This window comes from Amycolatopsis taiwanensis DSM 45107, from assembly GCF_000519205.1.
GTDB lineage: Bacteria > Actinomycetota > Actinomycetes > Mycobacteriales > Pseudonocardiaceae > Amycolatopsis_E > Amycolatopsis_E taiwanensis.
Genome location: NZ_JAFB01000004.1, coordinates 283,787 through 391,631, shown reverse-complemented (window position 1 = coordinate 391,631; position 107,845 = coordinate 283,787). Strand labels below are relative to the sequence as shown.

Sequence of the window (107,845 nt, the reverse complement as noted above, 5' to 3'; positions counted from 1 at the left end):
GGATCATCCGCGCCTCGCCCGCCCAGGTGCCGAGCCTGCGGGCGGACAGGGCACCGAGGACCGCACCGACGAGTCCGGTCGTACTGACCAAACCGATCGCCCCCGGCGAAAGGCCGACGTCGCGCAGCAGAAACAGCACACCGACCACGATTTGCATCGACTGGAACAGACTGACCAGCGTCGCGGTGATCGCGAAGGTCGACAGAATCGGCTGCCGTCGCAGGTATCGGAGGCCGTCGGCGATGTCACGCCGGACCGGCACCCGCGCAGCGCGGACCAGGCGAGGTTCTCGCGTGCGGATTCCCTTCAGCCAAGACGCGGACCACAGAAAGGAAACCGCGTTTGCCGCGACCGCGCCGGGTGCGCTGAAGAACTGGACGAGGAAGCCGGCCGCGGACGGACCCGCGAGGGCCGCGACGGAGATGTTCGCCTGTAGCCGGGCGTTGCCCTCGGTGAGGTCTTCGCGCTCGACCAGCCGTGGCAGGTAGGTCTGGTGCGCGACCTCGAAGAAGACACCCAGCACACCGGCGACCGCCACCACGATGTAGACCTGCCACAGGGTGAGCGCGCCGAACGCCGCGGCGATCGGCACGGTTGCGTAGGCGACGGCGCGACCGAGGTCGGCGACGATCAGGATCGGCCGATTGCGCATGCGGTCGCACCACGCGCCGACCTGCAACCCCAGCAACAGGTAGGCCAACGTCTGGAGGATGCGGAGCATCGACACGTCGAAGGCCGAGGCGTGCAGGGTGGTCGCGGCAAGCAGCGGCAGGGCGAGGAAGTCGATCCGGTTGCCGAGTTGGCGGCTGGAGGCATGCGTGAGCGAAAATCGTTCCTCCTCACCGCTTACGCATGCCGACCGGGTGCGGGTGTCCCGCAGAAACACTGCGCGTCGGCGATCCACAATCGGCGGAAGTCCCGATGACGCCGAAGCAGGCCCCCAGGCTTGATCATCGTTCGATCGTACGGTCAGTGGCGACAAAGTTGCGCCCAGTACGCTCAACTTATCAAGATCGGCACAATAGGCGAGAGCCCGGGCCCCCGACCAGCCCGGGCTCTCCGTGCCCCAGTTGCTTCGGATTACCCGATGTCCCGCCGCCGGAAACCTGCCAACCCGGCAGCCAGCGCGACGATCGCAATTCCGGTCAACCACAGCATGGGCGTCATGGTCAGCGGCGCGCTGGGCAGCTTCGGAATGTGCGTGAACGGCGAGATGTCCACCACGACCTGCGGCAACTGCAGGATCGGCCCGTAGAGTGCCAGGGCCAGCGACAGGGATGCCACCGACCACGCCGCCGTCGCGGCCTTCGGCGCGACTCCGAATACCAGCACCGCTATCCCGGCCACGACCCACACCGCGGGTAGTTGGGCGACGGTCGCGCCGAGCACGGCGGGGAGTTGCCCGCTGACGTCGTGCGCGCGCAGCCCGTGCAGCAGGCCCGCGGCGGTCCCGGCCACGGCCAGCAGCAAGGCACTGCCCAGGAACGAGAACGCCAGGTGACTGGCCGCCAGCCCCAGCCGGCGCGTCCGCGTGGCCAGCACCGGTTCCAACCGCACGGCGGTTTCCTCGGACCGCATGCGCAGCGTCGCTTGCACCGCGTACAGCGAGGCGATCATGCCCAGCAAATTCGCCGTCACGGCAAGGAAAGCGGCCACGAGCGCCGACGCGCCGCCCATCCGCTGGATGATCTGCTGGGTCTGGGCGCTGTTGCCGACGAGGCCACCGATCCCGTCGGCCATCGAGCCGAGCAGCGCGCCGCCCGCCGCGAACCCGGCCAGCCAGCCGATCAGCATTCCCCGGTGCAGCCGCCAGGCGAGTGCGAACGGTGACCGCAGGCCGGGTGCCGCGCCTGCCGGGCCGAGCCGGGTCGCGAGGATGCCCATGCCGATGTCGCGTCGCGGCAGCAGCCAGTAGGCGATCGCGGTCACCACGATCGCGGTGCCGGCCATCAGCAGCAGCACCCACCACCGTTCGCCGGCGAACGGCCGGAGCCGGGACGACCAGCCGAGCGGAGACAGCCAGGACAGCCAGCCGAGATCGGTCGCCGAGTCCCCGACCGCACGCAGGAAGAACGCCACGCCGAGGATCGCGGAGGCGATCCCGTTGGCGGTCCGCGAGAACTCCGCGAACTGCGCGGCTATCGCGGCGATTCCGGCGAACACCACACCGACCAGGGTGATTCCCACCCCGAACGCGATCGATCCGGCGGCCGGCAGGTGACTGGCGATCATCCCGATCGTGGCCACCGCCCCGGTCGCCAGCGCTGCCAGCCAGGCCACCAGCAGGGCCGCGGTCACCGGCGCGTACCGCCCGGTGACGGTGGAGGACAGCAGTTCCTGCCGGCCGGTCTCCTCTTCCTGCCTGGTGTGCCGGGTCACGGTGAACAGGCAGGCCAGCGCCAGGAACAGGCCGATGAACATGAGGTAGCGCCAGGCTGCGAACCCGCCCGCGGTGGAGAGGTCGAACGCGGGCCCGTAAATCAGGCTCAGGGTCGGGTTGGCGCCCGAAGTGGCGGTGAGCGAGGCGCGGCTGGCCGCGTCGGGATACAGCTGGTCGTACAGACCCGCGGTGGCGGCCGGGATGATGCCGAGGACGAGTACCCAGATCGGCATGACGACGCGGTCCCGGCGTAGCGCGAGCCGGAACAGCGCCCGGGTGCCGGCGAATTCCTTCATCGGGTGCTCGCTTCGGTGTAGTGGCGCAGGAACAGCTCTTCCAGGGTCGGCGGCTGGCTGGTCAGGCTGCGCACGCCCACCTCGGTCAGCTGGCGCAGCGCCCGGTCCAGGGAGTGGGTCTCGACGTCGAACCGGACCCGGTTCCCCTCGACCTTGAGGTTGTGAATGTCGTCCAGAGTGGACAGTCCGTTCGGGTGCCCGGCGAGCTCGGCGGTGATCGAGGTGCGGGTGAGGTGGCGCAGGTCGGCCAGGGTGCCGGTCTCCACGATGCGCCCGTTGCGGATGATGCTGACCCGGTCGCACAACGCTTCCACTTCGGCGAGGATGTGGCTGGACAGCAGCACCGTGCGGCCCTTCTCACGCTCTTCCTGCACCGCGTACTGGAAGGTCGCCTCCATCAACGGGTCGAGCCCGGAGGTGGGCTCGTCCATGATCAGAAGGTCTACATTGGACGAGAGTGCCGCGACGATGGCGACCTTCTGCCGGTTACCCTTGGAGTAGGTGCGGCCCTTCTTTCTCGGGTCGAGGTCGAACCGTTCGATCAGTTCGTCGCGGCGGTGCCGGTCGAGCCCGCCACGCAGCCGTCCGAGCAGGTCGATCACCTCGCCGCCGGAGAGGTTGGGCCAGAGGTTGACGTCACCGGGAACGTAGGCGAGCCGGTGGTGCAGGCTGGCGGCGTCGCGCCAGGGGTCACCACCGAGCAGGCGGACGTCGCCGGAGTCTGCGCGCAGCAGACCGAGCAGCACGCGGACGGTGGTGGACTTCCCGGCGCCGTTGGGCCCGAGGAAGCCGTGTACCTCGCCCGTGGCGACCTGGAGGTTCAGGCCGTCCAGTGCCTTGGTCGGCCCGAACGACTTGTGCAGGCCGGAGATGGAGATGGCGTTGTCCATGGCGGCGAAGCTACACTTATTTCACAAAGTTGTGAAGATAGAAAAATTAGGGATCGGTGAGCGGTCCCGCCGCCGTAGGAGAGGATGGACCGATGTCGAGTCGACCGCAATCCCAACGTGATCCGGCCACCGACGACGCGGTGCTGCACTTTGTGGAGAAGTTCGCCCTCCTCCTGACCGACGCGGGCATGCCACGGATGCCCGCGCGCGTTTTCTCTCTGCTGTTGACGGTGGACGGGGCCGGCCTGACCGCCGCCGGGGTGGCCGAGGCGCTGAACATCAGTCCGGCCGCGGTCTCCGGTGCCGTCAAGTACCTCATGCAGGTCAGCATGGTCCAGCGAGGGCGGCGACCCGGCGAGCGGCGGGACCATTACTTCATCGGCGACGACGCCTGGTACCACACGCTTGGCGACCGGGACAAGATGTTCCAGACGTTGTGCGACACGCTCGATGAGGGAGTCCAGGCGGTCGGCCCGGATACCGTCCGTGGGCGCCGGCTGGCCGAAACCCGTGATTTCTTCAGTTTTCTGGCCGTGGAGATGTCCCGGCTGGTCGAGCGCTGGCTCCAGCAGCGGGAAGCAGAATCCTGACCAGGCTCTTCGCCAGCGCGTCCCGTTCCTCGGACGACGGGTTCGCGTCCTCGAACCGGATCAGGAACGCCTGCTGGAAGCAGGCACCGAGCAGGAGCGCGGCCATCGCGTCGACGTCGGTCGTCCGGGGTAGCCGGCCCAGTCGCCGCTCGGCGCGCAGGTAGTCGGCGACGGCGATCTGTGGACCGCGCGGACCCGGCCCCAGTTCTCGCAACGCCTTCCGGTGTGCGGCGAGCAGTTCCCGGGTGGAGAACACGGAGGCCGCGATCGGAAAGGTCTCGGTGTAGAAGTCGAGCGCGCTGCGGGCGAGCCGGACCAGGTGGGCGCGCAGGCTGCCCTTGCCGGCCTGCGCGGTGAGTTCACCCAGGGTCGCGCCGAAGGCCGGCATCCGTTCGGAAAGTACCCCGAGAAAGATCTCGGTCTTGTCCTGGAAGTGTTTGTACAGCGCGGCTTCCGAGTACCCGGCGGCGCGTGCGATCTCCTTGGTCGTGGCGCGGGCGTAACCCCGCTCCCGCATGATCTCCTCGGCCGCGGCCAGGATCTGTTCCCGTGTTCCCATGGTTCTCAGGCCCTTCTCAGCGCGCGCTTGACGGGTGAGTAAATGCTCACTAACTATAGCCAGGTGAGTGAACACTAACCCAGGAGGAGTCATGAAACTCACCGTTTTCGGCGCCACCGGCGGAACCGGGACCGAGGTGGTCAAGCAGGGGCTGCGGGCGGGACACCAGGTGACCGCCGTCGTTCGCGACCCCGCGCGGCTCGCCGTCGCCGGGCACGAACTACTCGACGTGGTCACCGCGGACGTGCTCGACCCGGCCTCGATCATCGAGGTGGTCGCCGGGCGGGACGCGGTGATCTCGGCACTCGGGCCACGCGGTCGCGGGCCGAGCGTCATCTGTCGTGACGGGACACGCGGCATCATGGCCGCGATGGCCGCCGCGGGAACGCGCCGGCTCGTCGTGGTCAGCAACAGCGGCATGCACACCGAAGGGGACAGCTTCTTCGTGGGCCGGATGTTCAAGCCGGTACTGATCCGCATCCTCCGGGACGGCTACGCGGACATGGCGGCGATGGAGGAGCTGGTGCGGGCGAGCGATCTCGACTGGACCATCGTGCGCCCGCCGAAGTTGAACGACCGGCCACGCACCGGGCGGGTCGCCAGCCGCGTCGGCGCCAACGTGCGCGGGAGCTTCAATATCGGGAGAGCGGATCTGGCCGGTTACCTGCTGAGTGCGGCCGCGGACGGCTCACTGGCCGGCGTACCTGTTTCGGTAGCGAAGGGGTAGCCCTCTGTGGGTGGCACGAATGACCTGTTACCGCCGAAATCCGACACGAACGAGTCACTTGCGCACTCTTAGTGAACAGCGGATAGGTGCCACGGTGGGAACGTGTTGGTCCGAATGGGTGAACCTACCCGGGCAGACCTGCGACTTTGGAAAAAGGGATCCCGGTGTGTATCTGGCGGGGGTACTGACGCGTCATAAAGGCGTCGGCTAGTTGAACCCCCTCTGGAGGTTGCACACATGAGCTCCGCCTGGTCCCTGGAAGAGGAACTCGCGGCTGTCCGCGATTCCCTTGCCGCCTTGGGGGATCCGTGGCGTGCGGGCGAGACGGGGCTCAGCCGGCTTGGGGGACGGTCGCGCCGGGCGCGACTGGGGGTGCCGGCCCCGAGCGTGGAAGAGGTCGAACGCAGGTCGAACCTGCGGGGGGAGATGACCGAATCCGCGCTCGGGGCGGCCGGCCAGCGCTGCATCGCGGCGCATGCGCCCACCGAACGGCTTCCGCGGGCGTTCGACCTGCGCAGCGCCTGCGGCGGCGATTACCTGACCCCGGTCAAGGATCAAGGCGAGCGCGGTTCCTGCACGGCCTTCGCGGTCGCTGCCACGATCGAGGGCACCGCGGCCTACTCGAGACGGGTGTCCGGGTTGGACCTGGACCTGTCCGAGGCGCACCTCTTCTTCGGCTATGAAGCGCAACGTCCCGGTGAAGAAGAGGGCGGAGCGTGGCCGGACGAGGTGTTCGGTGACTGCGTCACCGGCGGGGTGACCTTCGAGGACTACTGGCCCTACCACGAGGACGGGACCGGTTCGCTCAATCCGGACTGGCCCAACCGCTTGGCACACGCCGAGAACGTCGTGGACCTCACGCGCAAGCCGGCCGAGATCAAGCACCACATCTACGCCTACGGCCCGGTGACCACGTGCATGGTTCTCTACGACGACTTCTTCCACTACACCGGCGGAATCTATCGGCCCACCACCGAGCAGAGCGTCGGCGGACATGCCGTCGCCCTGATCGGCTGGGACGACGATCAGGGCTGCTGGATCGCGAAGAACTCGTGGGGTACGAACTGGGGTGAGCGGGGATTCTTCCGGATCGCCTACGGCGAGGGCTATATCGAGGACTATCCGGACCCGCGGCCGACCACTCTCGGCTGCACCGGCGTGGCCCTGCGTGCGTGGCTGCCCGCACAGCGCGCGCTGAGGCTGTTCGCCTCCGCCCGCGACGGCGGATGGGCGTACCTGGAGAACCTCGGCTGGGCCCGGCTTCGGAGTGAGCCAGGCAACACCGGGAAGCAACTCGCGCTGCTGGCGGGTGCGCGGGCGGGCGGCTACCCCGTAGCCCCGTTCGTCGGCGGCAACGAACTGCTTGCGGTGCAGACGACCTACTGACGTGTCCTGGAGAGGGAGCGAAAGCATGACGACGAGCGAGATGGACCCGCCCGCGGTGGACCCCGAGGACGCCGCCGCTGGGAACGAGGAGGCGCAGGCGAGCCCGGCGGGCAACTGGAGCCCCAACACGCCGCCTGCGACGGCGACTCCGGATGGGAACTGGAGCCCGAACACGCCTCCGTCCACAGTGGCCCCGTCGGGTAACTGGAGTCCGAACACGCCTCCGTCCACAGTGGCCCCGTCGGGTAACTGGAGTCCGAACACGCCACCCAAGACGGCGACTCCGGATGGCAACTGGAGTCCGAACACGCCGCCTGCGACGGTTACCCCGGATGGCAACTGGAGCCCCAACACGCCACCCAAGACGGCGACTCCGGACGGGAACTGGAGTCCGAACACGCCGCCTGCGACGGTTACCCCGGATGGCAACTGGAGCCCCAACACTCCGCCGTCCACAGTGGTCACAGTGAGCCGTCCCAACACGACGAGCGCGGGATCCGACGGGAGCGCTCTGGTGCAGCCGAACGGCAACGGCGTCGCTCGGGACGTCAGTCCGGCGCGTACCGGGGTCATCACGCAACTGTGGTCGTCGAGCACGGCACCCGGAGTGTGGGCGCTCGTGTCCGGTATCGGGTGGAAGCGGCTGGCCGGTGCGGAAGCGGGGCACGGTGCGCTGATCACGCTCGCGTTGCTGGCGCGGGCCAACGGGCTGCCCGTGTCGTTCCACGAAGACGCTCACGGACAGATCGATCAGCTCCTGGTCTGACCCAAGGGCCGGGTCGGACCAGGAACGGTGGTGGCTGGCAGCCGAGGGGGCCGCCAGCCGCCACCAAACCCCGAGGGAACGCGGAAGGAGAAGTGGTGTCACTGGTCCGGCTGTCGCAGGCCGACGCGGGGGAGACGACGGAACTGCACGTCGGCGACACCGTGGAGCTCACGCTCCCGGAGGTTCGGACCTCGGGTTACCGGTGGCACTGGCACCTGTCGGACGCGGTCCGCGTGGTCGCCGATGAGTACGTACGAGGCGACGACCGCTCGGGTGGTGTGGTGGCCGCGGTGGGGGAGGGGCCACCGGGTAAAGGGGGGGTACGCCGGCTGGCGCTCGACATCGTCGGCGCCGGCCGGCACCACATCTGGGCAGAGTTGGGCCGGCCGTGGGAGCCGCAGCCGCACCGTTCGATCACCTTCAGGTTGTCTGTGACCGACAACACTAGGCCGAACGGGTGATTCCATGTATCTGATGGACACGCGGCCGCTCTCATTGGTGATGGGCCCCAAGATACTTCCAGCGCCGACCTTGAGAGAACCACTGAGAGTGTGGGTGAAAGCGGTGACGGAAGCTCGAATCGCCGAGGCGGACCCTCCGTGGGAGGGGCTGCACGGCCCAGAGCTGTTCGAGGTGTGCCTGCGGGCGATCCGTGCGGGCCACCGCCAGGCGATGAACCGGCTGGTCAGTGAGCTCACGCCACTGGTGTGGAACGTCGCGCGGGGCCAGGGGCTGGACCAGCACACGGCCGAGGACGTGGTGCAGAGCGTGTGGCTGAACCTGTTCAGCCACCTGGACCAGGTCCGGGAGCCGAAGGCGCTGGCGGGCTGGCTGGTCACCACCGCCCGGCGCGAGGCGCTGCGGGCCCACGGCCGCAAGCCCCAGCCGGTGCCGCTCACCGACGAGATCGCCGAAGCCGTCCAGAGCCCGCAACCCGCGCCCGAGGCGGAGGTCCTGCGCAACGAGCGGGACCGCCGGATCTGGTGGGCCTTCGGCAGACTTTCGCAGCGGTGTCAGGAACTTCTGCGGTTGACGGTGCTCGCCGGCCGGGCGGAGTACCGCGTCGTCGCCGATATGCTCGGGATACCCAGGGGGAGTATTGGCCCGAACCGCGGCCGCTGCCTGAAGTCGCTGCGCGAACTGCTGGACACCGAAGGGGACGGCGTATGAACGACACCCAGCACGACGATGAGGCGCTGTTCGCGGAGCTGAGCCGGATCATCGACCTGGTCGACCCGCCGCCGGCCGGGCTGGTCGAGCGGGTCCAGTTCGCGCTGGAACTGGAAGATCTCGACGTCGAGGTGGCCCGGTGGGAGCGGGCGGGGCAGCTCGCCGGGGTGCGCAGCAGCGTGGACCAAGGCACGATCACCTTCAGCGTCAGCGATTTGACCGTGATGATCAACCTCACCAAGATCGGCCGCTTCCACCGGATCGACGGCTGGCTGGTGCCCGGCGGCCGGCACGGGGTCGAGGTGCGCGTCGCCGACCACGGGTCGACTTCGACGACGGCCGACGAGGACGGCCGGTTCGTCCTGGAAGACGTGCCGCACGGCGTCACCCAGATCGTCATCTCGGTGGCGGGCTTCGGGGGGCGAACGGTGGTCACCCCGGCGGTGGTGCTGTAAGCGGTTACCGGGCGTACCACGGCTGGCTGCGATGTGCTCAGATAGATCGCGTGTCCGTGCACCCATCCCGCCAGCTCCGCGCCGTGGCTGACGCTGGCGACCTCTATCAGCGTGCCCGGGACGTCGCCGAGGACCATGGTCCGGCGGTCGCGGCACGCCTGCTGCAGCGCGCGTTGCGGCGCCTTGACCTCGCCGAAGGCCCTACCAGCACGGAAAACGGCGATCCGGAGGCGCTGGCGGTACGTGCCCGGATTCTGATCAGCCTCGCCTCCGCCGAGGCCGAAACGAAGTCCCTGGAAACCGGTCTGGCGCACCTGGACGCCGCGAAGCCTGTCCTGGCGCGCATGCCGCCCGAATCCGAGCGAGGCACTCTCCAGTCGATTGTCGGTCTGCAGCAGGCGGTCGTGTACTTGCGTGCCGGCCGCCTCGCTGAATCACTGTCCCTCTTCGACGAACACCTGCCGAAGGTCGATCGCGACACCGGCGACGACCGGCGGCTGCTGACCGCGAACCTGTTGAACCGGGCTTACGTGCACCTGCTCATGAGCGACCCGGAAGCCGCGCTCGGCGACCTCAACCGGTGCCTGGAACTCGCCGTCAAGTACGGGCATCGCGTGCTGGAAGCCAAGGCACGCCACAATCTCGGCGACCGGTCGCAGCTCGTCGGGGACATTCCGGAAGCGCTTCGCCATTACGAGGAAGCCGCCCGGATCTTCGAGGAGGTCGGGCCCGGTTCCCTGCCGCGCCTGCGCCTCGACCAGGCGAGGGCGATGCTCACCGCGGGGCTGGCCGAGGAAGCCGCCCGGCACCTCAACGACGCCATCCCCGAGTTCCGGCGCAACCGGGTGTTCCAGGATCTGGCCGAAGCCGAGGTGTTCCGGGCCGCTGCCGCCATTCTCGACGGCGATTTCGCGCTGGCAAGGCAATGCGCGACCGTGGCCCGGCGGCTGTTCGTCCGCCGGCGCAACGTGCCCTGGGCCGAAGTGGCCGCGCTGACCAGGTTGCGTGCCGACGCGCTGGAGGTCCTCGAAAGCGGTCGCCGCCCGCCGCTGCGGTTGACCAGGCAACTCGTCGAGCATGCCGGACAGTTGGCGGAACTGGGTTTGCGCGACGAAGCGGCGGTGGCCCGGCTGGTCGCGGTGCGCCTGCACCTGCGGCGGGGTGAGGTCTCCACCGCCGAGGAACTGCTGGCACGGGTGCCGAAGTCGCGGCAGACGACCCCGGTCGACCACACCATGCTGCGCCGCCTCTGCCGGGCGGAACTCGCGGTGGCACAAGGCGAATCACGGGTTGCGCTCGCCCAGGCGCGCGCCGGGTTCACCGAGTTGTCCCGGGTCCGCGACCGGATGGGTGGGCTGGACCTGGTGTGCGGCACGGCCGTGCACGGCGAGGAACTCGGCCGGCTCGCCGTGCGGACCGTGCTGGAGAACGCGCGTGGTCACGCCGGCGCACGGCGGGTCTTCGCCTGGCAGGAGCGCACTCGCGCGCAGGTGTACCGGTACGAGCCGTTGCCCGCCATCGACGATCCGGTGCTGGCGCGACTGATCACCGAAATGCGGCACGTGCAACGGATGGCGCAGCAGAACCGGTTGGAGAGCAAGCCGGTCGGCGCGTTCGAACAGCGGTACGGCAAGCTTCGGCGCGAGGCGTCGCGGCTCGGGTGGTACGCCAGCCCGTGGGGACGGCCGCGCCCGGTGAGTTCGCCCGAGGAGGTCGCCGCGCAGCTGGGCGACCGGGTCATGGTGAGCATTTCCGCGCACGGCGACCGCCTCGTGGCCGTGGTCGTGCGCGACGGGCGATTCCGGCTGGTGCGCATGGGTTCCTCGGTCGGCACCGAGGAGATCACCAAGCAGCTGCACGCCGACCTGAACGCGCTGGCGCCGGATCACCTGCCTGCCCCGCTGGTCTCCGCCGTCACCGCGTCCGCCCAGAAACGCGCGAGCCTGCTGGACGAAGTCCTCATGGGGCCGCTGGCCGATGTCATCGGGGACCGTGAGCTGGTCATCGTGCCGATCGGTTCGCTGTACGCGTTGCCGTGGGCGGCTCTGCCGTCACTGCGTGGACGCCCGCTGTCGATCGCGCCGTCCGCGACCGCCTGGATGACCGCGAACCAGCGCATCCGGACCGACCTGGTACTGCTGGTCGGCGGTCCCGGGGTGCCGGGCGCGGTCGGTGAGGTGGGCACCCTGCGGTCGGTGTATCCCGAGGCCATGCTGGTCGACGGCGAGCGCGCCACCAGCCGGGCGGTGCTCGACGCGCTCGACGGGGCCGGGCTCGCGCACCTGGTCGCGCACGGTGCGCACGAGCCGGCGAACGCGTTGTTCTCCCGGCTCGAACTGGTCGACGGGCCGCTGTTCGCCCACGAGACCGCCCGGCTGAGCCGGCCTCCGGAGCAGGTCGTGCTCGCCGCGTGCGAACTCGCGAGCAGCCACATCCGGCCGGGCGAGGAGGCGCTCGGGTTCGCCGGCGCGCTGCTGGCCAGCGGTGTTCGCACGGTGGTCGGGGCGATCTCGCGGGTGGGCGACCGGGCCGCCGCGGAGGCCATGTCCGACCTGCACCGGCGCCTGTCGTCGGGCATCTCGCCCGCACTGGCGCTCGCCGAGTCCACCGCCGTCGACCCGCTGCGCCGGCCCTTCCTCTGTCTCGGCGCTGGTTAGCCCACCCTCAACGGACGCGCTCCGCCCGACAAGCTAGCTCTTCTCGGCGGCGCGAACCAGCCGGGCGGCCAGGAACAGCACCGCGGTCCGCAGCAGGGCGCGCGCGGCCGGCCCGGTACCTGGCAGGCGTTCGGTGAACGAACCACGCCAGCACAGGTCGGTGCCACCGGTGTGGTTCGGCGTGAAGATCACTTCAGCCCGGTAGTCGTTCACCGGCGCGTTATGGGCGAACGTGTAGACATGCCGTCGATTCGGTTCGTACTCGATGGTTTTTTCGAACATCAGGACCGGCCACAGGCCCACCCGCCGGATCGAGCCGACGTCACCGGGCGGGTCGGTCCGGTCTGCCCAGCCCGCCTGGAGGACGAGCGGACGGCACCACGTCGGCCAGCGCTCGGCGTCGGTCTCCAACCGGAACAGCGTCTCCGCGTCGGCGGTGCTGGTGCGGTTGACCTCGAACGAGAACATCCTCCCCGTCATCCCTTGAAGATATAGAGCCGGACCGCCTGGCACCCAGCGCCACGAGTGGCCCGTTCGTAGCGAATTTCGACGAGTAACGGGTCCCTCATGACCTGCCGCGAATGCGCACCGGCCCGGTTTCGGGTTCTATGGACGTATGGCTATCAACTTGGACGGCATCAAGAAGAAGATGCAGGAAGCGCTGGACCACAGCGCGCCCAAGATCGAGCAGGGCCTCGACAAGGCGAGTGGCTTCGCCAAGTCGAAGTTCAGCCAGTACGGGCCGAAGATCGACAACGTGACCACCAAGGCGAAGGACATCCTGCACAAGGGCACCGGCAGCGAGGGCAAGGGCAAGAAGTAGCCGGCAGCCGGGTCGACGGGCTGCTAACTCACCTCGCCGATGGCGGTGTTCTCGTCCGTGATCGCCGTGATGCGCCCGCCTCGTTCGCCGAGCGCGCGCAGGCCTTCTCGCGCGTCCGGGGCGGTCAGGCTGACCCGCACCCCGGTCGGCGTGGCTTCGCGAGCCCGCGCGAACTTCTGCGCGCCGTCATGACCGGCGGCGATCGTCGCGGTGAGGCTGCCGGTCGACGCCAGCGAGCCACGCATCGCGCCGAGCTGCCCGAGTGCCTCGTCGAGCACCGGTAGCAGCGCCTCCCGGTTGCCCTCGGTCATCGCGCGGACCAGTTCCGGTCGCGTGCCGGCGACCCGGGTTCCATCGGTGTACGAACCCGCTGCCAGCGCCATGGCCAGCGGACCGCCCTGTGCCCCGACCGACGCCAGCACGGCCGCGAACAGGTGCGGTAGGTGCGAGATCCGGGCAACGGCCTCATCGTGTACGGCGGCCGGCAACGGCACCACCTGCGCCCCCACGTCCAGGGCCAGCCGCGTCACCTCGGCCCACACCGCGAGTTCGGTGTCCTCCTCGACGCCGACCACCCAAGCCACGCCGTCGAAGAGCGTCGCGTTGCCCGCACGCCATCCCGATTCGGTCGTGCCCGCCATCGGGTGGCCGCCGGCGAACCTGGCTTCCGGCGCGATCTCGCGCACCGCGGCGAGCACCGGCGCCTTGACGCTCGTCACGTCGGTGAGCAGGCAGCGCGGCGCCCACCGGCGGACCTCGCGGAGCACGCCGTCCAGTTCCGTGAGCGGGACCGCGAGCGCCACCAGGGCATCCCGGTCGGCGGCGCGGCGCAGCGCGGCCCGCACGTCCGTGCCGGCGTCGAAGCCATCCGCGACGGCCGCGGCGGCATCGGAGCCGGCAGCCGTGGCACCCCACACCTGCCGCCCGGCCGCCGAGGCCGCGCGCACCAGCGAGCCGCCGATCAACCCGAGCCCGATCACACAGAGGTCCCGCACGGTTGGCATCTTGCCAGGGATCAACCGAGCCCGAGAGTGTCCAGTGCATAAGCGGCGTAGAGCGCCACCCCGTGCGGCATCGCGTCCTCGTCATACCGGACCCGGTTGGAGTGGTTCGGCGCCGCCTGACCGGGGTCCTCGTCTGGCGGGCAGGCGCCGAGAAAGGCGAGCGCACCGGGAACCCGTTGCAGTACGAACGAAAAGTCCTCCGCGCCCATGATCGGGTCGGCCCACTCCTCGACGTGGTCCGGGCCGAGCACCCCGCCGGCCAGCGCCAGCACCCGGCCGGCCTCCACCGGGTCGTTGACCGTCGGCGGGTAACCGGGCTGGATGTCGACCGCCACGCGGCAGCCGTGCGCCGCGCCGATCGCCTCGCACACCTTCGGCAACTCGTCGCGCACGAGCGCCCTGGTCTGTTCGGACTGGGTGCGGAAGGTGCCCTCGAGCTCGGCCGTCTCCGGGATGACGTTGTTCGTGGTGCCCGCCGAGATCCGGGTCACCGACAGCACGGCGGGATCGAACACGTTCACCCGGCGGCTGATCATCGTCTGCAGCGCACCGACCATCGCGGCGGCCGCGGGCACCGGGTCGATACCGTTCTGCGGCATCGAGCCGTGCGCACCCCTACCGGTGACCCGCACGACGAAGGAGTCCGAGGACGCCATCATCCGGCCGGGACGGCAGGAAATCACCCCGGTCGGGCGATTGGCCCAGATGTGCAGGGCCAGCGCCCGCTCGACCCGGGAGCCGGCCGCGTCGAGCACGCCTTCGTGGATCATGTGACGCGCGCCGTGATAGCCCTCCTCGCCGGGCTGGAACATGAAAACCACCGACCCGGCGAGCCGGTCGACGCGCCCGGCGAGCAGGCGCGCCGCGGAGGCGAGCATCGCGACATGCGTGTCGTGCCCGCACGCGTGCATCCTGCCGTCGACCTGCGACGCGAACTCCACGCCGGTCTCCTCGGTGAGCGGCAGGGCGTCCATGTCGCCGCGCAACAGCACGGACGGGCCGGGGCGGGCACCGCGCAGCACGGCGGTGAGCGACGTGGTGGACTTGCCGGTGGTGATCTCCAGCGGAAGGTCCGCCAGCGCCTCCTGGATCGCCGTCTGGGTCGCCGGCAGCTGGAGCCCGATCTCGGGGTGACGGTGGATCTTTCGCCGCAACTCGACCGTGTGGGGTTGCAGCGCCCGCGCCTCGGCGAGGAGCCCGGCCAGGCGGGTGTCGGGCAGGGTGGGAACATCGGTGGGGCCACTCATCTTCGCAGTACATCACTAACCGGGCGCGGCAGGTATACCGTGATGCGCATGGCGGTGAAGGAGCCGGTCGCGGGTTACGCGGTCGCGGTGGTGCGGGAGGACGGCCGGTGGCGGTGCAGTGCTCTCAAGCCGGACGCGCTGACCAGCCTGGACGCGGCGATCACGGAGCTGGCGAAGATCCGCTCGACGGGCGCGGTGTTCGGTCTGCTGGCGGTCGAGGATGAGTTCTTCATCATCGTCCGGCCAAGCCCGCGTGGCCCGTCGCTGCTGCTGTCGGACGCCGCGGCGGCGCTGGACTACGACATCGCCGCCGACGTGCTCGACCTGCTCCGGGCCGATCCGCCGGACGAGGACGACGAGTCCATCTGGCCCGAGGGCGACCTGGACATCCTCGCCGACCTCGGCATGCCCGGCCCCGATCTGGAAGTGATCGCCGGTGAGGTGGATCTCTACCCCGACGAACAGCTCCAGATGATCGCGCAGCGGTGCGGCTTCGGCGACGAGTTCACCGCGCTACTCGACGAAATGTGATGGACGACAGCTCGCTCGTCCGCGTCGCCCTCGACGCGGCGCGCCGGGCCGGACCGGACGTGCCGATCGGCGCGGCCGTCTTCGCGCCCGACGGCCGCTTACTCGCCAGCGCGCACAACGCCCGCGAAGAGACCGGCGATCCCACCGCGCATGCCGAGATCCTTGCCCTGCGCGAAGCCGCGCGAATCCACGGCGACGGCTGGCGACTCGACGGCTGCACCCTCGCGGTGACCGTCGAGCCGTGCACGATGTGCGCCGGCGCCCTGGTGCTGGCGCGGGTCGCGCGCCTGGTGTTCGGCGCCTGGGAGCCACGTACCGGAGCCGTCGCCTCGCTCTGGGACGTCGTCCGCGACCGCCGCCTCAACCACCGGCCCGAGGTGGTCGGCGGCATCCTGGAACGGGAGTGCGCGGCACTGCTCGACGACTTCTTCGCCGGCCACCGCCAGGCGTGAGGCGTGCGGCACGCCCGCCGTCGTATCGGGAATCACCGTCCAGTATCCTCATCGGCGGTAGCGTGTCCGAGCGGCCGAAGGAGCACGACTCGAAATCGTGTGACGGTTGACCCCGTCCGTGGGTTCAAATCCCACCGCTACCGCTCTGCACAGGCGAAACGCCGGGCAGCCCCAAGGGGGCACCCGGCGTTTCGCCTGTTCTGTCTCGCCGCCGCTGTCGGTGCAGCCGATGAGCACACCGGTTGGCGAAATCCCCGTCTTCACGCGGTGGGCTCGTCGGCGACCCAGCGCAGGAGGTCGCCTGGCTGGCATTCAAGTACCCGGCAGATCGCGTCGAGCGTGGTGAAGCGGACAGCTTTCGCTCGACCATTCTTCAGCACGGCCACGTTCGCGGCGCTGATCCCTACGGCTTCGGCGAATTCTCCCACCGACATCTTCCGCTTGGCGAGCTGGACATCGAGGTCGACGACGATCGCCATCAGATGACCTCGTCCATTTCACTGCGCAGCGCGATCGCTTTGCGCAGCAGGTGCCGTCCCACGAACAGCAGCAGGGCCACCCCGATCGCGGCGACTGTGCCCACCGCGGAGCCCAGCCACAGGCCGATGACCTCCATGCCGTCCCAAGGCGAGGGGATGTCGGCGAAAGTCAGGTACACGAACAGACCGGCGAGTACCACAGCGGCGGCGAGGATGGCGCCGATCGTGACGTTCGCCCAGGTGAGCGCGCTGTGCTCGAAGACGGTCCCCTTGCCCGCCCGGCGTAACAACGCCCCCAACGTCACAAGTGCGACCTGGAGGCACGCCACGAAGACGATCGCTGCCGTGACCAGGGGCACCCGCACGGACTCGTAGGGAGGGAACAGGGCGACCTGGTCGGCCGCGGTCCTCGGAATCACGATGAACTGAGCGAACAGCGCGGCGGCGAAGGCTCCGGCGAGGAGGACCTGGAGAACGGTGACAACGCAACGTGGCATACATCGATTATCGATAGATTCCTATCGACTGTCAATCGAAGTGAGAAGGTCCGTAGGCCTGCGCAAGGTCATCCGCCCACGCTTCGTCATGGCCGCACTCGAAAGCCATGAGGAGCCCGTCTCCGCCGGCCCTTCGGTGGCTGCCCGGCGGGCGCCAGTTCGAGCCCGGCCATCAGCCGTTTGACCAATCCGGTCGTTGGTTCGCGCCGTTCGAACTTCGCGCCCGGTTGCCGCACCCATATCGGGGATCGCACCCTGAATTACCTTGAGATCATCCCGGTTCGCCGCCGTGCGGGGAACCTCTTATTGACGCTGGTGAAACGCCGGCCGAACTAAAAGCCGAGCAATTTCTGGATTGGTGAAAAGAGGGTGCGGAACCCGTCGAGCGGGTCGGCTTTGTTCGTGCGCTTGGCGGAGGCGTCGGCGTGTGTTGTTGGCCTCCCCGCCGGGATCAGCCCCTCGGGCCACAGTGCGGACGCCGACGAGTGGTAGATCGACAGGTCATTATTCGCCGCGCGACACCACGCCTACGTCAAACTATCTGCGCACACGAACTCCCCGGATCTCCCACAAATGCCCGAATATTGCCGGGCGAACAGATGGTTGGTTCGTCTCGACTCCCGTCTCAATTGCTCTCGACCGACTCGTTCGGGCTGGTATCGGCGCGCCGCCCGGTCAGCCGTTGTCTTGGTCCGAGAGCCTTCCGTGACTCCTGTCCCGCCGTTCCGAGGCTGGCTCGCGGCGGCGTTACTGGCCAGTTTCAGCACCCGCCTCAGCGGACTGAGGAGAAGGCTGCGATGCTTGTAGCTTCGTTATCTGGTAGTCGGCTGGCCTCACAGTGGGGACAAGACGGCGCCGCAGGGAGATGTCAGCATGGCGCAAGGCAGTGTGAAGTGGTTCAACGGCGAGAAGGGCTTCGGCTTTATCGCGCAAGATGGCGGCGGGCCTGACGTCTTCGTCCACTACTCGGAGATCCAGGGCAGCGGCTTCAAGTCTCTCGATGAAGGCCAGCGGGTCGAGTTCGAGATCGGACAGGGCCAGAAGGGCCCGCAGGCTCAGAACGTGCGCGCTATCTGAGGACTGAACGCGGCCGCGCCCGCTCCCTGTGGGGCGGGCGCGTGCGTTCAGTCGCTGGGACGACTCCGGCCCCAGCGCACTCCAAGATCGAAAACGCTCACGCTTTGACGGTGAGCCGTTGCGCGGAATCCGCTCGACGTTGCTCGAAGCGGCTCGCCTGAGTGTCGAGCCGGGTGAGGAAGTCAGCCAGCTCCTCGCGGGCGGTCTCGCCCACGGCATCGAGGCCCTCGAGGTCGAACACGCCCCAGTGTCGCAGCAGCGGCCTGACCACATCGTCGTGATGGATACGCAGGTCGTAGATGCCTGCCTTGGCGATCAGCGCGGCCTTGCGGGCGAAACCGGGGATCACGCTTCCCGGCATCTGGAACCCGATGACCTCGTCCGCGATGGCGCGGATGGTCTGGTTGGGTTCGATCTCCAGCGCCGCGGTCACGAGGTTGCGGTAGAAGAGCATGTGCAGGTTCTCGTCCGCGGCCACCCGGGCAAGCAGCTTGTCGGCGACCGGGTCCTGGGTGTAGCGGCCGGTGTTGCGGTGCGAGATCCGGGTCGCCAACTCCTGGAAGGAGACGTAGGCGAAGACGTTGAGCAGGGATTTGTCTCCGGTGTCGAATCCGGTCTGCATGGTCTGCATGCGTGCTCGTTCGAGTTCGTCGGGGTCGACTCCCCTGGTCACGAGCAGGTAGTCACGGATGCAGATACCGTGCCGCCCCTCCTCGGCGGTCCACCGATGCACCCAGGTGCCCCACGCCCCGTCGCGACCGAACACCCGTTCGATCTCGCGGTGGTAGCTGGGCAGGTTGTCCTCGGTGAGGAGATTGACCTCCAGGGCGGTCCTGGCGATGGGTGAGAGGCTCGACTGGTCCGCCTCCCACCGCTGCCCTCCGAGATCGCCGAAGTCGCGGCCCAGGCTCCAGGGCACGTACTCGTGCGGCATCCACTCCTTGGCCACATTGAGGTGACGGTTGAGATTCGCCGCGACCGTGGGTTCCAGATCACGAAGCAGCCGGGTGGTCAGCGGTATCGTCACGTTTGTCCTCTCGTGGGCTTGAACCACCAAACCTACGGCACCGTAGGTTGTCGGGGATGCCATGGTCCCGAGCGACCACCGATCGGCTGACCCCGCACCCACTTCCGGGACAGGCAATGAGCCCCGTCGCCTGGCAACAGCGGCAGCGTGACGACAGACTGTCACCGAGCGACTCCACGTCGACGCCAATCCCACGGTTCTCATTCCACTGTTCGCGCCGGACCTCGAGGTCGCCTCGATAACCGAGACCGGGCGGGATCTGCGGGCGAACCCCGATATGGCCTTGTCTCGGAAATACCGACCGAATCCAAGACCACCGGTGCGGTTCTACTGGCCGCTGCCGACCGGCAGTGCGGCGGGCACCTCCGTCGGCCGCTCGGTGGCCGCCCGGTGCGCCCACACCGCGAGGACGGCGAGCAGGGCGAGTTCGAGCCCGGCCATCAGCCGTTCGACAAGTCCCGTTGCCGGAGTGGGGATTTTGCCTTCGCCCAGTGCCATGTTGAGGGCGAAGGGAACGATGAAGGGCAGGAAGAACGGGATCGCGGTGACGGCGAGCCGGCGTGTCCAGGTGGCGAACCGGTGCCAGGGCGGGCGGGTGCGGTGCCGGCGAGCCAGTGCGAGCGCGGCGATCGGCAGGGCGGCGCAGGCGATGCCGGTGGCGTAGAGGTGCAGCTTTCCGGTCAGGCTGACGGCGCCGCCCTGTGGATCCTTGTGGAACACCGCGACCAGGAAGATCGCCACGCACCACACGACCAGCCAGGTCGCGGCCCACCTGGTGAGCAACCCGGTGCGGTGCAGCGCAATCCCCACGGCCGCCGAGCCGGCGCTGGTCGCGGTCAGCGCGAGGGCCCACATCCACCGGCCGGGCGCGTAGGCGTATTCGCTGAGCATCGCGGTCACCGGGTTGGCGTCGCCGCCCCACTGCGGAACCAGGTGCAGTGCGGCCATCAGGACGGCCGCGAAGATGAAGGCACCATGCCCGGCCCAGGCCAGCGACTGGGCGAGCCGATCAGGGCAGCGAGTGGGCCGGACGGCAAGTGAGGAGCACGGGAGTGAAGTGTTTTGGGACTGTTCCGGCCATCGCTGTTGATCCACACCGTTCAATCTGGCGTCCGGACGCCGCACCCACATCCGGGATCGGCCCTGATTTCCCCTGAGATCACGTGTGCCGAGTCACCGTTAAGCGGCGGTAGCGGTTGACGTCAACGGACCGGGGTAGCTGACAAGGCGGCTTCGCGGCGCGGGAGATGACCGAGGTGGTTCAGCGTCGCCGGGTGCGTCCCAGACGGTGACCGGTGCCGAAATAGTCGCGAAACACGTAGAGCGCAGGTGCCCAGGCATCGGTGTCAATGTGGTTGGCCCGCATGGTCGAGTCGCGGAGGATTGCGCGGTCTGCGTGGATGCGGCGCACGTAGGTTTCGACAATCCGAAAGTTGATGACGCACTGCCGCTCGCGCTCGAGGTTGGCCAGGGTCTGCGAGGCGGCCGCCCAGCCAAGGACCATGGTTCGACCGAGCGCCCACACCGATGACATCGGCCCGATGTTGCAACTGCCGTCGGGGCTCATCGTGGTCACCAGGGCGATAGGGGTTCCCACGTAGAGGACCCTGGGCTCGATCGGCACGTGAGTGGAAGTCATGGTCGACATCGTGGGCACGGCTGAGTTCGGCCGGAGTCGAACCATCGAGCGGTTAGGGTGGCCCCATGTCGAGGTTGCCGTACTCCATCCCCGACATCGCCGCCATGGGACGCCTGCTGGGCGATCAGAGCCGGGTCGCGATGGTCGTGGCGATGATGGACGGGCGCGCCTGGACCGTCGGTGAACTCGCCCGCCACGTCGGTATCGCCAAGGCCACCGCGACCGAGCACGCGCACCTGCTCGTCGACGGTGGGCTCTGCGAAGAGGCGCGTCAAGGACGTCACCGCTACCTGCGCCTGGCATCTTCAGAGGTGGCCGACGCTGCCGAAGCCCTCGGTACGCTCTCAGCCAAGCATCTCGCGCACGCTGCCACGCTCACGGCGAGCACCCGCGACGCTGCTCTTCGCCGTGGCCGCACCTGCTACCGCCACCTGGCCGGCGCACTCGGCGTTGCAATCGCCGATGACCTCCGCCGCCTCGGGATCATCACCGAACACTGGGACCTCGGTCCAACGGGTGCCGACTGGTTCGCTGCGCTCGGCGTGGACCCCGCAGCATCCCGGCGCCCCCAGATACGCCCGTGTCTGGACTGGACAGAGCGCCGCGACCACCTCGCAGGCAGCCTTGCGGACGGCCTCTGCCAACAGTTCCTCGACACCGACTGGATCCAACGACGACAGGCGACCCGCGCCGTCGACCTGACCGACACCGGCAGAGAAGCGCTCCGCGAACTGGGACTGAACCAGGTCGCGTCACTCACCTGATCTCCATCCGTCGGCCCTCACCACGCCGGCACCAACGTCTTTGCCCGCAACAATCCGGCCCGAGTTGGGTGATCACGGCTGTAGGTCGAGGGGTCCGATGCGGAACTCGGCGCAGTGTGGTGCGGCTTCGGGCGCACGGTCAGATGCGCGGCTTCGTGGTCATAGTGCTGGGTAACCGGCTTCGGCCACGAGTTCCATACCGTCGGAGGTGACTCGCAACAGCGACGGCAACAACTCCGGATGGTTGTGGAGGTGTTCGTCATCCGCCTCCATCACCTCCCGGCGCAGCATCTCCGCCTGCGCCGTGCCGGTCGGCGTGATGAGCAGCCGCTCCGGACAGATGATCGCGACCGTCAGGTCCTGCCAGCCGCGGATTCCCGAGATCCATTCGTGGAAGCCGTCCAGGCAAAGCGCCCCCGCGGCGGGTAGTTCGTCCCGCCGGCTCACCACGATCAGCTCATCGCCTTCGTCGTTCGCGCCGTAGTTTGCCGTCAGCCCGTTCGACATCGACCGCATTGCCTGGGCAACCTGCGCTTCGAACTCGGCTTGCTCCGTGATGTTCTGGTGTAGCAGGTGGAGCATGCCGATCGTGCCGTGCGGTGTCCACCCGACCCGGGCGAGCGTTGCGTAGATGCCGTCGGGAATCAGGAAGAAGTGCGGCATGAGCTCCTGGATCTGCTCGTTGCCAGGTGATGACGCGCTTCGCAGGAGCGGCATGAGCGCGCCGTCCGGCTCGCCGTCGACGTCCTCACCGCGCGCCTCGTTCGCCTCGTCCATCACCTGCTGTGCGCGGACGAACGCCTCGTCCCAGCCGTCCTCGGCGGGGCGAGGGAAGGCGGCCGTCAGCTCGACGCCAGGGAAGGTCCGCTCCGCGTACTCCTTGTCGGGCACGCTCGGCTCCCACATGCTGTGTATCTGGGTCACCTGCCCGGCTGTGATGGCATGTTCGCTCGCGACCTGTTGCCATGCTTTTCTAATACCGTCCGCGTCCCTGGCACCTACCGTCGCTTCAAGCGGTTCTTCCTCAGCCGCGCCTGCCACGAACAGGACAATGTTGGGGATCGGATCGGTACTGGTGTCGACCAACGAAATGCTCTCCATCCGGACTGTGCCGCCTCACTTGCTGCGACACGATGCTAGTGCGGACAAAGTGATCCACGCTTATGGTTGGGTGGCCTGCCGGGTGGGTGTCCATCCGCAGGCTCACCTGGTGATCAGGTGGTACGGACACTCCGGCGGCCGGTCGGGATCCACTGGGCTGCCGCCAGGACCGCGAACACGCCGCCGCTCACTGCGATCGCCCATCCGGGACCGAGCAAGGTGTTGTGTTGTGCGTACTCACTCCAGGTGGCGACTACCAGGCTGACCATCGCGGCGGCAGCCGTCACCACGAGGACTGTCCCACGTCGACGCGAGCCGGCGCTTCCTCCCCGGCCTGGCCCAACGGCTCTGTCCAAGGCGCTCGCCGAGCCGATGGCCCCCAGCGCGACGATGACAAAGGCCGTGGCACCACCGGGCGGGCCGCCCATGAGCAAGGCGATGATGATGACGGCCCGAACGATCGCGACGGTGGCCACCCCCAGCATCGCGGCACCCAGCACGTGGAGCGCGGGCCGTTTCGGCTTCGGCTCGCCAAGATCTGTCTGGCCACGCCGCAGTAGCCGCCACCCGAGCACCACCAGCCCGGTTACGGTCATGACCGCCAGAAGCACGATGACGACGGTCAGGATGAAGGTCTTGGCCCAGGGCACGTAGTCGACAGAGCGGCCGGCCTCGTACACGCATTTGGCGCTCGGCGGAAAATAGTGCTGCTCGACGGTCGTGACGCCCGGGCAGGAATCGCCGGGATCGAACCAGGACGGCATCGCCGCCTCGACGACGACCGACCACACCAGACCACCCACGAGGCCGGCGCCGACAAGATTCCGGGCCGCCCGGGCCGTCACCTTCACCCGGATGATCCTGCCATGGCTCGCACCGGTGCCCAGCTCGCTGAAGCTTCGTGTAGCTCACCTCAAGTAGCGGCCTTGCCAGTAAGGGAATCGAGCTGAGCCAGGATCGACGGGTCGCTGATCTTCTCGTCCTCGGCGAGCAGGAGCACCTTGCTCAAGATGATGCTCGTCATCCGGTCCTCGTCGGCGAACGGCAGGAACAGCCGCCGGTGTGCCTTGGCGCCGAACGAGGCGGGTACCACGCAAAGGTAGCCGCCCGGGTCGACGTGGATGCTGCCGCTGGTCAGATGCACTCGATAGGTCGCCCGGGTACCGCGGACCACGGCCGAATGCCCCTCGACGGTGACCCGGGCCAGCCCCAGGTCGGAGATGAGCGCCGCGAGCACCTGCGCCCGGCTCGCCGCCTGCGCGGGCGACAGGTACGACTCCGGGTCGGTGCCGGCGACCGACACCACCAGGTCCAGATCTCGCATGACCTCGGAAAACACCGCCGGTGGCACGTCGGCCAGCGGCACCGGCGTGCCGCCGACGTTGCCCGATCCGCCCGGGGCGCCGTAGCGGCCTGGGCCACGGTGCGCGTCGGCCAGGAAGCAGACCTCGCCGACAAGGACGTCGCCCATCCCGAAGTAGCCGTGGAAGTCGCAGCGCAGTGCGGCGATGAGGCCGTCGCCGGCGGCGCGGGTCGCCTGGTGGTAGTCGTACTGGCTGTGGGTGAACCAGCCCCGGCCGGCCAGCAACTGGTTCGCCACCTTGCCGTTGACCGTCTGGCCGGCGAACCGCCGCGACTTATCGCCCGCCTCGCGTTCCGCCGGAGTGAGTACGTACAACTCCCGGAACGCCTGCTTGACCGGCTGACGAAGGCGACGCCGCACGATCTCGGCCTGCCAGTGGGCGAGCACCCCACGCTCGTGCAGTTCGACGGGGTGGACGGCGGTGACCGGGCCGGTGGTGTCGACCTGGTCGAGCAGGTCGAGCACACCCGCTTGGTCTTGCCAGAGCAGCGTGGGCAGCATCGCCGCACCGGCGGGCAGCGACCGGAGGCGGGCCAGCTCGTCCGGCGCCAGCGTCGCGGAGGTGGAGACCAGTCGCTCCACCAGCCCGGTCCGCATCCGTCGAGCCTGGCCACGCAGTCGCTCCTGGTGCTTGCGCAGCTCCTGATAGCCGGGGTCGGAGCGGACAGCGGCCGGCACCGATTTCAGCGCCTTTCCAGCCCGGCTGACCGTCACCGCCGGGTCGGCGCCGTCGAACCGCAATGCGATCCGGTAGTCGCCGATCTCCGCCTCGGTGGGGTTCTCGGTGGCGATGCGCGCTTCGCAGTCCCATTCGAGGCGGCTCGCGTCCCGGGCTCCGGCCACCTGCGCCAGATGGTCGAGGGCGACCGAGATCGCGGCGGCGTGGCTGTGTCTGCGGTTGGGACCGAGCTTGGCGCCCTTCTTCGCGGACTCGCGCAACGCCAGGTAGCGGTCCAGAACCGTCTCGTCCGGCGCGAGGGGCAGCATCCCGAACGCGGCGATGCCCTGCAGCGCGTTGTGCTTGACCCGCTTCAAAACCTCGGCGCGGTTCCACCCCATGACCGCCGAGACCAGCTCGTTCGGTACGAGCTTCAGCAGGTGCCGGGCGCCGTCCGCGCCGGCTTCCTCGATCGCGGCCAGGAGGACGGCCCGGTCCTGGCGAGTGACCGTGTCGTCTGGCATCGCCCGGATCAGGCGTAGCAACGGCGCGGCGCGCTCGAGGCCGAACAGCGGCAGCAACACGTCGGCATCACCGGCGCGCAGCCGCCATTCGAACGCCCGGCGCTGCTCCTCCACCGGCCGGTCCCGCAACAGGTCGAGCAGGGCGGCGCTTTCCTCGCCGGTCAGTTCCGCCGCGCCGAGGTGGTAGGCCACCGCCTCGGCGCCCGGCCAGGTCAGCGCCGTCCGAACGAACCGCAGGCCGCGCGGAACCGGCGCCTTGGGCAGGTCGGCCCAGTCGGCCGGGGCCGGTGCGGAGACGAGCCGCCAGGTCAGCGCGTCCACGTGATCCCGCACGGCGTCCGCGCAGGCCAGCGGCGGGCTGGGCGCATCGGGCGACCGGCCCATGATGGCGTGGCCGAGGTAGAGGTCGTCGGTGAAGGCCCGTTCGACCACGGCGGCGTCCAGGGCGCCGACCCGGTGGAGCGTGTCCAGAATCTGCGCCACGGTCTCCCTGCGCAGCATGCCCAGCGGGGTGAAGATCAGTAGCCGCAGCAGGTGAGCGTCGGCGGCGTCGATGGCCCGGTTCGCCACCTCGCCCAGCAGCAGCCGGTGCCGGACGTCGCAGCCCAGGAACGCGGCGAGCAGCGCTTTCCGGTGAGCCGACGGCCACGGCGCGTCCAGGATGTCGGCGATGTCGTCCGGCCGGTTGACCGGGAAGCTGGCGTCGTAGAGCTCGTCGAGCTCCGCGACGATGTCGTCCAGGTGCGGTTCCAGGTTGCCGATCGTCTGGTCGTCGCCCTGCTTGATCCGGAGCCGGATCTCCTCGGCGGTGTTCCGCAGGCTCGCCAGGTCGTCGGCCTTGGCCGCAACCCGGGCCTGGTCCACCAGCCGCCACAGCGCATCGCGCTGTTCGTGGACGACGTCGAGGTACTCCGCTGGTATGGGCCGCTCCACCGCGATCAGCCTCCCACCAGTGCGACCAGCCGAAGGAACACGACCGGCTCACCAAGCCGAAGCGCGACCTCCTCGTCCAGGTCGACGACCTGCCGTCCGCCGACGAAGATCACGAATGTGCCCCGGGCGAAGGCCCGGTGCGCCCGCGCCACTTCCGTGGTCACGTTCGGGTCCGCCGGCGGCTGCGACGGCATCCTGATCGCGCCGGTGGCGGCCTGTGCCCGGAGATCGTCGTCGGACAGGTACTGACGGTCCAGGACGCGACGGCAGTGTGCGGCATCGGCGCGCAGCTCGCGGACCTGCTCCTCGACCGCGCGCCGGATCAGCTCCCGCACCGTCGAGCGATCGTCGGCCAGCCGTACCAGCACCGCCGGCAGACCATCGCCGGACGTGCCGGGCACCCGGCTGCGGACCTCGATGTCGACCATGGCCGCCACCATAGAAGAGCGGTCCGACAGTCCTGGCCACGTCACGACGGCCCAATGACGCTGGGACGCCGGTGCCGGGATCACTCCCTACGGCGCCCGGGCACTCATCGAGGTGCCGATCAGCCGTTGGCTCGGACTACCACCAGCGCCACCTTTGGCGATGCGTCGGTCCGTGTATAGTCGAGTTCGGTTAGTCGAACTCGGTGAAGGGCGGGCTGATGACACTGCGGGCGCTGCGGACGCCACTCACGCTGGCGGTGTTGAGCTTGCTGCGCGAACAGCCCCGGCATCCCTACGAGATGCAGGCCCTCGTTCGCGAGCGGCAGGTGGGTGAGGTCGTCAAGCTGCGGGGCGGGTCGCTGTACGACGCGATCGGCCGCCTGGTCAAGGCCGGGCTGATCGAGGCGGTCGATACCGGGCGATCCGGTGCCCGTCCGGAGCGGACGGTGTACGCGATCACCGAGGACGGCATCGCCACGGTGGAAGCGCTTACCCGGGACTATCTCCGCGCCCCTGCTGAGGAATACCCGGTGTTCGTCACCGCACTCGCGCACATTTTCAACCTCGGGGTCACCGAAGCCGTGGAGTTGCTGCGCGAACGTCGGCAACGGATCCGGGACAAGCACGACGAGGTGGCAACCCAACTCGCGGCGTTGCCCGAGGACATACCCCGCGTCGTGCTGCTGGAGGTCGAGTATGCCCAGGCGCTGCGCAAGGCGGAACTCGCCTGGTTGGACGAGGTGGTCCAGTGCATCGACAAGGGCGACCTGACCTGGCTCGAAATTCCCTCGAACCGGACACCGCGAAGGAGCACACGATCATGACGACCAAGCCCGCGAAGGATTTCCCGCCGCGCTCCCTCAAGATCGTCAACAGGGTGATCGTCGGCCTGCACCGGCTCGGCCTGGCCCTGCCCATGCCTACGTTGACCGTCCGTGGCCGCAAGTCCGGGAAACCACGCTCCACCCCGGTAGTCCCATACAAGGTCGACGGCAGGCGTTACGTCGTGGGCAGTGACTCCGGGGCTGACTGGGTGCGCAACGCCCGGGCGGCCGGTGAAGGTGTGCTGACCCGGGGCCGTCGCGGCGAACGCGTCCGTCTCGTGAGTCTCCCCGAGGCGGAGCGGGGTGCCATCCTCCGCGAGTTTCCGGTCAAGGTGCCGAACGGCGTCGCCATGTTTGTCAAGACGGGCATCGTCGAAGACGCTTCACCCGACGCGTTCGAGGCCGCCGCGCCTCGCTGCGCCGTGTTCCGCATCGAGCCGCTGGACTGAACCGGCCAGGCCGTGGGCGGTAAATCGACACTTTCGGATCTTTTGCTGTTCACCTCGTTGGGTCAGGATGCCTCGACCAAGCACCCACGAGGAGACAAATGGTGTCCAGGATTCGAAAACTCGGCGTGCTCACCTGCCTCGCCGTGGCCGGCCTGGCGTGCGCCGTGCCCAGCGCGGCGGCGGCCAGCGCGGACTTGATGATCACCGAAGTCTATGGCGGCGGTGGGAATGCCGGAGCCGAGCTGACCAGGGACTTCGTCGAGCTGGGCAGCACCGCCTCGGCCTCGCTGGACGGGTTCAGCGTGCAGTACCTGCCGGGTTCGCCCAGCGCGTCGAGCAAGTGGCAGGTCACCCCGCTCTCCGGCGGCATCGTCTCGGGTGGCCGGTACCTCGTCGCCGAGGCCAAGGGCGCGGGCGGGACGGTCGAACTGCCCACTCCCGACGCGGCGGGCTCGATCGCCATGGCCGCGACTTCCGGGACCGTGGCGCTCGTGCGGGGCACCGACCCGCTGACCTGCCTCACCGCGGTCGCCTGCGCCGCCGACTCCCGAATCCGTGACCTGGTCGGCTACGGCACGGCGGCGGTCCGCGAGGCGAATCCGGCTCCGGCGCCCAGCAACACCACGTCCGTTTCCCGCCCCGGGCTGGTCGACACCGACGACAACGCCAACGACTTCGGCGTGGGCGATCCGAACCCGGTCAACACCAAGGGCGAGACGCCGGGCAACGGAACGCCGCCGGTCGAGGCCCGGATCCACGACATCCACGGCACCACCCGGGTTTCTCCGCTCAACGGCCAGAAGGTCGCCGGGGTCACCGGCGTCGTGACCGCCGTGCGCACGTTCGGGTCGGCCCGCGGCTTCTGGTTCACCGATCCGGAGCCGGACAACGATCCTCGGACCAGCGAGGGCCTGTTCGTGTTCACCGGCTCGAGTACCCCGCAGGTCGCGGTCGGCGACGCGGTTACGGCGAGCGGAACGGTCCGCGATTTCTATCCGGACAACCCGGCGACGTCGGTGTACCAGTCGATGGCCGAACTTAGTTCTCCACAGTGGACGGTAGTGTCCCGCGGGAACGCGCTGCCGGCACCGACGGTCCTGACCCCTGATGCCGTTCCCGCCAGGCTGGCACCCCAGATTGGCGGCAACATCGAAAGCCTGCCGCTGCAGCCGGACAAGTACGCCCTCGACTTTTGGAAGGCACACGAAAGCGAGGTCGTGACGATCAGCGACGCGCGCATCGTCGGCCCGACCACGTCCTTCAACGAGCTGTATGTCACGACGAAACCCGCAGAGAACCCGAGCATGCGCGGGGGCACCGTCTACACCGGATACGACCGGATCAACACCGGTGTGCTGAAGGTGGAATCGCTGATCCCGTTCTCGCAGCGCCCGTTCCCGCAAGCCAACACCGGTGACGTGCTGATCGGGATCACCTCCGGTCCGCTCACCTACAGCCAGTTCGGCGGTTACACGCTGGAAGCCAACGTGCTCGGTGAGGTCAAGGACAACGGCCTGGCCAGGGAGGTCACCCGCAAGCAGCTACCGTCCGAGCTGTCCGTGGCCACCTACAACGTCGAGAACCTGTCCGCAATGGACGCTCAGGAAAAGTTCGACCAGCTGGCGCGCGGGATCGTGGAGAACCTCGCCACGCCCGATATCGTTACCGTGGAGGAAATCCAGGACGACAACGGCACCACGGGTGTTGGCGACGGCGTGGTCACCGCGGACAAGACCCTGCGGCGGTTCACCGACGCGATCGTGGCCGCGGGCGGCCCGCGCTACGAGTGGCGGCAGATCGACCCGCAGGATCTCACCGACGGTGGCGCGCCGGGCGGCAACATCCGCACCGCCTTCCTGTTCAACCCGGCTCGGGTGTCGTTTGTGGACAGTCCGGGTGGCGATGCGGTCACCGCGGTGTCGGTGGTGACGTCGAACGGTAAACCGCACCTTTCGGTGTCACCGGGCCGGGTCGACCCGACCAACGCCGCGTGGCGGAGCAGCCGCAAGCCACTGGCCGGCGAGTTCGTCTTCCGCGGGCGCACGGTCTTCGTGGTCGCCAACCACTTCAACTCCAAGGGCGGCGACCAGCCGACGCACGGCCGTTTCCAGCCGCCGACCCGCGGCTCGGAGGTGCAGCGCGCGCAACAGGCACTCCTGCTGCGCGGGTTCGTCGACGACCTGCTGGCCGTGGACTCGCACGCGAACGTCGTGGTGGCCGGCGATCTCAACGACTACCAGTTCTCCCCGGCGTTGCAGACCCTCACCGCGGGCAACGCGCTGATCGATCTGATCAACACGCTTCCGGTGACCGAGCGGTACAGCTACGTCTTCGAGGGGGAGTCGCAGGTCCTGGACCACATCCTCGTTTCCCGGGCACCCCGCCAGGTCGACTACGACGTGGTGCATGTCAACTCCGAGTTCGCCCAGCAGGCATCCGACCACGATCCGCAAGTAGTCCGATTGATCCCGCTCGGCTAGAGCGCGTCTCGAAGTCGGTTGGGGTGGTTGGGCTGATCCGGCGTTCCTGCCCGAACCCCGAACTCACCGCCCTGAACCCAGAACTCACCAACCTCAATCCAGAACTCGTCCTCCCCAGTCGGGGACACGCCAGCACCTGGCGTGTCCCCGGCTCAGGCACCCGAGTTCTCGGCTCAGGCACGTGAGTTCTCGGTTCAGGCACCCGAGTTCTCGGCTCAGGCACCCGAGTTCTCGGCTCAGGCACCCGAGTTCTCGGTTCAGGCACGCGAGTTCCCGGTTCAGGCGCCCGAGTTCCCGGTTCAGGCACGCGAGTTCCCGGCTCGGGCACCCGAGTTCCCGGTTCAGGCACGTGAGTTCCCGGCTCAGCCGGGCGTGTCCCCGGTCCAGGCAATTGAGTTCCGGGTTGGGAACACAGACACCGAACGCCGGATTACCTCGGCAACGTTGCACGCCGCCAGGACCGTCCCACCTCCTCGCGAGCGCGACGAACCCGTGTCCTGAACCAAGGACACGGGCTTCTGGACCAGGAACACAGCCTCCTGGAACGAGAACACAGGGGTCTGGAACGGGAACACAAGGGACTGAGGCGGGAACACAAGGGGCTGAAACGGGAACACAGGGGTCTGGAACGGGAACATAGAGGGCTGAGGCGGGAACACGGCACCGTCGCCACTCAGTGCGACGAACTCGCCACCCGCTACGAAGCCACCATCCACCTCGCCGCGATCAACCAATGGCCCTGATCGACATTGATACAGACCCTGGAGCGTGTCTCAGCGGCGCGCGCGCCAGCCGAGCGACAGCACGGCGTCGACGAGCTCTTGGTAGATCGGCTTGACCTCGTTGAGGTGGCGATCCAGCCAGGAGCCGGGCGCGTTCGCCGCGGGCACCGGCTCTTCACCCAGTTCCAGCCAGGGCAGCCGGGCGACGTTATCGGAGGTCATGCGCCACCAGTTGCGCACCGTCTGCCCGGTGCGCTTTTCCCGTTCCATGGCCTGCTCCAGGGCCACCTCGGCGGCGGCGATCCGACCGTCCAGCTCCTGCGCGTGGTGGCTTTCCCAGGCGCGCAGCTCGGTGGTGGCCTTGGCGGCCAGGCCGACGATTTCCTTGTAACGCATTGCCGCGGATTCCATCTAGAACTCCGGCCGGTCGAACGGGATCATGACTTCGGGCACCACATGCGAGGTCCGGTCGAAGAACAGCGCCCGCCCTGGCCGGGGCGACCAGTGCACCACCTGGCCGGCGGCGAACGCGGAAAGCTCGCTGCCCTGCACATCGAGCGCGGCCCAGACGCCGATGTCGTCGGTCCCGCCGAAGCCGAGCGTGTCCTTGAGCCGGGCCGTGCTGCGCCACCAGCCCAGGGTGTGCACCTTCCGCGACGGGCCCAGCTTGAGCACGGTCCGGAAGTGATCGAGGCCACTCTTGAACTCGCCGGGCTGCTTCGCCTCCAAGGCAGGCAGCGCGCCGTCGACGCCGTAGAGCAGCAGGATCCGGCTGTGCTCGGCCGGTTCCTCGGCGAGGTTGACCATCTTCTCCCGCAGGTCGTCTTCGGTCAGGCGCACCACCTGGTGGCCGTCGGCGTGCAGGTTCTCCACCAGCTGGTCGACCACCGGGGCGCACCGGTCGACCAGGCAGCAGACCAGGAACTCGACGTCGTCGGGGTGGTACTGGCGTGCCAGGGACCGCGCGGCGGCATCCATGATGGACAGCGCTTCGGCGATCGCGGTGCCCAGCACGGCCAGGTTCCGGCCGGGTGCCGGGGACAGTTCCATGGCGCACGCGGCGTCCGAGACGTCGATCGCCTGACCGAGCAGCGCGCGCGGATGGCCCTCGGGGGAGAGCGTGGCGTACTCGGCGGCCTGGTCCAGCAGCGGCGAAACGGAGCCGTCGAACAGTCGTGGCCGCTGATGGTCGTCGGCGTAGAGGTTCCACAGCTTCTGTTGCAGGGCCATGAAGATCTCCCTGCTGCTGGCGTCCGGGACGTGGGCGAGCTGGTTGCCGTGGGCCACCCCGGAATCGTGGTTGAGGACCGCATGCCATTTCGGCGCGGTGAACGCGGCGTTGTTGGTCTCGGCCAGCACCCGGCGCGCCTTCGGCATCGCGATCCGCAGGGTGCACTGCTCGAACACCGCGGGCTTGCCCCAGAACGCGTCGATCCCGGCGATGTCCTGGCTGGCCAGCACGAGGTGGATGCCCTGGGCTCGGCCTCGTCGGGCGATGTCCTCCAGCAACGCGGTCGCGGTGTTGGTGACCGTGTCTCGGCCGGCGAACAGGTACTGGAACTCGTCGATCACCGCGACGATCCGCGGCCACTTACCGTCCGGGTCCTGGCGGCGCAGCCCGGCCAGGTCGGTGACCTCGTGCTCCTTGGCCGCGGCCGACCGGCGGCGCAGCTCGTCGGCGAGGAACCGCAGCAGCGCCAGGCCGAACTCGCGGTCGGTGTTGACGTTGACCCCGATCAGCCGCGCATGGGGCAGCCAGCTCTTGTCGCGCCGGCCCGGCGCGAGGCCCGCGAAGGACACGCCTTCCTTGAAGTCCAACAGGTACAGCGCCAGCTCGCTCGGTGGGTAGCGCGCGGCGAGACTGCCGATCATGGCGTACAGGAAGTTCGTCTTGCCCGACCCGCTGGGCCCGCCGATCAGCGCGTGCGGGGTGCCGTCGCCGATCACCACCTCGACCGGGTCGCCCTCGTAGAACCCGACCGGGGCACGCAGTTCGACCGCCGAGCTCTCCTGGCCCAGTTCGGTGGGCAGCAGGTCGTCAAAGGTGCGCGGGCCGCCCTGACGGGTGATCAGCGCCTCCGCGAGCCTGGCCGCGGCCCCGCTGACCTCGGTCGGCGGGATCGGCGGGTCCAGGTCGACCACCAGTGCGGAGCCGGTCATGCTGGTCACCGCGTGGGTTTCGTCGAGCAGCCGGATGTTTTCCACCCCGCCGCCGAGAATGGTGGGCAGGTCGACCACGATCAGCGAGATGCCGGCGGCCACCGCGCCGCCGGCGATCCGGCGCAGTTCACGCATCGCCTCGGGGGAGAAGTTCTCGCCGTTGCCGAACAGCACGGCAATCCGCCACGGTTCGGTGCGCTGGCCCAACGTCTCGCGCAGGGACCGCAGCGAGGTGTGCCCGGCCTGCATGGTCTGTGCGTGGATGCGGCGGATGTGCCCGGCCAGCTCGTCGAGCAGGTCCTCCAGCCGGGTCGGGTCGTAGATGGTGACCGCGCTGGTACGGCTCAGCGGGTACAGGTTGGGCAGCACGGCGGTGAGCTGCCCGACATCCCACAGGTGGATGCGCACCGCCCCGGGCTCCATGCTGGACAGCACCCGCAACAGGAGGCCCTCGATGAGCGCCTCCACGCCGGCCCTGCTCCGGGGGGCCGAGGTGATCGCCAGGTGGGACTCGTCCAGCAGCGGCACCGCGACCGGGAACGGCCCAGCGGAGTCCATTGTGGACGACCCGATGCGCCACAGCGGCGGAACGGTCAGCGTGCCGGTGCCGGCCCGGCCGAGCCACTCGGTCCACGCGCGGCCGGCCGGGCCGGGGGCCAGCCGGCCGACCAGCTCGTGCAACCGGGCGGGCACCGTGGCCGCGTCCGCGTGAAAGGCCGCCTGGGTGGCCTTGAGCTGGTCGCGCACACCCGTCATCAGCGGATGGCGCATCGCCTCGGCGAGGTCGGCGTCCTCGTCGGCCTTGTCGATGCCGACCCGCACTATCTGCTGTTCGAGCTTGAGTCGGGCCAGCTCGATCTCGGCCGACTCGCGGGCCGCCCTGGCGGAGCCGAGTACGAGCCCGAGCTGGTGCCTCATGTTGCCGATCGCGGTGAGCACGCGCTTGCGCTGCTCGTTGGCCTTGCTGAACCCCATGACGTCTAAAGCCGTGACCGGTAGTCGTCGATCAACTCGCCCGCCGCGATGAGCCGCTGAAGGTCGGCGCGTAATCGTTCTTCGGCGACCGCGATTTCCTCCGGAACCCAGGGGCGAGCCTGGTCGTACGCCTCGACGATGGTTTGGCGTGCCTCATCCAGCAGCTCCAGCGCACGGTTGGTGTGTTCAGTTGCTTCAAGCAGTTTCTCACGGAAAGCGCTTACTTGGGCCTGCAGCTCGGACAGCGAGAACATGGCGCCTGAACGTCTCTACAGACGTTGTGCGTACGACTCGGCGGACTGGATCGCGCCCTGGATCGTGTTCTGCTGACCACTTATGCCCTGGGCCGCCTCCTGAAGCATGCCGTGTGCCTGAGTCACTTCCGGCTGGCTGCTGCCGGCGGTTACCTGACCCAGGATCTGCTGCGCTTCCTCGAGCGCCTGCTGGGCCTGCTGCAGGGCGGCGAGGCCGGCGTTGCACTTCTCCTTCGCCGTCGCGATCCCCGCGCGGATGTCTTCCACTCCGGCCATCGGCCCGGATTCTCCTCAACTGGTACAGGGACTGGTCGTTACCAAACTATCGGTAGACCTGGTGTGTGCCGAAGCCCGGCCCGTTACGGCAAGGGAGTGAAATTTGAGGCCAAACAGCCCAAGATTAACCCATCTGGCACAGCGCCTCAGGGCCGCCCCGGCTAAGATCGACTGGCTACCGGTGTGTCCGTCCCACAGGTCTGGACCGCCAGGCGTTCACCGGAGCGTCATCGGCAGTGCAACGACTCCACTCGGCCTTCTGCTTGGTGATTGTCCGGGCCGGGAGCCGCGCGGCGCGTCGATCAGTGGCCGAGCAGCCGGCCCAGGGCTTCTCGAGCGACGGTGTTCCAGGCGGCAAGCTTGGCGAGTTCTTCGGCGAGCACGTCGAGCCACTCGCCGACGCTCACGGGCTGCCGGCTGATCACCACTCCGCGCACCACCCAATGAATTTCGGCTTCCAGGCCGTGCCGGCCGGCGCGCAGTTCGAGCTGCCGGCCCGGGGTGTGCACGCGCAGCGCGACGGGGTTGCGGTGGCGACGGAGCAACCCGCCCCGCCGCTGGACCTCGACCATGCCGGGCGGCAGCGCCTGGCCCAAGGTCTCGGACAGCAGCCGGTAGTACGACTCGATGTCAACCCGCTCGCTGCGCAAGGCCTGCGCCAGCAGGTGAACTTCCAGCACGGTGCTCAGCCCATCAGCGGTAGCACGAGTTGTGGCTTGGCGATGGAGTGATCGTTGCGGAGCGATTTCACAGCGGTGCCGACGGCGAAGAACTCCGTGATGTGGTCGCCCCAGTAGTGTGGCGGCGCAAGCAGCTTTACGCCGACTATGCCTTCGGCCTGCAGTTGCTGGGCTTCAGCCTGCATCCGGGCCATCGCCAGCTCACGCGCGTCGTAAAGGGCTTCGGTGAATTGCGGGATTTCCCCGATCTGCGCGCGCATGGCCTGCCAGAAACGCTGGTGTGCGATGTGGTAGACACACGTACCCATCACCATGCCCAGCGGGGCATGGCCCGCCTGGAGCAGAGTCCAGAAATCCTGGCCGGACAGATCCGAAGTGAACGGCTTCCCGGCATTGTTGCGCCAGTTGCCGGGCTGGTCGGCTTTCACGGCCGTGCCCACCGCGATGAAGTCGGCGAGGCCGGCCGCTCGGAAGGTGATGTTCAGCCGCACTGCCACGATGCCGTCCGCGCCGAGCACATCGGCCTCGGCCTGCATTCGGGTCATGGCCAGCTCGCGGGCGTGGTACATCGCCCAGGAGAGCATGCCGAGTTCCTGGTTGCGGCCCCAGCGAGTCAGTTGGAAGCCGACTTGATAGATGCTCGTGCCCATGACCAGGCCGAGGGGGCGAAATCCCGCCTCCCGAACCAGAAGGAACTCGTTCACGCTGAGGTCGGATGTGTACAGGGGGGTCGCGCTGTCTGGGCGCATGTGCCGCAGGCGCCGCATGGCGTTGTCCGGAATCGCCCCGTGGACTGTCATCGACCCTGCCTGTCCTGCCTTGTTCGGCCACGGTGTGTCTATTTGTATTCTGTTGAGCTTTATACCGCATCCGGTAGTAGTCAGTTCTTGGAGTGCATCGATGAACCAATCTGTTCGGTGAGCACGTCGAAGAACACGTTTGTAGCCCCATTCGACAGAACCTGCCACGGTTGTCCTTGGTGGACCTCAAGATTCCGGTGAGGTACAGGCCTTGGTCACCTGGCGGCCGAGTTCGCGGTGGAGAGGAGCGAGTTCCACAATCCCCTGCGGGTGAAGTAGAAGTGCTGGATCACCTGGAGCGCCAAGAACGTGACGGCCCAGAGCGCGCCGCCGAGCGCGGGCACGGTGTCGACCGGCAACGTGTACGACATGATCACGCGTGCCGCCGCGTCGAGGAGCAGCCCGGCGCCCCACAGCACGGTGGCGGTCCGCCAAACCCGGCGGAACCACGGCGTGGTCGCCCACCGGTGGTCCCAGCTGCCGGTCTGGAATCTCGCGGCCATGCCGGTGCGTGTGAGCAGTGCACGGGACAGTGTGAACGCCAGTGGTCGCGCCCGCAGCAGCGTTGCCAAGAAGGCGACGCCGATGGCCGCGGTGAACCAGCCGTCCTTGGCGAGCAGGAAACGCGGGCTTCCGGTGAGGAACGAGACGCCGACGCTCGCCGCCATGATCACTAGCACGAACACGGCCAGCGCGTCCAGCCGGCGGCGCCGGATCGCCTGGTAGACCAGGAACAGCGTGGTCGGCGCGCTGCTGAGGACCAACGACGCGACCACGCCGGCACCGGCCGCGCGCAACACGTAGAACCCCGCCACGGGAACCACCAGGTCGATCAGCACCGAGCCGATCTCGCGCCTGCGCGCGCCGCGGTCGGCCGCGTTCTCCGCTGGTTCGTACCCCACCGGTGGTTCGGACATGATCACTCCTCGTTCGCGGTCGCCCGGTCGAACAGGGTCACGAGTTCGCGCGCGTAGGACTCGAGATCGAGATCGGGATTCGCGGCCAGTAGAAAGGTCGGACCCTCGACAGCCCGCTGGAGGGTCGTGGCCATGACCGTCACGTCGAAGTCGCGGAACTCGCCGGTGGCCTGTCCCCAGCGCAGGATCTCCTCGATCGGCGAGAGCACGGTCCGCTCGGATTCCGTGTCGTAGTGCAGGTCCCCGTTGACGAAGATGTCGAGTAGCGCCTTCATCTGCGTGCGGCGCGTTGCCGTGAACTCGACATTGCCCTCGATGTAGGCCCGCAGGGCGTCCCGCGCGGTGGGCTGATCTTCCATCCGCTCGGTCATGAACGCGCCGATCTCACCGTAGATCCGTTCGACCACCCGCTCCATCAACTCGCGTTTCCCGGCGAAGTGGTACGAGATCAGCCCGGTGCTCGACAATCCCGCCCGCCGGGCGATCTGGGCGAACGATACGCGCGAATACCCCAACTCCGCGATCGTCTCGATCGCCGCGTCCACGATCTGGGCCCGCCGCGCCAGTTCGGTGACCGTCCGCCCCTCGTCCGAGGCTTTTGCCTGCATGAGCAAAGTTTAGCTCGGTTGAGCAAATCACGGCAACGGGAAATCGTGTCCACTCCGGAAGAACCTCCTCGTGGAGCGGGGCTGACGTCGAACCGGCGAAGAAGAAAGCGAACCGTTTGTCCGTCATGGCGGAACTGTCCGTGTTAGTGTCACCGCGTTCGCCGGGCAACCGAGAGTGAGGGAGCCGGGAATGGACTCGTTGTTCGCAGCTCTGCTGACGTTTTTCAGCCCTGCCCGTGCGAAGAAGTCCGTGGCCAAGGATCTGGATCGGATCTTCGGCGGGATGACGCAGGCCCGGGAGTGGGCGCATACGGTCGTGGCGAGCGCCGACATCGATCCTGCCCGGTACCCGGTGCGAGCGATACGCGAACTGCGTGTGCAGGAGCGCAGGCTGAGCCTGGCGGGCGCGAAGGCGTTGGTCGATCAGTTGCGTTGAGCGAGTCCTCCGTGTGCGCCGGCATCCGTTCATGCCCAAACCCTTGCGTGGCGCGAAATTTACCTTGGTCCATATCAATTCGGCTTGGGCTTGAGTTGAGCTGGTGTCAACCAGGGCGCAGCGGTTTCAGTCGTGGGGCCGCTCTGCGAGCACCCCCACGAGGGCCGAGGCGATGAGGGCGACGGCCCGATCATCGTCGTGGGCCAATTGCTGCAGGACACCCTGCGCGATGGTCCCCGGCAACTCGGCGAGTGCCTGGGCCAGGCGTATTCGCACCGCGGAGTTCGCGGTGTGTGTGGTGAGCTCGTCGGCCAGCGCACTCATGATCTGGTCCGCGCGTCCGGGGTCCAGTGACAATGTTCCCAGCACCTCGGCCGCCTCGACGTCGTTCGTGCCCTCGATCACCATGCCGACGAGTGTCGGCACGGCAGCGGTTACGCCACGCGTACCCAAGGCCAGGGCGGCATGCCTGCGCACCATCGTGTCCGAGTCCCCGAGTGCGTCCGTGAGCACCACGGTCGCCGTGTCGCCGGGCAGCTCGGCGATCGCCAGGACCGCGCGCCGCCGGATGTCGACGTCCTCCGAACACATGCCGGCCGCCACGCTCGCCACACCGTCACCGCCCGCCCGCGCGAGGGCCCACCGCAGGGCGCCGGCGACGTTCGGATCGGATTCGGCGAGGACCGCCCCGGCCAATAGCTCGATGGGAACCGGCACGTCCTCGGCCGGGGTCAGGACGGTCTGCTGCCGGCGCGCGGCACTGGGCGAGTTGAGCCCGTGCAGGAGCTCGACGATACGCAGGACGCCCGGCCAGCCCGACGGCGCCGAGGCATCGACCGTCCGGAGTCGCTCGAGTAGCTCCTGATCCCGCTTCAGCCGGTCTTCGGTCTGCCGGATGAGGTCGCCGACCAGTGCGGACGGCGTGAAGGCGGGATCCTCCAGGGCGCGCCCGATCTGCCGCAGCGACAATCCCAGCGACCGCAGACTTTCCACCTGGAAGATCCGGAGGATGTCCTCGGCGGAGTACTCGCGATAGCCACCCACGGTGCGGCCGGTTGGCCGCACCAGCCCGAGGGAGTCGTAGTGCCGGAGCATCCGGGTACTCACCCCCGAGCGGCGCGCCACCTCGCCGATCAGCACGCTGTTTCCCCGACCGGTTCCGGGCCGAGCGCGACGATCCGTTTCGCCTCGTCGACGGCTGAGTCGAAACCGGCGTCCGGGTCGCGCAGAAGCCGCTCCGTGGCGTGGGCATGCGCACGCACCGTCGGGTCGTCACTCGCCAGTTTCGTCTGCAGGGCAGGTTCGATCACGTCTCCGAGTGCGACGAGTGCTCGGCTGAGACTCAGTTGCACGTTCCGGTCGCCGCGACCGAGCTGTGCGGCCAGCTCCGCGGCCAGCCCTTCCTGTTCCCCAGCGGGCACGAGGGCGACGGCAGCACGCCAGGCGCTTCGCGCGACCTCGTCGTCGGCGTCGTGCAGCAACGACCGCGTGATCGCGGGCCACGCCTTCCCATCCCCGATCTTGGACAACGTGTGCAACGCCTGGCTTCGGGCCTGAGCGCGCTCGGAACGAAGCTCCGCGAGGAGTCTGGGCACCGTGATCTCCGCCGGGAGGCGGGTCAACGCCCAAGTGAGCATGTCGCGTACGAAGAAGTCCGGCTCGATCGCGCAGCGTGCCACGAGCGCGTCGACGAAGCTGGGGTCGGGGCGCGTGCCAACCGCCAGCGCCGCCTGGAGCCGCGTCGACGAGTTTCCGGCGCCCAACGCGTTGAGCAGGCGCGTGTCCTGTGAGTTCCGTTGTGTCGAGTTGATCGGGACCACCTCCTGCACGCAGTGAAGACCTTGTCACAGTGTCAACGTCAAGTGCGTGATGCCGGGGGTGAGCAAAAGCTCACGAGCTAGCTTCCTAGGATGCTAGCATCGCCTCATGGGTGACGCGGAGGTAAAGCAGTTCAACGTGTACCTGCCGGTGGAGCTGATCAGGCAGGTCAAGCATCACGCGATCGAGACGGGCTCGTCTTTGTCGGCGTTGGTCGCCGACGCGTTGCGCGCCTACCTCGACGCCCACGGGCAGCAACAGCACTCTTCCGAAAAGGAGTCATGACATGGCCACCGAAGGGATCGAGGCGGTCTTTTTGGAGACCCGCAACTGGGGCAAGACCGCGAAGTTCTTCCAGGCGCTGGGGTTCGAACTGGAACTCTCCGCCGGCGATGGATCCGGCGTGTTCCGCAACGGCGAGGGGCCGTATTTCGTCGTCGTGGAGATCCCCGAGGATCGAGAGCCCGGGGTGCAGATCGCGCTGAAGGTGCCCGATGCGGACGGGTTCCGTCCCGACCCGGCCGTCGAGGTGGTCACCCCGTTCGAGGAGACCCACTACGGGACCCGGGAGATGACCGTCCGGGATCCCGACGGGCGTATCTGGAGCCTCCAAGCTCCCAGGTAGCTGCGCCTGCGCCGCCGGCCATGGGGTTGCAAGCCACACACGAAGGGACGCGAATGAACAGATGGCGCGGCAATCCCTGGGCGGTGCTGCTGACGCTCAGCCTGGGGTTCTTCATGACGCTGTTGGACCTCACGGCCGTCAATGTCGCGATCCCCAGCATGCTCGACGACATGCACACGTCGCTGGACGAAGTGTTGTGGGTGATCAACATCTACATCCTCGTCCTCGCCGCGCTGCTCATCACGTTCGGCCGGCTGGGGGACATGCGCGGGCCACGCACGATGTTCATCGTGGGCGTCGCGGTGTTCACGGTGGCGTCCGTGCTGTGTGCGCTGTCGCGAAATCCAGCCCAGCTCATCGCCGCGCGGGCCGTGCAGGGCCTGGGCGCGGCGGCGCTGATGCCGCAGACGATGACGATCATCATCGCCACGTTCCCCGCCGAGCGTCGAGGCACGGCGCTCGGCATCTGGGGAGCGGTCGCGGGCGTGGCCACGATCGCCGGGCCCACGCTCGGCGGGTTCTTGGTCAGCACGGCCGGCTGGCGCTGGATCTTCTTCATCAACATCCCGATCGGCGTGATCGTGCTCGCGCTGGCCGTCGTGCTCGTGCCGGATCTCCGACACGGCGCCCGCCGCAAGCTGGACATCGTGGGCGTCCTGCTAGCCGCGGCGACGCTGGTGTGCCTGACCTTCGCGCTCACCGAGGGCCAGCGGTACGACTGGACCGCCGGGATCTGGGGTCTGCTGGGCGGGGGCGTGCTGCTGCTGGTGATTTTCCTTGTCCAGCAAGGCCTCCGGCAGCGCGGCGAACCGTTGCTGCCCTTCGGGCTCTTCCGCGACCGCAACTACGCGGTCATGAGTTTCGTGTCGGCGACCGTCCAGGTCGGGATGATGGGCCTGTTCCTGCCGGTGATGATCTACCTGCAGTCGGTACTCCGGTTCAGTGCCATCAAGGCTGGTCTGGTGATGGCGCCCGCGATGGTGCTGTCGGCGGTCGTTTCGCCGGTCGCGGGCCGGATGGCGGATCGGATCGGCGGCAAGTACATCCTGATGGCCGGCCTGGCCCTGTTCGCGACCGGCCTGGCCTGGCTCGCCCTGGTCGCCGATGTCGGCCGCACATGGTATGAGTTCCAGCCCGCGCTGATCGTGGCCGGGTTCGGCATCGGCTGTGTGTTCGGTCCGATGGTCACGGTCGCGATGTACAACGTGGAGCCCGGGATGGCCGGCGCTGCCTCCGGCGCGCTGAACACGATCCGGCAGATCGGCACGGTCATCGGCAGCGCCGCGGTCGGCGCGCTGTTGCAAAACCGTCTCGCCGGCGCACTGCGGGATGAGGCGGCCAAGCAGGCCGCCGGCCTCCCGGCGAGCGTTCGCGACCAGTTCGTGGCCGGCTTCGACAACGCCGCCAAGGGAGGCCTGGAGGTCGGCGCCGGGCAGGCCGGCGCGGCGTTCCAAGCGCCGGCGGGAACACCGGCGAGCGTCGTCCACGACCTCCGCCAGGCCGCGGCGTCGGTGTTCGAGCACGGGGTCGTCCACGCGATGCGGCCGACCCTGGCGCTTCCCATCGCCGTGATCGCGGCCGGTGCTGTCTCGTGTTTCCTGGTGCTTACGGGAGCGCGTCGGGAAGTGCGCGTGGCAAGATCGGCATACCGCGGCCGTCGGAGGAGATCGTCCATGTCGACGGACTCAGGCGCCACCTTCAACCACCGCGCTGGCATGGCGGCATTCGGCGAGAAGGAGACGCGTGACAGTGGCACGAGTGCTGGTGGTCGGCCTTGACCCCACCAAGCTCCAGGACTGGGACCCCGAACCGGTCCAGGCGGCGATAGCCCGCGGTCAGGCCCGCTTCGACGATCAAGGTATCGAGGCCGGCTACTGCTTGGTGGACCTCAACGAGAACCCCGAAAAAGCGATTGTGGCGGCGCTGAGGGGCAACGACTACGGCTGCGTGGTGATCGGCGGCGGCATCCGCACACACGAGCCGTTGGTCGAATTGTTCGAGAAGGTGGTCAACCTGGTCCGGCTGCACGCGCCCGACGCAGCCATCGCCTTCAACAGCAGTCCCGAGGATTGCGCCGATGCGGCTTTGCGGTGGTTGCGCTAGCCAAGCCGAGCAGCTGCCGGCCGAGCATCTTCCGGTTGACGTGCAGCATCGGGCAGCTTCTCTGAACTGGTGACAGCCAGGCGAACGGGCGGGAGTGAAGATCCTCTTTCGGCTCGTCCCGGCTCAGGAACTACTGTCACGAACGTGATCGAACACGATGCCCTCAGCGCCACCCGCGAGGGCTACGACGCTGCCGCCCCCGCCTATGCGCAGCTGTTTCGCGGCGAACTGCGTGACCGGCCCCTGGACCGAGCGATCTTGAGTGCCTTCGCCGAGGTGGTAAGCGCGAGTGGCGACGGTCAGGTCGCGGACCTGGGGTGCGGACCCGGTCATATCACCGCTTATCTGGATGAGTTGGGGCTGGCGGCGTTCGGCGTCGATGCCTCGTCCGCGATGATCGAGTTGGCTCGGCAGAGCTATCCGGGTCTGCGGTTCGACGTGGGCTCGATGACCGCGCTGGACATCGCTGACGGCGTGCTGAGCGGCGCACTCTCACGTTGGTCCATCATCCACACTCCGCCACAAGAAGTTCCCGTCATCTTGGCGGAGTTCCACCGCGTGCTGGCACCTGGCGGACACCTTCTGATCGGCTTTTCGGCCACCGATGATCCATCCCACCCGACCCAGGTCTTCGATCACGCGGTCGTGCCGGCCTATCGGTGGTCGCCGGATCACTTCGCCGCGATGCTGCGCAAGTTCGAGCTGGCCGAGGTAGCCCGGATGGTTCGCGAGCCTCAGCCCACCGACCGACGGCAGTTCCAGGAGGTTTACCTGCTCGCCCGCAAAGCCCAGGAAGCGGCTGCCTGACCGAGCACATGCGATATCGGAACTATCCGGGTGAGTCGCCGCCGCAGGCCGTTGAGCGCGAGCTGCGCGAGGAGACCGGATGGGCCGACATCATCTGCTGTGCCTGTGGGAAGACGACTTCGCATGCCGCAGACGAGATCCCCGGTGGCGGTGGCGGTCGTCTGGCGGACAGATCAGACCCGGTTCGCCATCGGCCCACAACCGCAACGTCACGACTGGCCAGTGCAGCTGAGACGGAAACTCAGACGGACGGCAGAAACGCCGGCCACCGTGCACTGACGGTGACCGGCGTTTCGGCTGGTAGCTGGCGGAGGATACGGGATTCGAACCCGTGAGGGCTTTAACACCCAACACGATTTCCAATCGTGCGCCTTAGGCCGCTCGGCCAATCCTCCGTGGGAGAGGGTAGCAGAGTGGCCTCTGACCTGGGGCTACTGGGTCTGAGCTGCGATGATCGCCGGGGGATAACCGATCCGAAACCAGTCAAGCGGCCAGTGGATCCCGGGAACGGTCGCCGGAGGCCGCCGCGGTCGGGAACTCAGGGCCCCGGGCGGAGAAACTCATGCGACGGGAGTGGCGGCAGGCGCGACGGGAAGGGCGAACTCGCGCGACGGGAATGTGGGACTCGCGGGACGGGAATGTGGGACTCGCGGGAAGCGTTGGTAGAGATACCCCAGCGGGTATGAGAGGAGACGGTTGATGGCGACGGTCGAGCTGACCAAGGACAACTTCGACGACGTGGTCGGGCAGCCCGGCATGGTGCTGGTCGACTTCTGGGCGTCGTGGTGCGGCCCGTGCCGCATGTTCGCGCCGGTGTTCGAGAGTGCGTCCCAGCGCCATGAGGACGTGGTGTTCGGGAAGGTGGACACCGAGGCCCAGCAGGAGCTGGCGGGCGCGTTCGGGATCTCGTCGATCCCGACGTTGATGATCGTGCGCGACGGCGTGGTGCTGTACTCGCAGCCGGGTGCGCTCCCCGAGCCGGCGTTGGAAGAGTTGATCGGCAAGGCCCGCGAGGTCGACATGGAGCACGTGCGTCAGGAACTGGCCAAGCAGAAGTCCTGACCGGGACGAAGAGCTATACCGCGAGCTTGACAGCCACCCGCTGTCGCTCGTGGTATGGCCGCGTCAATCCCGTTCCATCGGGATGCGCTCCACAACCGACGGCCGGCCACTCGCCTGGCGGTGTGCTGGTGCGGATGCCCTCGAAGCCAGCAGCGTTATGCGTTTCAGGCGGAGCGGGGCACGGTGGTAGCGCTGCGCAGTTCCTCGGCCGGCGACTCCGGTACGAGCAGCGCACGGATCTCCGCGATAACGTCCCGGTCCGCGGCCAGCGCCAGGTGGCCCACGTCGGCGATCACCACGTTGCGCACGGTCAGGTCGGGATGTTCGAGCTGGGCGTTGCGAGCCGGCAGGATCAGCGCGTCGGCGGTGCTGGAGAACGTCACGAACCGGGCGGTGCACTCCGGCGCCGGCTCGGTCAGCTCTTCGAACAGATCGCTGCCCGGCCGCAGCTGGCGGACCAGCGGTAGCGGCGACAGCAGCCAGGCCGTCACGGTTCCACGGTGTGGCGTCGCGATCGTCACCGTGTGGTGCACGCGGCGGTGTCCGCCGAGGCGTTGCACGTAATACCGCGCGATCAGGCCACCGAGGCTGTGCCCGACCACGTCCACCGTGGACACTCCGGCGACCGCGCACAGCTCTTCGATCTGCTCGGCGAGCTGGCCCGCCGCCACCCGTACGTCACCGATCAGCGGGCTGTATCCGAACGACACGACCGGTCCGGGCAGGGCGCGCCGGAGCTCGGTGAAGATGGCGGCGTTGTCGGCGAGTCCCGGTAACACCACCAGCGGCCGTTCGAGCACGGTGGGAGGTGCGGGGGCCGCGATCGTCCACCGACGACCGACCGCGGTGGGGTAACGCGCCAGATGCGTCACTACGCTGGCAATCTCACTCATCACGGCTCGCAGCATCGTCCACCTCCGCCCCCAGACAATAGACGCGTGTGCCGACTTTTCCGTTCTCCCTGGATCTTTACTCGGATACCGCGGAAAGGGAAGGAGAGTCGCGCACGATCCTCGTTCCCGGGTGAGGCGCGGTCCACGAATTTAGTCACTCTTTCGTGGGTTCACCGTCCGTCGCGGGCGATTTTCGGCGCAGATCTCGGTCCGCCGCGATACCATGACTCTTACTCGCGCGGGCCAAAATTGGCGATTGTTCAGCTCGTCGGAAGCGAAGGGGTGGACCGTGGCGGAGCCGGACTGGGCGGCGGTGGCGAAGGCAATTCGCGATCGCATGCTCGAACTCGACCTCCTTCAGGAAGAACTGGCCCGTCGCTCGAACATCGCGCCCGCCACCATACGAGAACTTGAATACAACACCGTGCAACGCCGGCGCGGCAAGCGCACTCTGCGTGCGTTGTCCACCGCGCTGGAATGGCACGCGGACCATCTCGATGCCGTCAAGAGCGGGCAACCGCCGCCCGAATTCCAGGCGCCCGACGACTCGTCGAACGGGGCCGGCGGCACCCGGGACCTGTTGCGTGAACTCCTCGAGCGGGTGGCCGGGATCGAGGAGAAAGTCCGCGACCTGCACCGGAAAGAGTTCGGCGGATAGGCTGTGGCCAAAGGTCACCCGGCGGCGCGTGCGCCGTGAGGTGACCTTCGGCTTCCTCAGGCGATCAGGGGCGGTTCACCGCCCCACGGGTCGCTTTCCGGTTGCCCGGTGGATTCACCGGTGGGTGGGTAACATTTCTTCTCTCCTCTGACATCGGCGACGAACGTTCCCTTGGAACGAAGCGTCACGACGAGCCCACGCTCGCGCAGGAGTTCGGTCGCCCGGCGGGCGGTGCCCAGGGAAACCCCATACTCCTCCGCGAGCCGGCGCTCGGCCGGCAACGGTTTGTGCGGCGCGAGTTCGCCCGCATTGATCCGGGTGGCGATGTGGTCCGCCATCCGTTCATAGATGTATCCCGGTGTGTCGCCGGGGTCGAAATTACTAATGGGCACGCGGAGAAAGTAGAACTGTGCTGAACTGTGGAAATTCCATGGTCGCAACCTGCCGCGACAGGTAGCGCAGGTGAGCAACAGAAAATTGCCCACCCGAATGGGGCAGGCGAGTTCCGGGTTCAGGCAACTGAGTTACCGGTTCAATGCGGTGAGTTGCGCATTTGCGACGCCGGCTCGTCAACCGGCCATTGTGGACAAGTCGCTAGTCCTTAATGGACTCACCCGATAACAACGACAGGTTGGGACGCGGGGCGTAGCGGGTGCCCATGTGCGGCAGCCGGGCACGCAACAGCCAGGTCATCGCGGGGAAGCCGGGCACCTCGCCGCCGGTGATCTCCGCACCCAGCGACCGGCACCCCACCCCGGTCCGGTCGCGCTCGGCGCGCGTGCGCAGGGCTTGTTCCATGTCGGCGCGGACGACGGCCTGGCCGGGCGTTTCGAGGGTGACCTGGCCACGGGCGGCAAGTCTGCCGATGGTCTCGGCCAGCCCGCTGTCGTCGAACTCGAGGATGTCGGTGGCGATGTCGCCGTCGAGATGATCGACGAGCACGACCAGCGAGTGCGACCGCGCCGCGCGGTGGAAGGTGCAGTTCAGCGCGCTCGTCAGCCCGTCGGCCCAACACAGCCGCCAGGCGTCCAGGGCCTCGATCGGATGGGACAGTTCGCCGGCCCAGGGCGGCGGCCGGACCCCGGCCGCGGTGAGCCGGCCCGCCGCGGCCGATGCCGGTTCACCGCGCTCGTCGCCGGCGACGGAGCCGACCGCCAGCAGCATCGCCAGCGCGCCTCTGCTCGCGGCCCGTTCCAGCGCCGGGATGTCGTCGGTCCACACTCGCGGGAGCCGGCCCGCGCCTTCGGCGTCGGCGAGATACGACGCTGCCGCCCTCTCCGCGTCCCACGGGTCCACCCGGCCGAGCAGGTCTCGGCCCACCGCGACCGGATCCGGCCGGCGCACCGGCCGGTCCGGCACGACCTGCAGGTGCCGGTCCGTCCGGCTGCTCGGGTGACTCATCAATCCAGTCTGCACGCCAATGCCGGTCTTCAGCGACACGTCGGCGTTCGCTTTCACCGCTTGGCGGGTACTACTCAGGCATGAAGAGGAGTCGTGAAGAGTACGAACGGGGCTTGCCCGGCTATCACGACCCCACCTCGGGTTACGGTGGCGCGGCCCCCGCCTACAGCGCGCTGACCCTGCGGATCTGGCTCGCCGCCCTGTCGGTGCTGTTGTGCGTCGGCGCGGCGATTCTGTTCGCGCACTACGGAATCTGGTGGGAGACCATCCTGCTGTCGGTCGTCGCCGGCGGTTGCGTCGCCGACCTGGCCTGGGTCGTGCATCGCAAGCGTCGCGGGGAGCCGGGTTGACCGCCTACTCGGCCTCGCCCGGCAACCCGACGAAGTTGGCCATGTGCTCGGTCAGGTAGGCGAAGAACGCGTCGGCCGGTTCGACCACGTTCGTGTACTGGCCGTACAACTCGAAGCTGATCGCGCCGTACAGCTGTGTCCAGGCGATGATCAGCCGGGCCATGTCCGCTTCGGTGCCCCGCAGACCCAGCGTGTCGATCAGCTGCCTGGCCTGCTCGCGCAGCTCCGGCGGCAGCGGCGGGCTGGGCGGTGGTTTCAGCGGGCCGGAGCCCGCGACCCGCAACAGCACCATGGCGACGCGCCCGGCCGGGGCGATGGTGTCCGCCGGCGCCTGGTAGCCGGGCACCGGTGAACCGTAGATCAGGGAATACTCGTGCGGGTGCTCGCGCGCCCAGGCGCGGGTGGCGTGCCATACGCGCTTCCAGCGCTGCCGGGACGGTGTATCGGGACCGGGGTCGGCGGTCTCGACGGCTTCGCCGATGGCGTTGTACGCGTCCACGATCAGCGCGGTCAGCAGGTGATCGCGACTCGGGAAGTACCGGTACAGGGCTGAGGACACCATGCCCAGCTCGCGCGAAACCGCGCGGAGAGACAGCCCGTGCGCGCCGACCTCGGCAAGCTGGCGGCGGGCTTCGTCCTTGATCTCTCGGGTCAGCTCGGCGCGGGCCCGGTCTCGGGCGGTTCGGATCGCGCTCATGCAGCCATGGTGCCAGGAATCAGATCGATAGACAAATTCGAGAGCACTGCTCTTGACTTCGCCTCCACCCTCGTGTTCACTGGTCTCAAATGAGATCAGTGCTCTCGAAAAGGAGAAGATCATGAACGAGCTTCGCTACGTCAGGTCGGGCAAGGGCGAGAACGTCTTCCACCGCGCGGTCGGCTGGCTGGCCAAGCATGGCGTCAGCCTGCTGGGCACCCGGATGCTCTACGTCCGCGGGCGCAAGTCCGGCGAACTGCGGTCCACCCCGGTGAACCTGCTGGTCGTCGACGGTGAGCGGTATCTGGTCGCCCCGCGCGGCCACACGCAGTGGGTGCGTAACCTCCGGGTCGCCGGGGAAGGGCAACTGCGGCTCGGCCGGCGTTGCGAGACCTTCCACGCCGTCGAACTTTCCGACGACGAGAAGATGCCGGTGCTGCGTACCTACCTCGAGAAGTGGGCATGGGAGGTCGGGCGATTCTTCGAGGGCTTGAAGGCCGACTCGCCCGACGAGACGGTTCGCGACGTCGCCCCCAATTTTCCCGTTTTCCGGCTCACTGCTTGAGACCGCCCTGGGCCAGGAGGCCGCTGCTGACCGGCTGGTTGCGCACCCGGGAACGGACCAGCATCAGCAGGCGTCCGAGCAGGGCCACGTCTACCGCCAGTGCTGCTCGCTGAACGATGCCGAACGGGATCAGCGACGGCCAGAGCAAACTGATCGCGAACATCAACAGGCCGCCTCCGGCGGCCACGGTGAGCCACGTGAGCGGCATGTCGGAAAACCGGCTGAGCAGCGAGCAGCCGAGCACGGGCAGGCTGACCAGTGCGAGCACGGCCGAATACTGGTGGACTACGCCGCTGAAGGCATTGGGGTGCTCGGGATAGCTGGCCGGGAAAAGCGCGGCGACGACCAATCCGAGCGACCAGGTGCCGAACAGCACGAAACTGGTGCGGGAGATCACGATTCCGGCGGCGCGCAGCGCGATGAGCAGGGCGAGCGAGCCGGCGGCGAGTGACAGAATGCTCTTCGCCAGCATTCCGTCGCCGTGATCGGTGAAGGCGTAGCTGGACAGCGTGTCGAAGAGCGGATCGTGCGAGCTGACCACGAGCAGGATGGCCATGGTCACAACCGCCCAGCAGATGGCCGCGGCGGCGGCGAACAGCCAGAATTTCGTGGCGGCTCTGTTGCGTTCTTGCTGCGAAATCCCCATGCGCTGAGCCTGTCTGGCGCGGGCTCACCGGTGATCCGGGAAACTCCCTGATCTTTCCCTGTTGTTCCGAGGGTGTGTGCGGACGGACACGTACTGGGTGGTGTTTCAAAGCGGCCGAGCCGCTTGCGGTGGGACGTCCGCTACCGGCACCGCCACGCAAACCACTTCGAAACAGTCTTTAGCGGAAGTCCACCATGATCAGGGCCTGGTCGTCGTGCGGCTTGGCGCGGGGCCAGCGCAGGCAGCCGGGATCGCCGGCCTCGGCGGCGCGCACGGTGTCCAGGACGGCGGAAAGTCCTTGCGTGCGACCGATTTCCAGCAGCTGTGACCAGTCCAGGATGCGGTAGTCGTCGACGGCGACGGCGACCCCGTCGGTGGCCAGCAGAACGGTGTCGACCTCGTTGCGCGGCCAGCTTCGGCGAACTGCATGCCGGGCCGCCGTCGGGTCGGCTTCCGCCACCCAGAAGCCGTCCTCTGTGTTACGTAGCGCACGGACCCGCGCTTCGCTGGACAGCCTTCCCTTGCGCCGCAAGGTTGCCAGCCGGTCGTCGGCGAGCACGCTGGGTCCGGACTGTCCAAACGCGACGATTGGACTGTCGGCGAGCACGAGTCCGTCGACGCGGTCCGCCGTCCAGCGCAGCATGGCGACCGTGCTCGACGGTGCGGCGCCGGGCTTCAGGTCGTGCTTCGCGGCGACCTCGGCGATGGCACCGGCGAGCACTGCGGCCAGGTCGGCGCCGGGGCTCTCGTGCAGGCGCGCCGCGAGGCGTTCGGCGAGGTGGCCCGCGTACCAGCCCCCCGAGGGCAGATCGAGGCGCGACGACGTGGCTCCGTCCAGCACCAGCGCGGCGTTTTCCAGGACCACCACATGGTCCTCGCTCGGTCTTGGTTTCCCGTCGGGGCCTACCCCGGCCCGTTCGGCGACGTGGATCTCCGGCACTTCCCGACCCTAGATCCTGTCAACCATGGTTGACAGAGCGGCGATGTCAACCTAAGTTGACAGCATGACCGAAGCAACCAATCTGGCCGCCCGGGCGGGCGACCGGGACCCCCGGGTCGGGCTGCGTGCCGTCGCCGCATTGCGCCGGCTGCTCGAGCAGCTCGAGGCGGTTCAGGTGCGTAGTGCCCGGGTTCATGGCTGGTCCTGGCAGGAGATCGCGGCGGAGCTCGGCGTCAGCCGGCAGGCCGTGCACAAGAAGTACGGGAGAAACTGATGTTCGAGAAGTTCACACCGGACGCGCGGGCCGTCGTCGTCGAAGCTTCGCGTGACGCACAGGAGGTCGACGCCACGGAGATCACGCCGCTGCACATCCTGGTCGCATTGCTGCGTTTTCCCCAGAGCGGGGCGGCTCGCGTCCTCACCGAGTTAGGCGTGTCCCGGGAAGATCTCGCCGCGGAGGCGGGCCGGGTGCGACGGCGGGGCGGGATCACCGAGGCCGACGCCGAGGCGCTGCAGGAGTTCGGCATCGACGTCGACCTGATCATCGAGCGGATCGAGCAGGGCTACGGGCCCGAAGCGCTCGGCGGGAAGCCTGATCGTCGGTCCAGGCGGCGGCACCTTCCGTTCGCCGACGAGTCGAAGCGAACGCTTCAGGTTTGCCTTGCGGAGGTCATCGATCTCGGTGTGCGGCAGCTCGGCTCGGAGCACATCCTGCTCGCGCTCGCCGCCCAGCGTGGTCCGGCCGCCGACGTGCTGGCCCGCTTCGACGTCGACGCTCCTCGCCTGCGCCAGGTGCTCGTGTCCTCAGACGCCTGACCGTCCCGGAGCGCTCGGCCGGCGGAACGTGACCAGCGGGAGGAACGCCTGGGTGAGCGGGCCGATGGCCAGCGCGTAGAGCACGGTCCCGGCGCCGACCGTGCCGCCGAGCAGCCAGCCCGCCGCGAGCACCACGAGTTCGATCCCGGTGCGGACGAGTCGTACCGAACGGCCGGTGCGGGCCGAGAGCCCGGTCATCAGCCCGTCCCGCGGGCCGGGTCCCAGCCGGGCGCCCACGTAGACCGCGGTGGCCAGTCCGTTGAGCACGATCCCGCCGATCATCAGCGTGAGCTGCCAGGCGAGCTCGTGCTGCGGCGGGAGCACCGCACGCACGAGATCGACCGTGATCGAGACCATGATCACGTTCAGCACGGTGCCAAGACCGGGCCGCTGCCGCAGCGGGATCCACGCCAGAAGGACGGCGACCGAGGCGATCGCCACCACGGTGCCGAAGCTCAACACGGTCCGCTTCGCGATGCCCTCGTGCAGCACGTCCCAGGGGTCGAGACCGAGCCCCGACCGGGTCAGCATCGCCATGCTGGCGCCGTACAGCGCGAGGCCGGACACGATCTGGGGAAGGCGGCGGGCGGGGCGGACGGAGACCGGCACCGGCCGAAGATCGAGCGAGGTCATGCAAAAGTCCGTGTTCGTGATTCGGCGAGTGGAAGGCGCGTTCGTCGATCGCGTGTCTTTGAAGAACAGAGCAAGGTCACCGGTCCAGTGTTAGCGCAATTGGCCTGCAAATCCATGGCCAATCTGCAACTATTGGACTTGTGATGTCGACTGGACACATCTCCGCGAAGCGATTGGCCCTACTGTTGGGCGCCTGGCGACGGGCCGGGTCGCGGCAGGGCGCGGCCGATCTGGCCGCCGCGATCGAGTTGCAGGTCCTCGACGGCCAACTCCCGGCCGGCACCCGGCTGCCCGCGGAACGGGAGCTGGCCGCCGAGTTGGGCGCCAGCCGCACCCTGGTCGTCGCGGCGCTGGAGCGGCTACGCGAAAGCGGCCTGGCGGTCAGCCGCCGTGGCGCGGGCACCTGGGTCACCTCACCGGCCGGCCGTGAGCTCGAACCCGCGATGCCGGAGAGCGCGATGATGATCGACTTGGCCCGGGCCGCGCCCCCGGCGATCGCGGGCATGATGGCCGCGGTCGACGCCGCCCGGCGGTCGCTGGCCGACGAACTCGGCGGCAGCGGTTACGTCGACCGTGGCCTGCCGGTCCTGCGCGAACGCATCGCCCGGCGGTACACCGAGCGCGGGCTGCCGACCACCCCGGGCCAGATCATGATCACCAACGGCGCCCAGCACGCGTTCGCCCTGACGCTGCGGATGCTCACCGGGCCGGGCGACCGGGTTCTCGTCGAGCAGCCGACGTACCCCAACACGCTCGAAGCGGTGCGGGCGGCGCACGCGCTACCGGTCCCGGTGGCCATCGGCCCCCACGGCTGGGACTTCGCCGGCATCGACGCCGCGCTGCGCCAGGCATCGCCCCGGCTGGCCTGCCTGAACGTCGACTTCCAGAACCCGACCGGCTGGCGGCTGGACAACGCCGGCCGGGAGCGTCTCGGGGCGGTGCTGGCACGTGCCCACACGCCGACGGTGTTCGACGAAACCCTCGTCGAGCTGGACCTCACGGACGAGGCGGCGCCGTTGCCGATGGCGGCCTTCGCCGGCGACTGGGCGATCACCGTCGGAACCGCTTCCAAGTCGCACTGGGGCGGGTTGCGGATCGGCTGGATTCGGGCCGCGGAGGAGACGCTGGCCGGGCTGGCCTCCGCGCGGGTCGGGCTGGATCTCTCTTCCCCGGTGCTGGAGCAGCTCATCCTGGCGGAGTTGCTCACCGATCCGGAGCCGTTGCGCAAACGCCGGGAGTGGGTGCGGGCACAGCGGGACGCGCTGGTCGCCGCGTTGCGGGAGCAGTGCCCGGACTGGGAGTTCCGGGTGCCCGGTGGCGGGCTTTCCCTGTGGTGCCGGCTGCCGGAGCCGATGAGCACCCGGCTTGCCGTGGCCGCGGCCGGGCACGGCGTCCAGGTGGTGCCCGGCTCGCGCTTCGGTGTGAACGGCGGACTGGAGCGGTGGCTGCGACTGCCGTTCTCGCTGACCACCGATCTGCTGGCCGAAGCCGTCCGCCGCCTCGGGATCGCCGCGCTGTCCGTACGGCGGCTGCCCGGCGCAGGCGAGGAGTTGGTGGTCACCTAGGGCTGTGTCGAAGTCGGTTGGGCTGGGTCAGGCCCGTTTTGGCGTTCTTCCCCAACCCCACAACTCGTCACAAACCCAGAACTCACCTCCCCGAACCCGGAACTCACCTCCCCGAACCCAGAATTCACCCTCCCCAGCCGGGGACACGCCAGCGCCTGGCGTGTCCCCGGTCTAGGCACGCGAGTTCCGGGCTCAGGCAAGCGAGTTCCGGGCTCAGGCACGCGAGTTCCCGGTTCGGGCGCGCGAGTTCCGGGCTCTACCGGGCGGGTCCCCGGTTCGGGCACTTGAGTTCCGGGTTCGGGCATGCGAGTTGCCGGCTCAGCCGGGCGTGTTCCGGGTTCGGGCACGCGAGTTCCGGGCTCAGCCGGGCGTGTCCCCGGTTCGGGCACTTGAGTTCCCGCCTGGGAACACACACCGAAGGCCGGATTGCCCCGGCAACATTGCCAGGCACGCCGCCAGGACCGTCCCGCCTCCCCGCGAGCGCGACGAACCCGTCTCCTGAACCAGGGACACGGGCTTCTGAGCTCGGAACACAACCTCCTGGAACGGGAACACAAGCTCCTGGAACGGGAACACATGGGTCTGGAAGGGGAACACAGCACCGTCGCCCCGTGCTACGACAAACTCGCCACCCGCTACGAAGCCACCATCCACCTCGCCGCGATCAACCAATCGCGATCAACCAAGGGCGCTGATCGACATTGATACAGACCTTAGGGCGGTTCCAGAAGGCACGCTGCTTCCTGGGCTGCCATGACGTCATCGCTGTACTCGAAGGCCCAGGCGCCGACAGCTCGATGGGCGCCAGCAAGGTCCGGCCCAGAGCGGTGAGTTCGTACTCGACCCCTGATGGCGCGTCGGGATGCGCATGCCGGTCGACCAGTCCGTTGAACTGCAGCCGCCGCAGGGGCGCTGTGGCTGGGCGAGGGAGCGGATGCCCAGGCGATCGCACCGCCGCTGGCATACGCGGCCGGACCGAGGCACCAGAAACGGCAAGTCGCAAGAGCGGATCTCAGGGGGCCGCCACCGTTCGGGCGGCCGAGCGGCGGCCGGCGCGCTGGATGAGTGACTGCTTTTCCAGGGAGTTCATCCAGTGCGCCGGCCGCCGGGTGGCCGCGGGACCGCGGCCGGCACCGCCCCTCGACGTGCCGGCGGTCCCGCGGCTGGGCTCGCGCATCTGGGCCATGACCTCTCCTAGCTCGGCGCGGTGAGCAGGAGTACCCGGCGCGTGCCCCGACGGCCCCGGCGTCGCGGGGACAAACGCGTCACCAGGACCAGGACCCGGTCCGGTCAGGCGCGGTCGACCGGATCGGGAAGACAGCCGAAGTTGATCTTGTTTTGGGCACGGGTCTACCCGTGCCCGCGAGCCGGGGTCAGTCCGGCGAGGTGGTCGGCAGTGCGGCGTCCTTGCCGTGGTGTGGCATGTGCCGCCCGGCGGCCACGCCACCGGGCTGGAGGTCGGCCCCGATCAGCCGTGGGCCGAGCACGATGAACGGGTGCTTGCCGGCGCCGCCACCGTCGTGCGAGGCGGCGACGCCAATGGTTTGGTCGCCGCTGTGCATCGGTGGCGGTGCGGGGTCCGTCTGGTGTGCGTGCGTGCTGCTGTCGGGTCGGGCCACACTCTGAGTGAACTGGATGTCCGTCACGCTCCGGGGCTTGCTCGGGCGTTCCGGGACGGCGGTCACGATCGGGGCGGGCACCGGGGCGGGCAGCGGCGGGGGCGGCGGCGGAGGCGGCGGGGCCAGGACTTCGTCGCGGGTCGAGCCCTCATCCGGGCGCGACCAGGTGGATTTCCCCGGGAGGGGGACCTCGGTGTGGGTGTCGAGCGGGAGCAAGGTCTCGACCGTGGACCCGGGGAGGTCGATCGCGGTTTGGACCGGTGCGACGACGGCCTGGGTGACCTGGGTGAGCTGACCGGCGACCTGGCCAACGGTGCCGACCAGGCTGGTCAGCGTGCCGGTCAGGGTGTTCGTCAGGGTGTCTGTCAGCGTGCCCGTCAGGTTGGTGAGCAGGTTCGGCCCGGGGAGGTCGTGGAGGTCGTGCCGTGGGGGCCGGTCGTGGCCGCCGGCGGGCTGCGCCTCATCGGCCGAGGCGCTTGTGCCGGACAGCAAGGCGCCGATGATCCAGACGGCGAAGCCGAAACCGGCCGCGACAAGCACTCTCCGGCCCAGGCGCGCGGCGCGGGCACTGATCCCCGCGTCCCTCACCGCCATCACCACCATCCGGGCCACGACTGAAGCCGGGCATGCCTTGAGTTGATCTTGTCGGAATATGACCAGGTCACGCGTGCTGTCGAAAGTCGAGCACCTTTCTAGCACCGCTGGCGAGTGTTTCACTTCACACGCCCGCGATCCACCCCGGACGGCGGAAAACACCTACCGGCTTGCCGGTCACCAACCAGAAGTGGATAACGCTGTGTTGCCACGCCCCAATGCTGTGTTCGTGACAACAACGGATCGTGCCACATTCCGTGACCGTGTGTGTTGTTCCGAATGGCTGATTTTGCGCTGAGTACAACTACGCGACTTCCGCCCCTTGGGGATCTCGTGCGCACCGCGTCGCGTCCCAATCGCCGAACGTGAGTGAAAGGGGTGAAATGACCGAAACCGAGTCCGACGTCGCGGAATTGCTTTCCCGCGCGCTCGGCGGGGACCAACGAGCCTGGCGGATCCTGGTCGGTGGCCTGTCCGCGCTGGTGGCGGGCGTCGCGCGGACGTACCGCCTCGGCGAAGCCGATGTCTCCGACGTGTGTCAAAGCACCTGGTGCAAGCTCAGCCAGCACCTCGCCGACCTCAGGGAGCCGGCGCGCCTGCGCGGCTGGCTGAGCACGACGGCCCGGCGCCAGGCCCTGCGCGTGCTGACCGACCGGCGCCGCGAGGTTCCCGCGGCCGGTCCCGAACCCGCAGCCGGCCTGCCCTCGCCGGAACTCGCGGTGCTCGGCGCCGAACGTGACCAGGCGCTTTGGCGGGCCGTCGCCCGGTTGCCACCGGCCCACCGGGAGCTGATTCGCCTGCTCGCCGGGGAACCGGGCCTCACCCAGACCCAGCTCGCCGCCAGGCTCGGCATCCCGCCCGGCAGCGTCGGCCCGCTGCGGCGCCGCGCTCTCGATCGGCTTCGCCGCGCCCTGGTCGCCCAGGGCTACGACCATGCCTGAGCTGACCGAGTTCGTCAGGAGCGCGCGGTCGACACGATCGCGGTCGCGCGCAAACTCGCGAGAAGGCGGCCTGGTTCCTTTGCGAGTTTGCGCGCGTTCAGGCGAGTTTGTGGAGCCGGGTGATGGCCTCGTCCAGCACCTCGTCGCGCTTACAGAAAGCGAAGCGCAGCAGGTGCTTCCACCCGATCGGGTGATCTGTGAAGGCATTCACCGGAACGGCGGCAACGCCCACCTGCGTGGGGAGCCGCCAGGCGAGTTCGGTCGCGTCGGCGAACCCGAGCGGGCGCACGTCGGCGCACACGAAGTAGGTGCCGGCGCTCGGGCGGACCGCGAAGCCGGCCTCGGCCAGCCCGGCCGAGAGCCGGTCGCGCTTGGCCTCCAAGGACGCGCGCAGCCCGGCGACCCAGTCCAGCTCATGGTCGAGGGCGTGTGCGACCGCCGGCTGCAGCGGCCCGCCGGAGACGAAGGTCATGAACTGTTTCGTCGCCTTCACCGCGGCGACCAGTTCCGGCGTCGAGCAGACCCAGCCGATCTTCCAACCGGTGCAGTTGAAGGTCTTGCCCGCGCTGGAGACCGAGACGGTCCGCTCGCGCATGCCCGGGAAGGTCGCCAGCGGCAGGTGCTCGGCGTCGTCGAACACCAGATGCTCGTACACCTCGTCGGTGATCGCGATCAGGTCGTGTTCCACACACAACTCGGCGATCGCGGCGAGCTCGTCGCGGGTGAACACGGTGCCGGTCGGGTTGTGCGGCGAGTTGACCAGGATGGCGCGGGTGCGCGGGCCGATCGCGGCGCGCAGCCCCGCCAGGTCGGGCGCGAACCGGCCGTCCGCGCCTTCGACCAGCGCGACCACCCGCCGAGTGGCGCCGGACATCGCCACCGCCGCCGCGTACGAGTCGTAGTAGGGCTCGATCACGATCACCTCGTCGCCGGGCTCGACGAGCGCGAGCAGGGCCGCCGTGATCGCCTCGGTGGCTCCCGCCGTGATGAGGATCTCGGTGTCCGGGTCGTATTCGAGGCCGTAGCGGGTGCGATGCCGGGCCACGGCGGCGCGCAGCTCGGGGCGTCCCGGCCCCGGCGGGTACTGGTTTTGGCCGCCGTACAACGCCTTCTGGGCGGCGTCGAGCATGCCGGCGGGACCGTCGGTGTCCGGGAAGCCCTGACCGAGGTTGACCGCTTCGGTACGCACCGCGAGCGCGGTCATCTCGGCGAAGATGGTCGAGGTGAAAGGTCGCAGACGGGGGACGAGAGCAGGTTCGCGCATAATCCCCGATCCTTGAGGACAATGGCCTTGTGGAGCAACTGACGCCCGCCGTCCCTCCCGGAGTTCTCGCGAACGAGGAGGCGAAGCGGCGCGGCCTGCGCAAGATGAAGCTGGTGGCACTGTCGTTCTTACTCGGTGCCACCGTGGTGTTCCTGCTGTGCGGCTGGGCGCAGTCGGCGGGCTGGCCCGGCTGGGTCGGGTACCTGAAGGCGGCCTCGGAGGCGGGCATGGTGGGTGCCCTCGCGGACTGGTTCGCGGTCACCGCGCTGTTCCGGCATCCGATGCGGCTGCCGATTCCGCACACCGCGATCATCCCGAACAAGAAGGACCAGCTCGGCGGCAGCCTCAGCGAGTTCGTGGGCACCAACTTCCTGTCCGAGGACGTGGTGCGCGACAAGCTGCGGCGGATCGGGATCTCCCGGCGGCTCGGTGGCTGGCTCGCCCAGCCGGACAACGCCGAGCGGGTCACCTCAGAACTGGCGAACGCGGTCAAGGGCATGATGACCGTGCTGCGCGACGAGGACGTGCAGGCGGTGCTGGAGCAGGCACTGGTGCGCCGGATCGTGGCCCAGCCGTGGGGCCCGCCGCTGGGCAAGCTCCTGGGGCAGGTGTTCGCCGACGGTGCCCACTACAAGCTGGTGGACCTGGTGGCCGACCGCTGCTACGAGTGGGTCCGCGACAACCACAGCGCCATGCTGCGGGTGGTCTCCGAGCGCGCGCCGAGCTGGTCGCCGCGGTTCGTCGACGCGATGCTCGCGGACAAGGTCTACGGGGAGGTGCTGTCCTTCGCGTGGGCGGTCAAGACGGACGTGAACCACCCGATGCGGCTGGCCCTGGACAAGTTCCTCGCGGAGTTCGCGCAGGACCTGCAGAACGACCCGGAGACCATGGCCCGGGCCGAGGCGGTCAAGCAGCAGATCCTCGACCACCCGGACGTGCAGGGACTGATCGGCTCGGCGTGGACCACCGCGAAGGGCATGCTGATCTCGGCGGCGGAGGACCCATCGAGCGAACTGCGCCAGCGAGTCCGTGAGGGGCTGCGGTCGCTGGGTGTGCGCCTGGTCGAGGAGGACGCGCTGCGGTCGAAGGTGGACGGCTGGGTGGAGGGCGTCGCGGTGCACCTGGTCATCAACTACTCGCGGGAGATCACCACGATCATCACCGACACGGTGGAGCGCTGGGACGCCGAGGAGACCTCGCGCAAGATCGAGCTGCAGGTCGGCCGTGACCTCCAGTTCATCCGGATCAACGGCACCGTCGTCGGTGCGCTCGCGGGCCTGCTCATCTACACGGTCGCGCAGCTGCTGTTCTGAGCGTCTTCGAACAACGCTGTTCTGATCTTGTCCACAGGGAAGACGCAGTTTTCCCCACCGGTTGTGGTCTACTGCATACGCGCTGAGCTGCGGCTGAGCACGGTTATCCACAGAAGTGGTAGTTGTCCACAGGTCGGATTGTGGGTAACTCACCCGTGTGAGCCGGCGCGCTGGCGCCAGTTGCGTGCCTTCTCCCGGTTCCCACACACCCGCATCGAGCACCAGGTGCGGGATCGGTTTCGGGACTGGTCGTAGAAGGCCCACCGGCAGTCGTCCGCCGGACAGATCTTGACCCGGTCCCACTCGCCGAGCACGGCGAGCCGGGCGGCGGCCGCCAGTACCGCCCCGACGGCGCTCGCCGGGACCAGGGCGGGACGGCCGTGGGAGAGCTCGATGTGCACGGGAGCGCGCAGCGGCCCCGTCCGGGCGTCCGGGTCGCCAACCGCCGCGCGAAGTGCGTCGCGGGCCGCCCGCGCGGCGGGCAGGGGATCGGCGCGAAGGTCGCGTTCGGCTGCCCACCGCCGCCAGCCGGCGGCCTCCGCCAGCACGTCGGTGGTCTCCTCGACGTCGAGCGTGTTCAGGAAGTCCACCACGAGCTGCCGGTCGTCCACGTAACCAGGGTAAGCCGAACAGCGGTTGCGACCCCCCGCGCTAACTCCCATAATCAGTTTGCCGGTTACACACAGATAGGAGGCTTGCTGATGAACCAATCCGCCGTTCCGACCTATGGTGTCGTCGCCATCGACTGCCCGGAGCCGAAGAAGCTGGCCGGCTTCTATGCCGCGCTGCTGGAATGGCCCGAGCCCGCGGCGGACGGCGACGACGAATGGGTGACGATCAGCGGGCCGAACGGTGCGAAGATCGCGTTCCAGCTGGTCTCGGCGGACTACCGCCCGCCGGAGTGGCCGGGGCAGGACGTGCCGCAGCAGTTGCATCTCGACTTCTACGTCGCCGACCTCGACGCCGGGCAGGAGCGCGCCCTCGCTCTCGGCGCGAAGTTGCTCGACGACAGCCCCAAGACCTTCCGCGTGTACGCGGACCCGGCCGGGCACCCGTTCTGTCTCTGCGCCTGCTAGGCAGTGTTTCCAAGAATCCGAGACCTCCGGCGCGCGCCCGCGGTCACCTGGAGGGGAAACACGGACTCTGCGCCTGCTAGCCCCTCAACGGACGCGCTGATCGGGTCTGGGCAGCTCAATCTATATACACATGGTGTATAGGCTAATTCTATACACCATGTGTATAGTGCTCCGACATGTCAGTCGGACACACTTTGCTCGGCCTGCTTGAAACCGGCCCACGGCACGGGTACGAGCTCAAACGCGCCTACGACGAGCAGTTCGCGCACGACCGGCCCCTGCACTACGGGCAGGTGTACGCGACGCTCGCGCGCTTGTTGCGCAATGGCCTGGTCGCCGAGACGGGCACAGAACCGGGCAGCGGACCCGAACGCAAGAGCTACGCGATCACCGATGCCGGCGTCACCGACGTCGAAAACTGGCTTGCCACACCGGAAAAGCCAGAGCTTTACCTGCAGAACACGCTGTACACCAAGGTCGTGCTGGCGCTGCTGTCCGGACGCAGTGCCACCGACGTGCTCGACGCCCAGCGCGCCGCGCACCTGAAGGTCATGCGCGAGCTGACCAAGCGCAAGCTCAACGGCGACCTGGCCGACGCGCTGATCTGTGACCACGCCCTGTTCCATCTCGAAGCGGACCTTCGCTGGCTCGAGCTGACCGCGGCGCGTCTCGGGGAACTCGCCGAGGAGGTCCGCAAGTGAGCGTGCTCTCCGCCCGGAACCTGGCCAAGTCCTTCGGTCCCACCCAAGCTCTCCTCGGCGCGGAATTCGAGATCGACCGCGGCGAGGTGGTCGCGGTGATGGGCCCTTCCGGATCGGGGAAGTCGACCCTGCTGCACTGCCTGGCCGGCATCGTGAAACCGGATGCGGGAACGGTGACCTATGCCGGCGCGGATCTCTACGCGCTACCGGACGAACGGCGAACTTCCTTGCGCCGCACCGAATTCGGGTTCGTCTTTCAGTTCGGCCAGCTCGTGCCCGAGTTGACCTGTCTGGAGAACGTCGCACTTCCGTTGCGGCTGGGCGGAACCCGGCGCAAGCGGGCCGAGGCACTGGCGCACGAGGCATTGGCCCGTCTGGAGGTCGAGGGCCAGCGCGACAAGCGGCCGGGCGAGGTCTCCGGCGGGCAGGGCCAGCGCGTCGCGATCGCGCGGGCGCTGATCACCGGTCCGAAGGTCGTCTTCGCCGACGAGCCGACCGGCGCGCTGGACTCCCTGGCCGGGGAGCGCGTGATGAAGGCGCTGGTGACCGCGGCGAAGGAACTGGAAGCGGCGGTCGTGCTGGTCACCCACGAGCCGCGCGTAGCCGCTTACGCCGACCGGGAGATCGTGGTGCGGGACGGGAAGACCCGTGGCCCGGTGATGGCGGCATGAACGGCCCGATGGCAAGCGGTTCGCCCGTGCCAACCCGCCGGGGAGCGCCGTCGGGATGGCTGACCGATATCGCGCTCGGGGTCCGGCTGGCTGTCGGGGGCGGCCGGACCCTGCGAAGTTCGTTGCTGCGCCTGACCCTGACCACCGTCGGGATCGGCCTGTGCACGGCCATGCTGTTGCTGCTCGCGACCGCGGCGACGGCGCTGTCTCACCGCGTCGACCGCGAAACGGCCCGCACGCCGCAGAACTCCACCGCCGCCGCGGCTCCGCTGTACGAGAACCAGCAGTCCATGGTCTACGACGGGTCGGAGATCAAGATCACCTATCTCGAGCCGCTCACTTCCGACGCGCCGGTTCCTCCTGGACTGCAAGGGATTCCGGCGCCCGGGGACATGGTCGTCTCGCCCGCACTCGCGGCGCGGCTGTCCACGGACGCGGATCTGCGTGCCCGGTTCAGCCAGCGAGTGGCAGGCACGATCGCGCCGGATGGTCTCGCCGGCCCGAAGGACCTGCGGGCCTACGCGGGGGCCACCGGGTTGCGAAGTTCGGGCAGCGGCACCGGGGTGTCCGGATTCGGCGGGCAGGCGAACGCGGCGGGGCTGCCGGCCCTGGTCACATTCTTCGGCGCGCTCGCCGTTCTCGTGCTGGTGATCCCGCTCCTGGTGTTCGTCGCGAGCGCGAGCCGGATCGCCGGCGCCGAGCGGGAACGCCGCCTTTCCGCACTGCGGCTCGCGGGTGCGAGCGCCCGGCAGGTCCGCCGGATCGGCGCGGCGGAATCCCTGGTGGGCGCGGCGACGGGCGGACTGCTCGGGCTCGTCGCCTTCCTCGTGGCGCGGCCGTTCGCGGCCGGTGTCGACCTTGCCGGAATCACCGTGTTCCCCGGCGATTTCGTGCCCGCCTGGCCGCTGGTGGTGGCGGTGTTCGTGCTCTTGCCGGTGCTCACCGTCGGCTCGGCGTGGCTCGGCATGCGCCGGGTGGTCGTCGAGCCGCTCGGCGTGGTGCGGGTCGCGAAGACCGCACGCCGGCGTGGCTGGTGGCGCCTGCTGCTCGTCGCGCTCGGTCTGCTGCTTCTGTTGTCGGTCAAGGTGTTCGGCACCAGCGGTGCCAGCGAGCAATTGCCGTTCGTGCTCGTGGGCAGTGCCCTGCTGATGATCGGGGTGCCGACCGCGGTGCCATGGCTCACCGAACTGGCGGTCTCCCGGTTGCGCGGCGGTTCTTCCGCGTGGCAGCTGGCGATCCGGCGGCTGCAACTGGACAGCGGCACACCGAGCCGGGTGATCGCCGGGATCGTCGTGGTGCTCACCGGGGTGATCACGCTGCAGGTCCTGCTTGGTTCGGCGCAGGCCGACCAGGTTCACCAGCGAGAGGAGTCGAGCACCACGGTTTACCTCCAGGCTGCCGATGGCCCGGACGTGGCCGCCCGGGTCCGCGCACAGCAGGGTGTTCGAGCGGCGAACCTGGAATACCGTGGCGGACTCGGAAACGGCCCGAGCGAGTGGTATCCCCTGGTGGTCGCGCCTTGCGAACTGCTGGAACGGGAGTACGGGCTGCCGGACTGCACCGACGGCGACACCTTCGCCTCAGGGCAAGTGCGGCCGGGGCAGACCTACGACTTCGTCTCTTCCGAAGGGGTTTCGGCGGGACAAGCCCGGTTCACGGTGCCCGCCACCGCACGCAGCCCGGGTGATTCGAGGCGGGCCTTGGACAACGTCCTGATCACTCCGGGCGCGGCTGGGTCCGTCGATTTGTCGCGGCTGCAGGCGTCGCTCGATGTCCAGTTCGATACGGCCGATCCCGCTGCCCTGCAAGGACTTTTCGTTGCGTTGGCCCCCTTGCAGTGGCGGGCGACGGTCTTCGCCGCGCAGCTGACCACCGTGGACGGCACCCTGTCGGCGCTTTACGGACTGCTCTACGCCGGAGTCCTGCTCTCGATCTCGCTGGCCGGTGTCAGCCTGCTCGTGATGACCGCCGGTCAACTCGTCGAACGGCGCCGGCCGCTGGCGGCGTTGCGCGCGGCCGGGATTCCCCATGGTGTGCTGCAACGGTCGTTGTTGTGGCAGAACGCCGTACCCATGGTCGTCGGGGTGGTCACGGCCGTGGCCGGCGGGCTCGGGATCTCCTGGTTGCTCCTCCGGCTGATCGACGACTCGATGCCCTGGCAGGTGAACGGGACCTTCGTGGCGTTCGTCGCGGTCGCGGCGCTGGTGCTGGTGCTGGTGGTCACCGCGGCCGCGCTGCCCATCCTGAAGTCGGTGACCAGGCTGGACGCGTTGCGGGCGGAGTAGATGCCTCTGCCCAGGTCAGACCATATACACATGGTGTATAGACCAATGCTATACACCATGTGTATAGTGCTCCGACATGTCGATTGGACACACTTTGCTCGGTCTACTTGAAAACGACTTAGGACACGGATGCCAGTTCAAACACGCCTACGACGCGCGGTTCGCCCACGACCGGCCTCTGCACTACGGGCAGGTGTACGCGACGCTCGCGCGCCTGTTGCGCAATGGCCTGGCGGGGGAGATCGGCAAGTGAGCGTGCTCTCCGCCCAGAATCTGGCCAAGTCCTTCGGCCCGACCCAGGCACTCCACCACGCGGAATTCGAGATCGACCGCGGTGAGGTGGTGGCGGTGATGGGTCCCTCCGGGTCGGGGAAATCGACCCTGCTGCACTGCCTGGCCGGCATCATCAACCCGGACGAAGGGACGGTGAACTACGCCGGCGCGGATCTCTACGCACTCCCGGACGAACAGCGAACTTTCTTGCGCCGCACCGAATTCGGGTTCGTATTTCAGTTCGGCCAGCTCGTTCCGGAGCTGACCTGCCTGGAGAACGTGGCGCTTCCGTTGCGATTGGGCGGAATGCGCCGTAAAAAAGCCGAGGCCGCCGCGGTCGAGGCTATGTCCCGTCTCGACGTCGCCGAGTTGGGCGGCAACCGGTCCGGCGAGGTTTCCGGCGGGCAGGGACAGCGGGTCGCGGTCGCGCGGGCGCTGGTCACCAGGCCCAAGGTGATCTTCGCCGACGAGCCGACCGGCGCGCTGGACTCGCTCGCCGGCGAGCGGGTGATGAAGGCGCTGGTGTCCGCGGCGAAGGAACTCGACACCGCCGTCGTGCTGGTCACTCATGAGCCCCGGGTCGCCGGCTTCGCCGACCGGGAAGTCGTGGTGCGGGACGGGAAAACGTCCGGATCGGTGGTCTCGGCATGACCAGCTCTGTGGTAAGGCGCGGCTCTCAGGCCGACCCGATCGCGGTCGCGCGCAAACTCGTGGAGAGGAAAGCATGAGCTGGCCCACCGATATTGCGCTCGGGGTCCGGCTGGCCGTCGGGGGCGGCCGGACCGTGCGAAGTTCGTTGCTGCGCCTGAGCCTGACCACCATCGGGATCGGCCTGGCCACCGCCATGTTGTTGCTGCTTGCAACCGCGGCGACGGCGCTTTCGCATCAGGCTGCCCGCGACGCGGCACGCAAGCCGCAGTATTCCACCGCCGCCACGGCCCCGCTTTACGAAAACGAACAGACCTCGGTCTATGGCGGGGAACTGGTCCAGGTCGACTACCTCGAGCCGGTTGCTCCGGACGCGCCGGTTCCGCCTGGCGTGCAAGCGATTCCGGCACCAGGGGCCATGGTCGTTTCGCCTGCGTTCGCGGCGCGCCTGGCCGCGGACCCGGGCCTGCGTGCCCGGTTCGACCAGCGGGTGGTCGGCACGATCGCGCCCGAGGGGCTTACCGGCCCCGACGAGCTGTGGGCCTACGCCGGCACCACCGGCTTGCGGAACTCGCACAGCGGCACCGGGGTGACCCGCTTCGGTACCCCGATGTCCGTGGACCAGTTGCCAGGCATGGTGGTGTTCCTCGGTGTGCTCGCCGTCCTCGTGCTGCTGGTGCCGCTCCTGGTGTTCGTCGCGAGCGCGAGCCGGATCGCCGGCGCTGAACGGGAACGCCGCCTGTCCGCGCTTCGGCTGGCGGGGGCGAGTGCCCGGCAGGTTCGCCGGATCGGCGCCGCGGAGTCGCTGGTCGGCGCGGTGACCGGGGGGTTGCTCGGGCTCGTCGCCTTCCTGGTGATCCGGCCGTTCGCGGCCGGTGTCGATCTTGCGGGGATCACCGTGTTCCCCGGGGATTTCGTGCCGGCCTGGCAACTGGTGGTGGTGGCGGTGTTCGTGCTCCTGCCCTTGCTCACTGTCGGCTCGGCCTGGCTGGGCATGCGGCGGCTGGTCGTCGAGCCGCTTGGTGTGGTGCGCGTCGCGAAGACGGCCCGGCGGCGCGGCTGGTGGCGGCTGCTGATCGTGTTGCTCGGAGTCGTGCTTCTGTTGCCCGACAAGGCTTTCGGCGTCGAGGGTAACGCGGGTGCGAAGCTGCCGTTCCTGCTCGGCGGAAGCGGACTCCTCCTGATCGGGGTACCGACCCTGATGCCGTGGCTGACCGAGGTGGCCGTGTCGCGACTGCGCGGCGGCTCGCCGGCGTGGCAGCTGGCGATCCGGCGGCTGCAACTGGACAGCGGCACGCCGAGCCGGGTGGTCGCCGGGATCACCGTGGCGCTCGCCGGGGTGATCGCGCTGCAAACCTCGATCGCCTCGGTGCAGGCCGACGCGGCCAAGGCTACCCAGCAGGACTATTCGTCGACGGCTTCGGTCTATCTCGACGACACGAACGGGGCGGACGCGCTCGCCCGGGTCCGCACGCAGCCCGGTATCGAATCCGCGTATCTCGAATACCGCGGCTTTCTCAGGAACAACGCGGGGCAGACGTATTCGGTGCTGATCGCGCCCTGCGAGTTGTTCGAACAGAGCTACCAGCTGTCGGGTTGCACGGACGGGGACACCTTTCTCGTCGGCGAAGCGCGGCCGGGTGAGACGTTCAGCCTCACGCGGGCCTACGAGTCGCAACCGGGAACAACCCAGTTCACGGTGCCGGCCACCGCGCGGAACGCGACCAGCGCTGGACGGCATTCGGACGATGTCCTCGTGACCCTGGGCGCGGCCGGAAACATCGACCTTTCGGCGCTGAGCGCGATGGTGGATGTTCACCTCGACCCGAACAATCCTGCTGCGGCACAAGGGCTTTACGTCGCTATGGCGCCCTTGCAGTGGCGGGCCTCGGTTCGTGCCCAAGAGATCGCCGGCGAAAACCCCACCTCGGCGTTCGTGAACCTGCTCTCTGGCGGAGCTGTGCTCACCATGTCACTGGCCGGGGTGAGCCTGCTGGTGATGACCGTCGGGCAACTCGCCGAGCGACGCCGGCCACTGGCCGCGTTGAGTGCGGGCGGCGTATCCCGGCGCGTGCTGGGACGATCGTTGCTGTGGCAGAACGCCGTGCCGATGCTCATTGGTGTGCTCGCGGCGGTGGCCGGCGGGCTCGGGATCGGCGCGCTGATCACCAGGCTGACCGGGTATTCCTCGTCCTTCCAGGTGAATGGGTCGTTCGTGGCGGTCATCGCGGGCGTGGCGCTGGCGCTGGTGCTGGTGGTCACCGCGGCCGCGCTGCCCATCCTGAAGTCGGTGACCAGACTGGAGGCGTTGCGGGCGGAGTAATTTGGGCGTGGTGAGTGCTACCGCCGTCCGCCGGCTTCGGGTTTCGTTTCCCGGCGCGCAATTCGCTTTCCCGTGTGCGGGTTTCGCGGGCGTGCTGGTGCTCGTGCTCGCAACGTCCATAGCGCGCCCGACCCGGCTGATGTTGGCGTTGGGGCTGACCGGCATGGGTGTGGTCGTGCTGGCCTGGCTCGGGCTGGGGCGGCGGAGAACCGAGTTCTCCGTCCACCGTCTGTATTGGACCATGGCGGCGTGGTGTCTGCCCTTGTTGGTCGCGCGCCCACTGTTCAGCGGTGACGTCCACAGCTATCTCGCGCAGGGGGTGATCGCCGCCGACGGGCTCGATCCGTACCGGCTCGGCCCGTTGGCGGCGCTCGGCGCCGATTCGCCGGTGACCCAGGCGGTCAGCCCGTACTGGCAGAACACTCCCGCGCCGTACGGCCCGGTCGCGGTCACGGTCTCCCGGACCATCGCCGTACTGGTGGGCGAGAACCAGGTGGCGACGGTGCTCTTGAACCGGCTCGTCGAGATCGCCGGTGTCGTGTTGATCGCCTGGGCGCTGCCTCGCCTGGCACGCCGGACCGGGGTGCCGGAAACGACCGCGCTGTGGCTGGGACTGCTCAACCCCCTGGTGCTCTGGCATGTCGTGGCCGGCGTGCACAACGAAGGACTCATGCTGGGGCTGGTGCTCGCGGGCATGGAGATCGCGCTCCACCAGCCGTCCCGGCCGGGCCGTGTCGTTGCTGGTGTGGTGCTGCTGACGATCGCGGCCAACATCAAGATCGTGGCTGCGGTCGCGTTGCTCTGCCTGGGTATCGAACTGGCGCGAAGGCATGGCCCCACGATCGGCCGAGCACTGCTGGTACTGGTGGGTCTGTTCACCGGTTTCGCCGCGCTCTCGGTCGCGATCGCCGCGGTCAGCGGTCTCGGGCTCGGCTGGCTCGGCACGCTGGGCGGGGGGACCCAGGTGCACAGCTGGATGGCACCGACCAACCAGCTCGGCTTTCTGGTCGGCGCGTTCACCGGCGGCGAGGCGACCTCGACCGCGATCGCGGTGGGTATCCGCATCGGCGCACTGGCCGGCGCGGTCGTCGTGATTTTCCTGTCGTGGAAGGCATTCCGGGACGGCCGGCACCCGCTGGCCACTCTCGGCCGGCTCTTCGCGGCGATGCTGCTCACCGGCCCGGTCGTGCAGCCCTGGTACCTGCTGTGGGCGATCGTGCCGTTCTCCGCCGCCGCGACGACCCGTCGGGCGCGGCGGGTGATCGTCGTGGCCAGCGTGGTGTTCGCGCTGGTGCTGCCTCCGGTGAGCGGCGGGGCAGGCGAGCTGGTCGAGGGTTATCTGGTGGCGGTCGCGCTCCTGGGTCTGGGCTTCGCCGTGGTTCGTGCCTGGTCCGCCCGGCGGGAAAAGGTCAGCGTCGCGGAGTAACCCAGATCTCACCCGTTCGGTGCGTGCAGAGTGCTTGCAACAGCTAGCAGTGACGCGTAGCGTGGGTGGTGCCGGAAGGAGATGAACAACGGTGGCCGCCGAGAACAACCAATCCGGACCGATGGAGAAGGTTGGGCACCTCGCTTCCGACATCGGCGAGTACATCCGCCAGCAACGCAACAACGCGAAGATCTCGTTGCGGCAGCTGGCGAAGCTCGCCGGAGTGTCCAATCCGTACCTGAGTCAGATCGAGCGCGGGGTCCGCAAACCCAGCGCGGAGATCCTGCAGCAGATCGCCAAGGGACTGCGGATCTCCGCGGAGGCGCTGTATGTACAGGCCGGGATCCTGGATTTGCCCACCGGAGGCCCGGTGCCCGACGCGATCCGCGCGGCCACCGAGCTCACCGAGCGGCAGAAGCAGATCCTGCTGGACGTGTACGAGTCCTTCCGCCGCGAGAACACCGCCGGAAACGGCGACCAGCCATCTCCAGCCCAGGAGTGATGACCATGACCAACAAGAACAACAGGGCCGACAGGACCGAGGAAATGCGCAAGGCCGTCAACACCGCCGCCGAGCAGTTCCGCACCCCGCTGCTGGCCGCTCTCGGCGCGGGCAACCTGGCCACCCAGGCCGTCGCCGACGCGATGGCCAGGGCCAAGGAACGAGTCACCGAGACCGGCGAGGCCGCACGCAAGAACCTCGAGGAGTTGCCCACCGAGGTGACCACCATCCGCGAGAAGTTCGAGCCGGCGGAACTGCGCAAGGTCATCGACAACTACACGGCCGCCGCGTTCGAGCTGTACAGCAAGCTGGCCGAGACCGGCGAGGAGGCGTGGGACAGGTTCCGTTCCGAGCCGCGCGTGAAGGACGTGCTCAAGCAGGTCGAGGAGGTGCTGCACACCGCGCAGGACCGGGTCGGCGAGGTGAGCGCCGAGGCACGGGAGCGTGTCGAGGGCATGCTGGGCACCATCTCCAAGAAGTCACGCGCCGGTGGTGAGAAGGTCGCCAAGGCGAGCGAGACGCTGGCCCACAAGGTCGAGGAGACCACCCCCACGGCACCGCCCGCGAAGTCCGCGCCGAAGACCCGCTCGGCCGCCGCGACCAAGCGTGCGTCGGCCACGCGGAAGCCGTCCGGCCGTTCGTCGAAGTAGGCTTGGCGAAAGGGGCCCGTTCGGGACGTCTGTCCCGAACGGGCTCTTCGTGGCATTCTGGTGGCGGACCGTGCGGGCCGGAAGGGACGTAAGCTGTAGTCGTGCCGTTAATCGCAGCGTGGATCATGCTGGTCATCAGTTGGGCCGGGGCTCTGGCTGGTGTCTTCGCTTTCATCCATGCACTGACGCAGCGGGCGGACGCGTTCACCGCGGCGGATCGCAAGACGAAGCCGATCTGGCTGGGGATCACGGGCGCGGGGACGGCGGCGATGGGCCTGTTCCGCTTCGGTGGCGCCGGCACCCTGTTCTGGCTCGCCGGGATCGTGGCCGTGCTGGTGTACATCGTGGATGTCCGGCCGAAGCTGATCGAAGTGCAACGAGGTGGCAGGAACTGGTGAAGCGCCAGCCAGAGACCGTTTGACGCGGCTTGCGTGGCGGTGCAAGCCGTCGGCCCACGGCAAGCGGCTCCGCCGCTTCGAAATCCTCTAGTCTCGCGGCATGCGCAACTGGACCATCGCTGGAACACTGACCGCCGAACCGGCGGCCGAGCAGGTCGGCCTGCTCGCCGAACCCGTGGCGAAAGCCCTGGCCACGCTGGGTGATCCGGACGTCGGGGTGGTGCGGATCGATCCGGACCTTGCCGACACGGCCGCCTTCTGCGAGCAGTATTCGTCGCCACTGTCCGCCTCCGCGAACTGTGTGGTCGTCTCGGGCAAGCGCGGTGGTGAGGTTCGCTATGCCGCCGCACTCGTGCTCGCGACCACCCGGGCGGACGTCAACAACGTCATCCGGCGCCGCCTGGACGTGCGCAAGGCGTCGTTCGCACCCATGTCAGAGGCCGTCGAACTGACCGGCATGGCCTACGGCGGGATCACCCCGATCGGCCTCCCTGCCGGCTGGCCGATCCTCGTCGACCAGGCCGTCGCCGAGTCGCCCGAACTGGTCATCGGCAGCGGGCTGCGGGCGAGCAAACTGCTGGTGACCGGGCAACGGCTGGCCTCGCTGCCCGGCGCCGAGGTGATCGAGGACCTCGCCAAGCCGATTGGGTGAGGACTTCAGGACAGGGTTTGTTTCCAGGGGCGCGGTTGCCTCGGACGGAACACGGATGTTGAGCGACCTAGGGCAGGCGTGACCTGCTCGCCGCCTCGGCGGCCAGGCCCTTTGGCACGGCATACCGGCTGATCAGGCCGAACGCGCCTTCACACAGCAGGGCCAGCACGATCACCGCGACGCCGCCGCCGAGGATCTCGCCGTAACCGCCGGCGCCCTCGGCGAACCCGTCCACGATGTAGCGACCGAGCCCGCCGCCGTTGTTGACGATCGCGCCGATCGCCACCGTCGCCACCACCTGGAGGAACGCGACCCGCGCCCCGGCCAGGATCACCGGCAGCGCCAGCGGCAGCTCGACGTGCACCATGATTCCTCGCTCGGTGTACCCGGTGCCCCGGGCGGCGTCGACGACGTCCTCCTCCGCCGAGATCACGCCCGCGTACGTGTTCGAGAACAGTGGCGGCAGCGCGAGCGCGACGAGCGCGATGAGCAGTGGCCAGAACGACGTGTTGACCTCCCAGCGAGCCGCCAGGAACCAGAACAGGATGATCAATCCGAAGCTGGGGACCGCGCGGCCGATGTTCACCACCGCGTTGGCCACGAACCCGCCCTTGCGGTAGTGCGCGAGCCACAGCGCCAGCGGGATCGTCAGCAGCGCGGCCAGGGCCAGGGACAGCACGGAAAAGCCCAGATGCTCGAGGGTGCGGTAGGGAATGCCGGCGGGGTCGGTCCAGCTCCACCGGTTCGGCTGGGTGAGCCACTGCCAGGTCTGTGCCCAGACGTTCATGCGCGTGCCTTCCTCGCCCATGGCGCGAGCGCCCGTTCGGAGAGCCACAGCAGCAGGTCGACCACCACCGCCAGCACGATGGACAACCCGATGCCGACGATGATCGCGGTCGGGTTGGGCGTGGTCGTCTGGATGCCTTGCCGGATGAAGAACCCGAGCCCGCCGAGGCCGAGCATCGAGGTGACCGTCACCAACCCGATCGTGGTGACCGCCGCGACGCGCAGCCCGGCGATCACAACGGGCAGCGCGAGCGGCAGCTCGACCTGCCACAACAGCCTCAGCCGGGTGAATCCCATGCCGATCGCCGCCTCACGCACCTCGGCCGGCACCTGCTGGATTCCGGTGACGATGTTGCGCAGCAGGATCAGCAGCGTGTACGTCGCCAGCGGGACGACCGCGGTGGTGAACGACAGCCCGAAGAACGGGACCAGCAGTGCGAACGCGCCGAGACTGGGGATGACGTAGAGCGCGCCGGCTCCGGCGAGCGCGATGCCGTAGAACCATCGCCAGCGCAGGGACAGCATGGCCAGCAGGACCGACACGGCCAGCCCGAGGGCCAGCGCGGTGGCGGTCAGCGAAAGGTGCTCGCCGAGCCGGTGGACGATGGCCGTCGCGTTGCGCTCGACCCAGCGCCACTCGAACAGTGGCCGGGTCGATGCGGCCAGCACGTGCTCGTGCTCGAACATCGGATCAGCATAGGCACCGAAACGCGTCTCGACCTGCGTATCCGAACACGTTTTGAACGAAACTGTGGGTTGAATAACACCAAACCCTCCCATTTCGTGGTTTCTGTCGGTGGCTGCCTATATGGTCTTCGGGTCGGTCGATCAGGAGGGAAAGCGGATGCGCTGGGCACGGAGTTTCCGGGTTGGAGCGGTCCTCGCGGCCGCGGTACTTGGCCTGACGGCCTGCGGCGGGGACGGTGGACAACCGGCCGCCGCGAGCAAGGGCGGGGCGCCCATCGTGGTGGCGTCGTTCAACTTCACCGACAGCCAGATCCTCGCCGAGGTGTATGCGCAGGCGCTGGAGGCCAAGGGCTATCCGGTCACCCGCAAGTTCAACATCGGCTCTCGTGAGCTGGTCTATGGCCCGCTGCAGTCCGGCGAGTTGCAGTTCATCCCGGAGTACCAGGGTGCGGCGATCAGCAGCGGATTCAACGAGCAGGCCCCGAAGGACGCGGTGTCCGAGCATGCCAAGCTCGCCGAGCTGTTCGCGCCTTCGGGCGTCGCGCTGCTCGATTACGCACCGGCGGAGAACAAGAACACCTACATCGTGAAGACCGACCTGGCCAAGGCGCAGGGCCTGACCAAAATCAGCGATTTGAAGAAGCTGGACAATGTCGTGCTCGGCGGTCCTCCGGAATGCGGCACGCGCGCGAACTGCTTCGTCGGATTCCGCGACACCTACCACCTGAACGTGACGTTCCAGAGCATTCAGGAAGCGGGCCCGCGCCTGCAGCAACTGAATTCCGGCGCGGTCACCGTGATCCCGGTCGACTCGGTCAGCCCGCCCACCGCGGACCCGGCCTACACCGCGTTGCAGGACGACCTCAGCATCGTGGCGACCGAGAACGTAGTGCCCGCGGTGAACAAGAAGGTGCTCGACGAGCGAGGACCCGATTTCTCCAGCGTGGTGAACGCGGTCAGTGCCAAACTGACCACCGACCAGCTCCGTGAGCTGAACAAGCGGGTGGACGCCGACGGTGACGCGGTCGCCGATGTCGCCAAGGACTGGCTGTCGCAGCAGGGACTCTCCTGACGGACCGACCAGTCAGGCCGCGGCGATCAAGGTCTGTCCTCCGTCACCAGCGCCTTCATGAGTGAGGAGCTCGTACCGATTTTCGGGAGTAACGGGTCACTCATACCCAGATAGCGGGGCTAGGGTCTTGACAAGATGGCTCTCGATGCCCCGTCGGAGCGCCGAAGCACGAACACAGACTCTTGGATGACGGTCACTGTCGTAGAGTCGCGGTCATGGCAAAGGTTCACGCTCAGGCTGAACGCGCGATCGACGCGCCCGTGGAGAAGGTGCGGGCGCTCGTCGCCGACTACGCCGAAACCCGGCCGAAGATCCTGACCGAGCACTACCGGGATTACCAGGTCGTCGAGGGCGGCACCGGGGCGGGCACCAGGGCGAAGTGGAAGCTGCAGGCCACCTCGAAGCGGGTGCGTGACGTGGCGGCCACGGTGACCCAGCCCGAACCCGGCACACTGGTCGAATCCGACGCGAACTCCAGCATGGTCACGAAGTGGACGGTCCGGCCCGCCGGCGCGGGCACCATGGTGCGCATCGAGACCGCCTGGGAAGGGGCCGGCGGCGTCGGGGGGTTCTTCGAGAAGATGTTCGCGCCACTCGGACTCAAGCGGATCTACGACGGGGTGCTCACCAAACTCGACCAAGCCGCTCACGCCTAGTTCCGCGGCGCGACACCGGTGGTGACGGAAACCTTCGGAAATAACCGTGCCGGTTCCGCGGTTGCCGTGATCATCCGCGCTTCGCCGACCGACCTGGAGAGGTCATCATGACCACACCGATCACCGCGACCGAGATCCACCTTGCCTCCCGCCCACATGGCGTGCCGACCCTGGCCAATTTTTCCACTGTGGACACCGAGCTGCCGGATCCCGGTCCGGGCGAGATGCTGGTCCGCAACCTGGTGATGAGCGTCGACCCGTACATGCGCGGACGGATGAGCGACCGCAAGTCCTATACCGCACCCTACGAGGTCGGCAAGGTCATGGACGGGGGCGCGATCGGCGAGGTCCTCGTGGCCAACACGGAGCGCTTCAAGCCCGGGGACGTGGTGCTGCACAGCCGTGGTTGGCGCTCGCATGCGGTCCTGCCCGCCGCTCAGGCGGCCAAGCTGGACCCCGACGCCGCTCCGCTCACCACATACCTCGGTGTGCTGGGCATGCCCGGTCTCACCGCCTACGCCGGGTTGCTGCGGATTGCCGAGTTCAAACCGGGGGACGTCGTCTTCGTCTCCGGCGCGGCCGGGGCGGTCGGATCGGTCGTGGGCCAGCTCGCCAGGCTGAAGGGCGCCAAGCGGGTGATCGGCAGCGCCGGGTCCGCCGCGAAGGTCCGCCACCTGCTCGACAACCTCGGCTTCGACGCGGCGTTCAACTACAAGGACGGGCCCGTGGCCGAACAGCTCGCGGCCGCCGCGCCCGACGGCATCGACGTCTACTTCGACAACGTCGGCGGTGAGCACCTGGAGGCGGCGATCGGCGCGGCGAACCTGCACGGGCGGATCGCCATCTGCGGGCTGATCTCGCAGTACAGCGCGACGGAACCGCCTCCGGGGCCGCGCAACATGTTCCAGGTGCTGGCCCAGCGGCTGACCATCCGCGGTTTCCTGGTCGGCGATCACTCCGACCTTCGGGAACAGTTCGTGGCCGAAGTCGCGCCGCTGGTCAAGTCGGGCAAGTTGCGGTACGAGGAGACCATCGTCGAGGGGCTGGCGAACGCGCCGCAGGCGTTCCTCGACCTGCTTGCCGGCCGCAACACCGGCAAGATGCTCGTGCGCCTCTGACCTTCGGACACGCGAGTTGCGTTCCCGAGTGGCTTGCCGTGGTCGAGATACGTCACTGGGCGTAGCGCCAAGAGACGAAGCCAGGCCGACGATTTCGTGTCGCTGGCGGTCCAGGATTCGTATCATGGCAACGATCACCGAGGCCCGTACCTCGCTCGAACGGAAGTGGACGCACGGGCGTCCCGTCGAACGCCTCGCGTATTCGGTCGCCGCAGTCCTGTTCGTCAGCGGTCTGGTCCATTTCGGCGTGCTGGTCGTCTCGGGCACGACCTGGGAAGGGCCGCTGTCCTACCGCAAGGCGATGACCTTCGGGCTGTCGTTCGGGCTCACGCTCGCGACGCTGACTTGGGCGACCTCGTTTCTGCGCCTGCGGCCCCGAACCCGCAATGTCCTGCTCGGCGCGTTCACCGCGGTCAGCGTGGTCGAGGTCGCGCTGATCACCATGCAGGTGTGGCGCGGGGTGCCGTCCCATTTCAACTTCGAGACCGGCTTCGACTCCACGGTGTCGATGATGCTCGCGGCCGGTGGCGCGGTGATCATCGCGACCGTGCTCGGGTTCACGGTGGCCGCGATGCGGGCGACGAGCGGGCTGGCCCCGAGCCTGCTGCTGGCCCTGCGATTCGGGCTGGTGGTGCTGATGGGCGCGCTCGTGGTCGGCGCCGTCATGATCGCGGACGGGGTTCGCCTCGCCCGCGGCGGCGACCCGCAACTGGCCTACACCACCGCGGGCGCGCTGAAGCCTGTGCACGCGGTGACCATGCACGCGATCCTGGTCGTGCCCGCGCTGGCCTGGCTGTTGCGGTTCGTGGACTGGCCGGAGCGTCGCCGCACGAAGCTGATCTGGACCGCGATCGGCCTCTACACCGCGCTCATCGCGATCGTCTGGCTCGTCTTCGGCTAGCGCGGGCAGGCCGAGCTAGCCGGGGTCGATGATGTCGGCCAGGGCGCGTAGGCCGGCGGCGACGTCGGTGCCGGTGGGGGGCTGATCGGGGTTGGTGAGGCACTGCGTCATCAGGCCGGTGAGCAGGGCCATCTGGACGGTGCCGAGCGTGCGTGCGGTGGTGTCGTCGATGGTGTCTTCGTCGACGCCGGACAGGATCGCGGCGAGTCCCCGTCGTCCCTGGGCCTGGCCTTCGGAGAGGTAGCGGCGCAGTTCGCCGGAGTGCTCGGCCTGGACCAGAGCTTCGATCGAGGCCAGCCACAACTTGCGATGGGTGGAGAACGACTCGATCATCTTGTCCCACATCGCTTCGTACCGCTTGGCGGGTGAGTCCTGGCCCGTCCCGAATTCGGCGAGGGTCCGGCCGGTCTGGTCTCCCTGCTCGTCGATCGTCTCGATCAGTGCGGCGGTCAGCAGTGCCTCGCGGGACCCGAAGTGGTAGCCGATGGCGGCCATGCTGACGCCGCCCGACGCGGCAGTGATGTCGCGGATGGTGGTCCGCGCCCAGCCCTTCTCCTCCAGACAGCGGCGTGCGCCGGCGAGCAGGTCTTCTCTGTTTCCCATGGCCAGATGCTATCCGACGGTGGAACAAGCGCGCTAGGCAAATGAATTAGGCGAGCGCCTTGTTCAAGCGCCCAAACCCTTGCTATGGTCGTGCCATCGCAACCACGCAAGGAGATCCCGCGATGAACGACACGACCATGAGCCCCACCGCTACCCGCGCCGAGCTGACCATCGACGGCCGCCGGCTTTCCTACCTGGACTTCGGCGGCACCGGCCGCCCGCTGGTCGCACTGCACGGACACCTCTCGGAGGGCGCGACGTTCGCCCGGCTTGCCGACGCACTCGGCCCCGAGTGGCGAGTGATCGCCCCGGACCAGCGCGGCCAGGGCGAGTCCGACCGCGCCGCCGACTATTCGCGAGAGGGATACCTGGCCGACCTCGAGGCACTCCTGGACCGCCTGGGACTGGACCGCGTGGTGCTGCTCGGCCACTCACTCGGCGCCATCAACGCCTACCAGTTCGCCGCCCGTCACCCCGAGCGGGTAAGCGCTTTCATCGACATCGAAGGTCCAGTGAGGTTCGGTCTGGAGGGGTCGCACCCGCTGGCCTTCCTGCTCAACCTCACCTACGAGGCACCCACCCGCGACGCGCTCGTCGCGAGCCTGGGCCCGGCTGCGCCGTATTTCGCCGACCGGCTACGCGAAAACCCCGACGGTAGCTGGCGACTGCCCTTCCACCCCAAGGACATGTACGACTCGGAAGAGCAAGTCCACGGCGATCACTGGGCCGACTGGACCGCCAGCACCTGTCCCGCTCTGATCGTCCACGGCACCAACGGCGTCGTCCCGGCCGAACAGGTCCGCGCCATGGTCGAGCGCCGCCCCGGCACCGTGTCGGCCGAGCTGAACGGCGACCACTTTCTCCTGGCCGGCGACCCCGATGGCGTAGCCACCGCGGTTCGCGCCTTCCTTGCCGGCATCTAGGGCATTCTCGGTGGTGGCGCCTCGCCTACGGGGCGGCCAACGGCTCCAGCAAAGTCGTGTCACCGGTGACCGTGGCATGGCTGGGCCGGCCCCAGAGTCGCCGGTATACCGAATCCGCGGTGCCCGCGATGGTCAGGTCACCCTCGAGCCCGCCGGCCGAGAAGGTCGGCGCGACCCCGGGTTCGATTCGCAACGTCCACGAGCGGCCGGCGTCGGCCGCGTGCAGGAAAACCGATCCGGAGCAGGTCGAGGTGTTCGCCGTGGCCCGGCTCGGCAGTAACCAGCCGGCCAGCTCTTCGATCCCGTCGGCGGCGAATTCCGGGTCGAACACCAGGGCCGCCACCGTGTCGGGGTCGTCGTTGCCCGCGCGGGCGTGCTCGGCGTCGAGCCGGTGGATCGCGGCTTCGTGGGCCTGACGCCGCGCCCACGAACCGGCGTTCCTGGGCACTCCCCGCCACGGCAGCCAGGCCGGTGACGCCGGATCGGCGAGGCCGTCGATCATGCCGGACAGCTGCTCGTCCCACCAGACCAGCAGCTCGTCCCAGTCCTCCGGGCGCCGGCCGGCCCGGACGTCCTTCCCGGTGGGGTCACGCAGCGCCGCCCGTGCCCAGGACTGCACGCGGGCGAGGTGCGCGACCAGCCGGTGCACCGTCCATCCCGGACAGGTGGGAACCTGGGCGTCCGGCCCAGCCGCGATCGCCGCCGAGCGCAGGGCGGCGCACTGGTTCCGGATCTCCGCCACGAACCGTTCGTGCTGCACGTCGTGAGCGTATACGCGTTATGAGTGGCGGGGCCTGTCGGCGGCGCGCTCTCCGGCCGGCCTGGGAGCCGCGGCTTGACACAGGGCTACTTATGCCGCCAGCTGATCAGTGAACACCGCGCGAGTCGAAGGAAGCAGCATGGCCATATCCCGCAGCAGCGAAACCGGAGAAGCGACCGAGCAGGTGCCGCCGCTCAGTCGCGTGATCGTCCTGGACCAGGAACTGCCGGAGCCGCTGGCCACCCAGCGCGTCGAGATCCGGCGGATCACCATCGCGCCCGGGTATGCCGCGGGGCTGCACATTCACAACGGGCCGGTCTTCGGCAGCATCGAGACGGGCTCGGTGGTCTACCAGATCGAGGGCGAACCCGAGACCGTGCTGAACCCCGGCGACGTGTTCTACGAGCCCGAAGCCGTGCGCATCGCACGCTTCGACGCGCAGGAAAACGGTGTGACCTTCCTCGGGTACTTTCTCCTCGCCGAGGGGACGAACGCCGAAGTCGTCTTCCCCGAAGCCTGACAACGGCCAAGCCTCAACGGTTGTAAATCTCTGGCTAGTTCGGGGCGACGGTGTGCCAGGGGAGCGTCAGCTCGCCGAGCCGCCAGCGGCGTGGTCCGTCCAGCACCGGCCAGCCGTCGGCGACGAGCAGGCGGACCGTCTCCAGCCACCGGAACCGCACGCCGAACGTCTGGTGCGGCGCGGCCGCCGCCCAGCAGCGGTCCAACGTGGACAGTAGCCGGTGCACTGGCTCACCGGGCACGTTCCGGTGGATGAGTGCCTTCGGTAGCCGTTCGGCCACAGTGGACGGTCGGTCGAGGGTTTTCAGGTGGTAGGACAAGGTGAGGCTCATCGGCCCGTCCGTGCTCAGGGTGATCCACGAGCTGAGCCGGCCGATCTCGTCGCAGGTGCCCTCGACCAGGAGGCCACCCGGGGCAAGCCGGTCGAGCACGAGCTTCCACGCGTGCGGCACCTCGTCCTCGGGATACTGGCGCAGCACGTTGAACGCGCGGACCACGACCGGCCGGGTCCCGGCGAGTTCGAAGCCGCCCAGCCGGAAGTCCAGCCCGGGCCGCTCGGCCAACGGCAGGGCGGCGGCCACGCGGTCGGGGTCGAGTTCCAGCCCGAGGACCCGGACTCCCGGCTGGATCCGGCGAAGCCGGTGGCACAGTTCGATCGTGGTCACGGGGGAAGCGCCGTACCCCAGGTCCACCACGAGCGGATCGGCAGTCCTCCGCAGTAGCGCCGGCACCGGGCCGCCGGTGGTCAGCCAGCGGTCGACCCGGCGCAGCCGGTTGGGGTTGGTGGTGCCGCGGGTCGGGGATCCCACGGCCCCGCTCCGGCCCGCGGCTACCTGGCCGCGAGCCACTGGGCGGTGAACTCGGTTTCCCGCTGGAGCAGCTTGGTGACCTCGCCGGCCACGAATCCCTCGAAGCGGCCGCCGACCAGCGGGATGCGGATCTTCACCTCGCCGTCGATACGCAGCACCGTCACGTCACCCTCGACGAACAGTTCGCTGCGGGCGGTGATGTCGCCTGGTATCGGGCCGACGGTGGCTTTCTCCGTGCCGGTGTACTTCTCACCTGTCCTGGCCCAGGTCTGCTCGCGTTCGACGACGATGTCGCCGCTGTGCAGCGCGCGCACGAACGAGGGCAGCTTGTCGGCCCCGACGCCCTGCCGGAGCAGGAAACTCCACTGGTCGCCCTCGTGGGAATAGGTGGCCACCCGCGCGTTGATGCCGCCGATCGCGTCGAGCCTTGTCTGCAGCGCCTCGCGGTCGGACAGTGCCGTGAACACCTCGGCGAGGCTCTGGGTGAACTCCGCCCGGTGCTCGATGGGGAAAGCCATGCGCTCGACCCTACTTGGCCGCCCATGGCTACCCATCCGGGGAACACCGACGCCTCGCGGCGAGCGGCGAGGCGCTCTTGCTTTACCGTTTGTGCCCGTGACCCGTGTCGAAACCCGGACCGTCCTGGCCGAGCACACCACCCTGCGCCTTGGCGGGCCCGCGCGTGAGTTCGTCGTCGCCGAGACCACGTCCGAGCTGGTTTCCGCGGTTCGCGCGGCCGGCGGAGAAGTCCTGCTGCTCGGGGGCGGCTCGAACCTCGTGGTGGCGGACGAGGGGTTCGCGGGCACCGTGATCAAGGTCGCCACCCGGGGCTGGCGGATCGACGGCTCGGAAGTATGCGTGGCCGCGGGCCAGAACTGGGACGAGTTCGTCGCGGGGATGGTGGACGCCGGGTTCGGCGGCCTCGAGTGCCTGTCGGGCATTCCCGGCTCGGTGGGAGCGACGCCGATCCAGAACGTCGGCGCGTATGGCTGCGAAGTGGCGGACCTGTTGACCTCGATCGAGTGTTTCGACCGGGCAGCGGGTGAGGTCCGGACGATGACCGCGGACGAACTCGGCTTCGCCTACCGGACGAGCGTGCTCAAGGGCAGCGACGACAGGATCGTATTGAACGTGCGGTTCGCCTTGCACGAGGACGGTCTGTCGGCACCGATCCGTTACGCCGAACTGGCGCGCAAGCTCGGCGTCGAACCGGGCGAGCGGGTGCCGGCCGCAGTGGCCCGCGAAGCGGTGCTGGAGTTGCGTCGTGGCAAGGGCATGGTGCTCGATCCGCGCGACCACGACACGTGGAGCGCCGGGTCGTTCTTCACCAACCCGATCGTCACGCCCGAAACCGTCGACCGGATGCCCGCGGACGCGCCGCGCTACCCGGCCAACGGCGGGGTGAAGCTGTCCGCGGCCTGGCTCATCCAGCACGCCGGGTTCCCCAAGGGCTATTCCGGCCCGGGCGGCCGGGTTTCGCTGTCGGCCAAGCACACCCTCGCCCTGACCAACCGTGGCTCGGCGACCACGGCCGACCTGCTCGCGCTCGCCCGCGAAATCCGCGACGGCGTCCACGCCCGCTTCGGTGTCTCCCTCGTCCCCGAGCCGCTGCTGATCAACTGCGCCCTGTGATCGGGGCACTGGTTTGCCTTTCATAAGCGGCGGAGCCGGTTGCGGTGAGGCACGCAGCTTGCGCCGCCGCGGGTTCAAGCCGGTTCAAACAGCTCTAAACGCGGTGGGCGCGTGAGCCGCTGTACTGGTCGCGCGGCTTCATGACGATGGTGTCGAGGTTCACGTGTGACGGGCGGGTGGCGGCGAAGTTGATCACCTCGGCCACGTCCTGGGCGGTCAGCGGGGTCAGCCCCTGGTAGACGGCGGCCGCGCGTTCGGTGTCGCCGTCGAAGCGGTTGGCGGAGAAATCGGTCTCCACCAGGCCGGGCATGATCTCGGTGATCCGCACTGGATCCCCGAGGAGCTCCGAGCGCAGGGTGCGGTGCAGCGCCGACTGCGCATGCTTGGCCGACGTGTAGCCCGAGCCCCCGTCGTACACATCGTGGGCCGCGATGGATGTGACAGTGATCACGTGCCCATCGCCCGATTCGATCAGTTTCGGCAGCAGCGCCTTCGTCATCCGCAGGGTGCCCAGCACGTTGACCTCCCACATCCAGCGCCAGTGCCCCTCGTCGGCGTCCGCTACCCGTTCGAGGCCACGCGCGCCACCGGCGTTGTTGACGAGGACATGGCATTCTGGAATTCGCTGGGCAAACTCGGCAACCGATGCGGGGTCCGTGACGTCCAGGAAGTGTGCGATACCGGACAAATCGGCGGCCAGCTGTTCCAGCCGGTCGAGGCGCCGGGCGCCGAGCACCACGTGGAACCCGGATGCGGCCAGCGCGCGAGCGGTGGCCTCGCCGATTCCCGCGCTCGCCCCGGTGATCACTGCGGTTCGGTTGGTCATGCGCACATGGTCGCAGTGGAGGGGGACTCCCCGGGGCGGAGGTATGTCGTGATCGACAGACGGATGGTGTTCAAGGCGGCGCTGGCTTCGGGGGCGGTGATGCTGGCCGCGGCCTGTACAAGCAGCAAGGGCGGGCCTGCGGTACCAGAACTCCAGGCGCAGCCGGTGGCGAAAATCACCGCGGAACCCGCGGCGAACGCCCAGAACGTACCGGTCCGCCAACCAGTGACGATCAAGGTCACGGCGGGCGCGTTGACCGACGTCAAGCTCACCAACGTCGACGGCAAGGCGGTGGAGGGCGAGTTCAACGCCGATCGCACGGTGTGGACCAGTTCGGAGGTGCTCGGCTACGACCGGACCTACACCTTCACCGCCGCCGCCACCGGTTCCGACCGCAAGAACGTCCAGCTGACCGGCACCTTCGCCACGCTCAAGCCGGCCCAGGAGGTCCGGGTCACGCTCAATCCCGTCGACAACGCGAAGGTCGGCGTCGCGATGCCGGTGAGCGTCAAGTTCACCGCCGCAGTCACCAATAGGGCCGAGGTCGAGAAGGCCCTCAAGATCAACACGTCCACGAACGTCGAGGGCTCCTGGGGCTGGCTGTCCGGTCAGCAGGTGGACTTCCGGCCGAAGGACTACTGGCCGGCGGGCACCGAGGTCAGCGTCGAAGCCAACCTGTACGGCATCGACCTCGGCGGCGGTGCCTACCCGAAGGCGGACGTCACCACGAAGTTCACCATCGGGCGGAACCAGGTCGTGAAGATCCACACGCCGGACCATGTGATGAACGTCTACCGCAACGGGGCCAAGTACAAGAGCTACCCGTGCAGCAACGGCCTCGATTCCGACGTGGACCGCAACACACCCAACGGCACCTACATCATCATGACGCGGGAGCCGCACGCGATTTTCGACAACGCCCGGTACGGCTACACGAACGTCAACAAGAAGTGGGCCTGCCGGTTCTCCAACCACGGCGAGTTCATCCACGAAAACCAGGACAACGCCGCCGCGATCGGGCGGGTCAACAACTCGCACGGTTGCGTGAACCTGCTCGAGGCCGACGCCAAGGACTACTTCGATTCGGCGTTGATCGGTGATCCGGTCGAGGTCAGCGGATCGAGGCTGGGCCCGGTGACCACCTCGGACGTGATGGACTGGCTCGTCGACTGGCCGGCGTGGAAGGCGAAGTCCGCCATCAAGCAGTGATGCTCTGCCCAGATGGGGCGGCCGGGGAGCCGCTTGGGAAGATTCCGGGGGCCCGTGCGCGTTGGGGTCAGTGTTGCCTGGGGGTGCACCCCCAGGCCCCGCCTGGGGCAAGCCCCCAGACCTCCTCAGCGGATGGCGACAACCTGGGAGTGAACTTCAGTGACGAACTCGCTGCGCGGTTCCCGACCGATCACCTCCATCTGGCCGCGCAGGGTGGCCGTGCTATCCGTGCACACATCACCGCTCGAACAACCCGGCACGGGTGACGCGGGTGGGATGAACGTGTACATCACGCACACCGCGGTGGAGATGGCGAACCGGGGCATCAGCGTGGAGGTGTTCACGCGGGCCACGTCGTCGGAGCAGCCACCGGTCACCGAGCTCGTGCCCGGGGTGCTGGTTCGGCACGTGCAGGCCGGCCCGTTCGAGCCGCTGAGCCGCGAGGAGCTGCCCGCGCAGCTGTGCGCGTTCACTTCCGGTGTCCTGCGCGCGGAGGCGTTCCACGAGCCCGGGTACTACGGCCTCATCCACTCGCACTACTGGCTCTCCGGACAGGTCGGCTGGCTGGCCCGGGACCGCTGGGGCGTCCCGCTGGTGCACACCGCGCACACCCTGGCGAAGGTCAAGAACGCGGCATTGGCCGACGGGGACAAGCCCGAGCCCCGCAGCCGGGTGATCGGCGAGGAGCAGGTCGTTTCGGAGGCGGACTGCCTGGTCGCCAACACGCAGGTCGAGGCGGGGCAGCTGATCCGCCTGTACGGGGCGAACCCGCGCGCGGTGCACACCGTGGCGCCCGGCGTCGACCTGGACCGCTTCCGCCCGGGTTCTCGGTCGGCCGCGCGGCACAGGCTCGGGCTGCCGCGCGACGCCGTGGTGCTCGCGTTCGCCGGCCGCATCCAGCCGTTGAAGGCGCCCGATGTGCTGCTGTACGCGGCCGCGCGGCTGCTCGAACAGCGGCCGGAGTTGCGGGACCGGCTGGTGGTGCTGGTGGTCGGCGGGCCGTCCGGCAGCGGGCTTCAGACGGGTCCTGGCATGTTGCGCGACCTGGCCGGTTCGCTGGGGATCGAGCGGCAGACCCGGTTCCTGCCGCCGCAGTCGGGTGAGCGGCTCGCCGAGGTCTACCGGGCCGCGGACGTGGTGGCGGTGCCCAGCTACAACGAGTCGTTCGGGCTGGTGGCGCTGGAGGCGCAGGCGTGCGGAACGCCGGTGGTCGCGGCCGAGGTCGGTGGGCTGCCGGTGGCCGTGGCGCACGGCGAATCGGGCCTGCTCGTGCCCTCGCATGATGCGCGGGCGTGGGCCACGGCGCTGGCGAGCGTCGCGCTGAGCCCGGACCGGCGTGCCGAGTTCGCCGCGAACGCCGTCCGGCACGCGCGCCAGTTCTCCTGGAGCCGCACCACCGACGCCCTGCTGTCCACCTATGTCGCGGCTTCGAACTCGTTCTCCGCGCTGCGCTCGGAGGTGCCGGCATGAGTCGGCCGATGTCAAGTCGCGGCAATCAAGGTGACCAGCACGCGCGCCCCGTCGGCACGGTCAAGGGGGTCTGGGGGCTTGCCCCCAGTCGGGGTGTGGGGGCTGAGCCCCCACAGGACACCGTCGCGCTCGAACTCGCGGAGGAACGAGCATGAGTCTGGCCGGGGTGATCGAGTCCGCTTTGGACAAGGCCGGCCTGGAATACCAGAAGAAGGCGGAGGGCCGGTACTTCGTCACGCTTCCGGGCACCAAGAAGTTGCAGACCAACTGCTGGCTGATCATCGGCGAGCACGCCTTCGCGGTCGAGGCGTTCGTCTGCCGTCGCCCCGACGAGGAGCACGAGCGTTTCTACCATTTCCTGTTGCGTCGCAACGCGAAGCTCTACGGCGTCCACTACACCGTGGATGCTCTCGGGGATGTCTACCTGGTCGGCCGGCTGGGTCTGGACACGATCACCGATGTCGAGCTGGACAAGATTCTCGGCCAGGTGCTGGAGGCCGCCGACAACGACTTCAACCCGCTGCTGGAAATCGGGTTCGCCTCCTCGATCCGGCGGGAATGGGACTGGCGGGTTTCCCGTGGCGAGTCCCTGGCCAACCTCCAGGCGTTCCGGCATCTGGTCGAGCCGAGCACACCACACGAGCCCGGTTCGCTGACCGAACGGTGAGCGCGTTCGCCGGCGAGGAACGATCTTTCGTCGTGCAACCTGGCTGAACTCCTCGCCCGTCTTTCCCCCGTTACTGGAGGGAGACGAAGGTGAGATATCTACTGGCGATGGTTGCCGTCCTCGCACTGGCCGCGGGATGCACCACCACTTCGCGTTCGACCGAGTCCGACGCGGCGGGCCCCGGACGGGCCGCCGTGCAGCCGGCCCAGCCCCAGGCCAAACCGAACGCCGGCGCGCCGGGCGCCCTCGCCGCGCCGGGCGCCACCGCCGCGGTGCCGATTCCGGGACAGGACCGTCAACTCGCGCGTACCGCCCAGCTGACCACGACCGTGCCGGACGTGCGTGCGGCCGCCGACCAGGCCCGGCAGATCGCGGTGGCCGCGGGCGGGTATTCCGGCTCCGAACACACGGATTCCAGGTCGGCGTCGCTGAGCCTGCTGGTGCCTAGCGACAAGCTGGACAACACGCTCACTCAGCTGTCCGCACTGGGCCAGGTGACGAGCAGCCAGCAGACCGCCCAGGACGTGACCGACCAGGTAGTCGACGTCGAGTCACGTCTGGAGAGCGCGCGGCGCAGCGTGGACCGGCTGCGCGCTCTGCTCGATCGCGCGACCAGCATCTCGGACATCGCTTCCATCGAGTCGCAGCTGGCCACTCGCGAGTCCGACCTGGAGTCGTTGGAGTCCAGGCAGAAGGCACTTGCCGGTCAGGTCGCGATGTCCACGGTGAGCCTGACGGTCACCGCCGCACCGCCCCTGGCGGCGGAGGAGCCGGAGTCCGGTTTCCTCGCCGGTCTGGCCGCGGGCTGGCACGGCTTCCTCGCTTTCGGCCGTGGGTTCCTGAACGTGCTCGGTGCCGTGCTGCCCTTCGCCGCCATACTCGGCGTCCCCCTGGCCGCCCTCGTCTTCTGGCTGGCCCGCCGCCGTTCCCGCCCCACGCCGAAACCGGAAACCCCCACCGCCGCATAACCACACCGCCCCCGACGCGGACGTGCTGGTCCACACCAGCGCCAGCACGTCCACACCCAACCTCACACTGGTTCAGACGAGCAAACCCGGCCCTGGCCCAGATGGCGATCACGTACTGGCTCAGACGGCTGACTCCACCTGGTTCAGACGACCACTCGACGTTGGTTCAGACGGCCGGTCTTGTGCTGGTTCAGACGAGACGTGCCCAGCGCCCGCCAAAGGCGAGGAGCTCGCACCGTGGGGGTTTGGGGGCTCGGCGCCCCAAAGTCATGAGCTCCGCCTCGCTCGTGAAGCGACGAAGTCGCGAACAGGGGGCGAGGCGGAGCGGCCTGAGGGAGGGGGAGTCGCGAACCCAGGCCGCCCCGCTGACGCTCCCGCCGCTGTGTGGACCCGGTGGCGAGGGGGAGTGCCAACGGGGCCGGCGGGGCCGCAGCTCGGCAGGGGGGAGACGAGCTGCGGTCGTACCCCGCGATCGCTGGGGAGTGCGTGGTTCCAGCTTCGCGGGACGTTGCCAACTTGTCAGATTTCCTCTAGTAATCACAAGACTACTGGTTACTCCATTCGAGTGAACTTTGCGGGCCGGATTTACTGATTGCAGTCGAGATGTCCGTGACCTGGGCTTATTGGCGAAGCGTTTAACCGTCGAGTGATGCTGTGACTCGAAGTAACACACTGTGTGTGCTCGCGACTCCCGAGCGTGCCGGCCGGGCCGGCTCCTGACCCACCGCCACCCTCGGCTCCAGGCGCCGCACGTCGCGGTTTAGATTCAGGACATGGCCGAACTAGGGACTTTGGTGCTGCTGCGACACGGGCAGAGCACCTGGAACGCCGAAAACCTGTTCACGGGTTGGGTCGACGTGCCGCTGTCCGAACAGGGCGAGGCCGAAGCGCGGCGAGGCGGCGAGTTGCTCGCCGAGGCCGACTTGCTGCCCGATGTCGTGCACACCTCGTTGCTCCGGCGCGCGATCTCCACCGCCAACATCGCGCTCGACGTCGCGGACCGGCACTGGATCCCGGTTCGCCGTGACTGGCGGCTCAACGAGCGCCACTACGGCGCGCTGCAGGGCAAGAACAAGAGGCAGGTACGTGACGAGTTCGGCGACGAGCAGTTCATGCTCTGGCGCCGGTCCTACGACGTGCCACCGCCGCCGATCGAGCGCGGCAGCGAGTTCAGCCAGGACAGCGACCCGCGGTACGCCCCGCTCGGCGACACCGCCCCGCTGACCGAATGCCTCAAGGACGTCGTCGCGCGGCTGTTGCCGTACTGGGATTCGGCGATCGTGCCGGACCTGCAAGCCGGCCGGACGGTGCTGATCGCCGCGCACGGCAACTCGCTGAGGGCGCTGGTCAAGCACCTGGACGGCATCTCCGACGACGAGATCGCGGGTCTGAACATCCCCACCGGGATTCCGCTGCGCTACGACCTCACCCCCGAGCTGACCCCGGTCACTCCCGGGGGCACCTACCTGGACCCGGCCGCCGCCAAGGAGGCCGCCGCGGCGGTCGCCGCCCAGGGCCGCTGACCCGCCGGGCGTGCGGCCGCCGAGACCGGCACCGCCGCATGCCCGCATCGGGGCGTTGACCTCCAGTTAAGTGGAAGGTCCATGCTGGTCTCGTTCGTGGTCACGGACGTTGACGAAGGGGCTCGGCATGGAGATTTCGGTGGGTCGTTCGGTGTTCGATTCCGCCTACGAGGAGAACACCGCACCATGGGTGATCGGTGAGCCGCAGCCGGCGATCGTCGAGCTGGAGAAGGCCGGCGGCATCGGTGGCGCCGTGCTCGACCCCGGCTGTGGTGCCGGTGAGCACACGATCCTGCTGACCAGGCTGGGCTACGACGTGCTGGGCGTGGACTTCTCGCGCCCGGCGATCGAACGGGCCCGGGCCAATGCCGCCGAGCAGAACGTCGACGCCCGCTTCGAGTTCGCCGACGCACTGCGGCTGACCGGAGGGCCGTTCGACACCGTCGTGGACAGCGCGCTGTTCCACGTGTTCGGCCCGGAGGAGCGGGCGAAGTACGTCCGCAGCCTGCACGGCGTGTGCCGGCCGGGGGCGACCGTGCACGTCCTGGCGCTCTCCGACGCGGAACCCGGCTTCGGTCCGCGCATCCCGGACGCCGTGATCCGCGACGCCTTCGCGGTCGAGGGCTGGCGGTTGGCGGAGATCCGGCCGACGACCTATCGCGGTGTCGCGCGTGGCGAGCACGCCGAGGTGTTCGGCGTCGACGACGGCGCGCTGATCGACGTCCCCGCCTGGTTGGCCACCGCCACCCGGCTCTGACGTCCGAACCGGACCGGCGGGGGCCCTTAAGCGGGGTTGATCAGGGAACGGTCACGCTCGGGCTGACACAGCGTGAACAGGGCTTAAACACTGCTTGGCCGGAGTGTCACCCCCATCACGACCTGCCCACCGGGACTAGGCCAAAGGCTCGTTCACATGCTTACGATTCAGCCGTGAGCGTGCCTGCTTCACTCGCACTGGCCGTCGGCGCACTGCTGGTCGGCGCGGTCGGCGGTTTCTTCATCGCATTCCGGCGCCCGGCCGCGGAGCGGCGGCCCACCGGTCCGACCGTGGCCGAGCTGCTCCTTCGCCTGGTGCGATCATCGAACAACGGGCTGCTCGTCCTGAACCGCTTCGGCGACATGGTGTTGCACAACCGTCGCGCGGAATCGCTGGGCCTGGTCGTCGACGACCGCGCCGACCCGCGCGCCATCAAGGCCGCCGAGCAGGTCGTGGAAACCGGCGAGCCGATGGAGGTCGACCTCTCCCCGCTCGAGGCGCGCGGACGCCAGCCCGAGGCCGTCGTCGGCGAGGTCCGCCCGCTCGGTGACGGGTTCACCGTGATCGAGGCCGTCGACCATTCCGAGGCCGCTCGCCTGGAGGCGGTCCGCCGTGACTTCGTGGCCAACGTCAGCCATGAGCTCAAGACGCCGGTCGGCGCGATCGCGCTGCTCACCGAGGCCGTGCTGGACGCCGCCGAAGACGTCGAAGAGGTGCGCCGGTTCGGTGGCAAGATCCTCCACGAATCGACCCGGCTGGGCACGCTGGTCACCGAGCTGATCGCCCTGTCGCGGTTGCAGGGCGCGGAACGCCTGCCCGACCTGACCGTGGTCGACGTGGACGCCGTGGTCCGCGAGGCGCTCAGCCGGACCAGGTTGTCGGCTGAGTCCGCCGACATCGAGGTCACCATCGACCGCCCCAGCGGCCTGCTCATCGAGGGCGACCGCACGCTGCTGGTGACCGCGCTGTCCAACCTGCTGGAAAACGCCGTGGCCTATTCGCCCGCGCGCAGCCCGGTGACCATCAGCCGGCGCCTCGACGAGGGCATGGTCGAGATCGCCGTAACCGACCGTGGCATCGGCATCGCCGAAGATGAACAGGACCGGGTGTTCGAGCGCTTCTACCGCGCGGACAAGGCACGTTCCCGCGCCACCGGGGGCACCGGGCTGGGGTTGGCCATCGTCAAACATGTCGCCGCCAACCACGGGGGCGAGGTGCTGTTGTGGAGTCGCCCCGGCATCGGCTCCACGTTCACCCTGCGCATCCCGGCGTACGAAGCGCCTGAGGCTCCCGAGTCCAGTCCGGAACCACCGCAGGAGCAGAACCCCGACCGGGCCGTTCGGTTCGTGGCGACCACGCAAGAACAGGGAGGAAGACCGTGACGAGGGTGCTCATCGTCGAGGATGAGGAGTCTTTCGCCGACCCGCTGGCCTTCCTGCTCCGAAAGGAGGGGTTCACGGCCGCGGTCGCCGCTACCGGACAGCAGGCGCTGGAGGAGTTCGACCGCAACGGCGCCGACATCGTGCTGCTCGACCTGATGCTGCCCGGCATGAGCGGCACGGACGTGTGCAAACAGTTGCGCCAGCGCTCCGCCGTGCCGGTGATCATGGTGACGGCGCGGGACAGCGAGATCGACAAGGTGGTGGGCCTGGAGCTGGGGGCGGACGACTACGTCACCAAGCCCTACTCGGCCCGCGAGCTGATCGCGCGGATTCGCGCGGTGCTGCGCCGGGGCGGCGAGACCGGGCCGGAGGCCGACGTTGCTCCGCTGGCGCTGAGCGCCGGCCCGGTGCGCATGGACGTCGAGCGGCACGTGGTGACGGTCAACGGCGAGGAGGTCTCCTTGCCGCTCAAGGAGTTCGACCTGCTGGAGTACCTGCTCCGCAACGTCGGCCGGGTGCTCACCCGCGGCCAGTTGATCGACCGGGTATGGGGCGCGGACTACGTGGGGGACACCAAGACGCTGGACGTGCACGTGAAACGGCTGCGTTCCAAGATCGAACCGGACCCGGGCTCGCCGCGGCATCTGGTCACCGTGCGCGGGCTCGGGTACAAGTTCGAGATGTGATCCCCGCCCCCCGTCGACTCCGGGGCGCCTCGCGGGACCGCCTACGTTGCCGCTGGTGAGTGACCCGCGAACGGATTCCGGTACCCACCGTGTTCACGGGTTCACCCGCCGCCTCGTGAGTCATGGCACTCTTGGGCCTACGTCCGGTCGGCTCGCCGGGTACCGTAGGGCTTCGTGCGCCTAGGGGTACTCGACGTGGGGTCGAACACCGTCCACCTGCTGGTGGTGGACGCGCATCGAGGTGCGCACCCGACGCCCATGTATTCGGAGAAGACGGTGCTGCGCCTGACCGAGCAGATCACCGGCAAGGGTGAGCTGGGGAAGCCGGCCGAGCAGGCGTTGATCCGCGCGGTCGATTCGGCCCAGGCCTCGGCCGCCCGCCTCGGTTGCGCGGAGCTGACGGCGTTCGCGACCTCGGCGGTGCGGGAGGCCCGGAACGCGCCGAAGGTCCTGCGCAAGGTCGCCGAGCAGACCGGGGTGGAGCTGAAGGTGCTCTCCGGCGTCGACGAGGCACGGCTGACCTTCCTCGCGGCGCGCCGGTGGTTCGGCTGGTCGGCGGGAAACCTGCTGGTGCTCGACATCGGCGGGGGCTCGCTGGAGGTCGCGATGGGCGTGGACGAGGAACCGGCGCTGGCCGACTCGCTCCCGCTGGGCGCGGGGCGGATCCACCGGACCAGGCTCGCGCACGACCCGCCGACCCGGGCCGAGCTGGCGAGCACCTCGGCCTGGCTGGAGGAGCAGCTGGCCGGGCTGGCCAAGACGGTGGCCAAGCTGCCCCCGCCGGACCACGTGGTGGCGACCTCCAAGACGGTCCGGTCGCTGGCCAGGCTGACCGGAGCGGCTCCCTCTGCCACTGGCCCCCGCATACGCCGTACCCTGTCCGATACCGCATTGCGACAGCTCATCGCCTTCATCTCGCGGATGACGGCGGCCGACCTGGCCGAGCTGGAAGGAGTCAGCTCCAGCCGGGCACACCAGCTCGTCGGGGGTGCGCTGGTGGCGCGGGCCGCGATGCGGGCGTTGTCGCTCGAGGAACTGGAGATCTGCCCGTGGGCGCTCCGGGAAGGGGTGATCTTGCGGCGGCTGGACCACGCGAACGGCTGGGGTGAAACCGGGCCGACGGATGAGGGCGGTTCGCCGCGGAATCGGACCGGTGACAGCACCCCGCTGGACGACGGCGATGTTGAACAGGCACGGTGGAAGCGATGAGTCGAGAAAGCGGACAAGACCGGTCACAGAAGACGGTGGCCGAACTGCTCGCTCAACATGGCGGGAACGTCGACGGCAGCCGCCGCCGGCGTCGTCGTGCCGCCGACGATGACGACGAGCAGGGCGCCAGCGGCGCACCACCGGCTTCCGGCCGCCGGGCCGGGACCGACCCCCAGGCCCTGATCGACCGGGCGCGCACTGAGGCCGCGAACTCACCGTCGGCCCGGCGTGAAGGCGGCCGTCGGGCGCGGCCGGACCAGGACACGCCGCCGCTCCCGCGCCGGCAACCCACCGACTCGGGCCAGCACCCGCAGGTGAGCCCGGCGGAGCCCGCGGCCCCGCCGCGCCCGGCGCCGGTCGAGCCGTTCGGAAGGCCGCCGCAGGACTCCGGCGGCTTCCCGCGATCGAACCCCGCTCCGAACCCGCTGCCGCCGGCGGGGCCCCGACCGCCGCGGGCCACGCCGGGCGCGCCGCAGGATTCGGGTGGCTGGCCGCAGGACTCCGGTGGGTATCCGCGGCCGAACCTGCCCGGACCGCCGCAGGACTCCGGCGGTTTCGCCCGCCCGAATGCGCCTGGGCCGCAGCAGGATTCCGGTGGCTTCGCCCGGCCGAACGCGCCCGGGCCGCAGGAGTCCGGTGCCTTCGGACGCCCGCCCGGTGCGCCGCCGCCGGACTCCGGTGGTTTCCCGCGCCCGGGTGTCGCGCGGCCGCCCCAGGAGTCCGGTGCGTATCCGCGTCCCGCGCCCCCGCAGGAATCCGGTGCGTTCGCGCGCCCGAACAACGCACCAGGCCAGGATTCGAGCGCCTTCCAGGTGCCCGGCGGCCCGCTCCCGTCGCGTGAGCCAGGCATGGGACGCCGCATACGGCCGCAGGAGCCACCGGTGCGCCGCGGGCTGCAGGAGTCCGCCGGCCTGCCGCTGCCGGAACCGCCCGCGCCGGACGAGCTGCCGCGCCGCGGACAGGACACCCACGCGCAGATCCCGCGCCACGCGACCCCGCCACCCCCGCAACCCGGCGCGGCCGCTCCGCCCAGCGGCCTGTCGGCCCGGCTCGACGGGCTGGACGCGGTGGGGGAAGCGCCGCCGGACGGGGGCGGCATGGCCAGTGGCACGTTCCCCGGGCCCGATCGTGCGCCGGCCGGCCGCGCCTTCCCCGCGCTCCCGCGCCGGCGGCGCCGGGCCGCGCCACCGCCCGCGGCCGAGCCGCACACCGAGCAGTTCCAGCCGGTCGACACGGGCGAGTCGCTGTTCGAGCCCGCCCCGGACGCCCCACCCGCCGGGCTGTCGACCTGGGGACGTGGGCGGCCGAATCCGATCTCGACCGAGGACACGCAGGTCGGCGTCTCGCCGGTGGTGCCGGCACGGGAACCCGACCCGGGTGACCAACTGGAGGCGACCGGCTACCACGACCCCTTCGCCGACGACGAGGACGAGGAGTACGCCGAGTTCGGTGGTCTCGAGGAGGCCGGCGAGGACCTCGAGGACTACGAGTACCGCGAGGAACCCGCGCGGATCGAGGACGAGCGAGGCAGGCCCGAGCCCGCGCAGTCGCCCGCCCGGCAGTGGATCACCATGGCCATCCAGCTCACGCTCGGTGTCGTCAGTGGCGCCGCCGTGTGGCTCGGCTTCAACTGGTTGTGGGGGCAGCTGCCGGCCGCCGCGCTGGGCGCCGCGGTCGTGGTGATCGCCGCGCTGGTGTGGATCGTGCGGAAGATCCGCCGAGCCGAGGACCTGCAGACCACCGTGCTCGCCGTGCTGGTGGGTCTGGTGGTCACGGTGTCTCCGGCCGCGTTGCTGTTGCTGTCGCGATAAGGGACGGCGCTGGCGTTGATTCCGGTTGGTCTGTCCACGGCATCGGTGTGGCCCCTGCGGGCCGGTGCCGGTTTCGAGCTGGCCGCCGACCTCGGCTACGACGGGGTCGAGGTGATGGTGTGGGTGGACCCGGTCAGCCAGGACGTCGCCGACCTGCGCCGGTGGTCGCGGCACACCGGGATGCCGGTGCTGTCGGTGCATTCACCGTCGTTGTTGATCACCCAGCGGGTCTGGTCGCCGGACCCGGTGATCCGGTTGCGCCGCAGCGTGGACGCCGCGGTCGAGCTGGGTGCGCGCACGGTCGTGGTGCATCCGCCGTTTCGCTGGCAGCGCCGGTACGGCGACTTGTTCGCCGAGCTGGTCGCCGAGCTGGAGGACGCCAGCGGCGTCGACATCGCGGTGGAGAACATGTTCAAGGTCCGCCCGCCGGGTGGGAAGCGGGACTCACGGATCTCGGCGTTCCGGCCGTCGATCGACCCGACCGATGTCGGCTACCGGCACTACACCCTGGACATTTCCCACGCGGCCGCGGCGCAGATGGACGCGCTCGCGCTGGCCGACCGGATGGGTGCCGGGATGACCCACGTGCACCTGGCCGACGGCACCGGCATCCCCAAGGACGAGCACCTGGTGCCCGGCCGCGGCGAGCAGCCCTGCGCCGAGTTCCTGGAGCGGCTCGCGCCCGGGGAGTTCGACGGGCAGGTCGTGCTGGAGGTGAACACCCGCCGGGCGCCGTCGGCCGCCCACCGGGCGAAGGCGCTGGCCGAGGCCCTGCTGTTCGCCCGGTTCCACCTTGGTCAATGACCAAGTGGGAAGCAACATCGGGGCGGGCGAACAAGATCAGAATTTGAGCTTCGGCTTCCGATCCTTGAACACGTAAAGTCTCCGACGTGACCCCGCTCCGTTCCTTGATCCTCGCCGTCGCCGGGAACGACACCCTCCGGCGTGCGTTGACCGCGACCAGGGGAACCAGAGGCGTCGTCGAGCGGTTCGTCGCCGGCGAGACCGTGGCCGACGCGGTGACCACGGCGGCCCGGCTGATCGACAGCGGCCTGTATGTCACGCTCGACTACCTGGGCGAGGACACCGGCGAGACCGGCCAGGCCGAGTCGACCGTGCGGACCTATCTGGCGTTGCTCGGCCGCCTCGGTGAGGAGGGCCTGGCCGCCCGCGCCGAGGTGAGCGTCAAGCTGTCGGCCGTCGGCCTGCTGCTGGACGAGAAGTTCGCGCTGGACAACGCCCGGCGGATCTGTGCGGCCGCCGAGCGGGTCGGGACCACGGTCACCGTGGACATGGAGGACCACCGGACGACCGAGTCCACCCTGCGGGTGCTCGGCGAGCTGCGGCGCACCTGGCCGTGGGTGGGCGCGGTGGTGCAGTCGTACCTGCGGCGCACCGAGGCGGACGTGGCCGGGCTCGCGGTCGCCGACTCACGCGTGCGGCTGTGCAAGGGCGCCTACGCCGAGCCCGAGGAATTCGCCTTCACCGCCAAACATGACGTAGATCTCAGCTATGTCCGATGCGCGAACATCTTGTTGGCCGGCGATGGTTACCCTATGTTTGCGACGCATGACCCTCGGCTGATTGCCATTCTGGGTGAACGCGCGCGCTGGCACGGCCGCAAGCCGGGGGGGTACGAGTACCAGATGCTGTTCGGCGTGCGGCCTGGCGAGCAGCGGAGACTGGCGGCGGAGGGGGAGACCGTGCGGGTTTACGTTCCTTTCGGTGAGCAGTGGTATGGCTATCTGGTTCGACGGCTGGCCGAGCGGCCCGCGAACCTGGCCTTCTTCCTGCGCGCCTTGGCCAGCCGTTCGTGAGCGCGCTGGAGGTTCCCGACCCCGCGGACTTCGCCTTCGCCTGCGCCGTGCGGTCGCTGGGGGACGGCACGCTGACCGCCGTCCTGCGCCACGAATGGTCGATCGGCACCCATCCGCACGGCGGCTTCCTGCTGGCGCTGATGGCCAAGGCCGCGCTGACCGCGCTCGCCGAGCGGGGCGAGCCCATGGCGGATCCGCTGGCGATCAGCGCCGAGTTCCTCCGGCCGCCGGCGATCGGGCCGGTGCTGCTGCGCACCGACGTGCGTAAGGTCGGCCGCCGGGCCACCGTGGTCGGGATCGTGCTGGAGCAGCGCGGGCGCAGTTGCGTCGAGGCGACGGTGACTGCGGGCCGCCTGCCGGTCCGCCGCCCGGAATGGAGCGACCTGCCGTCGATGCCGGTCGAGCCGCCGCCGCGGGCGATCCCCATCGGCGGAGACACCGCAGAGGGCGAGTTCAACCTGGCCAAGGGCTGCGACGTGCGGCTGGATCCGGCGACGGCCGGTTTCCTGTCCGGCCGGACCGGGGACCCGCCCCGGATCCGGCTGTGGGTCAAGCCCCGGCACAGCGCCGTGGACCCGTATTTCACCCTCCTGGCCGGGGACGTCAACCCGCCCGTGGTGTTCAACCTCGGCCGCTTCGGGTGGAGCCCGACGGTCCAGCTCACCGCGCTGCTGCGGGCCCGGCCCGCCCCCGGCTGGCTGCGGGTCCTCGTGGAGAGCCAGTCCGTCCAGGAGTCCTGGTTCGATTCCGATGCCACGGTGATCGACTCCTCCGGCCGCCTGGTCTGCCAGGCACGGCAGCTCGCGCTCGCCCCGGCGGTGTCCTGAACCCGGTCGTTAGGCTGGCTGGCATGAGTAGCCCTGTGCCAAGCCGCGGCAATCAAGATGACCACCGCGCGCGCCCCGAAGGCCCGCTATCGGGGCGGCGGGGCGCCTGTGCCTCGATCGTGACCCGATCTCGGATGGAGCGCCCCGTCGACTCGATCGCGGTCGCGCGCAAACTCGCGGAGGAGAAGGCATGAGCACTATCGCGGTTGTGGGCGCGGGCAAGATCGGTGAGTCGTTGCTGTCGGGGTTGCTGCACGGTGGTCGCGGCGCCGACGAGTTGTTGTTCACCGAGCGGCATCCGGAGCGCTCCGCCGAGCTGACCGCGCGTTACGGCGTCGCCGGGGTCGAGGTCGCCGAAGCCGCCAAACGCGCCGACGTGCTGGTCATCGCGGTCAAGCCGCAGGACATCGAGCCGGTGCTGGACGAACTGGCCCCGTTGGTCGGGCCGGATACGCTGGTCGTATCGCTGTGCGCGGGCCTGCCTACCTCGCTTTACGAGCGGCGGCTGGCGGCCGGGGTGCCGGTGGTGCGGGTGATGCCGAACACCCCGATGGTGGTCGGTGAGGCGATGAGCGCGATCTCCGCGGGCAGCCACGCCACCGCCGAGCACCTGGCCCTGGTCACCGAGCTGCTCTCGTGTGTCGGCCAGGTCATCGAGGTGCCCGAGACGCAGCAGGACGCGGTTACCGCGCTGTCGGGATCCGGTCCCGCGTACTTCTTCTACCTGGTCGAAGCCATGATCGACGCCGGTATCCTGCTCGGCCTGCCGCGGGCGGTGTCGGAGAAGCTGATCATCCAGTCGGCCGTGGGCGCGGGCAAGATGCTGGCGGAGACCGGCGAGCACCCGGTGATTCTCCGGGAGGCGGTCACCTCCCCGGCCGGCACGACCATCAACGCCATTCGTGAGCTGGAGAAACACGGCGTCCGGGCCGCGTTGCTGGCCGCCATCGAGGCCGCCCGCGACCGGTCGGAGGAGCTCGGCAAGGCTCACGAGTGACGCCGTGCTGGGCACTTCGGTGGAAAATGCCCAGCATGCGTCGCATTGGCCCCACCGGTCCCGCTACTCTCAGGGGTAAAGCACGTGCGCGTCGGGACCGTTGGTGGGGAAGCCAAGCGGCACCGCCGCGTCGAAGGGCACGGTGACCTATGCCGTCGAATCATGAGGACGTGTCCGACCTCGGGCAGGTCCAGTTCCTGACCGTCGCCGAGGTGGCCTCGCTGATGCGGGTCTCCAAGATGACGGTCTACCGTCTGGTGCACTCGGGTGAACTGCCGGCCGTGCGGGTCGGCAAGTCGTTCCGCGTGCCGGAGAAGGCCGTGCACGACTACCTCGAAAGCGCGTATTTCGACGTGGGGTAACCTGAGTGGCCGACTGAGAGCGTCTCGTCTGACAATCGGATTGTGCCGAGCAAGGTGTGTTCGGCGCTGGCGAAGGTACCGACCGCAGGTGGCGTCGGGGCGGACGTCCGTCGGACAAGCACGAGAGTGAAACGTGGAGGAGCACCTGTGGGCTCGGTGATCAAGAAGCGCCGCAAGCGCATGTCCAAGAAGAAGCACCGCAAGCTGCTGCGCCGGACGCGTATGCAGCGTCGGAAGCAGGGCAAGTAACGCGCGCGCAAACGGCTTGTTTCATGACCCGTCCGGGTTCCCCGGACGGGTCACATCCGTTCGAGTGACAGGTGCTGACCTCGGTTAATAGGGTCGGTAGACCGCAGACGCGGCGACGCGCCCGGAGTAGCATCTGCACCGCTGTGGAAACCAGCCCGAGCCTGCCGAGGGGGTCGAATGCCGTCCAAGGTCGTCCTCGTCACCGGAGTCTCCGGTGAGCTGGGCGGGCGGCTCCTCGCGCGGTTGGGCGCGAATTCCGGGTTGGACCGCGTTATCGGCGTGGACACGATTCCGCCGGGTAAGCAGGCCTCGCGCCGGCTGGGGCGGGCGGAGTTCGTCCGGGCCGACATCCGCAACCCGCTCATCGCCAAGGTGATCGCCGATGCCGGCGTGGACACCGTGGTGCATTGTTCGACCACCTGTCATCCGCCCGGCCCGGCCCGGCGGACGGCGATCAAGGAAGTCAACGTCATCGGCGCCATGCGGCTGCTCGCCGCGTGCCAGCGCGCGCGTTCGGTGCGCAAGCTGGTGGTGAAATCCACGACCGCGGTGTACGGCGCCGGCCCGCGCTCGCCGGCCGTGTTCACCGAGGAGTCCGAACTCGTCCCGGCCTCGTCCAGCGGCTACGCCAAGGACGCGGTCGAGATGGAGGCATACGTCCGGCGGCTGGCCCGGCGCCGGCCCGACATCACGGTGACCACCCTGCGGTTGGCCAACGTGCTCGGCCCCGATGTGGACACCGTGCTGGCCAGGTACTTCGCCCTGCCGGTGGTGCCGACCGTGCTGGGCTTCGACGCCCGCATCCAGGTGCTGCACTCCTCGGACGCGCTGGCCGTGCTGGAACTGGCCACGCTTGAGGACCGGCCGGGCGTGTTCAACGTCGCCTCGGACGGCGTGCTCGCCCTCTCGCAGGCGATCCGGCGGGCCGGGCGGGCCGAACTGCCCGTGCCCCGGCCACTCGTGCCCACGGTGGCCAAACTGCTGCGCGGCGCGCACGTGGTCGACTTCTCCGAAGACCAGGTGCGTCTGCTGAACTTCGGTCGTGTCGTGGACACCACCCGGCTGGCGGAGGAATTCGGTTACCAGCCGAGCTGGACCACGAAAGCGGCGTTCGACGACTACATCCGGGGCCGTGGCCTGCGCCCGGTTCTGGACGGTGAGAAGCTGGGCGAGTTGGCCGACAACGTGCTGACCGCCGCAAGAACGGGCCAGACGCAGGCATGAAACCCGAAAGCGACGACTCATGACGCGTAGCGCCGAAGCAGTTGAAGCGCAAGTAATCCCGCTCCACCGGCCAGGTCGCGAGAAGCCACCCACGGCCGTCAAGCCGGTCGAAGCACCGGTGCTGCCCCTACCCTCCGCCTCCGCGCCGCCCGAACCAGCGGCCCCGTCGCCGGCGGGAGTAGGCCCCCAGACCTTCTTCGAACCCGAACCCGAACCCGAACCCGAACCCGAATCCGCGGCCGACGGCCTGGCCCGGGCGTTGACGTTCCTGCGCAACCGGTTGACCGGCCAATACCGCGTCGACGAGTTCGGTTTCGACCGCGAGTTCACCGACACGCTCCTGTTGCCCCCGCTGCGCCTGCTGTACGAGAAGTGGTTCCGGGTGAGCACGTCGGGCGTGGAGAACCTGCCGGACGAGGGCGGCGCGCTCATCGTCTCCAACCACTCCGGCACGCTGCCCCTGGACGCCGTGATGACCGCGGTGGCCGTGCACGACGAGCATCCGGCGCACCGGCACCTCCGGATGCTGGGCGCGGACCTGGTGTTCCGCACGCCCGTGCTCGGCGCCCTCGCCCGCAAGTCCGGGCAGACCCTGGCCTGCCACCCCGATGCGGAACGGCTGCTGCGCGCGGGTGAGCTGGTCGGCGTGTGGCCGGAGGGCTTCAAGGGCATCGGAAAGCCGTTCTCGGCGCGCTACAAGCTGCAACGGTTCGGGCGAGGCGGGTTCGTCGCCGCGGCGCTGCGTGCGGGCGTGCCGATCATTCCTTGCTCGATCGTCGGCGCGGAGGAGATCTACCCGAAGATCGGCGACATCAAGCCGCTCGCCCGGCTGCTCGGCCTGCCGTACTTCCCGGTGACGCCGTTCTTCCCGCTACTCGGCGTGCTGGGGGCGATCCCGCTGCCGACGAAGTGGTACATCGAGTTCGGCGAGCCGATCGAGACCGGGGCCTGGCAACCTGACGAGCTCGACGACCCGATGTTCGTCTTCAACCTCACCGACCAGGTCCGCGAGGCGATCCAGCACGCGCTCTACCGGCGGCTCTCGCAGCGAACGAGCGTCTTCTCGAATTAAGTCAAGCAACTCGTCCATTCAAGAAGCCTCTGCTGCCGGACCGTTCGGAAGCGGTGAGCGTCTAACACGCGAGTTAGGGCTAGTGTCGGTGTGGGCTTCTGGTTGATGCCGACGGCTAAGGTGGTCACGCGGCTGCTCCTCATCCGGCACCGAACACGAACCCGGCTCCGCCGCCAACAGACGCTGCGGGTATCCGGGCGTGTCTGACGCCGCGAGTGGCTGCCGAGTTTGATGCGGAATGGGAGCGCGCTCTAGACCGCGCGAAGCAGTCACACGACCTGGCCGAGGTGTATGAGCTGCTGCACAAGTGGCGGCACCTTGCCCATTCCGAGCAGGCAGCCCCCGGTACCTACTTTCGGTTGCTGGGCAAGTCCGAACAGATCACCAGTACTGGCCAGAATCCTGATGCCGCGCCGTTGGAAGACATGCAGGCCGTAATCCGGCAACGGTTAGGCCGCTAGGTGTATCAGCTCGTTCCGACAACGCCGTAGTGGCGCAGGTCGCTGCATTGCCTGATGACGCTTTGGCAGCCTACGCCGACGTACTTGAAGTGCTCCAGCTCACTCACTGGAACGGAAAGCCACTGCATGAGGCCAATCCCGATGGTGCCGTTGGGCGCTGGAACTTTGGCCCCAGCCAAGCGGGCCAGGTGATCTACCTGATCCTTGACGAGCAGCAGGAAGTCCACCTGTTGCTGGTGCAGTGGCTTGAAGCCTAGAGCGGCACTCTGGCTACCCCTGCGCTGACCGCGGGCGGCGCATGATCGTTTTTGGGTAGGCTCGGAGTATGCGTTGACTCCTGCCCGGAAGCCGGGCACCGCCACCGTCTCCTTCGTGTCACGCGATCGAACCCAGAGTTCACGAAGGAGACATTCACCATGAGCACGTCGATTCGCATCGACGTCCCCGACGCCCTGGCCGCCTCCCACAGTAAGCACGGTGGTGAGTCCGGCCGCGCCTGGATCGCCGCGCTGCCCAAGCTGGCCGCCGACTTCCTGGACCGCTGGGCGCTGCGGTTGGACGGTCCAGGGCGGCACGGCATGGCATCGCTCGTGTTGCCGGTGACCCGCGCGGACGGCGAGCCCGCCGCGCTCAAGCTCCAGCCGGTCAGCGAGGAGCACGCCACCGAACCGATCGGGCTGCGGGTATGGGACGGCGAAGCCGCGGTACGCCTGCTCGACCATGACCCGGACACCGGCACGATGCTCCTGGAGCGCCTGGACGCGACCCGGCCGCTGTCGTCGGTGGCCGACGAGACCACCGCCGTGCGGATCCTGGCCGGGTTGCTGGTGCGCCTGGTCTCGGTACCCGCCCCGGAGGGACTGCGTCGTCTCGCCGACATCGCCGCCGCCATGCTCGACGAGGTACCACGCGCCGTGCCGGGCCTGGTCGACCCTGCCGATCGAAAACTGGTGCGGACCTGCGCGTCCGCCGTGGCCGAACTGGTCGGCGAACCCGGCGACCGCCTGCTGCACTGGGATCTGCACTACGACAACATCCTTACCGGACAGCGAGAGCCGTGGCTGGCGATCGATCCCAAACCACTCGCCGGCGACCCCGGCTTCGATCTGCTGCCGGCACTGGACAACCGGTGGGAGGAAGCGGTCGCGTCCGGTGACGTTGCCGGCGTCGTGCTCCGCCGCTTCGACCTGCTGACCGAAGCCCTTGGTCTGGACCGGCAGCGGGCGACCGGCTGGACGCTCGGTCGTGTGCTGCAAAACGCCTTGTGGGACATCGAGGATGGTCAGACTGCGTTGGAGCGGGCCCAGGTCACCATCGCCACCACCCTGCTGCGCCATCGGGCGCGCTGATCCGTGGACTTACCGGGGGTTTCATGGCTTTCGTGGACACGCCGCTGACCGCTTCGATGCGACGCGCGGTTCAAACCGCCTGGGGACAGCGCGTGGATGGCGAGCCGGTGCGGCTGTACGGCGGAGAGGAGTCGGCGGCGTACCGGGTCGATGACCTGGTCGTACGCGTCGGCCCCAGCAGGCGCACGAGTGCCGAGACCGAGTGGTGCCACTCGGTTGCCGTACATGCCGCTTCAACGCTGCCCGAGGCGGTGGCCCCGTTACGTGCACGCGATGGAGCCACGGTCGTCTGGGTGGACGGTCGGCCCGTGTCGGTGTGGCCCTATGTCGAAGGCGAGTGGCCCGATGCGGATCAGCCGGAGGTGCGGACGCAGGGCGCGCGGCTTCTGGCGCGACTGCACCGTGCGCTGGCCACCCATCGGCCGCCACCGCGCCCGGTGGCTTCGTTCGTGGAGACCGGCCTGTACGGGGAGCCGCCGCACGATGTTCCCGCGTTGGCCGATCCATGGCTGGACCGGTGGCTGGCGGACTTTCATCGCCGTAACCCCGTACATCAGCCACTGCACGGGGACTTCTACACCGGAAACACCCTCGCCCGGGACGGCCGGCTGGTGGCCGTCCTGGACTGGGATGAGGCCATCGTCGGAGCGCCCGAACTGGAGGTGGCATCCGCCGCGCTCGAATGGGCCGACGAGTACGGTGACGCGTTGGCCCGACGGCGCCGCTTCATCACCGATTATCACGAGGCCGGCGGGACCGCGGGCGATATGGACGACGAGACGGTCGTCCAGCTGATCAGGCACCGCTTGCGCCGCGAGGCCGCATATTTCGAGCAGGCGCGGCGCCAAGGCACCGAGCATGACGAGGACGATTTCGAATACCACGAACGCCGCGTGAAAGCCTTCTTCAACCTGAGGCCGTAACGACACCGCTCAGCGGTAGCCCACCAAACCGTCCGCCAACTCGTCTTCGTCACGATCCCGATACGCGGCGAGGGCCTGCTGCAGGGCGAACGTTCCGCTGATCGTGGCGATGCGGGTGGTCGTCTCGTGATTCGCCCAGCCGCCCAGCGTGAGTACGCGCCGCAACAAGTCCTCGCCGTGGCCGGCGCCGATGGCCGCGAGGTCTTCGGCAGGGTCACCGAGCGCGACCTCGTCCCAGTCGATCACCCCGGCGAGGCGCGGCAGCCCGTCGGTGACCTCCCAAAGGACGTTTTCGGCACCGAGGTCACCATGCACCACCGCCGCGGTGAGGACGGGAAGGTCGTCGAGCGGGGCGAGCACCCGCTCGGCTCGCCGGCGCCCGTCGGCGGACATGAGCCCGAACAACTCGGCGCGGACATCCGCCGCGAACCGCCGCCACCGGTCTTCCGGCGCCGGCAGTGCCGTGCGTACCCGGTCGTCGGCGCCGGCCCTGGCCAGACCGGTCAGCAGACCGACGTACTGGCTCGCGACCGCGTCGGCGACCTCGGGATCGTCGAGCGCGTCTGCCGTCAATGGTGTTCCGGCAATGTGGCTTAGCACCAGGAACGGCGGCTCGTCGCTTTCCACCAGTGGTATCGGCGTACGGCAGCCGAGGCCAAGCCCGGCGAGGACACGCAGAACGGCTGCTCGCCGTGGCAGCCGGGTCGCGGCCGCTTCGGTGCGAGGCAGGCACACGACCCGGTCCGGGCCGATCACCACCCGATGAAACTGTCCTTCGCAGACGGTGAGCTCCTCGGGTGGAACGCCCGGCAACAGCCGGCTCAGCAGCGCCTGAACCATCATGTCCATGGGCTGAATGCGTCCGTCTCCGCGGCAGCTCAGCGGCGGCGGTAGGCGAGGCCGGCGGCGACGGCGCCGGCCAGCGCACCGGCGCCCAGCACGGACGGGACGCCGATCTTGGCGGCCTTGCGGCCGGTGCGGAAGTCACGGATCTCCCAGCCGCGGGCGCGGGACACCTCGCGCAGCCCGTTGTCCGGGTTCACCGCCACCGCGGTGCCGCACACCGACAGCATCGGGATGTCGTTCGACGAGTCCGAATAGGCCGTGCAGCGGCGCAGGTTCAGCCCCTCCCGCGCGGCCAGCGCCCGCACGGCGTGGGCCTTCGCGCGCCCGTGCAGCAGGTCGCCGACCAGGCGTCCGGTGTACACCCCGTCGATGTGCTCGGCGACCGTGCCGAGCGCGCCGGTCAGGCCGAGACGGCGCGAGATGATCGCGGCCAGTTCCACCGGCGTCGCGGTGACCAGCCAGACCCGTTGCCCGGCATCGAGGTGCATCCGAGCGAGGTCGCGGGTGCCGGACCAGATCTTGTCGGCCATCAGCTCGTCGTAGATCTCCTCGCCGACCCTGGTCATCTCCTCGACGCTGTACCCGGCGACGAAGGACAGGCCCTGCTCGCGGATCGAGCTGACGTTGCCCTCCTTGCCACCGACCCGGAACTTCACCTGCTGCCAGGCGAACCCGGCCAGGTCCGAGGCCGTGAAGTACTTGCGTGCGGCCAGGCCGCGGGCGAAGTGGAAGATCGACGCGCCCATCATCATCGTGTTGTCCACGTCGAAGAACGCGGCCGCGGTCAGGTCCGGCGGGGCGGGCTTGCCGTCCTCGGGCGGCCGCACGGACTCCATGGCCACGGCGGCGTCGGCCGAAGCTTCCCCGGCCAAGGCGGCCAGCCGCTCCAGTTCTGGGCCCTTACCCCTGCCGCGCCACACGCGCACCGCCTCCTGACATTCCTCCTGCGATCAGCGTAGCGACCCGCGTCAGCCGATCCGCACTCCGGGAAGCCCGGGGATCAGCGGTGGAACGGACAGCAGCGGCGGCGGCGAAGTCGTGGTGGCGGGTGCTCGTGCGCTGGTCGGCGCGAGGATCGGGGGGTTGAACGCGGCGGGTGCGCCGGTGTCGATGACTGACGGCACCGGCGCCGTCGGTGCGGGCGTCGACACCGATTCCGACGATCGGGTGTCGTCGAAACCCACCGCCGTGGGTGGGTTCGGTGTCACGGGTGTCACGGGTGTCACGGGCCGGGGAAGGGATGGCGATGAGGGTGTCGGCGGCCAGCAGACGCCCGGGGCGGGCAGAACACCGAGATCGTCGGACTCCCCGCTGGTGATCCGGTCGCAGCCGAGCCGGACCGACAGCGCGCGTGCCCGGGTGCTGACCCGCCCCAGCAGGTCGGTGACCTCGGCGAAGGGGGCCGCTTTCGCGCTCTGCCGGCGCACCCAGGAGCGGAGGTCGTCCAGTTCCCGCCCCGCGCCCCGCACGCCCAACGTGGTCAGCTCGGTGGTGCCGGCCCGGACCTCGCGTTCGAAGTCGGCGATGGTGGAGCCGCGTGCGGCGTGGAGCGCGAGGAGTTCGTCGAGCCGAGTCGCCGCGAACCGCAGGTGCGCCGTCGCCTTCGCCTCGTCGCCGAAGGTGAGACCGAGCTCGGCCGACTCGGTGGCTCGTTTGACGGCGTAGAGCGGATCACCGGGCAGGGCGTTGCGGGACAGCACCATGCCCAGCCCGATGAGCGCGATGAGCAGGGCGGCCGCGCCGGCGAGCCAGCGGCACCGCCGCCTGCGTTCGGCCTCGCGCAGGCGGCGGTCGATCCGCGCCCGGAGTTCCTTGCGCGTTGGCGGATCGAGAGTCGCCGTGTCGCCGAGGTCGCGCAGCGCGGACATGACCTCCAGTTCGCGCGGCGACCAACCGGGCACGTTCACACGCTGTTCAACGACCCGGTTCGCCCGCTCGTTACGGTCGGGGTCAGCGCCAGCCCGGGGGCAGTAGCTGGGCGAGCCTGCGGACCGCGCGGTGCTGCAGGGCCTTGATCGCACCCTCGTTGCGGTGCATGATCTCGGCGGTCTCCGACAGCGAAAGTCCCTGGATGAAGCGGAGCACGATGCATTCGCGCTGGTCGTCACCGAGCGCGGCGATGCAGTGCAGCAGCGCGTTCCTGGTGGCGCCGGCGAGCGCCTGCTGCTCCGGCCCGTCCTCGATGGCCTGCGCGCTGAAGGCCGCCGACTCCGAGACCTCGTCGGTGACCACCTCGAGCTTGTACCGGCTCGACTTGACGTGGTCGAGCACGATGTTGCGGGCGATGGTGATGAACCACGCACCGACGTCGCGACCCTGGTAGCTGACCGACCTGATCCGCCGCAGCGCGCGGAGGAAGGTCTCGCTGGTGATGTCGTTGGCCAGTTCCCGGTCGCCGATGCGGAACAGGACGTACCGGTGGACGGTGTCGACATAACGGTCGTAGAGCTCGCCGAACGCATCGGCATCGCCCTCCTGCGCGGCGTGGACGAGATCCCACGTCCCGGCCTCCGGCCCCGGGGCCGCGGCCGCGCCGGCGTGCAGGCCCACGGGGCCCGCGACAAGCCAGTTGGTCACGACGACTCCTCTGTCCGACGATCACCGAGCATACGGGTAGCTACCGGAAAGTAGGTAGTGTTCGCGGTTGCGGAAGTGCGACGATCCGGCCCGGCGGCGGCCGCCCGGGACGCTCGGCGAATGATGGATGATGTCGCGGTGGGGGTCGCGAAAGGAGAGTCATGGCGCACCACGTGGTGGTGATGACCAGGCAGGGTTGTTCATCCTGTGTCAAGGCGGAAGCCGACGTCGAGCGGATCTGTGACGAGCTGGGCGTGCCCTGGTCGACGGCCGATGTCGACAGCGATCCCGAGTGGCAGGCGGAGTACGGCGACCACGTCCCGGTGATCCTGATCGACGGCGCCGAGCACGGCTACTGGAAGGTCGAGGAGGACCGGTTCCGGCGCGCCCTCGCCTGAGGTCGTGAGTAGCGCTGTCAGAAGAGGCACGAGTGGCCCGTTCACATCGATTTTCGGGAGTAACGGGTCACTCATCCTCGGGAAAAGTCTTCGCGGCTGGCTAGCCGTACTGACCGGGGACATTGATCGATCAGTGTCCTTGCGTTTGAGCGCACTCACACCCCTACCGTCGGTTGGTATGGAACAAGACGAGGCACTGCGCCAGGCCCTACGCCTGGCAGTGGATCCGCCCGGCGGGGTCTCGATCGAGGCTCTGCGTGAGCTCGCGCGTGATGACGACGCTACCGAGTGGGACATCGCCACAACGGCGAAGCACCTCGGGGTAAACCCTCACACGCTGCGGTACTACGAACGCATCGGTCTGGTTCACGTCGCCCGTGATGCAGCCGGTCACCGCCGCTACGACGCGCCCGCAGTGCGCCGGCTGGTGTTCCTGACCCGGATGCGCACCTCGGGCATGTCGATCAGCGACCTGCGCCACTACATCGACCTCGTCGACGCCGACCAAGACACCGTGTCCGAACGCATGGACATGTTGCTGGAGCACCGCGACACCTTGCGGTCCCAGATCGCCCAACTGCAGCTCGCCCTTGCCACCACCGAGTACAAGATCGCTACCTACCAGGAAGTACACCAGCTATGACGAGCACCGCCCCGCAGCATGACATCAACAGTCCCGACAACCTCGCCCGCCGCCGTCACGGGCAATCGGTCCTGTCCAAGATCGACGGACATCAGGGCGAGGCTGTTGTCGACTCGCTCGCCGACATCAACCCTGCCCTCGGGCACCACGTCGCCGCGTTCGTTTTCGGGGACATCTACGACCGACCCGGCCTCGACGCCCGTAGCC

Annotated in this window: 122 protein-coding genes, 2 tRNA genes and 2 pseudogenes (2 of these 126 cut by a window edge); 76 read left to right on the top strand and 50 right to left on the bottom strand. The window is 68.8% G+C overall.

What is annotated here, in order from left to right:
• The 3 genes from A3CU_RS43420 to A3CU_RS0104425 all read right to left on the bottom strand — a co-directional run.
• Positions 1-886, bottom strand: partial view of an MFS transporter gene (locus A3CU_RS43420; RefSeq protein WP_245616872.1) — the 5' portion only. The gene continues 389 nt to the left of window position 1, outside the view; only the first 886 of its 1,275 coding nucleotides appear in the window; its start codon is at positions 884-886; its stop codon lies off the left edge, out of view.
• 194 nt (positions 887-1,080) lie between these two features.
• Positions 1,081-2,676 carry an ABC transporter permease gene (locus tag A3CU_RS0104430; RefSeq protein ID WP_027941247.1) on the bottom strand — a complete coding sequence of 532 codons (1,596 nt, stop codon included), beginning with the start codon at positions 2,674-2,676 and terminating at the stop codon, positions 1,081-1,083.
• Positions 2,673-3,566, bottom strand: coding sequence for an ABC transporter ATP-binding protein (locus tag A3CU_RS0104425; protein WP_027941246.1), 894 nt, complete (start codon positions 3,564-3,566; stop codon positions 2,673-2,675). Before A3CU_RS0104425 ends, A3CU_RS0104430 begins: the two co-directional genes overlap by 4 nt.
• Positions 3,567-3,658: 92 nt before the next feature.
• On the opposite strand from A3CU_RS0104425, the gene A3CU_RS0104420 reads away from it, so the two are divergent.
• A complete protein-coding gene (locus A3CU_RS0104420; RefSeq protein ID WP_027941245.1) occupies positions 3,659-4,156 on the top strand; it encodes a GbsR/MarR family transcriptional regulator in 498 nt (165 codons plus the stop codon).
• Here the strand turns inward: A3CU_RS0104420 and A3CU_RS43415 are convergent.
• The gene (locus A3CU_RS43415; RefSeq protein WP_052371433.1) at positions 4,086-4,715 is read right to left on the bottom strand and encodes a TetR/AcrR family transcriptional regulator; all 630 of its coding nucleotides are present in this window, start codon (positions 4,713-4,715) and stop codon (positions 4,086-4,088) included. The two genes, A3CU_RS0104420 and A3CU_RS43415, sit on opposite strands and share 71 nt — an antisense overlap.
• 91 nt (positions 4,716-4,806) lie before the next feature.
• Between A3CU_RS43415 and A3CU_RS0104410 the strand changes: the two genes are divergently transcribed.
• The 7 genes from A3CU_RS0104410 (at position 4,807) to A3CU_RS0104380 (ending at position 11,876) form a co-directional block, all read left to right on the top strand.
• Entirely contained in the window at positions 4,807-5,442 is a 636-nt protein-coding gene (locus A3CU_RS0104410; RefSeq protein WP_027941244.1) for an NAD(P)-dependent oxidoreductase, read from the top strand.
• 237 nt (positions 5,443-5,679) lie between these two features.
• Entirely contained in the window at positions 5,680-6,828 is a 1,149-nt protein-coding gene (locus A3CU_RS0104405) for a C1 family peptidase (protein WP_027941243.1), read from the top strand.
• A 25-nt stretch (positions 6,829-6,853) separates the two neighbouring features.
• Positions 6,854-7,594, top strand: coding sequence for a hypothetical protein (locus A3CU_RS50530; protein WP_043840587.1), 741 nt, complete (start codon positions 6,854-6,856; stop codon positions 7,592-7,594).
• 95 nt (positions 7,595-7,689) lie between these two features.
• Entirely contained in the window at positions 7,690-8,055 is a 366-nt protein-coding gene (locus A3CU_RS0104395; RefSeq protein WP_027941242.1) for a protease inhibitor I42 family protein, read from the top strand.
• 103 nt (positions 8,056-8,158) lie between these two features.
• A complete protein-coding gene (locus A3CU_RS0104390; protein ID WP_027941241.1) occupies positions 8,159-8,764 on the top strand; it encodes an RNA polymerase sigma factor in 606 nt (201 codons plus the stop codon).
• A complete protein-coding gene (locus A3CU_RS0104385; protein ID WP_027941240.1) occupies positions 8,761-9,219 on the top strand; it encodes a carboxypeptidase regulatory-like domain-containing protein in 459 nt (152 codons plus the stop codon). Before A3CU_RS0104390 ends, A3CU_RS0104385 begins: the two co-directional genes overlap by 4 nt.
• Before the next feature lie 83 nt (positions 9,220-9,302).
• Positions 9,303-11,876: a CHAT domain-containing protein gene (locus A3CU_RS0104380; protein WP_156960221.1), complete on the top strand. Its 2,574-nt coding sequence runs from the start codon at positions 9,303-9,305 to the stop codon at positions 11,874-11,876.
• 33 nt (positions 11,877-11,909) lie between these two features.
• Here the strand turns inward: A3CU_RS0104380 and A3CU_RS0104375 are convergent, their stop codons facing one another.
• Positions 11,910-12,356 carry an SRPBCC family protein gene (locus tag A3CU_RS0104375; RefSeq protein WP_027941238.1) on the bottom strand — a complete coding sequence of 149 codons (447 nt, stop codon included), beginning with the start codon at positions 12,354-12,356 and terminating at the stop codon, positions 11,910-11,912.
• Positions 12,357-12,492: 136 nt separating this feature from the next.
• Here A3CU_RS0104375 and A3CU_RS0104370 point away from each other — a divergent pair, with 136 nt between their 5' ends.
• A complete protein-coding gene (locus A3CU_RS0104370; protein ID WP_027941237.1) occupies positions 12,493-12,699 on the top strand; it encodes an Rv0909 family putative TA system antitoxin in 207 nt (68 codons plus the stop codon).
• Between the two features lie 23 nt (positions 12,700-12,722).
• On the opposite strand, the gene A3CU_RS0104365 is transcribed toward A3CU_RS0104370, so the two are convergent.
• The gene (locus A3CU_RS0104365; RefSeq protein WP_281174086.1) at positions 12,723-13,703 is read right to left on the bottom strand and encodes a prephenate dehydrogenase; all 981 of its coding nucleotides are present in this window, start codon (positions 13,701-13,703) and stop codon (positions 12,723-12,725) included.
• A gap of 11 nt (positions 13,704-13,714) precedes the next feature.
• On the bottom strand, positions 13,715-14,950 hold the full coding sequence (locus A3CU_RS0104360) for a M20 metallopeptidase family protein (protein ID WP_027941235.1): 1,236 nt from the start codon (positions 14,948-14,950) through the stop codon (positions 13,715-13,717).
• A gap of 48 nt (positions 14,951-14,998) precedes the next feature.
• On the opposite strand from A3CU_RS0104360, the gene A3CU_RS0104355 reads away from it, so the two are divergent.
• From A3CU_RS0104355 to A3CU_RS0104345, 3 genes are all read left to right on the top strand, one after another.
• Positions 14,999-15,481: a tRNA adenosine deaminase-associated protein gene (locus A3CU_RS0104355; RefSeq protein WP_027941234.1), complete on the top strand. Its 483-nt coding sequence runs from the start codon at positions 14,999-15,001 to the stop codon at positions 15,479-15,481.
• Positions 15,481-15,933, top strand: coding sequence for a nucleoside deaminase (locus A3CU_RS0104350; protein ID WP_027941233.1), 453 nt, complete (start codon positions 15,481-15,483; stop codon positions 15,931-15,933). The genes A3CU_RS0104355 and A3CU_RS0104350 overlap by 1 nt, the downstream gene beginning before the upstream one ends.
• Positions 15,934-15,989: 56 nt before the next feature.
• A tRNA-Ser gene (locus tag A3CU_RS0104345) sits at positions 15,990-16,076 on the top strand.
• A 117-nt stretch (positions 16,077-16,193) separates the two neighbouring features.
• Here A3CU_RS0104345 and A3CU_RS0104340 read toward each other — a convergent pair.
• Both A3CU_RS0104340 and A3CU_RS0104335 read right to left on the bottom strand, forming a co-directional pair.
• Positions 16,194-16,412 carry a helix-turn-helix domain-containing protein gene (locus A3CU_RS0104340; protein WP_027941232.1) on the bottom strand — a complete coding sequence of 73 codons (219 nt, stop codon included), beginning with the start codon at positions 16,410-16,412 and terminating at the stop codon, positions 16,194-16,196.
• Positions 16,412-16,909 carry a DUF2975 domain-containing protein gene (locus A3CU_RS0104335; RefSeq protein ID WP_027941231.1) on the bottom strand — a complete coding sequence of 166 codons (498 nt, stop codon included), beginning with the start codon at positions 16,907-16,909 and terminating at the stop codon, positions 16,412-16,414. Before A3CU_RS0104335 ends, A3CU_RS0104340 begins: the two co-directional genes overlap by 1 nt.
• A gap of 873 nt (positions 16,910-17,782) precedes the next feature.
• Between A3CU_RS0104335 and A3CU_RS0104330 the strand changes: the two genes are divergently transcribed.
• Positions 17,783-17,986, top strand: a complete 204-nt coding sequence (locus tag A3CU_RS0104330) for a cold-shock protein (RefSeq protein WP_027941230.1) — start codon at positions 17,783-17,785, stop codon at positions 17,984-17,986.
• Positions 17,987-18,083: 97 nt separating this feature from the next.
• On the opposite strand, the gene A3CU_RS0104325 is transcribed toward A3CU_RS0104330, so the two are convergent.
• From A3CU_RS0104325 to A3CU_RS49630, 3 genes are all read right to left on the bottom strand, one after another.
• Complete coding sequence (locus A3CU_RS0104325) at positions 18,084-19,013, bottom strand: acyl-ACP desaturase (RefSeq protein ID WP_027941229.1); 930 nt, start codon at positions 19,011-19,013, stop codon at positions 18,084-18,086.
• A gap of 327 nt (positions 19,014-19,340) precedes the next feature.
• Positions 19,341-20,108, bottom strand: a complete 768-nt coding sequence (locus A3CU_RS43405; RefSeq protein WP_245616871.1) for a DUF998 domain-containing protein — start codon at positions 20,106-20,108, stop codon at positions 19,341-19,343.
• 166 nt (positions 20,109-20,274) lie between these two features.
• Positions 20,275-20,580, bottom strand: a complete 306-nt coding sequence (locus A3CU_RS49630) for a hypothetical protein (protein ID WP_211246335.1) — start codon at positions 20,578-20,580, stop codon at positions 20,275-20,277.
• Between the two features lie 137 nt (positions 20,581-20,717).
• Here A3CU_RS49630 and A3CU_RS0104310 point away from each other — a divergent pair, with 137 nt between their 5' ends.
• A complete protein-coding gene (locus tag A3CU_RS0104310; RefSeq protein WP_027941227.1) occupies positions 20,718-21,416 on the top strand; it encodes an ArsR/SmtB family transcription factor in 699 nt (232 codons plus the stop codon).
• Between the two features lie 159 nt (positions 21,417-21,575).
• On the opposite strand, the gene A3CU_RS0104305 is transcribed toward A3CU_RS0104310, so the two are convergent.
• From A3CU_RS0104305 to A3CU_RS0104290, 4 genes are all read right to left on the bottom strand, one after another.
• Positions 21,576-22,517, bottom strand: coding sequence for a hypothetical protein (locus A3CU_RS0104305; protein WP_027941226.1), 942 nt, complete (start codon positions 22,515-22,517; stop codon positions 21,576-21,578).
• A 113-nt stretch (positions 22,518-22,630) separates the two neighbouring features.
• Complete coding sequence (locus A3CU_RS0104300; protein WP_027941225.1) at positions 22,631-23,368, bottom strand: hypothetical protein; 738 nt, start codon at positions 23,366-23,368, stop codon at positions 22,631-22,633.
• A 62-nt stretch (positions 23,369-23,430) separates the two neighbouring features.
• Entirely contained in the window at positions 23,431-25,995 is a 2,565-nt protein-coding gene (locus tag A3CU_RS0104295) for a DUF4132 domain-containing protein (RefSeq protein WP_027941224.1), read from the bottom strand.
• A 5-nt stretch (positions 25,996-26,000) separates the two neighbouring features.
• Complete coding sequence (locus A3CU_RS0104290) at positions 26,001-26,423, bottom strand: hypothetical protein (protein WP_156960220.1); 423 nt, start codon at positions 26,421-26,423, stop codon at positions 26,001-26,003.
• 218 nt (positions 26,424-26,641) lie between these two features.
• On the opposite strand from A3CU_RS0104290, the gene A3CU_RS0104285 reads away from it, so the two are divergent.
• The 3 genes from A3CU_RS0104285 (at position 26,642) to A3CU_RS0104275 (ending at position 30,176) form a co-directional block, all read left to right on the top strand.
• Positions 26,642-27,247 carry a PadR family transcriptional regulator gene (locus A3CU_RS0104285; protein ID WP_043840629.1) on the top strand — a complete coding sequence of 202 codons (606 nt, stop codon included), beginning with the start codon at positions 26,642-26,644 and terminating at the stop codon, positions 27,245-27,247.
• A complete protein-coding gene (locus A3CU_RS0104280) occupies positions 27,244-27,696 on the top strand; it encodes a nitroreductase family deazaflavin-dependent oxidoreductase (protein WP_027941221.1) in 453 nt (150 codons plus the stop codon). The genes A3CU_RS0104285 and A3CU_RS0104280 overlap by 4 nt, the downstream gene beginning before the upstream one ends.
• Positions 27,697-27,794: 98 nt before the next feature.
• Entirely contained in the window at positions 27,795-30,176 is a 2,382-nt protein-coding gene (locus A3CU_RS0104275; protein ID WP_169739589.1) for an endonuclease/exonuclease/phosphatase family protein, read from the top strand.
• A gap of 773 nt (positions 30,177-30,949) precedes the next feature.
• On the opposite strand, the gene A3CU_RS0104265 is transcribed toward A3CU_RS0104275, so the two are convergent.
• From A3CU_RS0104265 to A3CU_RS0104230, 8 genes are all read right to left on the bottom strand, one after another.
• Positions 30,950-31,294, bottom strand: a complete 345-nt coding sequence (locus tag A3CU_RS0104265; protein ID WP_245616870.1) for a hypothetical protein — start codon at positions 31,292-31,294, stop codon at positions 30,950-30,952.
• A 15-nt stretch (positions 31,295-31,309) separates the two neighbouring features.
• Entirely contained in the window at positions 31,310-34,033 is a 2,724-nt protein-coding gene (locus tag A3CU_RS0104260) for an FtsK/SpoIIIE domain-containing protein (protein WP_027941217.1), read from the bottom strand.
• A 5-nt stretch (positions 34,034-34,038) separates the two neighbouring features.
• The gene (locus A3CU_RS0104255) at positions 34,039-34,287 is read right to left on the bottom strand and encodes a hypothetical protein (RefSeq protein ID WP_027941216.1); all 249 of its coding nucleotides are present in this window, start codon (positions 34,285-34,287) and stop codon (positions 34,039-34,041) included.
• Positions 34,288-34,302: 15 nt separating this feature from the next.
• A complete protein-coding gene (locus A3CU_RS0104250) occupies positions 34,303-34,563 on the bottom strand; it encodes a hypothetical protein (protein WP_027941215.1) in 261 nt (86 codons plus the stop codon).
• A gap of 302 nt (positions 34,564-34,865) precedes the next feature.
• On the bottom strand, positions 34,866-35,243 hold the full coding sequence (locus A3CU_RS0104245) for a hypothetical protein (RefSeq protein WP_027941214.1): 378 nt from the start codon (positions 35,241-35,243) through the stop codon (positions 34,866-34,868).
• A gap of 5 nt (positions 35,244-35,248) precedes the next feature.
• Positions 35,249-36,010: a heavy metal-binding domain-containing protein gene (locus A3CU_RS0104240; RefSeq protein WP_052371454.1), complete on the bottom strand. Its 762-nt coding sequence runs from the start codon at positions 36,008-36,010 to the stop codon at positions 35,249-35,251.
• Positions 36,011-36,258: 248 nt separating this feature from the next.
• Positions 36,259-36,960 (bottom strand): VC0807 family protein, encoded by a 702-nt coding sequence (locus A3CU_RS43395; protein WP_245616869.1) that lies wholly within the window; start codon positions 36,958-36,960, stop codon positions 36,259-36,261.
• Positions 36,961-36,962: 2 nt separating this feature from the next.
• Positions 36,963-37,568 (bottom strand): TetR family transcriptional regulator, encoded by a 606-nt coding sequence (locus A3CU_RS0104230; RefSeq protein ID WP_027941212.1) that lies wholly within the window; start codon positions 37,566-37,568, stop codon positions 36,963-36,965.
• Positions 37,569-37,758: 190 nt separating this feature from the next.
• On the opposite strand from A3CU_RS0104230, the gene A3CU_RS43390 reads away from it, so the two are divergent.
• Positions 37,759-38,004 (top strand): hypothetical protein, encoded by a 246-nt coding sequence (locus A3CU_RS43390; protein WP_043840586.1) that lies wholly within the window; start codon positions 37,759-37,761, stop codon positions 38,002-38,004.
• Positions 38,005-38,130: 126 nt separating this feature from the next.
• On the opposite strand, the gene A3CU_RS0104220 is transcribed toward A3CU_RS43390, so the two are convergent.
• Both A3CU_RS0104220 and A3CU_RS0104215 read right to left on the bottom strand, forming a co-directional pair.
• Positions 38,131-39,144, bottom strand: a complete 1,014-nt coding sequence (locus A3CU_RS0104220) for a MerR family transcriptional regulator (protein WP_027941211.1) — start codon at positions 39,142-39,144, stop codon at positions 38,131-38,133.
• Entirely contained in the window at positions 39,138-39,824 is a 687-nt protein-coding gene (locus A3CU_RS0104215; RefSeq protein WP_211246345.1) for a HEAT repeat domain-containing protein, read from the bottom strand. Before A3CU_RS0104215 ends, A3CU_RS0104220 begins: the two co-directional genes overlap by 7 nt.
• A 106-nt stretch (positions 39,825-39,930) precedes the next feature.
• Between A3CU_RS0104215 and A3CU_RS0104210 the strand changes: the two genes are divergently transcribed.
• The 5 genes from A3CU_RS0104210 (at position 39,931) to A3CU_RS0104190 (ending at position 43,357) form a co-directional block, all read left to right on the top strand.
• The gene (locus tag A3CU_RS0104210) at positions 39,931-40,107 is read left to right on the top strand and encodes a ribbon-helix-helix domain-containing protein (protein ID WP_027941209.1); all 177 of its coding nucleotides are present in this window, start codon (positions 39,931-39,933) and stop codon (positions 40,105-40,107) included.
• Position 40,108: 1 nt separating this feature from the next.
• Complete coding sequence (locus A3CU_RS0104205; protein ID WP_027941208.1) at positions 40,109-40,447, top strand: VOC family protein; 339 nt, start codon at positions 40,109-40,111, stop codon at positions 40,445-40,447.
• Positions 40,448-40,500: 53 nt separating this feature from the next.
• Positions 40,501-42,225, top strand: a complete 1,725-nt coding sequence (locus A3CU_RS43385) for an MFS transporter (RefSeq protein WP_052371430.1) — start codon at positions 40,501-40,503, stop codon at positions 42,223-42,225.
• Positions 42,206-42,550 carry a RuvC family protein gene (locus tag A3CU_RS0104195; protein WP_245616868.1) on the top strand — a complete coding sequence of 115 codons (345 nt, stop codon included), beginning with the start codon at positions 42,206-42,208 and terminating at the stop codon, positions 42,548-42,550. Before A3CU_RS43385 ends, A3CU_RS0104195 begins: the two co-directional genes overlap by 20 nt.
• A gap of 144 nt (positions 42,551-42,694) precedes the next feature.
• Positions 42,695-43,357 carry a methyltransferase domain-containing protein gene (locus A3CU_RS0104190; RefSeq protein ID WP_027941206.1) on the top strand — a complete coding sequence of 221 codons (663 nt, stop codon included), beginning with the start codon at positions 42,695-42,697 and terminating at the stop codon, positions 43,355-43,357.
• A 305-nt stretch (positions 43,358-43,662) separates the two neighbouring features.
• Here the strand turns inward: A3CU_RS0104190 and A3CU_RS0104185 are convergent.
• Positions 43,663-43,752, bottom strand: a tRNA-Ser gene (locus A3CU_RS0104185).
• Between the two features lie 304 nt (positions 43,753-44,056).
• Here A3CU_RS0104185 and trxA point away from each other — a divergent pair.
• Positions 44,057-44,419 (top strand): thioredoxin, encoded by a 363-nt coding sequence (gene trxA / locus A3CU_RS0104180; protein ID WP_027941205.1) that lies wholly within the window; start codon positions 44,057-44,059, stop codon positions 44,417-44,419.
• 164 nt (positions 44,420-44,583) lie between these two features.
• Here the strand turns inward: trxA and A3CU_RS43380 are convergent, their stop codons facing one another.
• Positions 44,584-45,312 (bottom strand): alpha/beta fold hydrolase, encoded by a 729-nt coding sequence (locus tag A3CU_RS43380; protein ID WP_245616867.1) that lies wholly within the window; start codon positions 45,310-45,312, stop codon positions 44,584-44,586.
• Positions 45,313-45,601: 289 nt separating this feature from the next.
• Here A3CU_RS43380 and A3CU_RS43375 point away from each other — a divergent pair, with 289 nt between their 5' ends.
• Positions 45,602-45,970 carry a hypothetical protein gene (locus tag A3CU_RS43375; RefSeq protein WP_043840624.1) on the top strand — a complete coding sequence of 123 codons (369 nt, stop codon included), beginning with the start codon at positions 45,602-45,604 and terminating at the stop codon, positions 45,968-45,970.
• 56 nt (positions 45,971-46,026) lie between these two features.
• Here A3CU_RS43375 and A3CU_RS43370 read toward each other — a convergent pair whose 3' ends face one another.
• Together A3CU_RS43370 and A3CU_RS0104160 are read right to left on the bottom strand one after the other, a co-directional pair.
• The gene (locus A3CU_RS43370; protein ID WP_425388220.1) at positions 46,027-46,362 is read right to left on the bottom strand and encodes a GntR family transcriptional regulator; all 336 of its coding nucleotides are present in this window, start codon (positions 46,360-46,362) and stop codon (positions 46,027-46,029) included.
• A 202-nt stretch (positions 46,363-46,564) separates the two neighbouring features.
• The gene (locus A3CU_RS0104160; protein ID WP_156960219.1) at positions 46,565-47,371 is read right to left on the bottom strand and encodes a hypothetical protein; all 807 of its coding nucleotides are present in this window, start codon (positions 47,369-47,371) and stop codon (positions 46,565-46,567) included.
• Between the two features lie 80 nt (positions 47,372-47,451).
• Between A3CU_RS0104160 and A3CU_RS0104155 the strand changes: the two genes are divergently transcribed.
• Positions 47,452-47,721 (top strand): hypothetical protein, encoded by a 270-nt coding sequence (locus A3CU_RS0104155; RefSeq protein WP_027941203.1) that lies wholly within the window; start codon positions 47,452-47,454, stop codon positions 47,719-47,721.
• Between the two features lie 4 nt (positions 47,722-47,725).
• Here A3CU_RS0104155 and A3CU_RS0104150 read toward each other — a convergent pair whose 3' ends face one another.
• Entirely contained in the window at positions 47,726-48,418 is a 693-nt protein-coding gene (locus A3CU_RS0104150; RefSeq protein WP_027941202.1) for a TetR/AcrR family transcriptional regulator, read from the bottom strand.
• Positions 48,419-48,539: 121 nt separating this feature from the next.
• Here A3CU_RS0104150 and A3CU_RS0104145 point away from each other — a divergent pair, with 121 nt between their 5' ends.
• Positions 48,540-48,983: a nitroreductase family deazaflavin-dependent oxidoreductase gene (locus A3CU_RS0104145; protein ID WP_027941201.1), complete on the top strand. Its 444-nt coding sequence runs from the start codon at positions 48,540-48,542 to the stop codon at positions 48,981-48,983.
• Here A3CU_RS0104145 and A3CU_RS0104140 read toward each other — a convergent pair.
• Both A3CU_RS0104140 and A3CU_RS0104135 read right to left on the bottom strand, forming a co-directional pair.
• Entirely contained in the window at positions 48,973-49,629 is a 657-nt protein-coding gene (locus tag A3CU_RS0104140; protein WP_052371427.1) for a DUF998 domain-containing protein, read from the bottom strand. The genes A3CU_RS0104145 and A3CU_RS0104140 overlap by 11 nt on opposite strands.
• Before the next feature lie 178 nt (positions 49,630-49,807).
• Positions 49,808-50,569, bottom strand: coding sequence for a protein phosphatase 2C domain-containing protein (locus A3CU_RS0104135; protein ID WP_027941199.1), 762 nt, complete (start codon positions 50,567-50,569; stop codon positions 49,808-49,810).
• A gap of 64 nt (positions 50,570-50,633) precedes the next feature.
• Here A3CU_RS0104135 and A3CU_RS0104130 point away from each other — a divergent pair, with 64 nt between their 5' ends.
• Together A3CU_RS0104130 and A3CU_RS0104125 are read left to right on the top strand one after the other, a co-directional pair.
• A complete protein-coding gene (locus A3CU_RS0104130) occupies positions 50,634-50,843 on the top strand; it encodes a sigma factor-like helix-turn-helix DNA-binding protein (protein ID WP_027941198.1) in 210 nt (69 codons plus the stop codon).
• The gene (locus A3CU_RS0104125; RefSeq protein WP_027941197.1) at positions 50,843-51,385 is read left to right on the top strand and encodes a Clp protease N-terminal domain-containing protein; all 543 of its coding nucleotides are present in this window, start codon (positions 50,843-50,845) and stop codon (positions 51,383-51,385) included. Before A3CU_RS0104130 ends, A3CU_RS0104125 begins: the two co-directional genes overlap by 1 nt.
• On the opposite strand, the gene yczE is transcribed toward A3CU_RS0104125, so the two are convergent.
• The gene (gene yczE / locus A3CU_RS0104120) at positions 51,374-52,018 is read right to left on the bottom strand and encodes a membrane protein YczE (protein ID WP_027941196.1); all 645 of its coding nucleotides are present in this window, start codon (positions 52,016-52,018) and stop codon (positions 51,374-51,376) included. The two genes, A3CU_RS0104125 and yczE, sit on opposite strands and share 12 nt — an antisense overlap.
• A 143-nt stretch (positions 52,019-52,161) precedes the next feature.
• Between yczE and yczR the strand changes: the two genes are divergently transcribed.
• Positions 52,162-53,583, top strand: a complete 1,422-nt coding sequence (gene yczR, locus A3CU_RS0104115) for a MocR-like transcription factor YczR (RefSeq protein ID WP_211246334.1) — start codon at positions 52,162-52,164, stop codon at positions 53,581-53,583.
• A gap of 664 nt (positions 53,584-54,247) precedes the next feature.
• Here yczR and A3CU_RS50870 read toward each other — a convergent pair.
• The 3 genes from A3CU_RS50870 to A3CU_RS0104100 form a co-directional block, all read right to left on the bottom strand.
• Positions 54,248-54,547, bottom strand: coding sequence for a winged helix-turn-helix transcriptional regulator (locus A3CU_RS50870; RefSeq protein ID WP_211246333.1), 300 nt, complete (start codon positions 54,545-54,547; stop codon positions 54,248-54,250).
• Positions 54,548-54,595: 48 nt separating this feature from the next.
• On the bottom strand, positions 54,596-54,769 hold the full coding sequence (locus A3CU_RS52185; protein WP_156960218.1) for a hypothetical protein: 174 nt from the start codon (positions 54,767-54,769) through the stop codon (positions 54,596-54,598).
• A gap of 187 nt (positions 54,770-54,956) precedes the next feature.
• Entirely contained in the window at positions 54,957-55,796 is an 840-nt protein-coding gene (locus A3CU_RS0104100; RefSeq protein ID WP_156960217.1) for a hypothetical protein, read from the bottom strand.
• A 383-nt stretch (positions 55,797-56,179) separates the two neighbouring features.
• Between A3CU_RS0104100 and A3CU_RS0104095 the strand changes: the two genes are divergently transcribed.
• On the top strand, positions 56,180-56,737 hold the full coding sequence (locus A3CU_RS0104095; RefSeq protein ID WP_027941193.1) for an RNA polymerase sigma factor: 558 nt from the start codon (positions 56,180-56,182) through the stop codon (positions 56,735-56,737).
• A gap of 97 nt (positions 56,738-56,834) precedes the next feature.
• On the opposite strand, the gene A3CU_RS0104090 is transcribed toward A3CU_RS0104095, so the two are convergent.
• Entirely contained in the window at positions 56,835-58,001 is a 1,167-nt protein-coding gene (locus A3CU_RS0104090) for a pyridoxal phosphate-dependent aminotransferase (protein WP_027941192.1), read from the bottom strand.
• 29 nt (positions 58,002-58,030) lie between these two features.
• On the opposite strand from A3CU_RS0104090, the gene A3CU_RS0104085 reads away from it, so the two are divergent.
• A complete protein-coding gene (locus tag A3CU_RS0104085; protein ID WP_027941191.1) occupies positions 58,031-59,314 on the top strand; it encodes a DUF445 domain-containing protein in 1,284 nt (427 codons plus the stop codon).
• Positions 59,315-59,463: 149 nt separating this feature from the next.
• Here A3CU_RS0104085 and A3CU_RS0104080 read toward each other — a convergent pair whose 3' ends face one another.
• The gene (locus tag A3CU_RS0104080) at positions 59,464-59,976 is read right to left on the bottom strand and encodes a CGNR zinc finger domain-containing protein (RefSeq protein WP_084143076.1); all 513 of its coding nucleotides are present in this window, start codon (positions 59,974-59,976) and stop codon (positions 59,464-59,466) included.
• 39 nt (positions 59,977-60,015) lie between these two features.
• Between A3CU_RS0104080 and A3CU_RS0104075 the strand changes: the two genes are divergently transcribed.
• The 12 genes and pseudogenes from A3CU_RS0104075 (at position 60,016) to A3CU_RS0104020 (ending at position 70,919) form a co-directional block, all read left to right on the top strand.
• On the top strand, positions 60,016-60,390 hold the full coding sequence (locus tag A3CU_RS0104075; protein ID WP_043840584.1) for a VOC family protein: 375 nt from the start codon (positions 60,016-60,018) through the stop codon (positions 60,388-60,390).
• Between the two features lie 176 nt (positions 60,391-60,566).
• Positions 60,567-61,091, top strand: coding sequence for a PadR family transcriptional regulator (locus tag A3CU_RS0104070; RefSeq protein ID WP_027941188.1), 525 nt, complete (start codon positions 60,567-60,569; stop codon positions 61,089-61,091).
• Positions 61,088-61,762, top strand: a complete 675-nt coding sequence (locus A3CU_RS0104065) for an ABC transporter ATP-binding protein (RefSeq protein WP_027941187.1) — start codon at positions 61,088-61,090, stop codon at positions 61,760-61,762. Before A3CU_RS0104070 ends, A3CU_RS0104065 begins: the two co-directional genes overlap by 4 nt.
• An 8-nt stretch (positions 61,763-61,770) precedes the next feature.
• Positions 61,771-64,047 (top strand): FtsX-like permease family protein, encoded by a 2,277-nt coding sequence (locus tag A3CU_RS0104060; RefSeq protein WP_052371426.1) that lies wholly within the window; start codon positions 61,771-61,773, stop codon positions 64,045-64,047.
• Positions 64,048-64,123: 76 nt separating this feature from the next.
• Positions 64,124-64,294: pseudogene (locus A3CU_RS50865) on the top strand (PadR family transcriptional regulator); the annotation flags it as partial.
• A gap of 2 nt (positions 64,295-64,296) precedes the next feature.
• Positions 64,297-64,971, top strand: a complete 675-nt coding sequence (locus A3CU_RS0104050; RefSeq protein ID WP_027941185.1) for an ABC transporter ATP-binding protein — start codon at positions 64,297-64,299, stop codon at positions 64,969-64,971.
• A 73-nt stretch (positions 64,972-65,044) separates the two neighbouring features.
• Positions 65,045-67,291, top strand: a complete 2,247-nt coding sequence (locus A3CU_RS0104045) for an FtsX-like permease family protein (RefSeq protein ID WP_027941184.1) — start codon at positions 65,045-65,047, stop codon at positions 67,289-67,291.
• A 10-nt stretch (positions 67,292-67,301) separates the two neighbouring features.
• A complete protein-coding gene (gene mptB / locus A3CU_RS43365; protein WP_043840621.1) occupies positions 67,302-68,717 on the top strand; it encodes a polyprenol phosphomannose-dependent alpha 1,6 mannosyltransferase MptB in 1,416 nt (471 codons plus the stop codon).
• Positions 68,718-68,838: 121 nt separating this feature from the next.
• On the top strand, positions 68,839-69,219 hold the full coding sequence (locus tag A3CU_RS0104035) for a helix-turn-helix domain-containing protein (RefSeq protein WP_043840620.1): 381 nt from the start codon (positions 68,839-68,841) through the stop codon (positions 69,217-69,219).
• On the top strand, positions 69,219-69,869 hold the full coding sequence (locus tag A3CU_RS0104030; protein WP_425388219.1) for a hypothetical protein: 651 nt from the start codon (positions 69,219-69,221) through the stop codon (positions 69,867-69,869). The genes A3CU_RS0104035 and A3CU_RS0104030 overlap by 1 nt, the downstream gene beginning before the upstream one ends.
• A gap of 101 nt (positions 69,870-69,970) precedes the next feature.
• Positions 69,971-70,267, top strand: coding sequence for a DUF2516 family protein (locus A3CU_RS0104025; protein ID WP_027941181.1), 297 nt, complete (start codon positions 69,971-69,973; stop codon positions 70,265-70,267).
• Positions 70,268-70,367: 100 nt separating this feature from the next.
• Entirely contained in the window at positions 70,368-70,919 is a 552-nt protein-coding gene (locus A3CU_RS0104020) for a YbaK/EbsC family protein (protein ID WP_027941180.1), read from the top strand.
• Between the two features lie 67 nt (positions 70,920-70,986).
• Here the strand turns inward: A3CU_RS0104020 and A3CU_RS0104015 are convergent, their stop codons facing one another.
• On the bottom strand, positions 70,987-71,727 hold the full coding sequence (locus A3CU_RS0104015; RefSeq protein WP_043840583.1) for an ABC transporter permease: 741 nt from the start codon (positions 71,725-71,727) through the stop codon (positions 70,987-70,989).
• On the bottom strand, positions 71,703-72,392 hold the full coding sequence (locus A3CU_RS0104010; RefSeq protein ID WP_027941178.1) for an ABC transporter permease: 690 nt from the start codon (positions 72,390-72,392) through the stop codon (positions 71,703-71,705). Before A3CU_RS0104010 ends, A3CU_RS0104015 begins: the two co-directional genes overlap by 25 nt.
• A 157-nt stretch (positions 72,393-72,549) precedes the next feature.
• On the opposite strand from A3CU_RS0104010, the gene A3CU_RS0104005 reads away from it, so the two are divergent.
• The 4 genes from A3CU_RS0104005 to A3CU_RS0103990 all read left to right on the top strand — a co-directional run bounded on the left by A3CU_RS0104005 (position 72,550) and on the right by A3CU_RS0103990 (position 76,139).
• Positions 72,550-73,464: an ABC transporter substrate-binding protein gene (locus tag A3CU_RS0104005; RefSeq protein ID WP_027941177.1), complete on the top strand. Its 915-nt coding sequence runs from the start codon at positions 72,550-72,552 to the stop codon at positions 73,462-73,464.
• A 215-nt stretch (positions 73,465-73,679) separates the two neighbouring features.
• Positions 73,680-74,120 carry an SRPBCC family protein gene (locus A3CU_RS0104000; protein WP_027941176.1) on the top strand — a complete coding sequence of 147 codons (441 nt, stop codon included), beginning with the start codon at positions 73,680-73,682 and terminating at the stop codon, positions 74,118-74,120.
• 107 nt (positions 74,121-74,227) lie between these two features.
• Positions 74,228-75,238: an NADP-dependent oxidoreductase gene (locus A3CU_RS0103995; RefSeq protein WP_043840582.1), complete on the top strand. Its 1,011-nt coding sequence runs from the start codon at positions 74,228-74,230 to the stop codon at positions 75,236-75,238.
• A 124-nt stretch (positions 75,239-75,362) separates the two neighbouring features.
• Positions 75,363-76,139 (top strand): hypothetical protein, encoded by a 777-nt coding sequence (locus A3CU_RS0103990; RefSeq protein ID WP_245616866.1) that lies wholly within the window; start codon positions 75,363-75,365, stop codon positions 76,137-76,139.
• A 15-nt stretch (positions 76,140-76,154) separates the two neighbouring features.
• Here the strand turns inward: A3CU_RS0103990 and A3CU_RS0103985 are convergent, their stop codons facing one another.
• Positions 76,155-76,742: a TetR/AcrR family transcriptional regulator gene (locus A3CU_RS0103985; protein ID WP_027941173.1), complete on the bottom strand. Its 588-nt coding sequence runs from the start codon at positions 76,740-76,742 to the stop codon at positions 76,155-76,157.
• Between the two features lie 122 nt (positions 76,743-76,864).
• Between A3CU_RS0103985 and A3CU_RS0103980 the strand changes: the two genes are divergently transcribed.
• Positions 76,865-77,665: an alpha/beta fold hydrolase gene (locus A3CU_RS0103980; RefSeq protein ID WP_027941172.1), complete on the top strand. Its 801-nt coding sequence runs from the start codon at positions 76,865-76,867 to the stop codon at positions 77,663-77,665.
• A 25-nt stretch (positions 77,666-77,690) separates the two neighbouring features.
• Here the strand turns inward: A3CU_RS0103980 and A3CU_RS43360 are convergent, their stop codons facing one another.
• Positions 77,691-78,425, bottom strand: coding sequence for a maleylpyruvate isomerase family mycothiol-dependent enzyme (locus A3CU_RS43360; protein WP_027941171.1), 735 nt, complete (start codon positions 78,423-78,425; stop codon positions 77,691-77,693).
• A 139-nt stretch (positions 78,426-78,564) separates the two neighbouring features.
• Here A3CU_RS43360 and A3CU_RS43355 point away from each other — a divergent pair, with 139 nt between their 5' ends.
• Positions 78,565-78,945, top strand: coding sequence for a cupin domain-containing protein (locus A3CU_RS43355; protein WP_156960216.1), 381 nt, complete (start codon positions 78,565-78,567; stop codon positions 78,943-78,945).
• A 34-nt stretch (positions 78,946-78,979) separates the two neighbouring features.
• Here A3CU_RS43355 and A3CU_RS0103965 read toward each other — a convergent pair whose 3' ends face one another.
• The gene (locus tag A3CU_RS0103965; RefSeq protein ID WP_027941170.1) at positions 78,980-79,753 is read right to left on the bottom strand and encodes a class I SAM-dependent methyltransferase; all 774 of its coding nucleotides are present in this window, start codon (positions 79,751-79,753) and stop codon (positions 78,980-78,982) included.
• A gap of 20 nt (positions 79,754-79,773) precedes the next feature.
• A complete protein-coding gene (locus A3CU_RS0103960) occupies positions 79,774-80,271 on the bottom strand; it encodes a DUF2505 domain-containing protein (RefSeq protein WP_027941169.1) in 498 nt (165 codons plus the stop codon).
• A gap of 97 nt (positions 80,272-80,368) precedes the next feature.
• On the opposite strand from A3CU_RS0103960, the gene A3CU_RS0103955 reads away from it, so the two are divergent.
• Positions 80,369-81,385 (top strand): UDP-N-acetylmuramate dehydrogenase, encoded by a 1,017-nt coding sequence (locus A3CU_RS0103955; RefSeq protein WP_027941168.1) that lies wholly within the window; start codon positions 80,369-80,371, stop codon positions 81,383-81,385.
• 94 nt (positions 81,386-81,479) lie between these two features.
• On the opposite strand, the gene A3CU_RS0103950 is transcribed toward A3CU_RS0103955, so the two are convergent.
• On the bottom strand, positions 81,480-82,211 hold the full coding sequence (locus A3CU_RS0103950; protein WP_027941167.1) for an SDR family oxidoreductase: 732 nt from the start codon (positions 82,209-82,211) through the stop codon (positions 81,480-81,482).
• Between the two features lie 48 nt (positions 82,212-82,259).
• Between A3CU_RS0103950 and A3CU_RS0103945 the strand changes: the two genes are divergently transcribed.
• The 22 genes and pseudogenes from A3CU_RS0103945 to A3CU_RS0103840 all read left to right on the top strand — a co-directional run bounded on the left by A3CU_RS0103945 (position 82,260) and on the right by A3CU_RS0103840 (position 103,174).
• Positions 82,260-83,420 (top strand): L,D-transpeptidase, encoded by a 1,161-nt coding sequence (locus A3CU_RS0103945; RefSeq protein WP_027941166.1) that lies wholly within the window; start codon positions 82,260-82,262, stop codon positions 83,418-83,420.
• 171 nt (positions 83,421-83,591) lie between these two features.
• A complete protein-coding gene (gene mshA / locus A3CU_RS0103940; RefSeq protein ID WP_211246343.1) occupies positions 83,592-84,890 on the top strand; it encodes a D-inositol-3-phosphate glycosyltransferase in 1,299 nt (432 codons plus the stop codon).
• Between the two features lie 151 nt (positions 84,891-85,041).
• Entirely contained in the window at positions 85,042-85,557 is a 516-nt protein-coding gene (locus A3CU_RS0103935) for a type III secretion system chaperone family protein (RefSeq protein WP_027941164.1), read from the top strand.
• 89 nt (positions 85,558-85,646) lie between these two features.
• Positions 85,647-86,525 (top strand): DUF4349 domain-containing protein, encoded by an 879-nt coding sequence (locus tag A3CU_RS0103930; RefSeq protein WP_245616865.1) that lies wholly within the window; start codon positions 85,647-85,649, stop codon positions 86,523-86,525.
• 773 nt (positions 86,526-87,298) lie between these two features.
• Complete coding sequence (locus A3CU_RS0103925; protein ID WP_027941162.1) at positions 87,299-88,048, top strand: phosphoglyceromutase; 750 nt, start codon at positions 87,299-87,301, stop codon at positions 88,046-88,048.
• Between the two features lie 127 nt (positions 88,049-88,175).
• Positions 88,176-88,805 (top strand): class I SAM-dependent methyltransferase, encoded by a 630-nt coding sequence (locus tag A3CU_RS0103920; RefSeq protein WP_027941161.1) that lies wholly within the window; start codon positions 88,176-88,178, stop codon positions 88,803-88,805.
• A gap of 215 nt (positions 88,806-89,020) precedes the next feature.
• Positions 89,021-90,187, top strand: a complete 1,167-nt coding sequence (locus tag A3CU_RS0103915) for a sensor histidine kinase (protein WP_156960233.1) — start codon at positions 89,021-89,023, stop codon at positions 90,185-90,187.
• Entirely contained in the window at positions 90,184-90,873 is a 690-nt protein-coding gene (locus tag A3CU_RS0103910; protein ID WP_027941159.1) for a response regulator transcription factor, read from the top strand. The genes A3CU_RS0103915 and A3CU_RS0103910 overlap by 4 nt, the downstream gene beginning before the upstream one ends.
• Positions 90,874-91,047: 174 nt before the next feature.
• A complete protein-coding gene (locus A3CU_RS0103905) occupies positions 91,048-92,082 on the top strand; it encodes a Ppx/GppA family phosphatase (protein ID WP_027941158.1) in 1,035 nt (344 codons plus the stop codon).
• Positions 92,079-93,893: a hypothetical protein gene (locus tag A3CU_RS0103900; protein ID WP_027941157.1), complete on the top strand. Its 1,815-nt coding sequence runs from the start codon at positions 92,079-92,081 to the stop codon at positions 93,891-93,893. Before A3CU_RS0103905 ends, A3CU_RS0103900 begins: the two co-directional genes overlap by 4 nt.
• A 9-nt stretch (positions 93,894-93,902) precedes the next feature.
• Positions 93,903-94,697 (top strand): sugar phosphate isomerase/epimerase family protein, encoded by a 795-nt coding sequence (locus A3CU_RS0103895; RefSeq protein ID WP_342668892.1) that lies wholly within the window; start codon positions 93,903-93,905, stop codon positions 94,695-94,697.
• An 86-nt stretch (positions 94,698-94,783) separates the two neighbouring features.
• Positions 94,784-95,710: a proline dehydrogenase family protein gene (locus tag A3CU_RS0103890; protein ID WP_027941155.1), complete on the top strand. Its 927-nt coding sequence runs from the start codon at positions 94,784-94,786 to the stop codon at positions 95,708-95,710.
• Positions 95,707-96,537, top strand: coding sequence for a thioesterase family protein (locus A3CU_RS0103885; protein WP_052371423.1), 831 nt, complete (start codon positions 95,707-95,709; stop codon positions 96,535-96,537). Before A3CU_RS0103890 ends, A3CU_RS0103885 begins: the two co-directional genes overlap by 4 nt.
• Positions 96,538-96,727: 190 nt before the next feature.
• Complete coding sequence (gene proC, locus A3CU_RS0103880) at positions 96,728-97,534, top strand: pyrroline-5-carboxylate reductase (protein ID WP_027941153.1); 807 nt, start codon at positions 96,728-96,730, stop codon at positions 97,532-97,534.
• A gap of 149 nt (positions 97,535-97,683) precedes the next feature.
• On the top strand, positions 97,684-97,896 hold the full coding sequence (locus A3CU_RS0103875) for a helix-turn-helix domain-containing protein (protein WP_027941152.1): 213 nt from the start codon (positions 97,684-97,686) through the stop codon (positions 97,894-97,896).
• 147 nt (positions 97,897-98,043) lie between these two features.
• A complete protein-coding gene (locus tag A3CU_RS50860; protein ID WP_017986394.1) occupies positions 98,044-98,145 on the top strand; it encodes a 30S ribosomal protein bS22 in 102 nt (33 codons plus the stop codon).
• A 177-nt stretch (positions 98,146-98,322) separates the two neighbouring features.
• Positions 98,323-99,369, top strand: coding sequence for an NAD-dependent epimerase/dehydratase family protein (locus tag A3CU_RS0103865; protein ID WP_027941151.1), 1,047 nt, complete (start codon positions 98,323-98,325; stop codon positions 99,367-99,369).
• Between the two features lie 19 nt (positions 99,370-99,388).
• Positions 99,389-100,441 (top strand): lysophospholipid acyltransferase family protein, encoded by a 1,053-nt coding sequence (locus tag A3CU_RS0103860; protein ID WP_027941150.1) that lies wholly within the window; start codon positions 99,389-99,391, stop codon positions 100,439-100,441.
• A 173-nt stretch (positions 100,442-100,614) separates the two neighbouring features.
• Positions 100,615-100,902: pseudogene (locus tag A3CU_RS43350) on the top strand (DUF6247 family protein); the annotation flags it as partial.
• Positions 100,903-100,931: 29 nt separating this feature from the next.
• Positions 100,932-101,159, top strand: a complete 228-nt coding sequence (locus A3CU_RS52180; protein ID WP_027941149.1) for a hypothetical protein — start codon at positions 100,932-100,934, stop codon at positions 101,157-101,159.
• A gap of 159 nt (positions 101,160-101,318) precedes the next feature.
• Positions 101,319-102,251: an aminoglycoside phosphotransferase family protein gene (locus A3CU_RS0103845; RefSeq protein ID WP_063628785.1), complete on the top strand. Its 933-nt coding sequence runs from the start codon at positions 101,319-101,321 to the stop codon at positions 102,249-102,251.
• Positions 102,252-102,274: 23 nt separating this feature from the next.
• Complete coding sequence (locus tag A3CU_RS0103840; RefSeq protein WP_027941147.1) at positions 102,275-103,174, top strand: phosphotransferase enzyme family protein; 900 nt, start codon at positions 102,275-102,277, stop codon at positions 103,172-103,174.
• A gap of 9 nt (positions 103,175-103,183) precedes the next feature.
• Here the strand turns inward: A3CU_RS0103840 and A3CU_RS0103835 are convergent, their stop codons facing one another.
• From A3CU_RS0103835 to A3CU_RS0103820, 4 genes are read right to left on the bottom strand one after another with little or no spacing between them, the layout of a single operon-like run.
• Positions 103,184-104,023 (bottom strand): phosphotransferase family protein, encoded by an 840-nt coding sequence (locus A3CU_RS0103835; RefSeq protein ID WP_027941146.1) that lies wholly within the window; start codon positions 104,021-104,023, stop codon positions 103,184-103,186.
• A 29-nt stretch (positions 104,024-104,052) separates the two neighbouring features.
• Entirely contained in the window at positions 104,053-104,946 is an 894-nt protein-coding gene (locus tag A3CU_RS0103830) for an HAD family hydrolase (protein ID WP_027941145.1), read from the bottom strand.
• 42 nt (positions 104,947-104,988) lie between these two features.
• Positions 104,989-105,921: a DUF5667 domain-containing protein gene (locus A3CU_RS0103825; RefSeq protein ID WP_156960214.1), complete on the bottom strand. Its 933-nt coding sequence runs from the start codon at positions 105,919-105,921 to the stop codon at positions 104,989-104,991.
• A gap of 49 nt (positions 105,922-105,970) precedes the next feature.
• On the bottom strand, positions 105,971-106,570 hold the full coding sequence (locus A3CU_RS0103820) for an RNA polymerase sigma factor (RefSeq protein ID WP_245616874.1): 600 nt from the start codon (positions 106,568-106,570) through the stop codon (positions 105,971-105,973).
• Between the two features lie 188 nt (positions 106,571-106,758).
• On the opposite strand from A3CU_RS0103820, the gene A3CU_RS0103815 reads away from it, so the two are divergent.
• The 3 genes from A3CU_RS0103815 to A3CU_RS0103805 all read left to right on the top strand — a co-directional run.
• Positions 106,759-106,995 carry a glutaredoxin family protein gene (locus A3CU_RS0103815; RefSeq protein WP_027941142.1) on the top strand — a complete coding sequence of 79 codons (237 nt, stop codon included), beginning with the start codon at positions 106,759-106,761 and terminating at the stop codon, positions 106,993-106,995.
• 178 nt (positions 106,996-107,173) lie between these two features.
• Positions 107,174-107,638 carry a MerR family transcriptional regulator gene (locus A3CU_RS0103810; protein WP_027941141.1) on the top strand — a complete coding sequence of 155 codons (465 nt, stop codon included), beginning with the start codon at positions 107,174-107,176 and terminating at the stop codon, positions 107,636-107,638.
• On the top strand, positions 107,635-107,845 hold the 5' portion of the coding sequence (locus tag A3CU_RS0103805; RefSeq protein ID WP_027941140.1) for a carboxymuconolactone decarboxylase family protein. It continues 218 nt past the right edge of the window; 211 of the gene's 429 nt are visible here — the first part of the coding sequence; its start codon is at positions 107,635-107,637; its stop codon lies off the right edge, out of view. The genes A3CU_RS0103810 and A3CU_RS0103805 overlap by 4 nt, the downstream gene beginning before the upstream one ends.

What these genes read in the sequence shown, in the direction of transcription:
- A3CU_RS0103860 (WP_027941150.1), top strand. Translation starts at nt 99,389, where the DNA reads ATGACGCGTAGCGCCGAAGCAGTTGAAGCGCAAGTAATCCCGCTCCAC.
- A3CU_RS0104015 (WP_043840583.1), bottom strand. Translation starts at nt 71,727, where the DNA reads ATGGGCGAGGAAGGCACGCGCATGAACGTCTGGGCACAGACCTGGCAG.
- A3CU_RS0104410 (WP_027941244.1), top strand. Translation starts at nt 4,807, where the DNA reads ATGAAACTCACCGTTTTCGGCGCCACCGGCGGAACCGGGACCGAGGTG.
- A3CU_RS0104305 (WP_027941226.1), bottom strand. Translation starts at nt 22,517, where the DNA reads ATGGAGAGCATTTCGTTGGTCGACACCAGTACCGATCCGATCCCCAAC.
- A3CU_RS0104265 (WP_245616870.1), bottom strand. Translation starts at nt 31,294, where the DNA reads ATGCGTTACAAGGAAATCGTCGGCCTGGCCGCCAAGGCCACCACCGAG.
- A3CU_RS0103865 (WP_027941151.1), top strand. Translation starts at nt 98,323, where the DNA reads ATGCCGTCCAAGGTCGTCCTCGTCACCGGAGTCTCCGGTGAGCTGGGC.
- A3CU_RS0104375 (WP_027941238.1), bottom strand. Translation starts at nt 12,356, where the DNA reads ATGACGGGGAGGATGTTCTCGTTCGAGGTCAACCGCACCAGCACCGCC.
- A3CU_RS0104405 (WP_027941243.1), top strand. Translation starts at nt 5,680, where the DNA reads ATGAGCTCCGCCTGGTCCCTGGAAGAGGAACTCGCGGCTGTCCGCGAT.
- A3CU_RS0104230 (WP_027941212.1), bottom strand. Translation starts at nt 37,568, where the DNA reads ATGCAGGCAAAAGCCTCGGACGAGGGGCGGACGGTCACCGAACTGGCG.
- A3CU_RS0104125 (WP_027941197.1), top strand. Translation starts at nt 50,843, where the DNA reads ATGTTCGAGAAGTTCACACCGGACGCGCGGGCCGTCGTCGTCGAAGCT.
- A3CU_RS0104365 (WP_281174086.1), bottom strand. Translation starts at nt 13,703, where the DNA reads ATGCCAACCGTGCGGGACCTCTGTGTGATCGGGCTCGGGTTGATCGGC.
- A3CU_RS0104260 (WP_027941217.1), bottom strand. Translation starts at nt 34,033, where the DNA reads ATGGGGTTCAGCAAGGCCAACGAGCAGCGCAAGCGCGTGCTCACCGCG.
- A3CU_RS52185 (WP_156960218.1), bottom strand. Translation starts at nt 54,769, where the DNA reads ATGGCCCAGATGCGCGAGCCCAGCCGCGGGACCGCCGGCACGTCGAGG.
- A3CU_RS0104100 (WP_156960217.1), bottom strand. Translation starts at nt 55,796, where the DNA reads ATGGCGGTGAGGGACGCGGGGATCAGTGCCCGCGCCGCGCGCCTGGGC.
- A3CU_RS0104425 (WP_027941246.1), bottom strand. Translation starts at nt 3,566, where the DNA reads ATGGACAACGCCATCTCCATCTCCGGCCTGCACAAGTCGTTCGGGCCG.
- A3CU_RS0103950 (WP_027941167.1), bottom strand. Translation starts at nt 82,211, where the DNA reads ATGACCAACCGAACCGCAGTGATCACCGGGGCGAGCGCGGGAATCGGC.
- A3CU_RS0103990 (WP_245616866.1), top strand. Translation starts at nt 75,363, where the DNA reads ATGGCAACGATCACCGAGGCCCGTACCTCGCTCGAACGGAAGTGGACG.
- yczE (WP_027941196.1), bottom strand. Translation starts at nt 52,018, where the DNA reads ATGACCTCGCTCGATCTTCGGCCGGTGCCGGTCTCCGTCCGCCCCGCC.
- A3CU_RS0104090 (WP_027941192.1), bottom strand. Translation starts at nt 58,001, where the DNA reads ATGCGCGAACCTGCTCTCGTCCCCCGTCTGCGACCTTTCACCTCGACC.
- A3CU_RS0104420 (WP_027941245.1), top strand. Translation starts at nt 3,659, where the DNA reads ATGTCGAGTCGACCGCAATCCCAACGTGATCCGGCCACCGACGACGCG.
- A3CU_RS0104240 (WP_052371454.1), bottom strand. Translation starts at nt 36,010, where the DNA reads ATGCGGCGCCTGCGGCACATGCGCCCAGACAGCGCGACCCCCCTGTAC.
- A3CU_RS0104280 (WP_027941221.1), top strand. Translation starts at nt 27,244, where the DNA reads ATGACGACCAAGCCCGCGAAGGATTTCCCGCCGCGCTCCCTCAAGATC.
- A3CU_RS0104060 (WP_052371426.1), top strand. Translation starts at nt 61,771, where the DNA reads ATGGCAAGCGGTTCGCCCGTGCCAACCCGCCGGGGAGCGCCGTCGGGA.
- A3CU_RS0104160 (WP_156960219.1), bottom strand. Translation starts at nt 47,371, where the DNA reads ATGAGTCACCCGAGCAGCCGGACGGACCGGCACCTGCAGGTCGTGCCG.
- A3CU_RS0103845 (WP_063628785.1), top strand. Translation starts at nt 101,319, where the DNA reads ATGAGCACGTCGATTCGCATCGACGTCCCCGACGCCCTGGCCGCCTCC.
- A3CU_RS0104155 (WP_027941203.1), top strand. Translation starts at nt 47,452, where the DNA reads ATGAAGAGGAGTCGTGAAGAGTACGAACGGGGCTTGCCCGGCTATCAC.
- A3CU_RS0104370 (WP_027941237.1), top strand. Translation starts at nt 12,493, where the DNA reads ATGGCTATCAACTTGGACGGCATCAAGAAGAAGATGCAGGAAGCGCTG.
- proC (WP_027941153.1), top strand. Translation starts at nt 96,728, where the DNA reads ATGAGCACTATCGCGGTTGTGGGCGCGGGCAAGATCGGTGAGTCGTTG.
- A3CU_RS0104205 (WP_027941208.1), top strand. Translation starts at nt 40,109, where the DNA reads ATGGCCACCGAAGGGATCGAGGCGGTCTTTTTGGAGACCCGCAACTGG.
- A3CU_RS0104285 (WP_043840629.1), top strand. Translation starts at nt 26,642, where the DNA reads ATGACACTGCGGGCGCTGCGGACGCCACTCACGCTGGCGGTGTTGAGC.
- A3CU_RS49630 (WP_211246335.1), bottom strand. Translation starts at nt 20,580, where the DNA reads ATGAGCCCCGACGGCAGTTGCAACATCGGGCCGATGTCATCGGTGTGG.
- A3CU_RS0104045 (WP_027941184.1), top strand. Translation starts at nt 65,045, where the DNA reads ATGAGCTGGCCCACCGATATTGCGCTCGGGGTCCGGCTGGCCGTCGGG.
- A3CU_RS43415 (WP_052371433.1), bottom strand. Translation starts at nt 4,715, where the DNA reads ATGGGAACACGGGAACAGATCCTGGCCGCGGCCGAGGAGATCATGCGG.
- A3CU_RS0104005 (WP_027941177.1), top strand. Translation starts at nt 72,550, where the DNA reads ATGCGCTGGGCACGGAGTTTCCGGGTTGGAGCGGTCCTCGCGGCCGCG.
- A3CU_RS43355 (WP_156960216.1), top strand. Translation starts at nt 78,565, where the DNA reads ATGGCCATATCCCGCAGCAGCGAAACCGGAGAAGCGACCGAGCAGGTG.
- A3CU_RS0103900 (WP_027941157.1), top strand. Translation starts at nt 92,079, where the DNA reads ATGAGTCGAGAAAGCGGACAAGACCGGTCACAGAAGACGGTGGCCGAA.
- A3CU_RS0104010 (WP_027941178.1), bottom strand. Translation starts at nt 72,392, where the DNA reads ATGTTCGAGCACGAGCACGTGCTGGCCGCATCGACCCGGCCACTGTTC.
- A3CU_RS0104310 (WP_027941227.1), top strand. Translation starts at nt 20,718, where the DNA reads ATGTCGAGGTTGCCGTACTCCATCCCCGACATCGCCGCCATGGGACGC.
- A3CU_RS0104145 (WP_027941201.1), top strand. Translation starts at nt 48,540, where the DNA reads ATGAACGAGCTTCGCTACGTCAGGTCGGGCAAGGGCGAGAACGTCTTC.
- A3CU_RS0104030 (WP_425388219.1), top strand. Translation starts at nt 69,219, where the DNA reads ATGACCATGACCAACAAGAACAACAGGGCCGACAGGACCGAGGAAATG.
- A3CU_RS0104075 (WP_043840584.1), top strand. Translation starts at nt 60,016, where the DNA reads ATGAACCAATCCGCCGTTCCGACCTATGGTGTCGTCGCCATCGACTGC.
- A3CU_RS50530 (WP_043840587.1), top strand. Translation starts at nt 6,854, where the DNA reads ATGACGACGAGCGAGATGGACCCGCCCGCGGTGGACCCCGAGGACGCC.
- A3CU_RS0103875 (WP_027941152.1), top strand. Translation starts at nt 97,684, where the DNA reads ATGCCGTCGAATCATGAGGACGTGTCCGACCTCGGGCAGGTCCAGTTC.
- A3CU_RS0103995 (WP_043840582.1), top strand. Translation starts at nt 74,228, where the DNA reads ATGACCACACCGATCACCGCGACCGAGATCCACCTTGCCTCCCGCCCA.
- A3CU_RS0104095 (WP_027941193.1), top strand. Translation starts at nt 56,180, where the DNA reads ATGACCGAAACCGAGTCCGACGTCGCGGAATTGCTTTCCCGCGCGCTC.
- A3CU_RS0104020 (WP_027941180.1), top strand. Translation starts at nt 70,368, where the DNA reads ATGCGCAACTGGACCATCGCTGGAACACTGACCGCCGAACCGGCGGCC.
- A3CU_RS0104335 (WP_027941231.1), bottom strand. Translation starts at nt 16,909, where the DNA reads ATGCCACGTTGCGTTGTCACCGTTCTCCAGGTCCTCCTCGCCGGAGCC.
- A3CU_RS0104360 (WP_027941235.1), bottom strand. Translation starts at nt 14,950, where the DNA reads ATGAGTGGCCCCACCGATGTTCCCACCCTGCCCGACACCCGCCTGGCC.
- yczR (WP_211246334.1), top strand. Translation starts at nt 52,162, where the DNA reads ATGTCGACTGGACACATCTCCGCGAAGCGATTGGCCCTACTGTTGGGC.
- A3CU_RS0104150 (WP_027941202.1), bottom strand. Translation starts at nt 48,418, where the DNA reads ATGAGCGCGATCCGAACCGCCCGAGACCGGGCCCGCGCCGAGCTGACC.
- A3CU_RS0104130 (WP_027941198.1), top strand. Translation starts at nt 50,634, where the DNA reads ATGACCGAAGCAACCAATCTGGCCGCCCGGGCGGGCGACCGGGACCCC.
- A3CU_RS0104255 (WP_027941216.1), bottom strand. Translation starts at nt 34,287, where the DNA reads ATGTTCTCGCTGTCCGAGCTGCAGGCCCAAGTAAGCGCTTTCCGTGAG.
- A3CU_RS0104350 (WP_027941233.1), top strand. Translation starts at nt 15,481, where the DNA reads ATGGACGACAGCTCGCTCGTCCGCGTCGCCCTCGACGCGGCGCGCCGG.
- A3CU_RS0103835 (WP_027941146.1), bottom strand. Translation starts at nt 104,023, where the DNA reads ATGGACATGATGGTTCAGGCGCTGCTGAGCCGGCTGTTGCCGGGCGTT.
- A3CU_RS0104385 (WP_027941240.1), top strand. Translation starts at nt 8,761, where the DNA reads ATGAACGACACCCAGCACGACGATGAGGCGCTGTTCGCGGAGCTGAGC.
- A3CU_RS0103815 (WP_027941142.1), top strand. Translation starts at nt 106,759, where the DNA reads ATGGCGCACCACGTGGTGGTGATGACCAGGCAGGGTTGTTCATCCTGT.
- A3CU_RS43390 (WP_043840586.1), top strand. Translation starts at nt 37,759, where the DNA reads ATGGACTCGTTGTTCGCAGCTCTGCTGACGTTTTTCAGCCCTGCCCGT.
- A3CU_RS0103925 (WP_027941162.1), top strand. Translation starts at nt 87,299, where the DNA reads ATGGCCGAACTAGGGACTTTGGTGCTGCTGCGACACGGGCAGAGCACC.
- A3CU_RS0104070 (WP_027941188.1), top strand. Translation starts at nt 60,567, where the DNA reads ATGTCAGTCGGACACACTTTGCTCGGCCTGCTTGAAACCGGCCCACGG.
- A3CU_RS0104250 (WP_027941215.1), bottom strand. Translation starts at nt 34,563, where the DNA reads ATGGCCGGAGTGGAAGACATCCGCGCGGGGATCGCGACGGCGAAGGAG.
- A3CU_RS0103840 (WP_027941147.1), top strand. Translation starts at nt 102,275, where the DNA reads ATGGCTTTCGTGGACACGCCGCTGACCGCTTCGATGCGACGCGCGGTT.
- A3CU_RS0104290 (WP_156960220.1), bottom strand. Translation starts at nt 26,423, where the DNA reads ATGGTCGACATCGAGGTCCGCAGCCGGGTGCCCGGCACGTCCGGCGAT.
- A3CU_RS0104430 (WP_027941247.1), bottom strand. Translation starts at nt 2,676, where the DNA reads ATGAAGGAATTCGCCGGCACCCGGGCGCTGTTCCGGCTCGCGCTACGC.
- A3CU_RS0104140 (WP_052371427.1), bottom strand. Translation starts at nt 49,629, where the DNA reads ATGGGGATTTCGCAGCAAGAACGCAACAGAGCCGCCACGAAATTCTGG.
- A3CU_RS0104210 (WP_027941209.1), top strand. Translation starts at nt 39,931, where the DNA reads ATGGGTGACGCGGAGGTAAAGCAGTTCAACGTGTACCTGCCGGTGGAG.
- A3CU_RS0103935 (WP_027941164.1), top strand. Translation starts at nt 85,042, where the DNA reads ATGAGTCTGGCCGGGGTGATCGAGTCCGCTTTGGACAAGGCCGGCCTG.
- trxA (WP_027941205.1), top strand. Translation starts at nt 44,057, where the DNA reads ATGGCGACGGTCGAGCTGACCAAGGACAACTTCGACGACGTGGTCGGG.
- A3CU_RS0103810 (WP_027941141.1), top strand. Translation starts at nt 107,174, where the DNA reads ATGGAACAAGACGAGGCACTGCGCCAGGCCCTACGCCTGGCAGTGGAT.
- A3CU_RS43395 (WP_245616869.1), bottom strand. Translation starts at nt 36,960, where the DNA reads ATGTCCGAACCACCGGTGGGGTACGAACCAGCGGAGAACGCGGCCGAC.
- A3CU_RS43385 (WP_052371430.1), top strand. Translation starts at nt 40,501, where the DNA reads ATGAACAGATGGCGCGGCAATCCCTGGGCGGTGCTGCTGACGCTCAGC.
- A3CU_RS0103960 (WP_027941169.1), bottom strand. Translation starts at nt 80,271, where the DNA reads ATGGCTTTCCCCATCGAGCACCGGGCGGAGTTCACCCAGAGCCTCGCC.
- A3CU_RS50870 (WP_211246333.1), bottom strand. Translation starts at nt 54,547, where the DNA reads ATGCCAGCGGCGGTGCGATCGCCTGGGCATCCGCTCCCTCGCCCAGCC.
- A3CU_RS0104340 (WP_027941232.1), bottom strand. Translation starts at nt 16,412, where the DNA reads ATGGCGATCGTCGTCGACCTCGATGTCCAGCTCGCCAAGCGGAAGATG.
- A3CU_RS0103920 (WP_027941161.1), top strand. Translation starts at nt 88,176, where the DNA reads ATGGAGATTTCGGTGGGTCGTTCGGTGTTCGATTCCGCCTACGAGGAG.
- A3CU_RS0103980 (WP_027941172.1), top strand. Translation starts at nt 76,865, where the DNA reads ATGAACGACACGACCATGAGCCCCACCGCTACCCGCGCCGAGCTGACC.
- A3CU_RS0103985 (WP_027941173.1), bottom strand. Translation starts at nt 76,742, where the DNA reads ATGGGAAACAGAGAAGACCTGCTCGCCGGCGCACGCCGCTGTCTGGAG.
- A3CU_RS43380 (WP_245616867.1), bottom strand. Translation starts at nt 45,312, where the DNA reads ATGAGTGAGATTGCCAGCGTAGTGACGCATCTGGCGCGTTACCCCACC.
- A3CU_RS0104330 (WP_027941230.1), top strand. Translation starts at nt 17,783, where the DNA reads ATGGCGCAAGGCAGTGTGAAGTGGTTCAACGGCGAGAAGGGCTTCGGC.
- A3CU_RS0104355 (WP_027941234.1), top strand. Translation starts at nt 14,999, where the DNA reads ATGGCGGTGAAGGAGCCGGTCGCGGGTTACGCGGTCGCGGTGGTGCGG.
- A3CU_RS0104000 (WP_027941176.1), top strand. Translation starts at nt 73,680, where the DNA reads ATGGCAAAGGTTCACGCTCAGGCTGAACGCGCGATCGACGCGCCCGTG.
- A3CU_RS0104080 (WP_084143076.1), bottom strand. Translation starts at nt 59,976, where the DNA reads ATGGGAGTTAGCGCGGGGGGTCGCAACCGCTGTTCGGCTTACCCTGGT.
- A3CU_RS0104035 (WP_043840620.1), top strand. Translation starts at nt 68,839, where the DNA reads ATGGAGAAGGTTGGGCACCTCGCTTCCGACATCGGCGAGTACATCCGC.
- A3CU_RS0104275 (WP_169739589.1), top strand. Translation starts at nt 27,795, where the DNA reads ATGGTGTCCAGGATTCGAAAACTCGGCGTGCTCACCTGCCTCGCCGTG.